A 115,343-nucleotide genomic window follows, 5' to 3' on the forward strand; every position below is an offset into this window, starting at 1 on the left:
CGGTCGTGCCGAACGACGACTACGTCGCGAAGGTCGGTGCAGCAGCCGGCTCCAACGGTCTGCCCGACCTGTTCGCCGCCGACATCGTCTACGTGCCGAACTGGGTCGAGCAGGGGCTGTTCCAGGACATCACGGCGAACATCGACGGTTTCGACTTCAAGGACGAGATCAACAAGGGCCACCTCTCGGCCGGCACGCTCGACGACGAGGAGTACGTGCTGCCGTTCGTGCTCGACCTGTCGATGCTGTTCTGGAACAAGGAGCTCGCGACCGAGGCCGGGCTCGACGCCGAGGCGGGCCCCGCCAACCTCGAGGAGTTCGCCGAGTGGGCCAAGGCCATCCAGGGCCTGAACAAGCCCGACACGTACGGCACGGCCACCGGCCTGAACTGCGGCGGATGCCTCGTCTTCACGTGGTTCCCGAGCAACTGGGCCGACGGACAAGAGGTGCTTTCCGACGATGGCACCGAGTCGCTGCTCGCAAGCGACACGTCGAAGGAGATCTACGCCATCTGGAAGGACCTCTGGGACTCGGGCGCCGTGCTGCCCGCATCGAAGGACGAGGCCGGCCCCACCTGGACCGCCGCGTTCACCGAGGGCAAGGTCGGCATCATGCCGTACCCGGCGACCCTGCTCTCGTCGACTCCGTTCGACGTGGGTGTCTCGGGTCTGCCCGGCCCCGAGGGCGGAGCCTCGACATTCGTCGGCGGCGACGGCATCGGCGTCTCGAAGGACTCGAAGAAGGCCGCGCAGGCGTGGAGCTTCCTCAGCTGGATGATGTCCGAGGACGCGCAGGTCGGTGTCCTCGCGAAGGACAACGACGTGGTCTCGCGCTCCGACCTCGCCGACAACGAGTACTCGCAGAAGGACCCGCGCCTGATCACGATCAACGAGGTCGCCGGTCAGGGCGATACCCCCGTCGCGATCAACTTCCAGCAAGCGTTCAACGCGCCGAACAGCCCGTGGCTGACCATGGTCCGCAACGCGGTGCTGGGTGACGCGTCGTCGATCGACGCCGACAACGACGAGATCACCGCGATCCTCGGGCAGTAGCCGCACCTTCGACCGGCCGGCGCGCGGAGTCCAGGCTGCGCGCCGGCCCGCCATCCCTCGAAAGGCCCACCATGACCGCCACGCTTCCCGGAGCGGGATCCGCTTCGAGTCGCGCGCAGCGCCGACGTCCTCGTCGCCGTGCCGCAGTGACCGGCTGGCTCTTCGCGCTGCCGACCGCGCTCTTCGTGCTGCTGCTGTTCGGGCTCCCGCTGCTGCTCGTGCTGCAGATGTCGGCGAGCGACTGGCCGTTGCTCGGCGGCAACCAGGGGTGGAACCTGCCCGAGAACTACGTCGACGCGGTCGGCAACCGCTTCTTCCTCGACTCCATCTGGTTCACCCTGAAGTACACGGTGCTGACGACGATCATCCTGCTCGCCTTGAGCCTCGGGCTCGCGATGCTCGTGCAGGAATCCACCAGGTGGAAGGGACTGCTGCGCACCTCGTTCCTCGTGCCGAGCGCGCTGGGCCTGGCATCCGCTTCGCTCCTGTTCTACGTGCTCTACTCGCCCATCGCCGGGCCGTTCGCCGACCTCATGAAGGCGTGGGGCTTCACGTTCCTCGGCACGCCCGACGGCGCGCTCTGGTCGACGATCTTCCTCATCGTCTGGCGTTACGCCGGTTTCTACATGCTGCTCATGTTGGTGGGCCTGCAGGGAATACCCGAAGACGTGTACGAGGCGGCCCGCATCGACGGCGCCTCGCGTTGGCAGACCTTCCGCGGCATCACGATCCCGCTGCTCCGCCCGACGCTCGCGCTCACGACCGTGCTCTGCGTCACGGGCTCGCTGCTCGCATTCGAGCAGTTCTACATCCTCACGAAGGGCGGTCCCGACAACTCGACCATCACGGTCGTGCAGCTCATCTACAGCATGGCGTTCCAGGGGCAGAACGATCTCGGCGTCGCCGGTGCGCTCTCGGTCATCGTGCTGCTCGCGCTCGTGGTCATCAACATCGCGCAGATCCGCGCGTTCGGAAGGAAGGCGGAAGACTGATGAGCCTGCTCACCCGTCGGGGGGCACCCGCCACCGACTCCACGGTCGCGATCGTCGCGCCGAACCATCGCAGCGGGGTCGCCCGCAAGCGCCCCACCACCGTCGCCGGTATCGCCCTGCGCACGCCGTACTGGGTGCTCACGGCCGGCCTCGCACTGCTCTTCCTCTACCCGCTCATCTGGACGGCGATCTCGTCGGTCTCACCGCTCGCGGGCACCAACCAGACCGACGGCTGGGGCTTCGGCAACTACGTCACCCTCGCGAACTACCAGGCCGGCATCTGGGTGTACCTGCTCAACTCGACGTTCGTGTCGCTGCTGACCGTGCTGCTCACGCTCACGATCTCACTGCTCGGCGGCTACGCCTTCGCGCGCTTCAGGTTCCCCGGCAAAGACCTGCTGTTCCTCTCGACGCTCGCGATCCTGATGGTGCCGTACGCGACGCTGCTCATCCCGCTGTACGTGCTGCTCAACTCGGTCGGGCTCTCGAACTCGCTCGTGGGCGTGGCTCTCGTGCTCACCATGTTCCAGCTCCCGTTCTCGATGTTCATGATGCGCATCTCGTTCGAGTCGATTCCGCGTGAGCTCGACGAGGCCGCGATGGTCGATGGATGCTCCGCCTGGAGCGTGCTCTGGCGGGTGCTCGTGCCCGCGGTGAAGCCCGGCCTCATCACGGTCGGCCTCTTCGCGTTCCTCGCGGCGTGGAACGACTTCATGGCGCCGCTCATTCTCATCAACGATTCGAACCGCATGACGCTGCCGCTCGCGATCTCGAACCTCAGGGGGCAGGTGCAGGGCGTCGTCGACTACGGCGCGACCGAGGCCGGCGTCGTGGTGCTCGCGCTGCCGTGCATCCTGCTCTTCCTGATCCTCCAACGACACTACGTGCGCGGCTTCATGTCGGGCGCCTTCAAGGGATGAACATGACGGTCTCCACGCACACCGCTCCTGCATCGGTCGCACCGGTCGCGCCCGTCGCACCATCGCGCACCGCGCTCCGCCCGCTGGGCCTCGACGAAGTGACGATCACCGGCGGCTTCTGGGGCGAGCGGCAGGAGGTGAACGGGCGGGCCACGCTCGCGCACATCGCCGGTTGGCTCGAGCGCGAGGGGTGGATCGGCAACTTCGACCTCGCGGCATCCGGAGGACTGCCCGAAGGTCGCCGCGGCCGGGAGTTCTCGGACTCGGAGGTGTACAAGTACCTCGAGGCCGTGGCGTGGGAGATCGGGCGGCGCGGGGGAGACACCGAACTCGAGCGGGCGTTCCGCGACCTCGTCGGCCGGGTCGCCGCGGCGCAAGAGCCCGACGGATACCTGAACACCCGCTTCGGGAGGCCCGGCCAGGGTGCGCGGTGGTCCGACCTCGAGTGGGGGCACGAGCTGTACTGCCTCGGGCACCTCTTCCAGGCGGCTGTCGCGCGGGCGCGCACCAGCCCGACAGCAGACGACGGGCTCATCGACGTCGCTCGTCGCGCGGCCGACCTCGTGTGCGAGGTCTTCGGGGACGGCGGCATCGAGTCGGTCTGCGGTCACGCCGAGGTCGAGGTCGGGCTCGTGGAGCTCGCCCGTGTCACCGGCGAGCCCCGGTACCTGCGTCAGGCGCAGCTCTTCGTCGAGCGCCGTGGCACGGGCACGCTGCGCGACATCGAGTGGGGCCGGTCGTACTACCAGGACGACATCCCGGTGCGGCAGGCCGATGTGCTTCGCGGCCACGCGGTGCGCGCGAACTACCTCGCCGCCGGAGCCGTCGACCTCGCCGTCGAGACGGTCGATACCGAACTACTGGGCGCGCTCGAGCGCCAGTGGACGAACACGGTCGCGCGGCGCACCTACGTGACCGGCGGGCAGGGCTCGCACCATCAGGACGAGGCGTTCGGCGAGGACTTCGAACTGCCCTCCGACCGCGCCTACTCCGAGACCTGCGCGGGCATCGCCTCGATCATGTTCAGCTGGCGGATGCTGCTGGCCCAACCCGACGCCCGCTACGGTGACCTCATCGAGCGCACGCTCTTCAACGTCGTGGCGACGTCGCCTTCGGCCGAGGGCACGGCGTTCTACTACGCCAACACGCTGCACCAGCGGCGCCCAGGCGCCCCGGCCGATCCCGACGTCGTGTCGCCGCGGGCGTCGTCATCGTTGCGCGCGCCGTGGTTCGAGGTGTCATGCTGCCCGCCGAACTTGGCGCGCACGTTCGCGAGTCTGGCGGCGTACATCGCGACCGCGGATGCCTCGGGCGTGCAGGTGCACCAGTTCGCACCGTCGACTATTCGCACGACGCTCGACGACGGGCGCGAGATCGCGCTCGAGGTCGAGACGTCGTACCCGCGCGAGGGGTCGGTGCTGGTGCGCGTTCTCGCCGACGCCGGTGGCGAGTGGACGCTCTCGCTGAGGGTGCCGGCGTGGGCCGAGCAGGCGCGGCTCGTCGTGCGGCCGGCCGACGGGGGAGTCGAGCAGGCCTGGCCCGCCGACTCGCACGGGCGTGCGGGCATGACCTCGGTGACCCGTGCGTTCGCCGTGGGCGACGAAGTCACGCTCGAGCTGCCGGTGGCGCCGCGGTTCACAGCGCCCGACCCGCGCGTCGATGCCGTGCGCGGGTGCGTCACGGTCGAGCGCGGGCCCGAGGTGTTCGCGCTCGAGTCGGTCGATCTCGAGTCGGCGGGCATCGGTGCGACGGATGTCGCGGATGTGCTCGTCGACACGACGGTGCCGCCGCGCGAGGTCGACGGTCGGGTCGTGGTCGCGTTGCGTGAGCGCGTCGTGATCGGCGGGTGGCCGTACGGCGACGACGCGGATGACGAGGGGCCTGAAGCATCCGCTCACCAGGTCGCGCTCGTGCCGTATCACGAGTGGGCCGAGCGCGGCCCGTCGACGATGCGGGTGTGGATCCCGACGGAGTGACCGGCCTGGGCCGGTAGCGAACCGAACGGGGGCGGATGCCGCGTGGCATCCACCCCCGTTCGGTTCGTGCTGCTCGCTAGCTCGCGCGACGTGCGCGAACCCGCACGACGGCGAACGCGGCGCCGCCCGCGGCGATCAGTGCGAGCGCGAGCCAGCCGAGCAGCTCGACGAGCGGTGCGCCCGTCGAGGCGAGGTCGGCGTCGGTCGCCGCTGCCGCGGCTGAGCCCGCGGACCCCGATGCGGCTGCGGCGAGCGTGATCGCGGAACGGGCGACCTCGACACCATTGATGGTCACGACGATCGAGTGCGCGCCCGCGGGCGTCGCGGCCGGAATGGTGCCGGTGAACGTGAATCCGCCGTCGGCGGCCGTCGTCGCGGCGCCGAGCGTCTGCGGCGTCGAGTGCAGCTCGACCGTGAACCCGCCGACTCCCGGTGCCAGGCCGGTGCCGACGACCGTGATGTCGCCGCCCGGCACGAGGTCACCCGTGACCGAGACCGAGCCCTTGACCGTGGTCGGGTCGACCACTGGGGGGCCCTCGACGTTCACGGCCGCCGACGCGGCCGAGGCTGCTGAGGTGCCGACGGTGTTGCGGGCGGCGACCGTCGCGGTGTAGTCGCCGCCGGGCAGCGCCGTGAAGGTGTACTCGGTCGCGTCGGCCGGCACCGTGACGGGGGCACCGCCGTTCAGGGCGACCCGGTAGCTCGTGACGGGCGAGCCGCCGTCGGCGGGCTCGGCCCACGAGACCGTCACCGAGGTGTCGCTCACTGATGCGTCGGGCGCATCAGGTGCAGAGGGCACGGTCGCGACTGCATCCGACGCACGGGGCAGTGCGCCGAAGAACGTGTCGAGTGCCGCGATTCCCTCGTCGGCGAGCGCGAGCTGCGCGGCGAGGCCGGCGGGGTCGGGCCGGTCGGCGTAGCGCCCGGGCAGGTCGTTCACATACCACCACTCGGTCATGTACTCCTTGTAGGTGCCGTCGCCGTTGTCGTGGATCCACTGCTGCACGATCGGTGCGGCCTGGCCGTCGACGGTGCGTCCGCGGTTGTACTCGAGCACGTAGGGCACCTGCAGCTTCTTCGCGGTCGCGAGCGCCTGCTCGCGGTCGCCGCCCGGGTAGAAGTCGACCTGGCCTGAGACGGCGGGCACGTACTGCGTGGCGAGGTTCGGCAGGTACTGCGTGACGAGGTCGCCGTAGAGGTCGGCGAACTCCGAGCCGGTGTCGCGGATGTGCAGGTCGTTGCCCGAGTTGCCGTCGAGTCGCAGGTCGAAGAAGTACACCTGGTCGACGCCGTTCGCGACCGCCTGGCGGTTGACCTCCTTCAGGAAGGCACGCGTGTTGTGGCACCAGGTGCCGCCGAAGAAGAGCACGTAGTCGCCGTCGCTCTCGAGGATGTTCACGAGCTCGGGGTACGTGACGGTCTGCACGCGCCAGTCGGCGTCGTCGTCGTCGAGCACCGTCGCGCCGCCGTACTCGGGCTTGCCCAGGTACGCCGAGGCGTGCTTGGCGTTGACGACCTGCTCGTTGAACGTGAAATGGTCGCTCGTGTCGAGCTCGGTCGCCGAGCCGAGCACGGTGGTGACCTCGGCGGTGTAGGCGGCGAGTGCGGCGGGGTCTTCGAGCTGCTCCGCCGTGACGGGCGTGGTGATCGCCGAGACGATGCGGTCTTCCGCGCCCCCCTCGGTGTGCGACGTGTCGTAGACGAAGAGCGTGGGGTCGTCGGTGCCGTCGAAGGGCGTCTGCGTGTCCTTGCCGAGGTACTCGGTCACGAGTCGGGTCCAGAGCGGTGCGACGTCGGCGTTCGTCGTCGAGCGGATGTCGAGGTGGTTGCCGTCGAGTCGCGGGTCGAAGTTGTAGATGCGCTCGACGCCGGCGCCCTTCGCGACCTCGTTGATCGCGCCGATCGTCGCGGCCGTCTGCGGGTCTTCGGGTCCGCCGACGAGGAACGCGAACCGGCCGTCCTGGCCGAGCAGGTACTCGAAGCGTTCGAAGGTCACGGTCTCGTAGACGCTGTCGGGGCCGAGGCCCTCGTAGGCGTCGTCGAACCAGTCGACGGTGTCGGTCGTGCCCGGCGCGGGGGCGGCCGCAGCCGGGGCGGCCGCGACGCCGCCGAGCACGGCCGTGCCGGCGATCGCGAGTGCGGTCAGCATCGCTGCCCGCCTCTGGGTGGGGCGGAGGTGGTCGGGCACGTTGCTTCCTTTCGTCGAGTGAGGGGTTGGGCTGGTCATACGGTCACGGATGTCTCGGCGGGCTCGTCGCCCTCGGGGTGGTCGCCGCCGGCGCTGTTCGCCTTGCGGCGGCGCAGCAGCCGCTGGCCGAGTAGGGCGAGTGCGCCCACCGCGACGAGGCCGATGAGGATGCCGCCGCCGGCGAGCCATTCCGGTGCGCCGTTGCTGCTCGAAGCCGCAGCGGACACGGCCGCCTCGGTCGTGGGCTTCGCGGTCGCCGCTGCGATGGTCGCCGACTTCGATGCGCTCGACGCGGCGGACTCGCCGACCGCGTTCGTGGCGACGAGGGTTGCGGTGTAGACCCCTGCGCCCAACACCTTGAACGTGTGCGAAGTCGCGTCGGCTGCGAGCGGAATCGCGGTGCCCTTGTTGAGCGACAGCTTGTAGCCCGTCACGGGCGAGCCGCCGTCGGTCGGTGCCGCCCAGGTGACGGTCAGCGCCGTGCCCTTGACGGTGAGAACCGGTGCGGTGGGGGCGAGTGGCGCGGTCGCCCCGACGACGGCCGGAGCGACGTCGGTGGTCGCCCCCGTCTCGGTCGTGTTCGACGTGGTGCCACCCGAGGTGCTGCCACCCGAGGTGCCGGTGTTCGGAGCCGGTGCCGGCGCCGGCGCAGGAGCGGGGGCCGGAGCAGGTGCGGGCGCCGGTGCGGGGTCGGGCGCCGGCGCGGAGCCGCCGCCGCTGATCGCGGGCGGGGGATCCTCTTGGGTGCTGTCGTAGGGGTAGCCGCCGGCGTTCTCGCACGCGCCGAGGTCGAAGTTGAGGGAGCAGAGATCGCACACGTCGCCGGCCGCCGAGGCGGGCCCGCTGCCGATGAGCACGAACGTCGGAACGGTGATCGCGAACACGAGGCCCGTTGCGAAGCCGCGGATGCCGCGGAGGCGGCGAGGTCGGGGAGTCATAGGGATTCTTCCTTCTGGTCGGCCGCGTCAGCGGTGAGTGGCGAGTTCGGTCGGCAGCGGGGCGGACGAGACATCCGCTTCGGTGGCAGCGTCGAGGTCGGTCTGGGTCTGGGTCTGGGGCTGGGACTCGGGCTGGGTCCCGCTCTCGGGTTCGGGCTCGCTCTCGAGCTCGTCGCGATGCGGCGCGCGACCGGCGAAGATCTCGTCGTCGAGCGCGCCGGCCCGACGGGCGACGATCGTGGCGCTCGTGGCGGCGGCCGTGACGTTGGCCATGGTGCTCGCGGTGCCGGCGATGGCGCTGATCGGAATGAGCAGCACGAGCACCTCGACGGGCAGCCCCACGGCGGTCAGCACCGCGGTGGCGGTGACGATCGCCGTGCCCGGCACTCCCGCCGTGCCGAGGGAGACGAGCAGCCCCAGCACGACGAGCACGACGTAGTCGAGCGGCGTGTATTCGATGCCGAGCGCGTTCACGGTGAACACCGCGACGAGGGTGGGCCAGATACCGGCGCATCCGGGCATGCCGATGGTCGTGCCGATCGGGGCCGTGAAGCCGGCCACCTCGTCGGAGACGCCGATCTTGCGGGTGAGCGCCGAGATCGTGAGCGGCAGGGTGCCGATGCTCGACTGCGTCGTGAAGGCGGTGTACTGGGCAGGCGTCAGCAGGCGGAAGAAGCGCAGCGGGTTCACGTCGGCGAACACCCGCAGCAGCACGCCGTTCACGAGGTAGGTATCGACGAAGGCGGCCACGAGCGCGATGACGAGCACGCCGACGAGCGAGAGCGCCGTCTCGATGCGGGCGACCGCCGTCGACGTGGTCACCGCGACGAGTGCGAGCACCGCGTACGGGGTGAGCGCGATGATGAAGCCGACGGCCTTGAAGAGCACGCGGCGCGTGGCATCCACGAACTCTTTGAACGACCGCACCTTCTCGGCGTTCTTGTCGGCGACGATCAGGTACGACACCGCGATGAGCAGGGTGAAGAGGATGATCGCGATGATGTTGTTCGACGAGATGTCGCCGACGACGTTGTGCGGGAAGAGTCCGACGATGACCTCGTCGAGCGGGGCGAGCAAGCCCGTGAGCGCGGAGCTGCCTTCGACGCCCGTGATGTCGAGGTTCGCTCCTTTGCCGATGCCCGTCGCGAGCGCGAGGCCGAGCGTCAGCAGGATCGCGATGAGGTTGGTCGCAAGCAGCCAGAACACCGAGCTCAGGCCGATCGTGCGCAGCTTCGCGAGGCTGCCGAGCGAGGTCACGCTCGAGAGCACCGAGACGATGATGAGCGGCGCGACGACTGCGGTGATGACATTGACGTAGATCGAGCCGATCGGGTCGACGTAGTCGAGGTGGCCCTGGAACGCGATGCCGACGCCGATGCCGACGACGAGCGCGATGACGGTGAGCAGGGTGAATTTCGCCCCGGCGCGGCGCAGCAGGAAGAGACCCGCGAAGAGCACGACGATCAGGGCGAGGGCGGCGACGGAGAGCCAGTCGATGTCAGCCACGGCGGGCTCCGGTGCCGGCGTCGGCGCGGCTGGCCTCGGCGCGCGCGGGCGCGGTTCGGGTTCGGTGCATGGCACGACGTTATTGACCCGCCGCCTCGCCGTGCGGTGCGTGTCGCACTGTGAATGTCTATGACGGCATGCGTCGGCAAACCCGCTCGCGAGGCACGCCATACCCGCCGTTTGTGACGTCGGGTGACGTCGTCTCCGCGTGCCGTGTGACGCGGGATGACGCGAGCGGGATGACGCGAGCGGGCACGCGAGAGCGATCGCACGGTCGTCTGCACGCGCGCGGCCGTCCGGCGACGATGCGTCCCGCGGCCCCGCGACCCCCCGGCTCCCCCGGACGAGGGGCATACGCGACCTCGGGGCGAGAGTAGTCTGAACCCGCTCGAGCGCCGGAGGGGATGGATCCGTGCGCCGAGATCGGGGGATCGCCGCAACGACGATCAAACGCCGCGGCCGTAGGTCGTGCGGATCGCGGAGGGGGATCCATGGCTGAGATCGATGCCCGATTCGCTGCGGCGTTCAGCCGCGTGTTCGTGCGCGCCGAGGCGGTGACGATTCCGATCGGCGAACTCGAGATCGGACAGGTCGGACAGATCGGACAGGTCGGTCCGATCGGCGGCGTCGGAGGTGCCGGTGGTGCCGCCCCCGAGTCCCTGCCACGAGTGACCGTGCTGCGGCCGGGCGATCTGCTCCGGGTGGAGTTCCGGTTCGTGAACCTCGCCCGCATCGACGTCGACGGTGTGCCGCACCTCGCACGCCGTTCGGCGAACGCACCGGCGTTCCTCATCGCCGGCTTCGGGCCGCAGCACTTGCTCGAGCAGGCGTTCTTCGACCCGAGCGGCCCGGCGGCAACGTTCACGACCGCCTCGCCGATTCCTCCGGGTGAGGAGGGGCGCATGAAGGATCCCGGCGGGACCGAGACGCCCGACTACCCGGTCGCCGCGCGCATCGCCCGCGCCAGTCGCATCGCCTACCTCGTCACTCGCGAGCGCATCCTCTACAGTGAGGCCGGCCTCTTGCATGCGATGCGGGTGCTGCCGCTCAGCGTCGTGCCGCATGCCGAGGGCGCGCCCTTCGGCCTCCATTGGCACGAGCTGGCCGATGAGCTCGGCGCGATCGCCTCGGTCGCCTCGCGGGTGCGGGCGGTTCGCACCGCTGCGGCCCGTCGCGCGTCGACCGCCCGAGTGAGCGTCGCGAAACTCTCGCCGGCGCGCCGCGCTTCGGCGCTCGGACGCATCACGGTGCGCGACCTCGAGCTCACCGAGATCGCCGAGGCCGCCCGGCTGCGCCGCACGGCCGCCGAGCTCGAGGCCCGCTTCGGTGCATCGTCGGCGGTCGCGGCAGTGGCGACCGACTTGCGGCCAGGTATCGAGATCGGCCCGGTGTTCACTCCCGACCTGCGGCCGCCGTTGCCGCGTGAGCCCGTCTCGACCGAGACGGCGCTCGAACTGCCGTGGCGCTTGCAGCTGAGCCCTCACGCGCGCGGGGCGTTCACGCACGCACTCGGCGAGGTCGAACACCACGGGCGCGTCGAGCTGTGGCATTCCCGACTGGCGTCGCGCACGGATGCCGCGGCAGACCTCGACCCGGCGGCGCCGCCGCCCGTCGATGAGGAGCAGCCGGCAACCCGCACCGTGCGCGCGGTGTGGACCCGCGACTTCACCCCCGGCAAGGGACCGGCGGAGAAGACGACGGCGTTCCCCGATGAGAACTTCGGCAATCCGGCGACGCTGCCGCCGTTCCGGGCGACGCTCTCGGTGCGCGATCGCATGCAGCTCGTGCATCTCACCTCCAACCATCGGTGGTCGCGCGGTTACACTCCCCGGGCGGTGCCGGTCGAGCGGCTCATGCTGACCGCGGTCGGCGGGTGGCTCGCGAGCGAGGTGCATCTCTCGCCGCCGACGGGCCTGTCGATCGAGGAGTGGAAGCATCGTGCGACGATGGGTCGCGACCACTACGTGAAGGTCGTCTACCAGGGCGTGCTGCTGCCGTTCGGCCATCGAGCCTCGCTCGTGAAGGTCACCGAGCGGCGCGTGAAGGCCGACGGCCGCGCCACCCTCTATCAGCGGCTCTTCGTCGTCGTCCGCCAGCCCGAGCGGCGGTTCCTCGCAAGCGGCACGGCGAAGTTCGACAACCGCATGCCGTTCCGGTGGGTACGCATCCTCACCGCAGCCACCCCGCCGCTCGCCTCGCCGCGGCGGCCCACCCGCGCCGACGGCCAGCCGCTCGTCGCGAACGGGCAGATCTTCGTGCCCGAGATCGCGGCCGTCGACGGCGCCGTCGGCGCGAACTCGAAGCCGGGGCAAGAGCCCTTCATGTTCCGGATGCTCGCGAACGACGTGGGCAACCGGCTGATCGAGTTCGAGGGGCCGCTGCTCTTCGTCGAGAAGACGGTCTTCGAGCAACTGCAGGCCGACCGCGAGGCGGCGCGGGGCGCCGCGAATACGGTCTCGCCGGCCTACGACCTGCGCGGCCAGCGGGTCGTGTTCGCACCCCCGCTCGACCCCGACGACACCACCCTCTCGACCGCCTCGGTGACCTTCGACGCCGAGTTCGACACCGCGACCACCGAGAAGGCCACGAACTTCGTGCTGCCGGTGATGCGGGTGGCCCGCGCCGCCGTGCCGGCGATGAGCGCGTTCACGGGGCAGTCGTCACCCGTCGACCTCACCTACGCGACCGCGTACCGCGCGAAGGGCTTCGGCAGCGGGTCGACCCATGCCGGCAACGAGGGCGGGCTCTTCCTGCAGCTCGCGAAACCCGGCGGCGAACCGTCGGCCGCCGGCGAGACGATGGGATTCTCCTCGCAATCCGACAAATCGGGCGGGTTCGTCAGCCCGAGCGTCGAGGTCACCGCACTCGCCCGGCAGGTGGGACCGGTCGGGGGCGACCTCACGAAGCTCGCCCAGAACGCGGCATCCTTCGATGTCGGCGGCATGTTCGGACTCGATGCGGCGAAGCTCTTCGGCATCCTCCCGCTCGCCGAGCTGCTGCCCGCCTCGGGCAGCCCGCTGCCGAAGTTCGTCACGCAAGCGGTGAACACGGTGGTGGGGCTCGGGCAGTCGGTCTCCGAAGCCCGAGCGTTCGTCGTCAAGAACGCCGCAGCGCTCACGGCGCAGGCGGCCGCGGTGTCGCAGGCCGCCACCGAACTCGCGGATGCCGCACAGGACTTCGGCGACGCGATGGTGCTGTTCTCGCAGGCACCGCATCCACCGCAGGACTTCCTCGGGCTGCTCACGACGATCAGCGACCGGGCGACGAAGCTCCGCGACGCCCTCCGTGCGCCGGCCGTGCCGTTGTCGCTGCCGCGCGCCGAGATCGAACGCGCCCTCGCCCTGTTCGAGCGACTGCACGCGCTCGCGACCGAACTGCCGACGATCGTCGGGCTCATCGAGCAGCTCGCGACGGGGCAGTTGCTGCCCGAACGGGTGAGCGCCCGGCTCGAGTGGGAGACCGAGCTCGAGCCCTGGGCGCCGTCGGGCATCTCGCCGCCGGTGTTCCAGCCCGAGGGCGATCGACGGCTCCGCCTCGTCAGTGAAGTGCAGGCGCCGCTCGGTTCGGGTGAGCCCTCGGCGCTCGTCTCGTGCTCCCTGCCGCCGTTCACGCTGTTGCTGCTCGGCAGCACGAAGTTCATCGCCATCCACGTGACCGTGATGGAGTTCTCGGTCGCGCCTGGCCGAAAGCCCGACGTCAACGTCGCGCTCCGCGAGGGCGACGGCATCGAGTTCCTGGGCCCGCTCGCTTTCGTCGAGACGCTGAAGGAGATCATCCCGTTCGACGGGTTCAGCGACCCGCCGTACCTCGACATCGAGCCGAGCGGCCTGAAGGCCGGGTTCGACCTCGCGATCCCCGATCTCGCGGTCGGCGTCTTCTCGATCACGAACATCCACCTCGGCGCCGAGCTGTCGGTGCCGTTCATCGGGGAGTCCCTCGAGTTCCGCTTCTTCTTCGCGACGCGTGAGAACCCGTTCCGCCTCGCGGTCGCGTTCTTCGCCGGCGGCGGGTTCTTCGCGATCACGATCTCGCCGAAGGGCGTCAAGGTCGTCGAGGCGGCGTTCGAGTTCGGTGCCGCCGTGGAGATGAGTTTCGTCGTGGCATCCGGCAGCCTCTCGGTGATGGCCGGCATCTACTTCCGCCTCGAGCAGGACGGCGACGCGCAGAGCGTGCTGCTCACCGGCTACTTCCGGGCCCGCGGCGAGGTCGACGTGCTCGGGCTCATCTCGGCGTCGATCGAGCTCTACCTCGAGCTCAGCTATCGGGCGATCTCGGGTCCGGGCGGCGAGAGCAGCGCGAAAGCCGTCGGCAAGGCGTCGATCAGCATCGAGGTGTCGGTGTGCTTCGTGTCGTTCTCGGTGTCGGTGAGTTGCGAGAAGCAGTTCGCGGGGTCATCCGGCGACCCGACCTTCCTCGACACCATGGGTGCCTACACCGACGAACTCGGCGCGGCCCGCGACCCGTGGGCCGAGTACTGCCGGGCATTCGCCGTCGAAGCAGTGTGAGGGGCGGACATGGCGGAAACGGCGATCTTCACGGCGATTCCCGCGGGGCGCCTGCGCGAGAACGGCCAGCTCAAGGTGACGGTCTTCGTCACGCCGAAGCTCGACACCGGGGCGCCTGCAGGCAGCGGGGTGCTGGCCGAGCTCGCCTCGTTCGAGGCCTTCGCGAACTGGCCGAAGACCGTGCTCGACGCGCGGTTCGTGTTCGACGTCGACGGCATCGGTCAGGTCGAGGGGTTTCCGCTCGACGACCCGATCGTGCCCGCCCCCGAACTCTGGGAACGGCTGTTCGGGCGCACGAGCGTCGGCGACGCGGGCTTCCAGCACTTCGAGCAGGCCGTCGTGCACTCGTACTCGGTCGACGAGGTCGCGTCGGCGATCACCGGGCTCTACCAGACGATCGCGGTCACGAGCCCGACCTCGTTCCCCGCGATCACCCGTGGGCCGCTGCAGGGCAAGCTCGTCGAGCTCCGTTCTCCGCGCACGGTGCTCGAGCGGTGGGAGCAGGGCCACCGTCGCGAGATCAAGCGGTATCTCGCCGAACTCCGCGGAGATTCCGATCCGAAGGGCCGGTACCTCCGCATCGACGACGTGCCGCCGGCCGAGCGTCCGGCGGTCGCGCTCGCCGCCGCTGCCGCGTTCTACGACCGAACGGATGACCCGTGGGACGACGCGACCGCAATCGCCCCGCCGCCCGCACCTGCGCCGCCCGAGTTCCACAGTTTCGTCGCACGCTGCGCCGACTACCCCGAGATGCTCCGCCGCCTCGGGCTCGCGATCGACGTCTGGATCAAGGACGACCCGGCGATCGGCGAGTTCACGAGCATCCAGCTCGTCGCGGGTACGAACGGCGGGGTGCTCGAGTCGCTCATGACGGATGCCGCGGCACGGCCGATCACGAACGCGCACTACTCCGACCGGGTGTGGGCGCCCACGACGCGGGCCGAGCTGCCCGACGTGGTCGACGGCAGCCTCGTGGTCGACGACGAGCGCCGGTTCCTCGTCGACCAGCTCGATCCCGACGGCTCGGCGCTCAAGGTGACGACGCTGCTCGCCGAGCTCGAACGCACCGACGCCGAACTGCGCGACAGCGCCGGTCGCAACAACAACGCGCCCTCGATGACCGACGACGCGTCGTCGCTGCCCGCGCTGAAGTCGGCGGGGCTCATCATCGCCCGCCGCGATCGTGCCGGGGGGCTCGTCGAGCAGTTCGACGCCTCGGCGCAGCACGAGACCGATCGCGGCAACGGGGCATCCGCTCGCCTGAACGCGGCGGATGTCACGCGGGGCTGGCGCATCGACGTGCAAGACGACGCATCCGGCGGCCGCGAGTGGTTCTCGCTCCACCGTCGGCAGGGCGAGTATCTGCTCGTCGCGCCCGACCGCGCGCCGACTCCGCTCCCGGTGCAGCCCGAGCCCGACGAGGGGTATCTCAAAGCCGCGAGCACCTCGGCGAACGAGGCCGAGCCGACCGCCGACCAGTACTTCCACGAGACGCTCGGCGGATGGGACGGCTGGTCGCTCGCGGTGAAGCGACCGGGCAAGATCGTGAACGAGACCCGGCCGGTCGACCCGCAGGCCGAGCCACCGGATGTCGCGGACACGGGCTTTCCGCTGGCTGCACGGTTCTCGGTGCAGCCCGGCTCGCTGCCGCGGCTGCGGTACGGCCGCCGTTACCGGGTGCGGGTGCGCGCGGTCGACCTCTCGGGGCGATCGATTCCCGACGACCAGCTCGACGAGGCCCATGAGCGCGACCTCGACGACACCTACCAACGCTGGGAGCCCGTGCCGTCGCCGGCCATCGTGCCGCTGACGGAGTACACCGAGGGCGAATCGCTCATGCGCCTCGTGATCCGCTCGACGCTCGACGTGCCGGTCGGCGACTACGTGCAGCTGAACCGCGTGCGCGCACTGCCGGGGCACGAGGCATCCGGCGATCTCGGCATCGTCTATCGCGTCGAGAACGAGCGCAATGTGGCTGCGCCGATCGGCAGCGTCCAGCTCGCCGAGATCCACGGTCTGCTCGATGCCGCGCTCGCCGGGGACCCGGTTTCGGTCGCCGCGCAGTTCGCGATCGCGGGCCGGGAGGCGGGCAGCTACCTGACGTTGCCCGGCGGCCGGGTCGTGAGCAAGCTCGAGACGCCGTCGACGCTCGACGGCACGAAGGAGCAGGTACTGCCCGACGGCCAGTACGTCGTGCACCCGAACCGTTCGCTCCCGCTGCCGTACCTGCCCGATCCGCTCGCGAGGGGCATCTCGTTCACGACGCTGCCCGGCGACGTCACTGCCGGCGGCGGAGCCGGGGCCGCCGGGGCCGACGTGGTCGGCACTCCGCCGACCCGGCTGCTGCGGTGGCCCGGAGAACCCGACGACTGGTTCGACCGCCGGCCGGTACTGCTCCGCGTCGTCGAGGGCGATTCGCCCCCGGCCTTCGACGACGCGGCCCGCACGCTCACGGTGTCGCTGCCGAAGGCGACGCTCGCGACGGTGCGGCTCAGCTCCTTCCTCGACGACGCCGACGTCGAACTCATGCGCGTGTGGCACCTCATCGACGAGCACCAGGCGCCGGCGAGTGCCGATCAGCGCGAGACGGTGCGTCGAGGCCGGCACTGGATGCTCACACCGTTCACCGAGCTGACCTTCGTGCACGCCGTCGAGAAGCCGCTCGAGCCGCCCGAGATCCGACTGGGCCCGGGTTCGAGGCGTGACATCGGGGCGACGTTCTCGCTGCTGCCCGGCACCGTGCACAACCACGCCGCGAGCACCGGGCGTATCGACCTCGATGCCGACTGGAACGACCCCGTCGACGACGTGCTCGAACCCGCGCCGCGTGAGGAGGGGAAGCGCGCGCACGTCGCCGACTTCGACCTCGAGACGAGTGAGATCGACGCGCTCATGTGGCCGACGAGCGGGCCGGCCGCCGGGTTGTTCGGTCCGCGCCACGAGGTGCGGCACGAGTTCGGCGACACCCGCCACCGCTACGTCGACTACACGCCGCGCGCGACCACCCGGTTCCGCGAGTACTTTCCGCCGCAGATCACGGATGACCCCGAGCTCATCACCTCGGTCGGGCCAAGGCTGCAGGTCGACGTGCCGTCGAGCGCTCGCCCCGCCCCACCCGACGTGCGCTACCTGGTGCCGACGTGGGAGTGGCGAACCGAGCGCATCGAGGTCGACGCGCCGTTCGCGGTGCGGCGCGTGCGCACGGCCGCCGGCCTTCGCGTCTACCTCGGTCGGCCGTGGTACTCGAGCGGGCCAGACGAACTGCTCGGCGTCGTGCTCGCCCGGCAGCCGTGGATCTCGTGGGCCGCCGACGTCGCGCGCGGGGTGCTGAGCGACGTGGAGTCGCCGGCGCTCGCCGACGCCTGGTCGAGACAGGTGCTCGAACGGCAGGGTGCGATCGTCGATGCTGCGACCTCCGCCGGGGAGCAGCTCGCCGCGGGCGTGCGCTCGATTGCGGAGCGCGTGCGGCGGCAGGCGGTCGAGCCGGGTGCACGTATTCGAGCGCGAGACGACCTCGAGCGCTTCCTCGTGGCGAGCGACCGCGCGGTCACCGCGGCTCGCCGCGCAGACCTCGACCTGCTCGCCGGCATCGAGAGTTCCGTCGCATCGGGCATTCTCACCGAGTTCTTTCCGCTCTTCACCGGCACCGGCCCCGAGGGGCGCAGGTTCACGAGTGTGTGGGGCTCCGATCCCGTGTTCGCCGGCGAACCGCTGCCCGCCGGGCCGTTCGCACACCAGTTCCCGCTGCGCAGCGCAGTCGGCACGGTGCAGCTCGCCGAGGTCGACGACCGGGTCACCGTGGTCGGCCACGAGCCCGAGTTCGACGCCGACCGCAAGCTCTGGTTCTGCGACATCCAGTTGGAGACCGGCGACGCCTACACGCCGCTCGTGCAGCTCGCGCTCGCTCGCTACCAGCCGCACTCGGTGGTCGGCCAGGAGCTCTCACCCGTCGTACGCGCCGACTTCGCCCAGACGCTGCCCCGACGCGCCGCGACGTTCGTCGCCACCCCCGACGGCCGCGCGGTCGCGATCACACTGGCGGGCCCCGTCGGCGTTCCAGAACACGCGAACACCCTGCCGAACCTCGCCGCCGAGGTTCGCGCCTCGCGCCGAGTCGAGGCGTGGGTCGAGCGGCTCGCCGGCGGAGCGACGAGCGATCTCGACTGGCAGGCGGTGGGCGCACCCGTCGAACTCGACGTGCGGATGGGCCTCGGCGCGATTCGCAACCAGCGGTACGGCGAGGTCGAGTGGGCGGGGGCCGTCGGGCTGCCCGAACGGGTCGATGGCGACCGGTTGCGCGTGCGCATCGCCGAGTACGAACTGCACGAGGGCGACACGATCGGGCTGCCGGTCGTGCTGCTCATCGTGCCGCAGCGCGGACGACGGCTCGTCTACAGCGACTCGGTCGACCTGCCGTGAGCAGAGCGAACCGCGAGCTCGGTGAACCGCGAGCTCGGTGAACTGCGAGCTCGGTGAACTGCGAACTCGGTGAATTGCGAGCTCGGTGAGCTGTAGCTCGGTGACCTGCGAGCGGCGCCTCAGCCGAGCGACTGCACGAACCGCCGCACGCGCGCCGCCATCTCGTCTGGCACCTCGGCGACCGTGAAGTGCCCACCCTCGGCGAGGCGGTCGAATTCGCGCAGGTCGAGGTAATGCCGCCGCACGAGCGACTCGGGATACGTTGCTTCGTGCCGCTGGATGAAGACGGCAGCGGGCACCGAGTTCGCAGGGATCGGGTCTGGGGTGTCGGCGCCCTCGTAGTACGGGCGGAACGACGAGGCGATCGTCTGGGTGACCCAGTAGATCATCGCCTCGGTGAGGATGCGGTCTCTCGAGATGCGTCGTTCGACCGCGCTCGGGTCACCGGGCGGTGTGTCGCTCCACTCGACGAGTTTCTCGGCGAGCCACGCGAGCAGGCCGGCAGGAGAGTCGTTGAGCGCGAACGCGAGCGTAGCGGGTCTCGTGGCCTGCACGTGGCCGTACGCGCCGTCGGTCTCGTGACGCGCGGCGATGCCGTCGAAGAACGCCCGCTCGGCGGGTTCGGTGAGCTCTTTCCGCTCGTCGGACGTCGGGAAGTGCGCGTGCGTGGCGACGATGCCCGCGACGTGCTCGGGGTAGCGCGCCGCGATGAGGTCGCTCACGTTGGCCGTGACGTCTTCGCCGTACGTGAAGTACTGCTCGTAGCCGAGCACCTCGGTCATGAGTGCGTGCATGGTCGCCGCCAAACGCTTCTCGGTCATCTCACCCGTCGCGTACGGCGAGGAGAATGCGAACCCCGGCAGGCTCGCGACGACGACATGGAAGTCGGGCAGTCGGTCGGCGAAATCGAGCTGCAGGGCGAAGGTGTGCGGCCAGCCGTGCATGACGAGGAGCGCAGGGGCATCCGCTCGCTCTGATCTCAAGTGCGCGAAGTGCACCGCAGCGTCGCCGATCTCGGCGATGAACTGCGGATGCCCGTTGAGCCAGGCCTCTCGCGCCCGCCAGTCCCAGACGGCCCACTCGGAGATGAGCTCGCGCAGGTACTCGGCGGACATTCCCGAAGGCGGGCGCCGCGGCGAATCGTCGGGCACCCTGCTGCGCGCGAGGCGGTCTCGCAGGTCGTCGATGACCTGGTCGGGGACATGAAGCTCGAAGGGTCGCAACTCGCTCATAGGCCGACGGTATGCCGTGCCACCGACATCGACATTTCGCGAGTTCGCCACGGGTGTCGATCCCGCGCGATCTCGTTCGACGTCCAGGATGAGAGCGGAGATACCGGCTCTGGAAGGATTCCATCATGCGCACCCTCATCGTCACCGAGTTCATCAGCCTCGACGGCGTCATCGACTCGCCCGGGGGCGGCTCGCACCCGCGCGCCGGCTGGACCTTCAAGGACGTACCCTTCGTCGAGGAGGCCTACGAGATCAAGGGCCGCGAGCAGCTCGAAGCGAGCGCGATGCTCATGGGACGAGTGAGCTACGACGAGTTCGCGCCGGTCTGGCCGTCGATGGAGGACTTCGCCGAGTACAACGCGATGCCGAAGTACGTCGTGTCGTCGACGCTGTCCGACCCCGAGTGGAGCAACACGCGGGTACTGCGGTCGCTCGACGAGGTCGCGAAGCTCAAGGAGGGCGAAGGCGGCCCCATCATCGTGCACGGCAGCGCCACCCTGGCACAGGGCCTCGCCGCGGCCGATCTCGTCGACCGGTACCACTTGCTCGTGTTTCCGATCCTGCTCGGTGCCGGCAGGCGCCTCTTCGCGAGCGATGGCGACCCGTACACGCGCCTCGACCTCGTGGAGTACGAGGCGTACTCCAACGGTGTCGTCAAGCAGGTGCTCGACGTCGTTCGCTGAGCGGATGCCGCGGCAGCGGGCCGGTCACATGATCGCGCTGGAGAGCGCGGGCGCCCGCGTCAGCGCATCCACGACGTCGACGGCGTCGCGATCCATGCCCATGAGCGTCTCGGATGCCACGGAGTACTGGAACGGCATGCCGACGAACGCGAGCCCGGGGCATCCTTCGGCGAGGCCTCGATTCTCGATGGGCCGACCATCGGCGTCTACGACGCCCTCGATGTCGATCCATCCGAGGTCGGGGCGCGAGCCCGTGCACCACACGACGGTCGCCGTGTCGATGACAGTGCCGTCGGCGGTGACCGGGCGCCCCGCCTCGACGCGGTCGAGGCGGCCGACCCGCACGACGCCGGCGCGATCGAGCTGTGCGGGCTTGTTGCGCACGAGCATGACGCCGTGGCCGAGATTCGCGGCCCGCGCCGCACGGCCCTTGGCGGTGTCGATCGTCGTGCGTCGCAGACGGCCGATGAAGATGCCGCTCATGAGGTTGCCGATCAGGGTGTCGATATCGATGGGCACATGCCCCGGATGCCGCCCCGCCAAGGTCACGGCGTGGCCGGCACGGGCGGCGTCGAGCGCGACATCCGTGCCCGAGTTCGCCGCGCCGACGACGAGCACCGCGCCGTCGGCGAGCTGCTCGGGCCCGCGGTAGTCGATGGAGTGGAGTTGCCGGATCGATGGGTCGAGCTCGCGCGCGAGCGCCGGCACGACGGGGATGCGGTGCGCGCCCGTCGTGACGACGACCCGGTCGGCGAGCACGTCGCTGCCGTCACCGAGTTCGAGGCGGAAGAAGCCGTCGGACCGACGGGTGAGCGCCACGACCTTCGACGAGCTTCGCACCGGCAGCTCGAAGTGCTGCGCGTACCGCTCGAGGTAGTCGCCCATCTGGGTGCCGGTGGGGTAGCCGAACCGGCCGACGTCGAGGCGCAGGCCCGGCAGGCTCGCGAAGGGGCGCGGGGTGAACAGGCGCAGCGAACGGTACCGCTCGCGCCACGAATCCCCGATGCGCGTGTGCTCGTCGAACAGCTCGAATGCAACTCCGCGGTCGGCGAGGCGCTTGCCGACGATGAGCCCGGCTGCGCCGGCTCCGATGACCGCGGTGTCGATGACGGTGGTGGACATTTGGCCTCCCTTTCCGCGTGACACTACGGATGCCCCGTCGCTGCCGCGTCGGCAGAAATGACCATTTGCCGTGGTGCGGGCGGCGTGCGGCGTGCGGCGGCTCAGTGCGTCGCGTTGAGCCCGTGCTCGAACGCGAACGCGGTCGCAGCCGAGCGGCTGCCGAGCCCGAGCTTGCCGAGGATGTTGCTCACGTGCCGCGCCACCGTGCGCTCGCTGAGGAACAGCTCGTTCGCGATCTGCCGGTTCGAGCGGCCGCTCGCGATGAGGCGAAGCACCTCGAGCTCGCGTCGCGTGAGGCCGGCGGATGCCGCGGCGCGCTCGCCCCCGACGGCGACCCGTTCGAGTCGGTCGAGGTCGGCGACCGCGCCGAGCCCGGCGAGCACGGTGCGTGCAGCGTCGAACTCGAGTTGGGCCGCTTCCTCGTCGCCGCAGGCCCGGTTCGCTCGGCCGAGCAGCACGCGGGTGACCGCCGCTTCGTAGGGCGCTTCGAGTCGTCGCCAGGCCGTCCACGACCGTCGCAGCAGAGGCAGCGCCTGTTCCGGGGCATCCGTGTCGATCAGGAGTCGGGCTTCCGCCCGGTCGGCTTGCGCCTGCAGGTAGATCGTGCCGAACTGCTCCGCCATGGCGCGCAATTCGGCGCAGGCGCGGCTCGCGACATCCGTCTCGCCGTGCTCGATCTCGAGCTCGACCTGCGCGGCCAGCAGCTCGGCGCGCGTGCCCGGCGTCGGCGCCGTGTCGAGTGCGCGGGCGACGCCGGCTCGCGCAGCAGCGATGCGCCCGCTGTCGCGCCGCAGCAGGGCGAGGCCGGGCTGCACCTCGCGCCCGAGCTCCGCAGCGCGCCGGTAGGCCGCATCGGCCTCGGCGCGTCGGCCGACGAGCCGGCAGAGTTCGGCCAGCCCGTAGTAGGCGTGCTCGAGCGTCTCGGCGCGCCGCTCGCGAGCGCAGACGGCTTCGAGCGTGGCGGTGGCCTCGTCCCATTCGCCGAGGAGCCGCAGCACGCCGGCCCGGTGCACCGAGCATTCGCCGCGGAACGGCTCGAGCCCGCGCTGCGCATCGCACCAGTCGCTGAGGTCGCGGGTCCACACGCGGGCGCGTTCGATATCCCACCGATCGAGGCAGCTCGCGATGACCGCGCAGTACGCGGGGCCCGCCGCACGGTCGCTCACCCGACCCGACGAGATGGCGAGCATGACGCGGTCCATGCAGGCGAACCCCTCGTCGACGCGGCCGCTGCGCACCAGCGACCGCCCGAGTCTCATGGTGGCGAGCACCTCGGTGTCGGCGTCACGGGCGTCACGTGCCAGCGCGACCGCGCGCTCGCCGAGGGCGACGGCTGCTTCGACCTCACCCGACGCGAACGCCTCTGCCGCCCGGCAGAGCGCCGCCGTCGCCTCGCTGCCCGGGGTGCTCCCGGCGAGATCGCACAGCTCGAACAGCCGCGCCATCCATGCGCCCGCCCGCACGGCCTCGCCGTGGTCGGCGAGCGTGAAGCCCAGCCAGAACACGCAACGGATCGCGGCATCCGTCTCGCCTTCGTCGAGGTAGGCGAGGTGAGCCGCTCCCCACGCCTGCTCGCATTCGGCTTCTCGGCCGAGGAACCAGGCTGCCAAGCCCAGTGCGTCGAGCTCAGCGGCGGTGAGCTCGCCTCGGCGGGCCGCGAGCTCGTCGTAGTTGGCGACCCAGTCGGTGACCTCCACTGCGCCTGCCGGGGACATGGCGTCAGTATGTGCCTCCGGAAGGGTGGTGACAAGCACGGGCCTCACACGTTCGCAGGTGCATCCGAATCCGCGTTCGCCAGTTCCGCCTCACGCTGAGGCGGAACTGGCATGCCGACAGGCGCATCGCTCACACCGATCTCATTCCTGCGAGCTCGCCGCGCAGCAACGGTCGAGCTGACCCGATCGATGACGATGCCGATCGTCAGGGCGATGGCGATACCGAGGAGTGCTGCGAGCAGTGGGTTGCCCGAAAGCCATTGGCCCGCGAACAACCCGATCACGACCGAGTACACGGCCCAGCTGATTCCGGCAAGGGCGGAGAGCGGCAGGAACCGCCGTCGCGGCAGGCCGGCGGCCCCGGCGGTGACGTTGACGGCGACTCGCCCGACCGGGATGTAGCGAGCGGTGAGGATGAGCACGGTCGCCCGTCGGGCGAGGCCCTCGCGTGCCCACTCGATCGCGCGGCGGGCGGAATCGCGCCGCATCCATCGCCAACGATCGAGTCCCACGGTGCGCCCGATCGTGAACGCGATGTTGTCGCCGAGGAACGCACCGGCGGCAGCTGCGAGCACGGCGCCGACGAGCATCGCCCAGTCACCGGTCGCCGCACCCGCGGCGGCAGCGGCGATGACGACCGTCTCGCTCGGCACGGGTGGGAAGAATCCGTCGATGACGCACACGACGAAGATCACCACGTAGACCCATGGCGACTGCACGAGCGAGAGCACGATGTCGGTGAGGAACTCCATGCCTTCGACGCTATGTACGGGGTTGCCGTGAGCGCGTCCCCCTGTCGTCGCATTCGACGTAGTACCGCAGTAGGGGCCGCCGAGGCGCCGAGGGGACCGAGGCGCCTGAGGCGTACTCGGCTACCGTGGCGCCCGGAGCGGGCGATCGGGCGGTGACCGGGGCGGGCGACGCCCACCCCGATCTCCATCGCTATGCCGCCGCGGTGTCGCCTGCGACGGTCGTCACGCGCAGCCCGTCGACGAGCGAGGTCGTCGGCCGGCCGATGAGGCGCGAGAGCGTGCCATCGGTCTCAGCGAGCACACCGCGCCGGATCGCGTCGTCGATGCCCGCGACGAAGCCCGCCATGCCGGTGTCGAGGCCGGCCGCCTCGAGCGCGGCGATGTGCTGCTCCGTGGTGAGCGGCGTGTACGTCACCTCGCGGCCGACGACCTCGGCGACGGCTGCGGCGAACTCGTCGTAGTTCCAGGCGACGTCGCCGCCGAACTCGTAGGTCTTGCCGAGGTGTCCGTCTTCGAGCAGCACGACGGCGTCGCCCTCGGCGAAGTCGGCACGGGTCGCGCTCGCGACGAGCCCATCGGCCACGGATGCGGCGATCACGCCGGTCGACGCGGCGCGCGCGACATCCGCTGCGTAGTTCTCGGTGTACCAGTTGTGGCGCACGATCACGGCGGGAATTTCCGAGGCGGCGATGGCCTCTTCGGTGGCCTTGTGGTCGGGGGCGATCACGAAGTCGGCCGTCGTGGCCTGCGGCGCGCTCGTGTAGACGAGTTTCGCGATGCCGGCGGCCTTCGCGGCGTCGATCACGTTCTGGTGGAGCGCCGCGCGGTTGCCGGCCTCCGAAGCCGAGACGAGCAGCACGGTGTCGACGCCCTCGAGCGCCGGGGCGATGGTCTCGGGGCGTGCGTAGTCGAGTTCGACGGTGCGGATGCCGCGTGCCGCGAGCTGCTCGATCTTCGAGGTGTCGCGGGCGCTCGCGACGATCGAGTCGGGCGCGGCGCCGCGGGCGAGCAGCGATTCGACGACGAGGCGGCCGAGTTGGCCCGAGGCGGCGGTGACGAGAATGGTCATGGTGTTCGGTGTTCCTTCCGATTGCGGTCACCAGTGGGCAACCGGATACTGCTCGCGAGCCTTCCCTCGCGACGGTACCCGCCTTCGCGGAAGGCACCCACAGGCCGACGGCATCGTGGTGCGAACCTCGTCTCCCGAGGTGCCGCCGCGGGTGGAGTACGCGCTGAGCCTGGCCCGCCGTGCCGAGAACGTCGACCAGTCAGGGCGCGTTCACCGACCGGACACCGTCGATTGGCTTGACGGCAACGCGCACCCACTTGATTCGAGGAGGCCTGCGCGCGTTGAGCGCCGTGGCTTTCCCCCTGCCTCCCCAGAAGAAGCGGTACTGCCATGCCTGCGTACGCCCGAAGGAAGACCGTGAGAACGACCGGAGCCGTCCTGGCAGGAGCGGTGATCTGCGCGCTCGCACTCCCGTTGGCGGCGACCGCCGCGCAGGCCGCCGTGCCGGACGGCATCGAGGGAAGCGGAGTTGCGGGCGATCCCTACCTCCTCGACACCGCGTCCGACCTGCTCGCCTTCGCGACCGCGGCGAACGCCGAACCGGGCGCCTACAGTTCGTCGCACGTCGCGCTCACCGACGACATCGCGATGGACGGCGAGGCCGAGTTCTCCGGCATCGATCAGTTCTCCGGTGTCTTCGACGGGCGGGGTCACGTGATCAGCGACATCACCCTGGGCACGTCTTCGGCCGGGGGAGGGCATCGAGGCTTCATCCGGCGGCTGAACCAGGGCACCGTCGCCAACCTCACGCTCGACGGCGTCACCGCTGACAACGGCAGCGGTACCGGCTTCGTCGCCGGGATCGCGGTGTATGCGACCGGCGCGACCGTCACCGGCAACCGGGTCATCGACGCCGAATTGGTCGCGCGTTCCGGCGAGAAGGTGGGCGGGCTCATCGGCGAGGCCGACGGCGCCATCGTCACCGACAACTCCGTCGAGGCCGCGCTGACCGCCGCCAAGATGCCCGCCGGCATCGTCGCCTATTCGAAGGGCGCCAGCCGAATCGATCGCAACCTCGTCGATGCAGACCTCACCGTCGTGAACGGCGGCGGCGCCGCCGGCACGCGGGGAATCGACGCCGGCCTGATCGTCGGCTACCCGGGCACCCCCAGCTCGGCCAGCTTCTCGCAGAACGTCGCCCTCGGCGGCTCGATCGAGTACGGCGGCCTCATCGACGGGTTCACCGGCCGCATCGTCGGCTACACCGGTTATGAGGGCTGGAGCGCCGAGGGCAACCTCGCCAACAGCGACATCACGATCTCGGGCGCGACCGTCGCCGGCCCGGGCACGAAGAACCAGCACGGCATCGACACGGCTGCAGCCGACCTCGCGCAGCAGGCGAGTTACGAGGCGCTCGGCTGGGACTTCACCGACGCCTGGAGCTTCGACGGGATGCTGGGGCACCCGGTGCCGCAGTACACGTACACGCTGCCCGGTGCCGGTACCGCGGAGGCGCCGTACGAGATCGCGAACGCGGCCGATCTCGAGTTCCTCGCGGCCGAACTCAACGCCGGCACGGCGAAGTACACCGCGGCGACGAACTACGCCCTCACCGGCGACCTCGACTTCACGGGCCGCGATGCGTTCGTCGGCATCGACGGTTTCTCGGCGATGCTCGACGGTCGCGGCCACACGATCAGCGACATCACCTACGGGCCCAGCGCTTCCTCGGCCCGGCTCGGCCTGATCCGCGCCATGACCGGCGGCGAGGTTCGCGACCTCGTTCTCGACGGCGTCACCGCGCGCACGGACAGCAGTTCCGAGGGCGACTGGGTCTCGGCGGTCGTGGTCGTCGCCACCGACACGATCTTCGATGGCGTCTCCGTCATCGATGCCGAGCTGTCGGGTGCCGGCGCAGAGAAGGTCGCCGGCATCGCGGCCGAGCTGCGCGGCAACAGCCAGGTCACGGCCAGCTGGGTCGACGGCGACGTCACCGCGAAGAAGATGCCGGCCGGCATCGCCTCCCACGTGCACGACGACGCGGTCATTCGCGACAACCTCGTCTCGGTCGACCTCGCTGTCGTCGCCGACGGCGGTTCCGGCACTCGCGGAATCGACGCCGGCGCTGTCGCGGCATACCCCGAATCCGGCAACAACGTCACGATCGAGCGCAACGTCTCCTTCTCGGGGTCGATCGACTACTCCGGCCCCGTCGCCGGGTTCGCCGGCCGCATCCTCGGCTACTACCAGGCCTCGGGCGAGTACCGCGTGCCCGTGCTGGCGAACAACCTCGCCAACGGCGACATCACGATCAGCGGCGCAACCGTCACCGGCACTGCGACGGATGCGAACGGCGCAGACACCTCCGCCGCCGACCTCGGCGTGCAGGCGACGTACGAGCAGCTCGGCTGGGACTTCGCCGCCGACTGGATCTTCGACCACGAACGCGGGCATCCCGTGCCGCGCTTCATCGACGACACCCAACGCCCGAATCGCATCGCGACCACCTTCTACGGGGACACGCAGACGCAGCGGGCCTTCAACTGGTACTCGACGCTCTCGAGCGACGCCGCGGGCGTCAAGGTCGGCACCGACCGTGAGTTGAGCGATGCCGAGTTCGTGGCCGCCGAACGCACGACCGACCGCAACGGCGAGACCAACTATCAGGCGGTCGTCACCGGGCTCGAGCCGGGTACGCGCTACTTCTACCAGCTGGGCGACCAGGGCGCGCAGGTGTGGAGTGCCACCGGCACCTTCCTGACCAGCGACGGCGAATCCGACTTCACCTTCATCGACCTGACCGACACCCAATCGCAGAACCTGAGCGAGGCGGAGCTGTCGGCGGCGACGATCGCCAAGTCGCTGGCGACCGTGCCATCGGCCGAGTTCGTCATGCACAACGGCGATGTCGTCGAGCAGGGCAGTCGTGAGCAGGACTGGATCGACCTGCTCGACTCCTCGCGCGACAGCCTGATGGCGACGACGCTCGCCCCTGCCTCGGGCAACCACGACGAGGCGACCGACTCGTTCACCGATCACTTCGCGCTCGAAGCGGAGAACGGGCAGGACACCTCGACGGGTGCCTACTACTCCTTCGACTACAACGCCGCCCACGTCGCGGTGCTGAACACGAACGAGGGCGGGGCCCAGGGCATCAGCGACAGCCAGATCGACTGGCTGCGACAGGATGTCACCGCCGCACGCGAGGCCGGCGCCGAGTGGGTCATCGTGACGATGCACAAGGGCCTCTACACGACGGCGAATCACCTCGACGACGCCGACGTGATCGCGATGCGCGACCGGCTCATGCCCGTCATCGACGAACTCGACATCGACCTCGTGCTGCAGGGCCACGACCACGTGATCAGCCGCACGAAGGTGCTCGGGTACGACGCGGCGGGCATCGAGGATGCGGCCGTCAGGCCGACGAGCGTGATCACCGAGATCGTGAACGGCAAGCGCGCCGAGTACGCGCTGAACCCCGACGGCACGATCTTCTTCCTGCCGAACACCGCCGGCGCCAAGCACTACACGCAGGCGACCGGCGCCGGTGGCGGCATCGACCTGGAGAGCTACCTGCAGCTGTTCGACCGCACGGGGGAGCAGAACCAGGAGAACTTCGTCGGCATCAGCGTCACCGAGAACCGGCTCACGATCGACCAGTACGACATCAAGGAGAAGGGCCAGCCCCGCCTGTTCGAGAGCTTCGGCATCGATCGCGAGGTCACTCCGGTCGCCGCGACGATCGATGCACTGCCGCAGGTCGCCGACCTGACCACGTCTGACGAGAACGGCGTCGCGCAGGTGCGCGCCGTAGTCGATGGGCTCAGCGCCGCGCAGCAGGGTGGATTGGGCAACCTCGACGAGCTCGAGGCGCGGGAGGCCCGCATCCGCGAACTGACCGGTGCCGTCGCCACCGACGGCAGTGAGATCGCGTGGGCGACCGATGCCGACGCGCGTCAGACGGTGACGGTGCGGAACGACACCCGCACTGCGTTCACGGATGTCCCGGTGAAGGTCGCGTTCGCGTCGACCCCGCAGCAGGATGCCGACACCCTCGCGTTCTTCGCGACCGATGGGGTCCCCCTCCCGTTCGAGGTGGAGACGTGGAACCCCGGCGGTGAGTCCGTCGTCTGGGTGCGGGTCCCGCAGATCCCCGCGCAGTCGGCGGCGACGGTCTGGGCATACTTCGGCGCCGAAGACGTGACCAACGAGCCGACCCGGGTGTGGTCGGAGGACTACGCACTCGTCGAGCACTTCGGCTCCGCGGCGGACGCGGGCGCCACCGTCACCGATTCGACGGGTGCGCACGCGGGATCCGTCGTCGGCGGCGAGCTGACGGTGACCACCCGGGGCGGCGACTCGGTCGCCGAGCTGGGCTCCTCGCGCCTCGAGTACGACGGCGACGTGGGCGGCGACTTCGACCGTATCTCGATCAGCTCCGTCATCTCGCTCACCGAGGAGCAGCTCGCCGAGATGACGGGCAATGCGCCGATCGTCGCGAAGGAGTCCAGCACGGGCTCGGGCCGCACGAGCTTCTGGCACGGCATCACCGGCGACGGGCAGGCGAGCACCCGTTTGGCCGGCAACAGCTGGGAGTTCGGCACCGTCGACCTGAACAACCGCTTCGCACTGGCCTTGGACGGTGAGCCGCACCTGCTGACGCAGACCTACGACGGCATGACGTACTCGGTGTTCATCGACGGCCGAGAGGTGCACTCGCAGATGGTCGAGTACCGCAGCACCTACGGCGACCCGTCGGTGAAGACCACGATCGGCGACTACGCCACCACCGACGGCTCGCTGTTCCGTCCGTTCACCGGCGACGTCTCGGAGGTGCAGATCGCTGGGGTGGGCTTCAGCCCCGACTTCGAGGCATTCCGGTACGCCATGTACCTCGGCGATGCGATCGAGCTGGGAGACGTCGTTACCGGCTCGTCGGACGATGTCGAGCTCACCGTTGCCACCCCACGTGCCGACTCCGAGCAGGAGGCGGGCCTGGTCGAGGTGACCGGCACGGTGAGCAAGCACGCCGAGCTCGTCGCCGAGGTGGACGGCGCCGAGGTGCTCCGGCAGACCGTCGACGCGGGCGAATTCTCGCTGTCGGTGCCGGTGCACGCGATCGGCGACGCGACCCTCTCACTCACCGCTGTCGCCGAGGGCTCCTCGGCACAGCGGAGTGTGCCGTTGTCGGTCGTCGACACCGTCGCCCCGACGGCGCCGACCGTTGCCGACTCGTCGGATGCGGCATCCGCAGACCGCCCGGAGGTGACGCTCGAGGTCACTCCCGACTCCGGCGATCGTGAACCGGTGAATGTCTCCTTCTCGGCGAACGCGACGGTGCCGCTGACCGCGGCGAACACCGTCGTGCGCACCGGTTCGACGGTGGAACGCACCCCGGTCGCGCTGCTGCCCACGAGCGGCACCGCGCTCGCCGACCTCCTGCCGACCACCGCGGGCGAAGACCGGAACCCGTTCCAGATCTACGAGGTGACCCTGACCGACGAGCAGGCGGCGCAAGAGGAGTTCCACTTCGCCTGGACCGGAACGGGCGACGACCGCCGGGTGTCGGCCTGGGTGTGGGACGCCGTCGCATCCGCCTGGGCGTTGGCCGATTCGGATGCGAACGCCGACGGCGGCCCCGTCGCACTGGACGTGGTCGCCCGCGCCGAGCAGAACGTGGTTTCCGAACAGCGCACGATCTCGCTGCTGATCTGGCGCGGTCTGACCGAGCTGCCGTGGGGCGTGGAGCACGAGTACGAGACGGCTCCGGATGTCGCGGACTTCGACTGGGGGATGGCGCACGTGCCCGACACGCAGCTGTACGCCCAGGCCACTCCCGACTACATGACGAAGCAGTTCGAGGACGTCGTCGGCGGCGCCGAGAAGCGCAAGACCGCGATGGTCGTGCAGTCCGGCGACTGGGTCAACCGTGAGTACCTCTCGCAGGAGTACCAGTGGAAGCAGGCTGAACCGTCGGCCGTGGCCATGGAGGAGGCGGGTCTGCCGTACCTCATCTCGTGGGGCAACCACGACTATTCGGACGCGCGGAACGGCCGTGTGATGCTTCCGAGCTACTTCCCCATGTCGCGATTCGAGTCGAGCCTCGAGGGCACGCCGTGGAGCTTCGGCGGCAGCCAGGACATCGACAACTACTACTACACCGCCGAGATCGACGGTGCGCGGCTGCTGCTGCTGACGATCGGCTACTTCTCGTCTGACAACGCGAACGACGCCGGGCTGGCGTGGGCGCGCGAGGTGCTGGCAGCACACCCCGACCACACGGTGATCCTCGCCGCGCACCAGTCGGTGGGCACGGGCGCGAACAATTGGGCCAACGGCAACATCACGGGCTTGGTCGATGCGTACCCGAACGTGAAGCTCGTGCTGGGCGGTCACATCGCCGGCACGGGGGTCGCGTCGCGTACGACGCCGGCGGGCACCACCTACGGTGTGCTCACCGACTACCAGAGCCGCGTCTACGGCGGGCAGCAGTTCTACCGCAGCCTGAGCATCGACGCGGAGAACGGCCTGATCCACTCCAACACCTGGTCGCCGATGCTCCAGACCGCGGTCTCCGACGGTGCGTGGCACTCGCCGATCGCCGAGTCGGCGGTTCCCGGGTTCCACGGCTCCGACTCGGAGAACTGGGTGATCGAGCTGGACCTTGGCGGTTCGACCACGCGTACCCTGACCGCGAACGCGCTCACCTTCTCGGCCGGCGCCTCGGCGCCGATCGGCGAGACCGTCGGCACGGTCGGTGACGAGACCGTCTCGATGGTGCTCGAGGGTGCCCGCGAGGGCGTCGAGTACGAGTGGTACGCCGACCTGACCGACGCGGCCGGCAACACCACTCGCAGTGCGGTGTCGACGTTCACCATCACCGAGGCGCAGGCACAAGTGCCGTCGACGCCCCGCGACGTGTCGGCGACGGCCACCGGCACCACGGTGCAGGTCGGCTGGTCGGCCCCGGCCAGCGACGGCGGCGCCGACGTCACCCGCTACGAGGTCAATGTCGGTGACCGGGTGCTGACCGTCGACGGCGGCGTGCTCTCGGTGGATGCCACTGGCGTGGCGACCGGCAGCCACACGGTGACGGTGCGTGCGCTCAACAGCGTCGGATGGTCGCCCGCTTCCGAGCCGGTCACGATCGAGGTCGTGGACGCCGGCGGCGAGCAGCCGGAGCCGAGCATCGTGGTGCGCGGCGACTTCCACCCCGGTGGGGCGGTCGCCGTGTCGGGAACCGGCTTCGCCGCCGGCGCATCCCTCGAGATCGAGCTGCGCTCGACGCCGGTCGCACTCGGCGCGGTGACCGCCGCGGACGATGGCACGCTCACCTTCGCCGGAACGCTTCCCGGGGGCACTCCTCTCGGCGAGCACACGGTGGTCGTGTTGCAGGATGGCGTCGATGTGGCCTCAGCGCGCATCGTCGTGGGTGCGGCACCGGGCGGCGCTCCCGGCGGCGAGCCCCCTGCTTCCGGCTCCGACGGGCTCACCGGGCACCTGGCCTCGACTGGGAGCGATCTCGGCTGGGTGCCGTGGACGGTGGGCGGGGCGTTGATGCTGCTGCTGCTCGGTCTCGTGCTGATGCGAGCACGTCGACGCCACGAGCTCGGCTGACCCTCGCGACGGATGCGGTCGGCTCGCTCGAGTCGGCCGCATCCGTGTCGGTGCGCTGCACCGGCTCGGTCGGGAGCACGAGGTGAGCAGGCCGGCCCGACCGCCCGTGCAGGTGCAGATTGTGCGGAACCCGTTTAGCATCGGAAGCGGCGAGCAGCTCCGATTCCGACCGCAGCGCCGCCGGCCCGACCCCCCAGGAGCCCGAGTGACGACGCATGCCGACGAACAGCCGATGCTCGGACTCCGTGTGTCCGCGGGGGTGTCCGCGGCTGCGTCCGCGGCTGAGCGCGCGCCTCGGCCGGGCCGCCGGAGCGCCGAGGTCGGAGGCACCCTTCGTCCCCGCCGGATTCCCACGCCCGACTGGGGGAGCCACTCGTCGCCGCGCGATGTGCAGCGCTATTACCTGTGCAGCGAGGAGCCGAGTGGTGAGTTCGTCGAGGTGATCATTCCCGTCACCGATGCCGGTCGGCGGCGTTACTTCACGACGAGCGACGGCGAGCGTCTGACCGAGGTCGACGAGGACTACTTCGTGCGCCGAGGCGAGGGCAACGCCCGCTCGTTGCTCGAACTCGACGCGCGCGAGATGGCCGAGCTCCAGGCGGAATTGCACTTCGTGCGCCCGGTGCTCGGGCGCGACCCGCTGGCCGAGGCCGCGGCCGAGGCCGCACAGGCCGAGGCGACAACCGCTGCGCCAGAGCTTGAGGTGACGGATGTCGCGGAGCCGGCGAAGGTCGCAGCGGTGACGGATGTCGCGGAGCCGACGGATGCCGCGGGGGTGACGGATGTTGCGGAGCCGGCGGAGGTCGCAGCACAGGCGGCGCCCGACGCTGCGGCGTCCGGCGACGCGGTGCCCGGTGACGCGGTGTCGTCAGGCGTTGTGTCGAGCCCGGAGGTCGCAGATCTCGAGGACGCAGAGCCGGCGATGGTTCTCGAGCTGCCGTTCCCGGTTCCGGCGCGCGCCGTCGCGGAGTGGCTGGATGCCGGGACGATACCCGAAGACCCCGAACCGCCGGCGCCCGAAGAGCCCGAGCCGCCGGCCCGTGAAGTCGCGGCAGAGGTCGAGCCGGTATTCGACTTCCGTGCGGCCGACGACGATGACGATGACGACGAGATGAACGAGGAGAACGCCGTGGTGATGGGAACGAACATGTTCGAGCAGGTCGAGCCCGCGGCATCCGTGATGCCCGCCAATGTCACCCCGATGCCCGTCGGGGCGTCGGCCGGCACCTATGCCGTGACAGCCGCAGCCGCAGCCGCACCCGCCGTCACGCCGGCGCCGGCCGTCGCCGCCGCCACCGCGCAGGTGTCGCTCGCGAAGGGCATCGCGTTCGTCGCGCACCGCGGTCAGCTCGACCGGGTCGGCGCCGAATACATCGATCACCCGGGGCGCGTGGCCGAGCGGTTCGACCCGCTCGCCGAGCCCGTGCCCGCCGCGGCGGCGTGGTTGCACGACGTGCTGGAAGACACCGCGGTCACCGCGCAGGATCTGCTCGAGGCGGGCGTGATGCCCGAGATCGTCGAGGTCGTGCAGCTGCTCACGCGCACCGCGGATGTCGCGGACGACGTGTACTACGCGCGGATCCGCCGCCACCCGGTGGCCCGCCGGGTGAAGCTCGCCGATGTCGACGACAACTCGGCGCCGTGGCGCGTGCGCCGCCTCGACCGTGACACGCAGGTGCGCCTCGCCGAAAAGTACCGACACGCACGCGAGGTGCTCGGCGGCGAGTGACGTGGAGCCCCCCGGCGAGTGCCCGCTTGCCACTGCCCGCCCGCGCACGCTCCGACCGCGCGCTGAAGCCGTGACATCGGTGCCACGGCAGTGCGTTCATCGCGGGCAGCAGCGCGACGAAGAGCTTCGATCGTCGCGCAGCGGCGGGGCGCGTGGATTGCCTCCTCCGGCAGTACCATGAGAGGAGGGGGGAGTACCGATGTCGACACCCGACGCCCGAGAATCGGATCAGACCCTGATCGGTTCGGTGCAACGCGCTCTGCGGCTCGTGGACATCGTCGCGAACGAGCCGCGACCGATGCCGGTCAAGGCGCTCGCCACGGCGAGTGGACTCACGGCCGGCACCACGTACAACCTCGTGCGCACCCTGGTGCACGAGGGGTATCTCGCCCGCGAACCTGACGGGCTGCTGCTCGGCGATCGATTCCCGGCCTTCCTCTCGGGGGATGCCGCGCATGGCGTGTTCCTCTCCCGCGTGCGCACGGCGCTGCGCGGCGTCACTGAAGAACTCGGCGTCACCGCCTACCTCTCGCGGTTCGACGACGGCGAGGTGAATCTCATCGACATCGTCGACGCCGAACACAACCCGCGCGTCGAACTCTGGGTCGGGCTGCACAGCAGCGCGCACGCCACGGCGCTCGGCAAGCAGATCTTGGCCGTGCTGCCGAGGGAGGACCGGCTCGATTACGTGTCGCGGCATCCGCTCGCCGAACTCACACCGCACACCATCAGTGATCGGCGGGTGCTGCTCGACCAGCTCGAGCGCTCGCACGAGAGTGTCGTCGACCGCGAGGAGTATGCGATCGGCTACACGTGCATCGCAGTGCCGGTGCGCGCAGCGGGCATCACCGCTTCGCTCGCCGTGTCGCTGCCGACCGACCCGGGCAGTGCCGCCGGCGCCGCCCTCATCCAAGAGCTGCGCGGCGTGGCGGCCCGACTCTCGCTGCAACTCGGCACCGACCGCCTCGGGCAGTCGGGTGGCTGAGTCGTGCGCCTGGGTCGGCGGTGACGGATGCCGCGGCAGACGTCCGAGGCATCCGCTGTTCATCATCTGAAAATCTGGCACTGCCGTCGTGGGTCCCGCCCGGGTACCGTACAAGTACGCGCTGGGGGGCGCGTAGCTGCATCGCAGCACACGGTCGCATTGCGCGATCGGCACGGGGGGAGTTTCGGGTTCTTCCTCCGTGCGAGCGAATGGTGAGCGTGGGGGGAAGGTTCGGGTCCTTCTCCCCTCGCTACCATCCTTTTCGGCGCACCTATCGCGGTCGGCGGCGTACTCGGCTACCGTGGCGCCCAAACCGACCTCGACCGATGCGGGCGAGACGCCGCATGAGATCGCCCGGCGGCTGATCGAGCGGATCGACTACCTTGCGCCACCTCGTCAGCAGCCGGTTCAGCAGCCGGGGCCGGCAGGGTTGGTGTTGCAGTCGCCTTGGGTCAGGACGGTGTCGAATCGGCCGACGAGGACGCGTTGGGGGTCTCCGGTGGCGGTCAGGGTGCCGGAGATGGTCTGCCAACCGGATCCGGCGAACCGGTATTCGGCGCGCAGCACGACGTTGAGGGCGACGGTGTACTCGCCGGACTCGGCGAAGACGTGACTCGTGCCGGTCTGGGTGAACTCGCGTTGACCGAGTTGTGCCCATGTGGCACCCGGTGCGGCGTTCTGGACGGTGCCGCCGTCGCTGTGGGACCACCGGTATCCGACCGGTGTGAAGCGCACGTCGGCGGGCTGGCCGAGTAGGGTGCCGGGCACGATCTGCACGGATGCTCCGGCGACGAAGTTCGCCGGAAGGTCTTCGACCGCCCAGCCCCCGGGTTCCATGCCGTTGCCCGGCTTCGCCGGCACGAACGACGCGATATCGCGCAGCGTGACCGTGACGCCCGGGGTGGGAGCGGCCGGCTCTGGCTCTGGTGTCGCTGCCGGTGGTACCGCGCAGATCTCCAAGTTCAGCGGGCTGCAGTTCTCCGGCGGCGGCGGTGCCGGCTCAGACTCGTGGAAGATCGCGTCGTTTTCGTCGTTTCCACGCTCATCTTCGGGGATCAAAGGGCCCGTACCGAGGTCCACAATGACTTCAAGCGTGACATCATCGGCGTCCAACTCAGCACTCGGATCCGGGCATCCGATCCAGCCGAGCGCTTCGGTGCATCTGCCGGGGACGGATTCCGCGGCGGCCACGGTCGGCGCTGCGAGAGCTGCGGCGAACAGCCCAACAGCGACTGCTAGCAGAAGTCTTCCCCTGCCCAAACGATCACCTCGTCAACCAAGAGAGAGGCCGATCCGGGCCCGTCGGAGATCAAGAATGCTTGAAGGGGAGTCCGGTCTTGACGATCAGGCGGAGTCACGTCAGCGGAATCGGGCCCGATCACACGGGCGGCGCTGACGTCACGACAAAGGTAGATCGACAGCTCGGCGATGCCGTCCTGCTGGCTTCGCTCGGCGAGCGAGGTCGTATCGATACTTGTGGTGCCTTCCATCCGTATCCCGGCGTCGAATAGTGCGGCGAATTCTTCGTGCATGGTCTGTGCAAGCTTCGGCGTCACCAAACCATCGATGCGTTCCGCGCCCTCGCCGCCGTCGGCAGAGATCGCGGCTGAGACCTCGCGGTACCGCTCGTACGCCTCGACGGCGGCGGCGAGGGCCTCCTCGTCTGACGCGAAGATCGGCTCGGCGGCATCCGCCGAGGGGGTCGATGTCGGCGTCGGGTCGCCGTTCGTGCATCCGCTCAGCAGCAGTGCGAGCGCGCCGATCGCGGCGAACCCGGCGACCGGGTTGCGACGGTGGCGTCGCGCAGAACGAGAGAGGGGCATGGCGAATACCCTAGGCGAGCCCGCGCGCGAGGTGGCTGGTTATCCACAGCAGAGCTCGCGCGACCGCGCAACTGCGCGACAGCTCACTCCGGCGGCACGCCGAGGTCGCGCACGAGGTACGCCCACGGGAACGAGCGGCTGCCCACGATCCATCCGTCGTCTTCGTAGCGCCGCAACGGGCCGCGCCAGACCACGCGCTTGTGCTCCCACTGGGTCTCGGTGCGCACCATGCGGTGGCGCAGCATGGCGGCCTCGACGGTGTGCCAGCCCGACCGGCCCGCCAACTCCAGCTCGGCCATCTCGTCGAACGCGGTGACTGGGCCGAGCCACCGATATTCGAGACCATCGGTGGCGGCAGCATCGGTTCGTGCAGCGTCTCCGAATCGCTGCTGCGCCGCTTGCCGAGTCATCCCGAGCTCGGCGCCGATCGCCGACCAGCTGACGCCGCCCGCGCGAGCCGACTCGATCGCCTGACGAAGAATCGCGCGCACCTCGTGTTCTGCCTCGGCGCTCGCCCGGATGAGCGCGAGATGCCCGTCACGACCGATCTCGCCGTCGACTGCGACGTTGTCGAGGATCGCGAGCGTGACTGCGTCGCCGACGCCGGTCATCGATCGGCATCCTGGCTGGGCAGCCACCATCCGTCGACCTCTTTCGAGTGGGCCCGCGAGACGAGCCACCCGAGGGTGGTCGCGAGCGTCAGCGTGCCGACGAGCGTCAGTGCGACACCGACGCCCAGCACGATGCCGCGCACGAAGCCCTCGAGCATGACGATCGCCACCGTGTTGGCCGTGATGCCGAGCAGGATGGCGCCGAACCCGATCGACCACGTGGTGATGAGCTTGCGTTTCGTTTGCGTTCCCACGCGTCAATCATAGGTTGACGCCGATCGGTCTGTCAATAAATGATTGACGCGATGCGCGATGCGCGATGGCATGGCATGGCATGGCTGCGAACGCATCACACCCCGTTCACCATCTGCGCGATGCGTCGCAGGTACTGCTCGCGGTCGCGCGGGTTCTCGCCGATGCGGGCGCGTTCGGGCAAGACGCCGTGCACGGGTTCGTCGCCGTCGGGCTCCGACCGCAGTGCGCCCTCGCCGCGAGTGAGCCCCGGCAGCGCAGCGCGCAACCGGTCGAGTCGTCGCAGCGGAACTCGACCCGAGATGACGGCCGCGAAGCGCTCCTCCTCGGTCGTGGTCGGCACGGTCTCGAGCCGGGTGATCGCCGAGAGCACCGAGCCGACGACATCGATCGGCACCTCGAGCTCGAAGCGATGCATCGGCTCGCAGACGACGGTGCCGGCGTGGGCGAGCGCGTCCATCACGACGAGCGGGGTGACGGCGCGGAAGTCCGCCCCGGTGCTCGACATCGCCTTCGAGAAGCGCTGATGGGCGTGGCTCTGGCGCGGCGAGTACCCCGAGTGCGTCATCGTGACGATGCAGTCGAGTACATCCCAGCCCAGGAGCCCTTGCTCGAGCGTGGTGCGAACGGCCTGCTCGGTCGCGGCGAAGAACGCGGGCGGCATGGCCCCGGGTTCGATTCCGAGGCGGAACGCGATGCCGCTGCCGGGCGGCGCGGGTTCGACGCGCAGGCCGACGGTCGCGAGAAAGGGGTTGCCCCCGGCCTTGTTGAACTCCACGGCTTCGCCGACACCCGCGAGCCGCTCGACGCACACCACCGTCGACTCGCGAAAGCCGACCTCGAGTCCGTAACGCTCGGCGAGCATCGCCTGGATCACCTCCTTCTGCACCTCGCCCGCGAGCATGACCGTGATCTCGCCGCGCGCGTCGTCTTGCCGCAGATCGATGAACGGGTCCTGCTCGGCGAGCTCGGTGAGCGCCGAGAACACGGCGCCCGCGTGGGGCGGTGCGAACTCCGCGACCGACTGCAGCATCGGCCGGACGAGACCCGCCCCTTCAGCGGCGGTGCGTGATCGCACCCCGATGGCGGCGCCGATCTTCGCGTCGTCGAGCCCGCGTACGAGGGCGATGCGGCCGGCCGGCGAGGCATCCCTCTCGACGACCGTGCCGTTTTCGAACGAGCGGATGCCGGTGACCTTGACGCCCTCTCGACCGGCGACGGTGACCCGGTCGCGCACCTGCAGGGTGCCGGCGCGCACGTGCACGAACACGTGGCGGTCGCCGCGGTCGTCGCGCTCGATCTTGAACACGGTCGCGGCGAGTTCGGCGTCGGCATCACGCTCGATGCCAGGCAGCAGCTCGCCGAGGTGGGCGAGCAGCTCGGGCACGCCCGCGCCCGTGCGCGCGGACCCGGCGAGGATGCCGTGCACGAACGCGCCCCGTGAGAGCTCGCCGAATCGCTCGCGCAGCCGCGCAGGAGGCGGCGGCGTGCCGTTCGCCCACGCCTCGAGCACGCGATCGTCACGTTCGGCGACGACCTCGAGCAGGCCATCGACGGATGCCCCGTGGCGGCGAGCTTCGACGGACGCAGCCGGCGTACCGGCATCCGTCACCGTCGAGAGCAACGCAACGCGCTCGCTGAGCCGGCGGCGGATGTCGGCGACGACGCGCAGCGGGTCGGCACCGGCGCGATCGATCTTGTTGACGAAGAGGATGACGGGAAGGCCGAGCCGCTGGAGGGTGCGCAGGAGCACGACGGTCTGCGCCTGCACGCCCTCGACGGCCGACACGACGAGCACGGCGCCGTCGAGCACCGCGAGGGCGCGTTCGACCTCGGCGATGAAGTCCGAGTGGCCCGGAGTGTCGATCAGGTTGACGGTGAGCGCGGGCGCGGGCGCGTCGCCCGAAAGCTCGAAGGACACGACCGACGAGCGGATCGTGATGCCGCGGCGCCGTTCGAGGTCGAGCGAGTCGGTGACGGTCGTACCGTCATCAACGCTGCCGGGGTGGTCGAGCACGCCGACCTCGGCGAGGAGGCGCTCAGTAAGAGAGGTCTTGCCGGCATCGACGTGCGCGACGATGCCGAGATTGAGGGTACGCACGAGTGGTCAGGTCCGTTCGGTCGCGGAAGAGGGTGAACGAAGGCGTGACCTGAGCTCGCATCGCCTTGCCCTCTCTCTTCGACGTCTCGCGACGGACTTCGTCGCTCGTGCAGCGACGAGCAACGATGTTACTCGCGCGGCGGCGGGTTGTGAAGGCCCTCGCCTGCCTCGCGGATCAGCTCGTGCAGCTGCGTGAGCGCGCCGCTCGCAGCTGCGAGTGCAGCGCGCTCCCGCTCGGGCAGCGCCGCGACGGCGTTCATGACGTCCGCGCTCCATGCCTCGGAGATCGCCTCGTGCTCGCGGGTGCCGTCGGCAGTCGCCCAGACGCGCACGACCCGGCGGTCCTCGGCGCTGCTCTCGCGGGTGATGAGTCCGCGGCCCTCGAGGGAGCGGAGCGCGGCCGAGGTGTTCGACTGCCGCAGGCCCAGCGTGCGGGCGAGCTCGCCCACGGTCGCGCCGGGGTCGTCGACGACCTGCTTGAGCAGCGCGACCTCGGTCGTCGGGATCGGCCCGACGTGCGCGCGCTCGGGGGCCCGCCGGTGGATGGTCCAGGCGAGCTCCCTGAGCGTGCTCGCGGCGCGATTCAGCGAGGCATCCCGCTCGAGTGAGCGCGGAGTGCGCGTGTCACGGCCGTTCGATCCCATTGGGCAAAGTGTAGGTCGGCGAGAGACCCGTGCCGGTCAGTACTGCTGCGCGAGGGTGTCGAGCACGACGTTCGTCGCAGTGATGTTGTCGAAGCCGGGCTTGAGGCCCTTCTCCCACTCCGCGATGGCCAGGCAGGTGTCGACGACGAGCTTGCAGCGCTCGTAGCGACGGGCCGTGTAGGCGTCGAAGGCGTGCTCGTGGTCGTCGTGCCGTTGCAGTTCCTCGGCGAGCACGATGCCGTCTTCGATCGCCTGCGCGGCACCCTGGCCGAGGTGCGGGGTGACGGTGTGCACGGCGTCGCCGATCAGCACGACGCGGCCCTTGTGCCACGGCGCCGGGGCGATGAGCGACTCCTCCGGCCGCACCACGATGTCGGCATCGGGCTGCAGGATCTCGTCGCGCAGCCTGCCGGTGAGCCATCCGAAGCCCTCGAGGTGCTGCTTGAGCGCCGGATAGATCTCGTCGCCCTTCGGTCGCTGGTCGCGTTCGTACTCGGCATTGAAGAAGAAGTAGGCGAGATCCTTGCCGATGGGCACGAAGCCCGCCATGCCGGTCGGGCCGGGTTGCAGGATGATGCGGTCGATCTCGGGCAGCCGGGGCATGTTCAGGCGGAAGGCGCTCTGGCCGATGTAATACGGCCGGAGCTGCTCGTCGAGCACGTGCTCGCGCACCTGCGAGCGCACGCCGTCGGCGCCCACGACGAGGTCGTAGCGCTCGGAGCTGCCGTCTTCGTAGCGCACGGTGACGCCGTCGTCGTGCTGCTCGAGTGTGTCGAAGAAGGTCGAGTAGCGGATGACGACGCCGACCTCGAGCGCCCGCGCGGTGAGGATCTCGTGCAGTCGCGGACGGGTGATGCCGTTCATCGCCGGGTAATCGGCACCCTCGATCTTCGTTGCCGTCATGTCGCGGAGCTTGCCGCCATCGGCGTCGTACATCGACCCCCACTCGGTGGCGCCGTAGCCGTCGGCCATGCATGCGTCGGCGCAGCCGATCGCGTCGAGCGCGCGCATCGCGTTCGCGGGCTGGATGATGCCGACGCCGAAGACGGACGAGTGCACGTCGGCTTGCTTCTCGATGACGGTGACGTCGAGTCCTGCGTTGGCACGCAGGGCGATGGCGGTGGCGAGTCCGCCGATGCCTCCGCCGACGACAAGGATGCTGCGGTCGCTCATATGGAGTTCCTCACATAGGCCCGCCGGCGCACCGTTGCGCCGGTCCGACGGGCTGTCGATGTTTCGATCGACATATATATGGTCACATAAGCAACCACTGCTGAGCATTGCGGACTGCGCAACGTCACGTTGCAACGTCGGGCGCTTCGCGGACGCTCACAGTCAGTCGTCGAGGTCGTCGACCGCGTCGAGGATCGCGACGAGGTCGCAGTGCACGAGGGCGCCGCCGCCCAGCCGCGCCGCGATCACCTGGCGTGCCGGCCGGTCGTCGGGGTCCGGAAACATGGCGAGCCACTCGCGGTTCAGCGCCCCACGGTCGTCGGGATCGACGAGGTGCACCGTGAGCTTGACGATGTCGTCGGTCGACCCGCCGGCCGCCGCCATCAGGGCGCGGATGTGCCGGAAGACGTTGGCGCATTGCGCGTCGAGGCCCGGCGGCATTGCACCGCTCGCCGGGTCGCGACCGGTCAGTGCCCCGGAGTGGACGTGGGCGCCGATGCGACTCGCAGCCGGGATCGGATTGCGGTGCGAGTGACCGGGAAGGTGAATGCTGCGGCGGCGAGGCATGTCACCGGCCCTCGGGCACCGCGCGACCCTCGAGCACCACGTGGTTCTCGATCGCGCCGAGCCCCTCGATCTCGGCGCGCACGACATCGCCGTCCTTCAGGAACCGCCCGGTCGGTGCGCCGATGCCCGCGGGCGTGCCGGTGGCGAGGATGTCGCCGGGCATGAGCGTCATGACCTGCGTGAGGTAGGCGATCTGCTCGTAGATGTCGTGGATCATGTCGTCGGTCCGGAAGCGCTGCCGCTCCTCGCCGTTGACCGTCAGGCGCATGCCGAGCGCGAGCGGATCCTCGATCTCGTCGTCGGTCGTGAGCCACGGGCCGATGGGGCCGTGCGTGTCGAACGACTTGCCGAGCGTGAACGTGGGGGAGCGCTTCTGCAGCCAGTCCCGCACCGACACGTCGTTCACGACGAGGTAGCCGGCGATGACGGAGCGCGCGTCTTCGACCGCAACGTGGCGGCAGCGCTGACCGATCACCACCCCGAGCTCGATCTCGTAGTCCAGCGCGTCCGACACGATCGGCTTCTCGATGTCGTCGAACGGCCCGGTGATGCACGAGACCTGCTTGTTGAACCACAATTGGCTCGTCGGCGTCGGGATGCCGGCCGCTGCGGCCTCGACCGCGTGCTCCCGGTAGTTCATGCCGATGCCGAGAAACTTCTGCGGGTCGTCGATGGGCGCTTCGAGTCGGATGTCTGCGATCTCGTGCTTGGGCCCGTCGGCTCCCTCGATCGCCGGCCGCAGTTCGTCGAGCCGGGGCAGGATCGCGCGCAGCGAGGTGCCGATTCCGGGCACGTCTCTGAGGTCGGTGACGACGTCGTCGTCCACCCGGCCGAGCATGATCGGGCTATCGCCGCTGCGGAACCGTGCGAGCCTCATCGCGCTTGCTCCCGAGCCGAGGCCTGCTGCGGCGCCGCGCGCTGTGACTCCGCCTGCTGTTCGGAGGGCAGCGCACCCCATGCCTGCTCCGCCGTCGGCGTCAGCTGGAACAGGATGAATCGCCAGCCGAGCTCGGCATCGGCCGATCGCACGAGCACCTGCGTGGCGACGCCGCCGAGCGTGCGCTCGCCGCCCTCCTTGGTGCGGAGCCGGTTCACGAGATCGCCCGTCATGACGGCGACGTCGCCGATGAGCCGGATGTCGAGGTCGCCCCGCGTCGTGTCGAGGTACGGCCTGCGGGTCGCGACGTGCTCGAGCAATTGCGCCTTCGAGTGCATCAGGCCGGGGGCGTGGATGTGCACGAGCGTCTCGTCGAACAGCTCGTCGAGCGTCTCGAGGTCGCCGTCGAACAGGGCCTGCAGGCGACGCTCCTCGACGGCGCGCAGTGCTCCGGCGGTCGCGGCATCCGCTTTCGTCACGCCGGTCATCGCGTAGCTTCTTCGGCGGGAGAACTCAGAACTGCGGATGCCGCGTGGCGCGAGGATTCCCAGGTTCGGAACCCCGTCGCCTCTCCGGCCTCGACACCGGGTCGTGGCTGACCGACCAGGCGGTGGTAGCCGCTGAAGATCTCATCCGCCTCGGCGAGCGGCAGCACCTGCTCGATGTCGTCGAACGGTTTGCCGTCGGTGCGCTCGGCGACCATTCGGCGGATCACCTCGTAGCCCTCGCCGCGCATCGACATGATGATGCGGTTGACGCCCTCGCGGCGAGCGGCGTCGTAGGCGACGAACGCCGCGTGGGGGTCGTCGTGGGCGCTGAGCTGCTCGGCCACGACGCGCGCGTCGAGGAAGGCCTGGCACACGCCGTTGCCGCCGCGCGGGTACATCGCGTGCGCGGCGTCGCCCAGCAGCACCACGCGGCCGTCGACCCAGTCGTCGAGCGGTTCGTGCCGGATGAGCGGGAAGAGGTAGACCTCGCGTGCGTCACTGATCAACTGCTGGATATCGACGTAGTCGATGTCGACGCTCTCGTACAGCGGCACGATGTCGTCGACCGAGCCGAGCTGGTTCCAATCCTCGATCGTCTCCTCGCCCTCCTTCTCGACCACCCAGTTGATCAGCTGCTTGCCGGTGCCCTCGAAGTCGTCGGCGATCGGGTAGACGATCATCGTCGAGATTCGGGGGTCGCCGATGTGCAGGATGGTGTGGCCGTCGCGGATCGGCTCGCGGAGCGTCGTGCCGCGGTACATCGTGATGCCCGAGTACACCGGCTCCGCCTGGTTCGGGTGCATCTGGCGGCGCACGGGCGACTTGATGCCGTCGGCCGCGATGACGCCGTCGTGCCGCACTTGCTCCTTGCGGCCGTCACGGTGCTCGATGTCGAGCGTGACGCCGGTCTCATCCTGGCGGTAGGCGACCACACGTGCGCCCAACACGACAGCGTCATCGCCGAGGCGTTCGAGCACGGCGTCGTAGAAGAGCATCTGCAGCGAGCCGCGGTGCACGAAGCGCTGCTCGTGCTCGTACCCCATGTGCACGCCGCACTTCTCTGCGTAGATCTCCTGGCCGAAGTGGTTGTAGAAGATCGAGTCGACGGCATCGACCGACATGGCGCGGAATTCCTCGAGCAGCCCCAACTCCTCGATCTCTTTGGCGCCGTAGACCTTGATGTCGACGCCGACGCCGAGGGGCTGCAGCTCGGTGACGCTCTCGTAGATGCGCGTGCGGATTCCCTGCTGATGCAAACGCAGGGCAGTGACCAGGCCGCCGGGCCCCGCGCCGATGATCGCGATGTCGTGCATATTGGATCCTTTCTGATGCGCGCGCCTTCGCGCGCCGGTCTTGTCGCGCCGCCGCTCAGGCGGCGTCGCGAGCCTCCACGCCGAAGCGCTCGGCCAGGAACTGCCGGGTCGACTGCCAGGAGCGCTCCGATGCGCGTGCGCTGTAGCCGACGCCTGGCGGCATGCCCGGCAAGTCCGATTTCGGGTTCGTGTACGCGTGCCTGGCGCCGCTGTAGAGGTCGACCTCCCAGCCGATGCCCGCGCCGTCGAGGTCCGCCTGGAGTGCTGCGCGTTGTTCGGTCGTCGCCATGGGGTCGGCCGCGCCCGTGCAGACGAGCACGCCGATGCCCACGTCGCCGCCGACCAGTCGCGCTCGAGCAGGTCGAGACCGCCGTGGATGCTGACCGCGCCGATGATGTCGCCGCCGGTGCGCACATACTCGAGCGCGCCCGCACCGCCGAAGCAGTAGCCGAGCGCGACGATCCGCGCGGCGTCGACCTCGGGCTGCGCCGCCGCCGTCTGGTGCGCCGCCGCCACGCGCGCCATCCACTCGCCGCGGTCGGCCACCATGGCGCCGATGAGCGGGCCGATGTCCGGGCCGCCCGCCGGAGTGTGCCGGTCGCCCCACACGTCCGCGGCGAACACGGCGTAGCCGAGTTCGGCGTAGCGGTGGGCGTGTGCGATGGCATCCTCGCCGAGGCCGAACGCGTCGTGCAGCAGCAGTACGGTCGGCAGCTCGCCCGCGCCCCCGGGCGCGACGAGCAGGCCGGTCATCTCGGTGCCATCGTGGGCGTATTCGATGTCGCGAGCCTCGATGTCGCGAACGGTCAAGACTGGCATTGCGCTCCTTCCGGCGAGCGCAACGGCGGGCGCTCGTCGCGCCGGCTGGTCAGTCGGTACGCGCGCGCTTGAACCAGTCCGTGATGAACCTGAGGAAGATCTTGACCCGCTCGGGGGTGGCGTCGCCGGGTGCGTGCAGCGCGTACAGCGAGCGCGTCGGCGGGGGCAGATGCGGCAGCACCTCGACCACCTCGGCTGCGCGCGCCGAGTGCTGCACGAGCGTTCGCGGCACATGCCCGATGCCGCATCCGAGCTCGATCATCTGCTCGATGATCGAGTAGGCGTTCGAGGTGAACGCCGGATCCTGCACGCGCAGCCGCGTCGCCTCGTCGCCCTCGCCGAGGTGCCAGACCGGGTCGCCCGTGTGCGTCAGCAGGTCGTGATCGCTGAGCTCCGTCGGCGACGCCGGCGTGCCGCGTCGTTCCAGATAGGTTGAGGATGCCGCCAGCATGAACGGCAGCTCCGTGATGCGCCGCACCTTGACCCGCGAGTCCGATGGGTGCCGCGCGTGGAACGCGATGTCGAAGCCCTGGTCGAGGAAGTCGTGCGTGCGGTCGGAGATACCCCCGAGCTGCAGCTTCACGCGGATGCCGGGATGCTCGAGCCGGAACTCCCCGATCGCGAGGCCGAGTTCCTGCAGGCCGATCCACTTCGGGCTGATGATCGACAGCCTGCCCTCGGTCGAGCGCTTCGTCTGCGACAGCGCGGCATCCTGATCGTCGATCTCCGACAGGATGCGCTCGGCGAACTCCGCGTACTGCTCCCCGTCGAGCGTGAGCGAGACCGACCTGGCCGTGCGGTTCACGAGTCGCACGCCCAATTGGCCCTCGAGGTCGGCGACATGGCGCGACACGAGCGAGGGCGAGATGCTGAGCTCGGCGGCTGCCGCGCTGAACGAGGGCGCATGCGCGACGGAGACGAGCGTCCGCATGACGGCGAACCGATCCACGAGAACGCTCCTTCGAGTCCGTGACGATGCGGATCCTGCTCCGGAGGGGGCGGCCGCACGAATTCGAAGTATATCGATGCACAAATGCCTCCTCTGGGTGCGAACGGTCGTCGGTGCGAGCGGCGCTCGATGACACCCGGCGAAGTCGGGCGTGATTGCAGGCTAGCCACGGGGAGGGCGAGACGGACCCGTGATCTGTGCAAACTAAGCGTGCAGGCCGGAACCTGTCGCCGGCGCCATCCGCAACGTACATTTGCGGCCAGTGCCACTGGCACCGCCTCATCGCCCCACCGCCCCCGCACAGGAAGCCGGACCAATGACGGTCGTCGATATCAACATCCACCACCTGCCCGAGGATCTCTTCTCGAACGAGAAGATCCTGAACGGATTCCTCGGCAGTGCGCCGCGTGGCTTCGGCGAGATCGCCAGGGTCGAGACGATGGAGTCCGGCAAGCGGCACCTCATTCTCGAGAAGCCGGCCGGTCACCAGAACCTCAACTATGTCGAGGGCGACTATTCGGCCGACGCGAAGCTCGCCGCGATGGACGAGGCCGGTGTCGACTACGGCATCATGCGCGTGCCGGTGTGGCAGGAGTGGCTCGATCTCGAGACGTGCAAGGCGGTCAACGACAATGCGTTCTCGATCGCCGAGCGCTCGGGCGGCCGACTCTTCGCTACCGTCTGCCTCCCGCCGTGGGGCCGTGCCGACATGATCGACGAGCTCAAGCGCTGCGTCGATCGCGGCGCGGTCGGTGTGCAGCTGGCCTGCCACTACGGGCAGCTCTACCTCGACGACGCGGTGTTCGAGCCCTACCTCGAGGTGCTCAACGAGGTCGGGCTGCCAGTGATCGTGCATCACACCCCGCTGCCGGTCGAGTGGCGTTCGGTCGTCGACTACACGAACCTGCGGCGCGAGTACGGCCGCATCATCGATCAGTCGACCGCGGTCGGCCGCGAACTCTTCAGCGGCATGTTCGACCGCTTCCCCAACCTGCGCTTCATCCACACGATGCTCGGTGGCAACTGGTTCGCGAACACCGCCCTGCTCACGCCCCACAAGCCGAACAAGGTCGAGGCGCTGCAGCGCCTCGATCCGACCGGCGGCGAGAAGATCCAGCAGTACTTGCGGGAGAACATCTTCTTCGACCTCACGCACCCGCACTCGTGGGGGAAGGCCCAGATCGAAGCCGCACTGCAGATCAACGGTGCCGACCACTACCTCTTCGGCTCCTCGTTCCCCGTCTTCTACAGCTGGATGAGCCAAGGCGTCGAGTTCATGACGAACGAGGTCGAGATCTCTGCAGCAGACCGCGAACTCGTAATGTCAGGCAACGCGAAGCGGATGTTCGACCTGCCCATCTAGAGAGTCCCTCGGCCGTCACCGCGAGGGCCACAGCATCGCGCGGCCGAGCCGCGAACCGAACGCCGCGCGACGAAGCGCAGACAGGAGTGACCGTCCCATGGCCGGTACCACGACGAAGACCTTGCCCGAGACGGCGGTCGTGCAGCGCGTCGACCCGACGCCGCCTGCCCGCTCATGGCTGGCGGAGATTCCGCAACGGTTCGCTGTGATCGGCGTCTGGATCGCCATGGCTGTGCTCTTCGCGGTGCTCCTGCCGCAGACGTTCCTGACCTTCGGCGCATTCCGGGCGATCTTCGGCGGGCAGCAGGCGCTCGTCTTCCTCGCCGCAGCGCTGCTCGTCACGATCATCGTCGGCGAGTTCGTCGACATGTCGGTCGCGGCGAACTTCGGGTTCGCGGCGATCTTCGTGCCCGTGCTCCACACCACGTACGGCTGGAACGTGGGGCTCGCGATCGTCACCGCGATCGTCGCCTCGACGCTCGTCGGGCTCGTGAATGCCTGGCTCATCGTGAGGGTCGGCGTCAACACGATCGTCGTGACGCTCGGCATGTCGACCGTGCTGCTCGGCGTCTCGCTCGGCATCGCGAACATGACCGCGGTGAGCGGGCTGCCCGGCTGGCTCGGCCAGGCGCTGCTCTTCAACCTCCTCGGCCTGCCGGTCACGTTCTACCTGGGCCTCGCCCTCATGCTCGCGTTCGCCTACGTGCTCGCCTTCACGCCGCTCGGGCGCAACATGCGATTCGTCGGCGCGAATCGCGAGGTGGCGAGGCTCGCCGGGGTGCGCGTGACGCGCATCCGCATGGGCGCATTCGTCGTCGCCGGCCTGATCGCCGGCCTCGGCGGGGTCATCGCCGCATCGGCGACTGGCGGCTTCGACCCGAACGTGGCGAACATGTATCTGTTGCCGATGTTCGCGGCCGTGTTCCTCGGCACCGCCATCCTGCAGCCCGGCCGCTTCACCCCGCTCGGCGCGCTCATCGCCGTCTACTTCCTCGCGACGGGCGTGCTCGGCCTGCAGCTGCTGGGCGCCTCGTCGTGGGTCTCGAACGTTTTCTACGGCGGGGTGCTCGTCATCGCCGTCACCCTGTCGACCGTGCTCAGTCGAAGACGCTGAGCCCCCGCGGCATCCCGCAACCAACCGCAGTCAACCACAGCAGAACCGCACCACCCCGCAGCACCCCGCACCATCCGCTCCTCGCAACGACGCCCAGGAGGCACACCATGCACAGCATCACCAGTTCCATCACCCGACGGTCGCGTCGCTCGCGCGCGCTCGTCGCAGCCGGAGTACTCGGTTCCGCCGCCGTTCTGCTCACCGCCTGTTCGAGCGGCGCGACGGCCGACCCCTCGGCCGCACCCGGCGCGAGCGACGGCTCCTCGTCGGACCTCGAGGCCGCGGTCGCCGCGCTGCTCGAGCCGCGCGACGAGTACCCCGTGCCGACCGAGCCGACGGGCGACGTCGCCTCGCTCGCCGGCACGACCGTCTACTACGTGCCGCTCACCCAGCAGTCGCCGCAGTTCAACGTCACGGGCGAGGCCGTCACCGAGGCGTTCGCCGCCGTCGACGTCGACGTGCAGATCTGCAACGGCAACGCCACGCCGACCGAGATCGACTCGTGCATCACCCAGGCGACGCAGGCCGACGCGGCCGCGATCATCACCGACGCGATCCCGTACGGCATGGCGTCGAACGCGCTCGACGCGGCGCAGGCCGCCGGCATCCCCGTCGTGTTGAACAACAACTACGAGTCGCCGGAGCATCCGGCGTCGGAGACCCTGCAGTACGGCCCAGACGCCGCCGTCGACCAGCTCGTCGGCCTCTTCCAGTGGATCGCACTCGACTCGGGTGGCACCGGCACCGTGCTCTTCAACGAGGCGACCGACGGCTCGTCGGCGCTGACCGCCGAAGACGCGCTCGAGCAGGCCAACGAGGTGCTGGCCGACGGTGAGATCGTGGTGAACGAGGTCTCGAGCTCGAACTTCCCGCTCATCCCGTCGTCGACGAGCTCTGCGCTGCTGCAGCACCCCGAGATCGGCTACGTGTTCTCCCAGTTCGCGAATCACCTCCAGCCGACGCAGGGCGGCGTCGAACAGGCGGGCCGTCTCGCCGACATCAAGGGCGTCGTGAGCGCCGCTCAGCTGGGCGCCCTGCAGCAGATCGACTCCGAGAACTTCCTCTACGCCGCGGCCGGTCAGGCCTCGGTGTTCCAGGGCTGGGTCGCCGCCGACATCGCGATGCGCATGCAGCTCGGCACGGAGCTCCCGGAATACGAGATCCCGTTCCGGCTCTTCACGCGCGACTCGATCGGCGACGTCGAGCTGACCGCCGAGGCGGAGGCATCCGGCGAATGGTTCGGGCCGGCCACCTTCCGTGACGACTTCCTCGCCATCTGGGGCGCGGAGTGACGATTCAGCACTCGCCGGTGGCGCGGGCGGCGACGCCCGAGCCACCGGCACCCCGACTCGCGGTGCGGTCGCTGAACATGACCTTCGGCTCGACCCGTGTGCTGCACGACGTCGACGTCGTCGTCGCCCCGGGTGAGATCCACGGGCTCGTGGGCCAGAACGGCTCGGGCAAGTCGACGTTCGCGAAGGTGCTCACGGGTCTCAACCGCCCGGACGACGGCGCCGTCGTCGCGATCGACGGCGCGCCCCTGCCGCTGCCGATCCGCCCGCACCAGGCGCGTGACTACGGCATGTCGGTCGTGCACCAGAACCTCGGGCTCATCCCCGACATGACGGTGCTCGAGAACATGCGCATGGGGCGCCTCGAGGGCCGCGGCATCCTGCGTCGCATCGACTGGGTGAAGGAGCGCGCCGAGGCGATGCTCGCCTTCGAACGCATCGGCCGCCTCGTGCCGCTCGATTCCCGGGTGTCCTCGCTCAGCGAGGAGGACCGCACCGCCGTCGCGATCGCCCGCGTGCTGCAGGATGCCACGCCCGGCGCGGGCCTCATCATCTTCGACGAGTCGACGCGCGCGCTCGGCCGCCGAGCGCTCGAGAACTTCTACCAGGATCTCGACGACATCGTCGCCACCGGCACCTCCGTGCTGCTCATCACGCACCGACTCGAAGAGATCGTCGACGGCGCCGACAGTGTCACGGTGCTGCGCGACGGCCGCGTCGTCGAATCGGCCCGGCCCGTCGAAGGGCTCACCGAGACCGAGCTGACGACGCTCATCCTCGGCCGCACGATCATCGACCTCGGCGAGCGGATCGTGCACGAGCCGCGCGACGACACCCCGGTGCTGCGGGTCGAGGGCCTCACGGGGCTGCGGCTGCACGACCTCGCGTTCTCGCTGCACCAGGGCGAAGTGCTCGGCATCACCGGCATCGGCGGTTCGGCGTACGACGACGTGCCCTACCTGCTCGCGGGCGTCACGCCGGCCGAGGCGGGCACGATCGAGCTGCCCGGCGAGACGATCGAGCTCACAGGGCTCGACCCGGCCCGCGCCATGCAGCACGGCATCGCGATCGTGCCGCAAGGCCGCGAGCACGCGGGCCTCGCGATGAGCGAGACGGTGCTCGAGAACACGGCCTTCCCGCAGTCCGCCCGTCGGCGCCCACTCGCCCGGCTGCAGCGCACCGCGGAGCGCGCGCTCGTCGACGACTGGATCGAGCGGCTCGACGTGCGCCCGCCGCGGCCCGATGCGGTCGTCGGCACATTCAGCGGCGGCAACGCCCAGAAGGTCTTCATCTCGAAATGGCTCGCGACCGACCCGCGGATGCTGCTGCTGCACGAGCCGACCCAGGCGGTCGACGTCGGCGCCCGCCAGAGCATCGTCGAGGCCGTACGCGCCGCAGCGAAGGAGCGCTTCGTCATCGTCGCCGGCTCCGACGAGAATGAGCTCGCGCTCCTCTGCGATCGCGTGCTCGTGCTCGTCGACGGCTGCATCGACCAAGAGCTCACGGGCGAGCTGTCGCCCGACCGCATCGTCGAGGCGATCTACTCCGGCAGCGCTCGCGCGAAGCTCCGCGATCGCACGTTCACGCACGACACGCACGACAGGAAGGCACGATCGTGACAACACGTGACGAACAGCTCGACGGCTTCTTCTCCTCCGCGAGAGTCACCGCGCGCGATGAGGCGATCGAGCTCGCCGGCACCGACTTCCGCCGGTTCCTCTACGACCACGACGACGAGACGCTCGCGCCGTGGCGGGGCATGGGCTACCAGGAGTTCACCGACGCGCGCCGCGACGATCGGTTCCTGCAGGCGTTGCTCGACGAATGGAACGCACAGCTCGACGAGCCCTTCGCAGGCGTCACCTCCGACGGGGTCGTGCGCCCTGGCCTCTACGAGCTGGCCGAGCGGGGTGACGACGCCGACCTCGTTGCCGCCGCCGAGCGCGCGCTCGCGGCCCTCCCCGAGGCGCAGCGAGACGCATTCCGGCATCCGCTCGACGCCAAGGAGTGGCGAGCCTGGAGCAATCCCGAGTTCGTCTTCCACCGCGTGGGGCTGCGACTCGAAGACCTCGCCGCCGATCAGGTCGCAGCGATCCTCGCACTCGTCGAGGCGTCGCTCAGCGCCGAGGGGTACGAGCGCGTGCGCGAGGCGATGGAGCTCAACGGATTCCTCGGCGAGCTCGTCGACCTGCCGACGATCCTGAACGACCGCAGCTACTGGGTCGCGCTCTACGGCGACCCGGTCGCGGGCGGTGCATGGGGCTGGCAGCTGTTCGGGCACCACGTGGCCGTGCACTTCGTGACCGTCGCGGGCCGCCACGTGGTCGCGCCGGTCTTCATCGGCGCCGAGCCCGCCCTCTCCGACGGCGAACGGCCGCCGATCTTCGAGGCGCGCGAAGAGACCGCCCTCGAACTCGCGGCGTCGCTCACCGACGAGCAGCGAACGGCCGCGGTCGTGTACGCCTCCGTGCTCGATCCGAAGATGCCGGCCGACCGTCTGCACCCGGCCGACGAACGGCACGTCGCCGGAGCGTTCCAAGACAATCGGCTCATTCCCTACGAGGGCATCTCGGCGTACGACCTCGACGACGAGCAGTGGGCGCTCCTGCTCGACCTCGTCGAAGACTTCCTGCTGCTGTTGCGGAGCGATCAGCGCAGGCTGACACTCGCCGACATCGAGGAGCACCGCGACGAGACGTGGTTCGCCTGGTACGGCGCAACCGACGGCACGGGGCCGTTCTACTTCCGCATCCAGAGCCCGGTGATCGTCGCCGAGCTCGACCATCACGCCGGGGTGTGGCTGAACAACCGGGTGCCCCAGCGCTTCCATGTGCACTCGACCCTGCGGCTGCCCAACGGCAACGACTACGGCCGCGCGTACATCGACCAGTGGCGTGCGCGACGCGGCGCCGCGCAGCCCTGACACGCCGCGCAGCCCTGACACGCCGCGCAGCCCTGAAACGCACCTGACCGACCTGACCCACCCTGCACCGCGCCACAAGGAGCCCACATGCTGCCCAGCACGAACTTCGACCCGCCGTTCGCGATCACGCGCGCGAGCCACGTCTCGCTCGCCGTCACCGACCTCGAGGCCAGCCGGGACTTCTACCGCGACGTCATCGGGCTCGTCGTGACCGAGGAGACCGATGACACCGTGTGCCTGCGCGGGCTCGAGGAGTCGTCGCATCACTCGCTCGTGCTCGAGCGCGGCGACGAGGCGAAGGCCCTGCGCGTGGGCCTGCGGGTGCGGGAGGACCGCGACATCCGCTCGGCTGAAGTCTGGTGCCGGTCGAACGGTGTCGAGCACGAACGCGTCGAACGGCCGCATCAGGGGCCGACGCTGCAGTTCACCGACGCGGTCGGCACGCGCATGGAGCTCACCTCGTCGATGACGCAGGTGCCGCGCAAGATGCAGGAGTTCCACGAGTTCGTCGCGGGTGCGCCGCAGCGCCTCGACCACTTCCAGTGCGTCACCTACGATGTGCAGGCGGCGACCGACTTCTGGACCGGTCTCGGCATGCGCATGTCGGAATACACGGCGACCGACGGCACCGACGAGCTGTGGGGCACGTGGATGGAGGTCAAGGGCAACACCCACGACCTCGTGTTCACGAACGGCCGCGGCCCGCGGCTGCATCACTTCGCCTACACGGTGCCCGACGCGACCGCGCTGCTGCATGCGGCGGATGTCGCGGGCTCCCTCGGCTTCGGCGACGAGATCGACCGCGGCCCCGGTCGCCACGGCATCTCGAACGCACTGTTCCTCTACCTGCGTGACCCGGACCAGCACCGCATCGAGCTGTTCACCACGCACTACCAGTTCATCGACCTCGAAGAGCAGCCGATCCGCTGGGACGTGAGCAACCCCCGCCGCGCGCAGCTGTGGGGCATGCCGGCCTCGCGCCGCTGGTTCTTCGAGGCGAGCGAGTTCCCCGGCGCCGAGGTGCGCGAGCCGACGCTGCAGGCGTCGCCCGCGACGCTCGAAGACGTGCTCGGCCTGCACTGAGGCTGTGGTCGGCCCGGCTCAGAACGGCCAGATGAGCGGCACCCAGAGCACCGCGATGAGCAGGTAGGCCAGCGCGAGCGGAATGCCCAGGCGCCAGTAGTCGCCGAAACGGTACCCTCCCGGCTCCATCACCATGAGGTTCACCGGTGTGGCGATCGGCGTGAAGAAGGCGGCGGCGCCGGCGACGGTCAGCGCCATCATGAAGGGCTGTACCGAGGCGCCGAGGGTGGCCGCGATCGAGACCGCGATGGGCAGCACGATGAGCACGGTCGCGGTGTTGCTGATCACCTGCCCGAGCACGAGGGTGAGCACGCACAGCGCCAGCAGGGCGAGGTGCGGGCTCGCCGTGCCGACGATGCCGAGCAGCCAGCTCGCGACGAGCTCTGCGGCGCCGGTCTCGATGAACGCGACCGACAGCGGCATGAGCCCGGCGATGAGCACGACCGTGTTCCACTGGATCGAGCGGTACATCTGCGGCACGGTCAGCACGCGCGAGAGCACGAGTGCACCTGCCGCGAGCAGGCCGACCACGACCGGCGGCAGCAGTCCCGTCGCGAGCAGCACCACCATGAGGCCGAGGATGACGAGGGCGCGCTTGGCGCCGCGGCCGAGCGGCACGGCCCGGCGCAGCGACTGCGGCGCGGTGACCGGGATGACCCCGGGCAGTCGCACATATCGCTCGAGGGCATCCCATGGGCCGCGCACGAGCAGTGAGTCGCCCGGGTGGAGCCCCTCTGGGTCGTCATCGGATGTCGGCGGCGAATGGCGCTCGCCGGTGCGCCGGATCGCGATGATCACGAGGTTCTCGCGCAGCGTGATCATGCCCGGGAACACCTTGCGGCCGATGTACATCGAGCGCGGCGTGATCATCACCTCGGCGACCCCCTCGTCGGGCGTGTAGAAGGTGTCGGTGTCGAGGCTCACGTCGTAGCTGCGGCGAAGCTCCTGCGCCACGGCCCCGGGATCAGCGGGAACGTTGTCGGCGAGCTGGTCGGCCTTCCGGTCGGGCAGCAACCGGCCGCCGAATGCGACCAGGATCGCGATACTGAGCGCGAGCAGCGGAAGCCCGGCCAACGCGAACTCGAAGTACCCGAATGCCCGGCCGCCGGCGTTGGCCGCGGCATCCGACACGATCACGTTCACGGGGGTGCCGGTCAGGGCGAGCAGTGACCCGGCGTGCGACGAGAACGCGAGCGGGATGAGCAGTCGCGACGGCCCGATGCCGGCCTTGAGGGCCACGACGACGACGACGGGCAGCAGCGCGGCGACGGCACCGTTCAGGCTGATGAATGCGCTCAGTACGGCCACCATCAGTGCGATGACGACGGTGAGCCGCCGCCGGGAGGTGCCGGCGCGGCCGATCACCTGCTGGCCCGCCCAGGCGGTCACGCCCGTGGCATCCAGCGCCTCGCTCACGACGAACAGCGACGCGATGAAGATGACGGTCGAGTCCCCGAAGCCGGCGAGCGCCTGCGGGAGGGTGATCACGCCGGTCGCCCACAGTGCGAGCGCGACGCCGACGGCGACGAGACCGATGGGGATGCGGCCGCTCACGAATGCGACGATCGCCAGCGCCAGAATGACGAACGTCGCGATGATCGGGTCCACCATACTTCGACGCTAGAGCATCAGGCAGCTAGACGGATGCCTCTGAGCCCGGCGTCGTCGCCGGTGCGCGCCGCCGTCAGGTCGTCGCCCGAAGAATGTCATCCATTGCCTCGGTCAGGCGTCTTGCCGCCTTCAGCAGATCACGGGCCCGCGACTCGGTGAGGATCGTCGCGGCGTATTGGACGTCGCTCTTGGAGTCGAGCAAACGGCTGAACGCCGGCGCCAGACGCTTGCCCGGTTCAGACTGCCTCAACAGCGCGACTGCTTCGCCGTGGCTCTCACGCGCGGCACGGCGTAGTGTCGGCGCGTGTCATATTGCGCGTTCGGCCCACCATTACCGACCGACGTTCAGCAGCTGCGCGACTGAGACTCGGCCCGTCAGTGGTCGAGCGTCTGCGCGTACCGAGTCGATGATCGGGTCGCTTCGCGCTATCAGGCCTCTGAGTTCTGAAGCCGTCACGGCGTGGAATTGCGCATCGTTTCCCGTGAGGCGCCCGACACGCCGAGCCGACTCATCGATGAGTTCCGTCGCGAGCTCTTCATCGACGTCGTCGTTCCACACGACGAAAAGATCGATGTCGGAATCGGGGCCGGCGTCGCCGCGGGCGAAGGATCCATAGAGCAGGGTGGTGACGGAGTGCTCAGTCAGCGTGGAGTCGAGGATCGCGGCGATGTGTTGCTCGGTGCGCGCGGGCGTTGCCAAGATCGCTTCGATCGGTGTCCAGAGCACATGCTCCCGGTTCAGTGTGTACACGTTGCCGCTGCCGAGACGGCGCACATCGACGAGGCCGATTCTCGTCAGGTCATCAAGGATCTGCTGCGTTGTTCGCAGTGCCTTCACCCCGGAGAGTTCGTGAAGGTTGCGCCCGGACGCTCCGTCAGCGAGCAGCGAGAGTCGATGCAGGACACGGGCACGGTTCCTTCCGAGCACGTCGTAGGCGGGATGGGTGAGATCCATACGGGTAACCGACTATCCAATCGTCACGTGACTACCAGAGTGTATCACGCGACTGTAAATGTAGTCAGAAGTGTTGGGGACCCGGGCATGCGCGATCGATGTCGATCTCGGCCCGCGCCGTTCGACGCATGAGTAGAAGCATCCGCTTCTGAAAGCTCGCACTCGTGTCGTAGGAGAAGATCGTGCACGGGTGATGCCCCGCACCGCCTCTACGTGGCGCGCGCGACCGACGTGTTCGTGCTCGACGAGGCAGAATGGCGAGTCAGCGTCCCGGTGAGGTCATCGGGGCCCCCATCTCGGGGCCTCTATGACTACTCTCCGTATTGCTCAATCGGCTCATTCGGATCGAACTGCGCTCGATAGTCACGGTGGGCTTGACCCATGACAACCCACTCCGGCGAGTCGACGTTACCTCCGATGATGCAATGCGCGGCGCCGATGTTCTGCAACTCCGGCGCGCGCGTCGGATCCGAATACTCCGCCCAGACGTAAAACCGTCCGTCCTCACGTGCGACGACTTCTGCCTCCGCGAAGGGAACGGGATCGAACGATCCTCCGTGCGCCTCTACGCCCTCCCGGACGGCTCCTGTACAGAGTTGATACACCAATTCGGCCGTGAACTCATTTGACGGAGGCGCAACTTCTGGGTCGGGCTGCCCGGACTCGACGACGTACTCCGGCGGGGTCGGTGTCGGAACCGGTATCGCACTCGGCGCGGATGTCTGCGTCGCGACGGGCGCGGCGCCCGGTTCTCCGCCGAACGGGACGACCCCGAAGGCGAATGCCGCTCCAGTGCCGACGCCGAGGAGGAGGACCACGCCGAAGGTCAGGCCGATGATGCGATCGGTCACGGGGGAGCGCTTGGCGGGGGCTGGTTCGTGCGCGACCTGATCGAGCACGCTGCGCTTCATGGAGACGAGGAGGCGTGTCAGTTCGTCTCCGGTCGGAGGATCAGACCTCATCGAGGGTCACCGCCTTCTTCAATCGGGCCCGGCTTCGGGATACGCGTTGCTTCACGGCACCGACGGTGAGGCCGAGCTGTTCCGCGGCCTCTGCGTAGGGCAGGCCGTCGACGAGGCAGAGCTCGCACACCTGCCGGTCGATGGGGTCGAGTCGTTCGATCTCGTCGAGCACCCAGCGCAGCTCGTCGCGCGCGGTCTCAGCGTCGTACTGGTCGCGCACGAAGCCCGCGTGGCTCGAGGAGTTCTCGTCGAACTCGTCGGCCTGGTTGCGTGCTGATTTGCGGATGACGTTCATTCCGAGGTACCTGCACGTGACGAGGAGCCAGGGGAGCAGCGACGTGTCGGCGATCGTGATCTCGGCGGCCTTGCGCCACACGGTGACGAAGGTGTCTTGCACGATCTCTTCGACGTCGAGCCGGCTCGGGGCGATCGCCCACGCGTACCGGGTCACTGCCGCTGCGTGCCGATCGAACACGATCGGCAACGCCGTATTGTCGCCGCCCGCCAACCTCCTGAGGAGATCGGCGTCGGTGCCTTCGCTCTGGTCCACGTGCACCTCCTTAACCTAGAGATGTCGCGGAATGGGCAAAGGTCACAGCTCGTGTGGCGATTCTTCTCGTTCGCGATGCGAATGGTCGGATGCCGCAGCGGTTGAGGCGGATGTCGCCGCCGCTCGCACCGACCGCCGGTACGCGCCAGCGCTCAGGCCGACCACGCCGCGGAAGTCGTTGCTGAGGTGCGACTGGTCGGCGAGTTCCACGAGCACCGCGTTCGCGAGTTCCTGCTCGGAGTCGAGCGGGTGCTCCTACTCGCCTTCGGGTGAGTACTGGTTCGCTCAGCCGGCGTCGGCGTCGGACCCGGAGTCGACCGCGTTGATCAGCGCGTCGACCGCGGTCAGCAGGTTGTGCAGCGCCTGCCGTTCAACCGAATCCTCCGACAGCTTCTGGATGTCGAAACTCGCGAGGCTCGCTGCCTCTCGAGCTTGCGAAATTGCTGCCTGCGCCTCGAATTCGGCCACGGTCGTCCCCATTCGTGTCGAGACGACGGCCGAGCGCCGTCGTCCCGTTCCACGCTACTCCTCGCGGCATCGGGAGTATATGGATGCAGCGTTGCCGCGTGTACGCCGTGCGCCATCCGCTCCTCAGCTCTTCCACATCAGCCGCCTCCCAGCGCCGCCCTTAGGATCGAAGGCATGGCCGGATTCTGGGGCAAGCGCAAACGCGATGAGCATGAGGTCCAAGCGGATGCCGACCTGGCGAAGCGCGCCGGCACTGCCTTGGTCGCCGCCGACGAGCGCGTGCGCCTCACCGCCGACGAACTCGTCTTCGCCGAGGCCGAGCTGGGGCATGACGCGACCACGGAGCTGAGCGAGGCGCTCGGCGCAGTGCGGCAGCACTTGGGCGAGGCGTTCCAGTTGAACCAGCTCAATCACGACGAGATTCCCGACACCGTCGAGGAGCTGCGCACACGCAACGCACGCATCGTGCAGCTGTGCGATTGGGCGCAAGATCTGCTCGACGAGCGCACCGCTGCCCTCGCCGAAAAGATCGCGCGTGCGCGCCGGGCTCCCGAGATCATCGCGGGCGTGCGAGCGGATGCCGAGCGCCTGCGCTCACGTGTTCCGCAGGCCCGCGACACCGTCGAACGGCTCGCCACCCGCTATTCGCGAGACGCGCTCGCCCAAGTGGAGGTCAACCCCGCCGAGGCCGATCAGCTGCTCGGATTCGCCGAGCACAGCGCGGGCGTGGCCGAGCGGCGGCGTGAGGCCGGTCAGCGTGAACAGGCCAATCTCGCGCTCGAGGCATCCACGGAGTCGGTGCGTCGGGCGGCGACACTCCTCGATGCGGTGGAGACCTTCGAGGTCGAGGCGTTGCGGGCGGAGTCGACATTGGCGGCGATCGTCGAGGATTCCCGCGGGGATCTCGTCGTCGCGCTCAAGGAGCCGCACAGCGCCGGGGTCACGACCGCGGTCGCCGAGCTGCAGGCCGCGCTCGCCTCCCTTCCGCCGGCCGGCGTCAACACCGACCCGTTCGCGCAGTTGAGTCAGCTACGCGGGGCGAACGCGGGGCTGGATGCCGCGATCGCGGCGGCCCGCGAGCGTGCGGCGCGCCCGATTCCGCCGCTGGAGCATGTGCGCCATGCCATCGACGACGCCGACCGGCAACTCGCGGTTGCTCGAGATGTCATCGCCGGCCACCGCGGCTGGATCGGCGCCGACGCTCGCACCCGGCTGGCCGAGTCCGAGCGCATCCGGATCGACCTCGATCGTTACCTCGGCACCTCCGCAGCGGCCGTCACGGTCATCGATGAGGATCACCGGGAGCAGGCGATGGCGATGGCCCGCCGCGTCGCGTATCTCGCGGGCGAGGCCCTGCAGCTCGCACAGCGCGACATCGACTCATCACGGCCGCAGGATCCCGGGCAGTGGGGCGGTGGCTCCGACTGGGGCGGCGGCGGTCGACGCGGTGGCGGCGGATCCGATGTCATGGGCGGCATCCTCGGTGGCCTCGTCATCGGCGGCCTCCTCGACGGCATGTTCGACTGACCGCACGAGACCAGCGCGGTCGCGTCAGCGCGTGGCTCGGTCGACGAGCCCCTCCAGCGCTCGCTTGGCGCGAGCAAGTTGATCGTTCGAGACGGGCACATCGCTGTACCCGGCCTTCGTCTTCATGCTGAGCAGCGCATTGAGCTGCTTCGCGCTCCCGGCATCGGCCTTCGCGAGGAGCTTGGCTGCCTCATCGTGACTTGGCCTTCTTGAGCCGCCCCGCTCGTGCGCCGGGACTCACTAACGGGCTCATGATGCCCTCGTCGTCATTCGTCGCAGCCAATTCGTGGGTCCGATCAGGCCGATCCCCTCCTGCGAGATCTTACGGAGAACAAGTTCGCTCGTGCTGTGCTCGCGTACTTCGTGTTCGGAGAAGGTCAGCACGCGGGTGTCGTTGCCGGTCCAGGTGGTCACCAGACGCTGCAGATGGACGACTCGATCAGTCCACGCTTCGATGTCGGCATCGTCGGGGTGGATGAGAAGTATGTCGATGTCGCTGTCGGTGCGCATTTCACCCCGGGCGGCCGATCCGAACAGTGCACCGTAGACAGGAGCCGGTTGCCATTGCAAAAGTTCGCTGGTCACTCGCTCGACGAATCGATCGCGAACGGTGGCAATCTCGATGATGGCCTGTGCGAGCAAGTGGGAGCGGTTCAGCGAGTAGCTCTTCACATTGCCGACCTGGCGCACATTGACGACGCCCTGTTCCGCGAGGCGATCGAGCGCATTGCGCACTCCGGTGACCGAGCGCTTTCTCTTGAGAAGTGGCAACATGCGTGAGACCGAGAACTCGTGATCGGCCTTCGCGAGCACGGCGAGGCAATCACCGTCGACAGACGTTGTCACCGCTTCGAACGGATGCTGCAACAGCATGATGCTCCTCAATGAATTGCCCAAAATTCTACGTCATCCAACAGAATTATACGCGATCGAATAGAATTCTGTTCAGAGTAGAAACAGCGTGAGCAGGCCAACCTCGCTCAATGAACCACACTGGCAGTGCATCGGCCGGCAGTTCGCGGCCTCCTCGACGGCATGTTCGACTGAGGCGCTCGGCAGGAATTCGCGGCCACTCGGCAGCCCGACGTCGGCGGCTGTCGGCCGCAACCATCAGAATGGGCGAGTGACTCGTCGCGGACTGATCCTGTTCGTCTCCCTCGGCATCGCCTGGGGCATCCCATACCTCTTCATCAAGGTGGCGGTGAGCGAACTCGACCCTGGCATGGTGGTGCTGGCGCGGTCGGGTCTCGCGGCGATCCTCCTGATGCCGCTCGCGTTCTTCCGGCGCGAGGTGGTGTCGGTGGTGCGGCGGTGGAAGCCGATGCTCGCCTACACGATCGTCGAGATCGTGCTGCCGTGGTACTTCCTCAGTTCGGCCGAGCAGCGCCTTCCGAGTTCGACCGCTGGACTGCTGCTGGCCGCCGTGCCGCTCGCCGGTGTGGCCGTCGCGTTCGCGATGGGCCGGCCTGCTCGGCTCTCGCGCGTGAACTGGCTGGGCATCGGGTTCGGCATGCTCGGTGTCGCGGCCCTGGTGGGATTCGATGTCGCGGGGTCCGATCTTCTGGCGGTCGCCGAGATCGCCGTCGTGGTCGTCGGTTACGCGCTGGGGCCGGCGATCCTCGCACGATGGATGTCGGACCTCCCGGGCGTCGGGGTCGTCGCCGTGTCGCTGGCGGCCACCGCTGTCGTGTACATCCCGTTCGTGCTGTTGACCGGCGGCTGGCCGACCGCCATGCCGTCCACCGCCGTAATCGTGTCGATCGTCGTGCTCGCCGTGGTGTGCAGCGCCCTCGCGTTCCTGCTCATGGTCGGGTTGATCGCTGAGATCGGGCCGGTCAAGGCGACGACGATCACCTACGTGAACCCGGCCGTGGCCGTCGTCGCCGGCGTCTTGGTGCTCGGCGAGCGCATCACCGTGTGGACGATCGTCGGGTTCGCCTTCGTGCTCTTGGGCTCCTTCCTCGTGACGCGCCGTCGACTCGAGCCGACGCCACCGACCGCAGCGGCGGGGCCGGAGGCGGTCGGTGCAGAGCACGGCCCCGAGCCATCGAGCCGGGAGCGCGCGGTCGAATAGGCGCGCGTAGCCGCCCGCCGCCGGCCGCTACGGCACGTTCGTGAAGGTCGCGCTCGGATACAGCAGGCTCGGCGCCACCTGGAGTGTGAGGGAGCTCGGGTCGTCGAGCGACCAGGCGGCCCGCCAGCTGACGGACTCGCCCGGCTCGATCGTGTCCACCGGCGGAAAGCCGACGTCGTCGCCCGGTTCGAAGACATCGCCGCCGATGTCGAAGATCTGGCTCACGTCCTGATCGCCCGACGAAAGGCTCGGGAGCGGCAGTGCCTGCAGATCCGCCGTCGAGTTGTTGGTGATCGTCAGCGTGAACACGACGTTGCTCGCGTGCGTCGCGCCGACCGCGAAGTCGCTCGGGGTGTACGGCTCGGGCACAGAGACCGTGAGTGCGACACCGTCGTCCCAGGTCATCGTCTCGCCGAATGCGAGGTCGCCCGCCACCGGCGCCTCGGGTTGCTGAGGATCGGGGTCGGGCAGCGGAAGCGCCGGCACGTCGGGAATCGCCTCGTCGATGCCGTCGATCGCGTCGCCGATCGACGCGACGAGGAAGGTGACGAACATCACGAGCCCGACGACCGCGGCGATGATCGACACGATGAGCCCCATAACGGCAGGCCACTTCGCGCCGCGCAAGAAGAGGCCGATGATCGAGAGTACGAACGCGATGGGCACCAAGATCCATGCGAAGCCGCTCACGGCGGGGATGAAGGCGAACACGAGCCCCACGACCGCGACCACGAGTGCGATGATGCCCACCACGTTCGGCCCAGGGTTCGACGGTTCGGTGAATGGATGCCCCGGCAGCACCGTCGCGGAAGGCGCGCCGTAGCTCTCCGTCGTCGTGTCAGGGCTTGCGTTGACGGCCACGTACGGCGTGGTCGGAGCGGTCGCGGCGTACGGAGCCGTCGCCGTGTACGGGGTGGTCGGGGCGTCGCGGTAGTCGTACCCCGCGGCATCCGGCCCCTGCGAACCCCAGACGAACGGAATCGTCGGGCCGTCATCAGGGGTCGGCAACACCGCGGTGGTTGCCGCGTCGGGCGCGAGCTGTGTCGACGGAACTGTCTCGGCGCCGGGAGCGACGTATTGCGTCCAGGCGTCGCCGTTCCAGTACCGTCGTCCGCCGGACCCGTCTTCGTACCACCCGGCGGGCGCCTTCGTCGGGTCGCTCATCTCTCGATGGTGACAGAGCCGGCGTCACGTCGCACTCGTCGAACCGGGTTCCGCCGCCCGTAGCGGGCGCCGAGCGGTGAACCTAGGATCGGAGCATGGCCGGGTTCAGGGTCAGGCGCAGGGTCGGTGCGCAAGAACTCGAAGTCCACGATGCCGAGCTGGCGAAGCGGGCTGCATCTGCTGTGCTCGCCGCCGACGATCGTATGCGCGTCGCCTCCGACGAGCTCGGCTTCGCCGAGGCGGAACTGGGTTCCGAATCGACCGCGCCGGCGGGCGCGGCGCTCGTCGCGGTGCGCAGACACCTGAGCGACGCGTTTCGATTGAACCGGCTCAATCACGATGCGATGGGCGGCACCGCCGAAGAAGTGCGGGCGCGCTACGCGCTCATCGTGGCGCTGTGCGAATGGGCCGAGCACGTGCTCGATGAGCAGACCTCCGCACTCGCCGACCGAGTCGCGCGAGCGCGGCGGGCTCCCGAGACCATCGCAGGCGTGCGAGCGGATGTCGCGCGCCTGCGCACCCATGTCCCTGACGCGCGCGACACCATCGATCAGCTCGCCGCCCGCTATTCGCGAGAGGCGCTCGCTCAGGTGGAGGCCAACCCGGCCGAGGCCGAACAGCTGCTCGGATTCGCCGAGCACAGCGTGGGCGTGGCCGAGCGACGACGTGAGGCCGGGCAGCGCGAGCAGGCCGATCTCGCGCTCGAGGCATCCACCGAATCGGTGCGGCGAGCAGCGACCCTCATCGATGCGGTCGAGACCTTCGAGGTCGAGGCGTTGCGAGCGGAGTCCGGGCTCCCCGCGATCATCGATGAGTCCCGTCGGGGCCTCGCCGTCGCGCTCGAGGAGCCCCACTCCCGCGACGTCGCGAACGCGACCGCCGAGCTGCAGGTGGCCCTCGCCGACCTCCCGCAGGCCGGCGTCAACACTGACCCGCTCGCCCACCTGAACCGACTGCGAAAGGCGCATGCGGCGCTGGATGCCGCGACCGCGGCCGCCCGCGAGCGCGCGGCGCGACCGATGCCTCCCGTGAACCTCCTGCACCATGCGGTCGAGGAGGCCGATCGAAAGCTCGACGTCGCCCGCGATGCCATCGCCGGCCACCCGGGGTGGATCGGCGCTGAGGCCCTGACGCGGCTGGCCGAGTCCGAGCGCATCCGGATCGATCTCGGTCACTGCCTCGGAAGTTCCGCGGCGCCCGAGACGGTGATCCACGAGGGTCACCGAAAGCAGGCAATGACGATGGCCCGCAGTGTCGCGTACCTCGCGGGCGAGGCTCTGCACCTCGCCCGGCGTGACATCGACGCGTCGCGTCGACAGGATGCCCGGCTGTGGGGCGGCCCGTGATGACGCGGCGGTCACATGCTCACGACATTCTCTTCACGGATGCCGCGAGCGCGCCGCTACCCTTACCGAACGCCTCTTCAGCTACGACACCCTGCGCCTGCCGCAGGTGCAGCGGCAGCTGTTCGGCACTGAGCTGCCCACGACCGCCGACGCGCTTGTGGGCTGGCGGTTCCGGATGCTGCGCATCGCCGATCCCGCGGTCGTCGTGCTGAGCGGCGAGGCGGAGCACCCCATCCTCGAGCGCACCGACGACCCCGCTGATCGAGTCGACGGTGGCGTGCTCGACGTCACCGCCGAACAGCTCGCCGCGGCCGACGACTACGAGGTCGACGACTACCGCCGTGTGCGCGCACAGCTCGCGTCGGGCGGCAACACGTGGGTGTACGCGGCGAACTGATCGCTGCGGCTTGCCCGCACGCTAGTGCTGAAGGACAGCCCAGGCGAGGAGGCTGTCGATCCGCCGGACGTCAGCGCCTTTCGTGAGCTTGACCTTGATGTGGCCTGCCCGGGTCCAGAGTTCGACCTCAGCGTCGCGATCGAGCATGCCACCTGCGTTCTCCGTAGACCACATGTTGATGGAGCTGTACGGAAGCGAGTAGATCTCGATCTTCTTTCCGGTGATTCCCTGGGCATCGCGCACGATGAGCCGCTTCGTGGTGAACGTCGCGGAATCACGGAACGTCTTGAACGACGCGATCGCCTGCTCGCCCTCGACGAGCAGTGCATTCACGTCCGCCGGCACTGGTATCTCGTTCTGAAGCGTCCATGCAAGCATCGGTGCGGTTTCCACCAGTGGGCCATCCCCTCGATCGATAGCGCCCTTCGTCGGGCGCGCAGCTTCGTCAGCGTAGCGGTAACGGCGGACGTGACCGTGGTCGCCCTATGACGTGAACTGCTCCTGGCCGACCACCCGAAGCAACGCGACCTTGTCTGCGGCCTCGGTGCGCGGAGCGGCGGTGAGGATCAGCAGCACCTGGGACTGATCTTCGGTAAACAGCGCTTGACAGTCGAACTCGATCTCGCCGACCTCAGGGTGCAGCAGGATCTTGTGGTCTTCGAAGCGCGTCGCAACCTCGTGCCGCTCCCACAGCTCGGCGAACTCGGCGCTCTCTTTGAGCAACGCCCGCACGAGTCGTCCGGCTCGTGATGAAGCCCCGCCGAGGCCGTAGGCGACGCGGAGGTTCGCGACGTTCGCTCGGCCTTGCCGGGGGTGGTCGGTGATCGGGTAAACGGCCCGCTCCGAGGCATCCGTGAACCATCTGTAGATTGCCGAACGCGCCATGCCGGTGAAGCGGGTGTGATCGCCGAAGAGGGCGGCGGCCAGCCGGTTCTGCACGAGCGTCTCGGCGATGCTCGAGAGCACCAGGGCGGGGGTGTCGTCGAGCCGGTCGAGCGCCCGCTGCAGCGCCGGGGCGACATGTGTGTCGAGCGAGGTGCGCGGTGGCGCGTGGTGACCGCTGATGCGGTAGAGGTGGTCGCGCTCGTCGGTCGTGAGCCGCAGCGCCCGTGCGAGCGCGGCGAGCATCTGCTCCGACGGCTGGGGCCCGCGCCCCTGTTCGAGGCGAGTGTAGTAGTCGGCGGACATGCCGGTGAGTTCGGCGACCTCGCCGCGGCGCAACCCGGCGACCCGCCTGCGAGCCCCGGGGCGCAGGCCGACGTCTTCGGGGCGCAGGTTCTCACGCCGGTGTCGGAGGAAGTCGGCGAGCTGTTCGCGGTCCATTCCTCCATCATGCGCTGCCTCGGCGGCCGGAGGGAGGGACCGGGAATCCTACGACAACCGGGTCTCTCGTGCCGCAGCGCGGCTCAGCGCATCGTGGTCGGTGACCCGGTCGAACGACGGGGTCACCGAAAGGACACTCATGAACATCTCGGGCAACACCATCTTCATTCCCGGCGGCACCTCGGGCATCGGCCTCGCGCTCGCGCTGCGCCTGCAGGATGCCGGCAACACCGTCGTCATCGGCGGCCGCCGCACCGACGTGCTCGAGCGTCTCGCAGCCGAGCACGGCTTCGACACCATCACGATCGACACGATCGACCCTGCCTCGGTGCTGAGCGCCCGCGACGCGGTGCTCGCGGCCCACCCCGACCTCAACGTGCTCATCGCGATGGCCGGCATCATGGTGCCCGAGGATGTCACATCGGCCGGCTTCCTCGACACTGCCGAGCGCACCATCGACACCAACGTGCTCGGGCCAGTGCGCCTGATCTCCGCCTTCACCGAGCACCTGCAGAGCCGGGCGGATGCCACGATCATGACGGTCTCATCGGGGCTCGCCCACACGCCCCTGCGGGTCACGCCGAGCTACAACGCCTCGAAGGCGTTCATCCACCAGTTCAGCGAGAGCATTCGCCTGCAGCTCGCCGGCACCTCGGTGCAGGTGATCGAGCTCTGCCCGCCCGCTGTTCGCACCGAGCTCATGCCCGGCGGGTCGCACATCGAGGCGTTCCTCCCGCTCGACGACTACATCGACGAGACCATGTCGCTGCTTACCAGCCAGCCGGACGCCACCGAGATCCTCGTCGAGCGCGTCAAGCCGCTGCGCTTCTCCGAGGTGAACGGGGCGTACGAGCAGGCGATTGCGATGGTGAACTCGCACTGACGCTGCCTTGCGCACCACCTGTAACTCGCGCTGCCGTGCTCATGTCGGATCTTGAGCTAAACGTCGCAGGCGACACCATCGCCGTCGCGATCAAGGTCGTAGATGTCGGACCCGACGATCCAAACAGGGCCTTCGACGTATGCCGGTCCGTTTCCGCTGCCACCGGCACAGTCGACGTCAGATGACACCGGCACGCACGCGCCCTCGTAATTCGAGTCGCATCCGTTGTCTGCGGGCGCTGGAGGTGGCGGAGGCGGAGGTTGGCGTGATCCGATGGCGATGACCTCGTTCACGGGCTGCACTGTCACGACTTCTTCGACGATTTCGCGCGAGATCTCGACCCCGTCGACCGTGACCACACGGATGCGGGTGACCTTTTGACCGTTCGCGCCCGGCGTTGCGACCGCTGTCAGCCCCACGTCAAGATTCGGGTCGTTGACGCTCGATGATGTGTAGGCGATCGTCGCCGGCTCTTCGATGACGGACTCCTTCCGCACCGGCGTCGGGGTCGGCGTTGGCGTTGGCGTGGGAACCGTCGCGCGCGGCGACGCCGAACCCATGTCGACGAACGAAGCAACCTGCTCTGACGGCTGCTGCGTGGCCGCGAGGGCGGCGCCACCGATGCTCGAAGCGAAGACGCTTGCGACGAGAACGGCCACGGCAACCGGGCGCGTGCGGATACGCAGCCGACCGAACGATCCCTTCAACACCGCGTACAGTCCGACGGCGCCAGCGATGATTCCTGCGACGAGAAGTAGCGCAGCCGGGCCCCAGAAGACCAAGATCACCACGACGATGATGGAGAACGTGATGATCGCGGCCTTGAGGTTCACGCCTGATTGCGTCGTCACGGTGGCGACTGGTCCCGCGGGCGAATCTCCGCGGTCGATCACCGCGCCAGTGCGTGCGTCGACGTAGAAGGTCGTCCATTTCGCGCCATCCCACCAACGCTTTTGACCCGACCCATCATCGAACCAGCCTGGGTCAGCTGCGGGCATGGGGGTACTCCTTCGGTTCAGGTCTCCCGCGACGCTATTCCGGCGAGAACCGTCGCGCGCGTCCCAGTACTGGGGGTGCGGCGGCCTGAGCACTGCGGCATCCGCGTCGTTCGGCACACCGTCGGTCTCGGCGGCGTCGAGAATTCGCCGCGCCCAGCATCGAATCGTTGACCCCGAGGCATCCGCACCGCTAGTGTTCGTAGGCTGCACACACCGTGCGGCATCCCGGGAATCTGGAAGGAAGGCATTGGCCGTGTATCTGCAGCACACGAATCAGCCCTCCTTCATCGAGCCCGCGAACGAGCAGCGCCAGCTGCTCCGCGAACTCGACCAAGTTCTCGACCCGGCACACTGACGCCGCCGCGACATCCGTTCGCGATTCTCGTCACCCCGTGCCAGTCGAGGCCCGGGGTGTTTTCCTGTCTGCGCGCGACGGGAGCCCTCGGGCCCCGGACCCACGCAATGCAAACCAGACAGGAAAGGAACATGCAGAAGCTCACCAACCGGCTCGTCTCGTGGGCGAGCCTGATCGACGAGAAGACCGTCGATCAGGCCCGCACCTCCTCGACGATGCCGTTCATCTACCCGCACCTCGCGCTCATGCCCGACGCGCACCTCGGGCTCGGCGCCACCGTCGGCTCGGTCATCCCGACCCTCGGGGCGATCATTCCCGCAGCCGTCGGCGTTGACATCGGATGCGGCATGATCGCCGTGAAGACGCAGTTCGCGGCATCCGACCTGCCCACCGACCGGAAGGCGGTGCGGGAGCAGATCGAGCGCGCCATCCCGCTCTCGGCGGGCAAGTACAACCGCAAGGTCGTCGCAACCGCCGCACCGCGAATCGCGGAGCTCGAGGCGCTCGCCGAGGCGAAGGGGTTCGACCCGGCCGCGTACGCGGGCAACTGGCGAGAGCAGCTCGGATCGCTCGGCAGCGGCAACCACTTCATCGAGGTGTCGCTCGACGAGACCGACGCGGTGTGGCTCTTCCTGCACTCGGGTAGCCGGGGCGTGGGCAACAAGATCGCCCAGCACCACATCAAGGTCGCTCGGCGGCTCGCGAAGCAGTGGTGGATCGAGCTGCCCGACCCCGACCTCGCCTACCTCGTCGAGGGCACGCGGGAGTTCACGCGGTACATCGCCGAGCTCCGGTGGGCGCAGCACTTCGCGCTGCTCAACCGGGAGGAGATGATGGACCGCGTCATCCGGCAGGTGAGCGAGTGGGTCGGCACACCGGTGGAGGAGCAGGAGCGCATCAACTGCCACCACAACTTCACCGAGAGCGAGGAGCACTTCGGCAAGCGCGTGTGGGTCTCCCGCAAGGGAGCGATCCAGGCGGATGTCGGTCGACCCGGGCTCATCCCCGGCTCGATGGGCACGGCGTCGTACGTGGTCGAGGGGCTCGGGCACCCGGTGTCGCTGAACTCCTCGCCGCACGGCGCGGGGCGCACGTACTCGCGGACGAAGGCCCGGCAGACCTTCACGCACGAGCAGTTGCGGGAGGCGATGAGGGGCATCGAGTTCCGTGACACCGACGCGTTCCTCGACGAGATTCCGCAGGCCTACAAGCCGATCGACCAGGTGATGGCGGACGCGGCCGAGCTCGTGAAGGTGAGGCACACACTGCGGCAGATCGTGAACGTCAAGGGCGACTGAGCTGCCGACGAGGGGGAGATGGGAGCCGCGACTCGCGCGCCATGTTCGGCGCGCCGGTCGCGGCTTCCGTCATTTCTGCTTGCCGTTCACCGAAGCTGCGGAAGCGAGGTCATGCTGCTCGACGATCTCGATCGGGCCGGTGGGCACTCCGCCACAACCCGGCCAGCGGTTAGGGGTCATTGCGGACAGGCGGGATGCGGTCGACGCGCGCGTCATCGTTGAATTGTTTGCTATCTCACCACCGTGACTCGTTCTGCTCGGTCCCGGCCGCCTTCATCTTTCGAATGTGTGAACTCGACCCTTACGCCACTCTGAATTGAGATCTTGTCCTCGGGCGGGACCAAAGACCCAAAGTGGAAGAATATGTTCCCCGGGAAATCGGGATGACTGATGAACGCGTAAGTCTCGCGGCAATTGGTAATCACGCCCAGTCGCCGGTCCGAATCCGACGGCCCTTCACCAATTGAGACGTTGGTGTCGGGCGCCAGGACCGTCTGCTCGCTTCTGTTCGCCACGGATTGCGGTCGATTTACCATCCGCAGAGAGTACTGATCTGGGAGCTGCTCGACTCCCCTCGTGAGTCGCTCCCAGCTATCGACTTGTCTAAACCGCCCATCGGTGGAAACGAAGTGGATTTCTGTACGCACGCGGTCGAGTTGAGTATCACTGACTGTCTGCAGGCGCCCGAGCGAGCGAAGTGCGACTACCAATGCCCGACCGACCGCTTCCACCAGGCGATAGTCGTGGGTCCCTTCAATCAGGAGCGCCTTTCCGGTGTGGACACCGATAGCCCCTTGTCGAAGGCCGACTCCGGCATCTTTTCCGCGAGCTGGTCTTCGGCCCATCTCCGCCAACTCTCTACGATGGCCGTCGTGATGATGCGCTTGAGTTTCTGGCTTGGCGTCATGTCAAGGGCCTCCTCAAGCAACTCCTGGCCCGCGGCGTATTGCTTGTCCCAAACATAGAAGTTGCCCAATGACATCGCGGTATCAGCTTTGCCGAGTACCTCGTGCGCGAACTCGGCGAGCGGTATCGCCGCTCCAAGATCGTGGCCGGCACGGGCAAGATGACCCGCCAGGAAAGAGCTGACCCTTGCACGCTCCTCTTCGGAGACACACTGCGAAATGGCGTCCTTGTACCGCGCGACAGCTATCGGCCCGTTTCCCCGAAGACTCGCAAGAAACGCCTCAACCCGATCAACTTCGAAATAGCCAGGGTTGAGCATCCGCGCGCGCGCGATCTGAGACTCGGCGGCGCTCGGGTCACCCGCGCGCTCGAGGCGCAGCGCCAATCTGAGCAGGTGAGCAGTCGGCTCATCTTCGTGCGCTCGGGCAATGACGACGTTCGGATCGAGAACTCGCTGTGCGGCGGCGAGTCGCGCTTCTTCGCGGTCGCGGACGAAGGCCGCCTCGCGATCCAACACGGCAGTCATCACGGCGCTGTCAGCATCAACTCGCGGTAGGTACGCACGCGCCGTTGCTGAAAGCTCCAGGAGATCCGGAGCGCCCACCTCAAGCGCCGGTGTGCGCACCACAAGCGAGCCTTGTGAGAGGGTCTGCGCGGCCCGACGCAAAGTATCGATGTCCAAGGACGCAACCACGGCAAGTTCATCGAATGAGATTGGACGGTCGAGCGTTCGCAAAATTGCGAGCATCAACTTCGTGTCTGGCGATAGTGCCTCGTACACGTTGTCGACACAGAACCTCAATAGATCGCCTTGATTTCGAAGCGCATCCGTTGGAGTCTTTCCTGCCTCGACACTCAGCACGTACCAGCGGATGTTCGACCGGCTCAACAAAGAGGGTGAGCGGCTTGGGATCATTGACCTGGTCCGCAATGAAGTGCTTGAAGCACTTGGACTCAGATCCTAAGGCGGCTCAAGCGGCTTACAGTCAGGATTGGAAACCCTTTGAGGACGCATTCGCTGACGAAGCGGCCAAAGCAAAGTACTTCTTTCCCTTTGCGCTCACGCTCGAAGATTCCGTCACACAAGCCACGACATTCTCAACCCTGACGAAGCAATGGAAGGACGTCAAAGTCGACCCGGTTGCTCAAATCGTGCGAAGCCTTCGTCGCCATCAATCCTCGTATAACGCGATCCATTCAGGCCGACTTCGTCAGCTTGACGAACCGGTCAAGGAACAAGTTCGTAGGCTCAACTCGCTCAACCGGCCATCTTCCATCTACCCCTATGTCATGCAACTGCTGACAGCAACTGCAGAAGGGGATGTGTCGACGGTCGATGCCGCGGAGTGCCTGAAGGTGATCGAATCCTTCCTTGTTCGGCGCGCAATCTGCGGCATAGAGCCGACCGGCCTGCACGCGGTCTTCAAAAAACTGTGGGGGGCAGTCGGGGCGAACTCAGCGGCAGTCCGCGGCGGGATGGTATCGAAGACCGTCAACTTTCCGTCAGATAGCCAGTTCGAAATAGCTGTTCGTACGGGCGACCTCTACCATCGCAAGATTTGCGCCTACATCCTCGAGGAGTACGAGCGAGACCACACGTCTAGCGACATTCTCGAAACATATCCACCCATGACCGTCGACCACCTCGCGCCACAAGACCGCAAAGGCAGTTGGGTTCAATCGCTCGCCGCTGACGAACACGCTGAATTGCTACACACGTGGGCCAACCTTGTTCCGTTGTCCAGCGAGGCGAATAGCTCGAAGGGGAGCAGCGGCTGGAATGAGGCAAGAGCGAAACTGAAGTCGGAAGTTGTCTTCTCGACCACCAAACACGTCTACGACCAGAACGTCATTTGGGATGGCGCCGCAATTCGGGCTAGGGCGGACACGCTGGCCGATTGGGCGCTGAGCCGTTGGCCAGCATTTGAGGCCCCGCACGCGTGAGCGCGGCGCGATCTCCGGTGTATCCCGGAGCTTGATCCGCCCGGGCGCGCCGGATCGAGGTGGCGCTCCGGCATGGGATCATGCTCCATATGCCTGCCTCATTCACTCGCGACCTCTGTGGATTCCGTGAGAGCGGAAACCCGAACACCTCGGACAACAACGATGTCCTTTCAATCGAGCTCGGCAGGGCGCTGTTTGACCAACTCGAGGTGCCGCCCGGCCAGGTTGTTGGCACCGACCCTGGTGCGGCGCTTGAACTCGCCGTCATCGAGGACTTAGCGCCGCGCCGTCGCGATCTTCTTGTCTCGCGTTCGCGCTCGGCATTCGAGTTCGATCAGTTCAAGCACCTTGCGGTTTACCCGGAGTTCCGGAGGGGTGCGAAGGCCACCGCCCCGGAAATGGTGAGCCTGTTGGAAGAAGTGTCAAATCTCCCCCCCTCGAGTGAGGCTAGCCGCCTGAAGAGACGGGTTACAAAGATGGTCGATCGCTTTTATCGACACGACGAACTCATCGCTCAGCTCAAATCAGGAATGCCCGAGGAATCGCTACTCAAACTGGATGTAACCATCGGCCAGCTTCAACACCATCGGTTGCCCGAGTTGCATGTCGCATTGTCATCGAAATGGTCTTTGCGGACTGATCGCGCTCAAGATTGTATTTCGCAGGGTGCGAAGTTGTCATCGCAGCGGCGAGGACGAATGCCGCATTTTGCAGTCGTCACGATCGAACCGCGGCCCTCGATGCTGAAGATCCTTGCGGATGGGTCTGGCGCGATCGATTGCGTGTATCACCTTGATCTACCTGCACTCCAGCGAGCGATGGACGATGTGCGGGCTTCGAAGATCGGGAGTTGGAGCCCGGCAATCACGTTCGACCGCCTAGTTCGGCAGCGTCGGCTGCGAGATTATGACGATCTTGTTCACGAACTCGATGGAGTGCCAACGCTAGGCGCCGCTGATCTGCACGAGGGCGCCATCGAAGTAGAGGTATCAGCGGAGTAGGTTGCCACTACCTGGCGGAATTGCGCGGTCCGGTCAATACTTAGGAGTTCGATGCCGGGTTGAGCTCACCATGCCGCGCAACGTCCGGCCAGCGACGATGCCGAGCTCCGCGCTGGCATAGCGAGGCGAGGCTCTTCGGATTGCGCCTGGCCCGCGCCCGTCCTCCGTGATCGGCTAGTGTTCGAGCGTGAAGAGACTGGCGCTCGAGCCCGAAGGCATCTGCGTTCCGGACGTGCGTCGCGGGATAGATACCGTCGGCCATCTCATCGTGGCACCAGGCGACGACGTCGACCTGCAGACGGTATGGTCGTGGCTGAAGACCAAACCGTTGGAAGTGCACCTAACCAGGGCCGTCGACGACGCCGTCAAATACGTCCTTGACGGTGCGCGAACGGGTCGTTTCGATTTGGCCAGTCCGGATGTCGATTCCGATGAGCGGGCCTCCGTGGGCACGAAACTCCAGTACAGGGTGCTGAACGAGCTCGGCCTCTACAAGGAACCACCGTTGGACACGATCGTTCGCGGCATTCCGGTCGAACTCAAAGCGACGATCAGAACGAACTGGATGATTCCTACCGAGGGGCAGTGTCAGATCAGTCTCTTGCTCCAGGTGGACACGGCGCGAGCAAGACACCGCTCATTTCTCATTCGTGCGCATCGTGGCTGGTTGAACGAGGGGGCAAACAAAGACGGCAAGCGGGGCATTTCTGCGGACGCTCTTGCAAGATTCTCTCTTCCGCTAATCGGATGGACACCCCTTCCACATGAACCACTAGTTCGACTTACCGATGAGCAAATCGAAGTGGTGTTTGCGCCACGAGTTGGGCAAACTGCACGACTTGTCTCGCTTTTTCGGTTTCTGCCGGACACTGTGATTCCGAGATCTTCCATCGAGACGGTTTGCTTCGGCAACAAGGATCCGATGCGTCGGGCGCGCCAAGCCAAGGAAGCAGCCCTCGCCGGGTCTGGGTTGGAAGTCTTGGTCGGCACTTGGAAGGCTGATCGCGCTCGCGCAGAGCAGTGGGGCTTCGACCTGACAGGTGATGCGTGGGTTGCGATTAGTCCAGGCAGGAAGGTCGGGCCAGTCGACGTTTCTCAAGGTCAGCTCGACATTGAGTGGTCGGCTGTCTCGGGCAACTCGGCTACGCCGCAGCCAACTCTCTAACTCGACGGCCCGGTTCCGCCTCAGCCGAAGCTAGGTGGGGCTTGATCTGTCGCGCAATCGCTCTTGCCAAGCCGGAGGGAACAGCGTTGCCGATTTGTCGGGCAATCTGAATCTTCGAACCAACCCAGCGGTAATCGTGGGGAAAGTCCTGAATCAATGAAGCCTCGTAGTGGCTGATGACCCGGTCCACTGAGCGATTTGGATCACCCCTGTGTCGACCATGGCTATCGTCCCACTCGCCGATCTCCCATTGCGGATGCAGGTATCGACCCTTTTCCGGCTTGAAGAACTCGGTTCGAATCGTGACGGACGGCATATCCCACCGGAGCCGACCCATGACATCTGTCGTACCCGTGGGCTTGTTCGCCCAGCAGTCCGGGAGAAGGCCGGTAGGGAGATCGAAGCGTCCTCCGCCCGGCGGAATGAAGCTATAACGGTCGAGGCTCTTGTCGGTTGGCGTGCGCTTCATATGCAGGTCAACCCCCCGAAAAACGCCGGGCATGGACAGGCCAAAGAAATCGGACTTGCCTGCCGGGAGATCCGTGCTGGAGGGAAAACTGGGTAGTCCACCGATTACGTCTCGAACAGTACGCCAAGGAAGGAGTCCCGAACCGGCGGCCGGATCCTTTGCGTGAGTCGGCTCGGGGAGCGCGATTCGTCCCACTCGCGACCCGATGATGATGGTTCTCTTTCGGCGCTGTGCCACCCCGTAGTCCGCGGCGTTCAGCACCGCGTGCTGGAGTTCGTACTCGACCAAGGCGCCATGATCGGCTTCAGCAAGCAGCATCTGGAACTCAGGAGACTTGGCGAACCGATCGACGTTCTCAATCACGAAAACTTTGGGCTTCGCATGCTTTACGAAACGCATGAATTCTCGCCAGAGCTGATTCCTGGGGTCACTGATGTCCTTGAGCCCCAGGTTCGAGAAGCCTTGACATGGAGGGCCGCCGATGACGATATCCGCCTCTGGGATCGCATCGTCGGGCACATCGGCAATGTCCCCTGCGATGACGTGATCTTGTCCAAAATTCGCGGCGTAGGTTGCGGCGGCGGCTTTGTCCCATTCGACCGCGAGAATAGGGCGAAAACCCTCGTTCGCGAATCCAACCGTCATGCCCCCGCAACCAGCAAACAGGTCGATCATTCGGGGCTCAGTGGTCATACGAAAATAGTACGCACCCCCGCGGACACTGGAGCACTGCCCCGCCGATTCGGTGGCGTTCCTCGCTGCACATGGCTAGCGGCCCGCTACGAAGGCGCCGTGATCGAACCGCTTCGCTGGTCCCGTCCGCAAACGGGGGAGCAAGTGTTGCAGAAGCTATACCTTTAATGTATGTCTTGGGCCAGTTCGGCCGGTTCGCGGCGATCGATGCAGTCGAATCGCGGGCGAGACACAGGCCCGGAGCTCGTTGTGCGGCGTCTCGTCTATGCAGCCGGTCTCCGCTATCGCGTGGACTTCGCGCCCCTCGGAGGTCGTCGGCGAGCGGACCTCGTCTTTGTTAACAAACGCATCGCGGTCTTCATCGATGGCTGCTTCTGGCACGGCTGCCCCCAGCATGCCACTTCACCGAAGCGAAACAGCGACTACTGGATCCCGAAGCTTCGTCGAAACGTTGAACGCGATCGCGAGACGGACGCGCTGTTGATCGCCAGCAACTGGGCTGTCCTCCGGTTCTGGGAACATCAGGATCCCATCACAGTTGCCGAACGCATTATTTCGGTCGTGCGATCCGCCTAATTGGCGCCTGCATGGCTGTAATGATTACGAGTCAGCGTGTCGCTTGGAATCGCAATTGTGTGCGGCTGTCTCGACTGCTCAAAGTCCGAGCCGGAGTGGCCTCCCGCCATGGTACACTTCGTCGGCCCAGCACTGCACCACATCATCGTCGACCTGGCGCTTGCCGGCACAGCCACCGAGCAGCTCCCGGCACCCGCGAGTACCGGCCTCAGCACGGCCATCCTCCCGCTCATCGCGCTCGCCTCATCGCTGACCGCGGCGGTCTGCGTCGGAGCGCTCGTCGTCTCGTAGCTGCGGCCGCCAGCGCCGGGCGATGCGCTTGCGGTCGTCGACGCCGAGACCGCTGGCGTGCTGCCGGTCGGGTTTGTGTCGGGGGAGACCGCGACGCGGTCACTGCCCGCGACGGTCGTGCTGCTCGCCGTCAACGTGGTCATCGCGATCGAGGATCACCGCGACATCAGTGAAGCTGCCAGCCTGCTCGAGGGGGAGCTGGGACGTGCGAAGAACATCCACCTGGTGTTCGATGGCGACTATGCGCTGGCGGCTCGCACCGACGTCGAGAATATGGGCACCGACGGCACGGTGATCGCGAGTGCTCGCGCCCGGACTCGTCAGCGGGTCGCGCACGCTCGCGCGCGGCGCGACTGTCGACGTACGCCGGCCTCATCGGCGTGGTGCTTGGCTACATCAGCCTCAGCCTTCCCGACGCCTCTTCGCACCGCACATTCGCCGAGGAGATTCGCATGGCGATCGAGTGATTCAGATCCCAGTTGCGTGCAAGCTCATTGCGGCGATCACGTCGAAGAGTATGAGAATCGCATCCCCGGCATAGGGTGGCGCATATGGACGAGTCCGCCGCCCTCGAGACGACCGCGGCGCGCGCCGTCGAGACGGCTGACCGCGATCGCGTGTTGTGGTCCGATGCCGACCGCGAGTGGGCGAGCCGGGCAGCCGCGGCCGTCGTGGGGGAGCGGGCGAGCGCCGAGGAGTTCCTCGGGCGTCGCGCGCAGCTCGTGCTCGAGCGCATCGGCACACGCCAGCCCGCCGTGACGCGCACGGTGCGCGGCATCCGATGGCGGCCGTGGGTGGGCGTCGTGACGGTGGTCGCCTCGTTCCTGTTTGGCCTGCTGATCGATCGCATCGGCGGCGGGTCGAGCATCAACCTGCTCGCACCGCCGGTGTTCGCGCTCGTCGCGTGGAACCTGCTCGTCTATGTCTGGCTGCTCGTGCGCCCGCTCGTGCTGGGGCGTGGGGCGGCCGGTCCGGTGCGGGCGCTGCTCATTCGGGTTGCGTCGGTGCGGACATCCGGTGACAGCAACCGAGCGGATGCATCGACCGCCGCCAGGCGCACCGTGCTTGCCACGCTGCCCCGCGACTGGGTGCGTGTCGCTGCGCCGCTCTACGGAGCGCGGGCCGCGCGCGTGCTGCACCTCGCGGCGGCGGCGACGGCGCTCGGCGTGATCGCCGGCCTCTACCTCCGCGGGCTCACGTTCGAGTACCGCGCGTCGTGGGAGAGCACGTTCCTCGGTGCCGAGCAAGTGCGCGCCCTGCTCGCCGTGACGTTCGCGCCGGGGTCATGGATCACCGGCATCCCCGTGCCCGACGTGGCCGCGATCGAGGCGATCCGCGCGCCCTCGAGCGAGAACGCCGCGATGTGGATGCACCTCATGGCCGCCACGGTCGCCGCCGTCGTCATCGTGCCGCGGCTCGTGCTCGCCCTCGTCGCGGGGCTCGTCGAGCGACGCCGCGCGAAGCGAGTGGTGCTGCCGCTCGAGGAGCCGTACTACCGCCGGCTCATCGCCGCGTGGGTGGGCGAGCCGGCGCGGGTGCGCGTCATCCCGTACAGCTACAGCCTCACCCCCGAGGCGCGGGCGGGGCTCGAGGCCGTGCTCGCTCGGGCCTACGGCAACGCCGCCGCGACGATCGACGCTCCCGTCGCGTGGGGCGACGACGTCGAGCAGAGCCAGGCGACGGATGCCGCGGGCACGAGGTTCACCGACGCCGGCGAGATTCGCCTGCCACTGTTCAGCCTCACGGCCACGCCCGAGGAGGACGCGCATGGGGCGTTCCTCACGGCGCTCGGTGGCGGCGGCGGCACCGGCCGTGCCGCGGCATCCGGAACCACCGTGGTGCTCGTCGACGAGTCGGCGTTTCTCGCGCGGTGGGGCGATGACGCCCAGCGACGCGACGATCGTCGTGCGGCATGGAGCGAGCTGCTCGAGGCGCACGGGAGCGTTGCGGTGTTCGTCGACCTCGTCGGGCCCGATCTGGCCGCGGCCGAGGCGCAGCTCGCTGCCGCGGTATCCGCTCACGATGGCGGCACCGCGAACGAGGCGCGGGGGCGGGTATGAGCGATGACGCGGCATCCGACCGGCTTGATCGTGGGCGAGGTCTCGATACGGCTGCTTCGCTGCCTACTCGACCAGCGGAGTCTCGACCGGCGGGTGGTCGAGCGGCGGGGGTCGCGGGGCTCGATGCCGGCGCCGTGTCGCTCTCGCTCATCTCGCACACCAACGCGGGCAAGACGACGCTCGCGCGCACGCTGCTCGGGCGCGACGTCGGCGAGGTGCGCGACGCCCCGCACGTCACCGCCGAGGCGACGCCGTTCCCGCTCGTGCAGACATCCGACGGCGACCTGCTCACGCTGTGGGACACCCCCGGCTTCGGTGACAGTGTGCGGCTCGCGCGCCGGCTGCGGCAGAACCGCAACCCGATCGGCTGGTTCATATCGCAGGTGTGGGACCGCTATCAAGACCGCGCGCTGTGGCTCAGCCAGCTCGCGGTGCGCAACGTCGCCGAGCAGGCCGACGTGGTGCTCTACCTCGTGAACGCGGCCGAGGCGCCCGCCGACGCCGGCTACCTCGCCCCCGAGCTCGAGGTGCTCGAGTGGGTAGGCAAGCCCGTGCTCGTGCTGCTCAACCAGACCGGCCCGCCGCGCGAGCGGGCTGCCGAAGAAGCGGATGCCGCGCGCTGGCGTGCCGCGCTCGGCCCCTCGACCAACGTGCGCGACGTGCTCGCCTTCGACGCGTTCGCGCGCTGCTGGGTGCAGGAGTTCACGCTGTTCGCGGCGATCGAACCGCTGGTTCCGGATGCCTCGGAGCTGGCCTTCGCCCGGTTGTCGGCCGCGTGGCGCGACCTTCGCATGGGCGAGTTCGACGCGGCGATGGCCGCGCTCGCCGAGCCGGTCGCGCGGGCTGCCGCCGATCGCGTGACCGTGTCGTCGTCATCGCAGCAATCGTTCGCGAAGCGCGTCGGCGATTCGCTCGGCCTGCCGAATCCGGCACAGGCGCAGGCCCGAACGGATGCCGCGGAGCGGATGGCCGCCCGCTTGCAGGCCGACCAGCGGCAGGGCATGGAGCGGCTCATCGCGATCCACCGGCTCGAGGGGCGAGCGACCGACGAAGTACTCGAGCGGGTGGCGGGCGACGTGCATCTTGACGCGCCGCTCGACGGCACCCGCACGGCCGCGGTGGGCGGCGTCGTCTCGGGCGCGCTCACGGGACTCGGTGCCGACCTGTTGGCGGGCGGGCTCACGTTCGGTGCCGGCATGGTCGCCGGGGCGATCATCGGCGCGCTCGGCGGCGCGGGCATCGCGCAGGGCGTCAACGTCGTACGAGGCCGAACCGAGTCGAGTCTGCGCTGGGAGGATGCGTTTCTCGACGGCCTTATGACGTCGGCGCTGCTGCGCTACCTGGCCGTGGCGCACTACGGCCGCGGCCGTGGCGCCTGGCGGCAGGGCGAGTATCCATCGCATTGGCGGCCGATGGTCGTCGACGCGATCGTCGCCGAGCAGGATCGGCTCGCGGCGATCTGGGAGCGGCGCGGCGAGGGCGAGGAAGTGCTGCAGCGCAGGATCGAGGAACTGCTGCGGAAAATCGCCCTGCAGCTCCTCGACGACCTCTACCCCGGCGCCCTCCACGTCTAGCGTGCCGTGGTCGCAATCGGTGACTGAGCTCCGTGCCACCATCGGCCCATGTACCGCGGAACATTCCCCCCTTCGTGCTGGCGCCGATGAGCGGGGAAGCGAACGATCAGCCCCGAGGCGCTGAATCGCGCAGCGCCGTCTCGATCGCGTCGAGTAGGGCCGGCGCATGAGTCGACACAGTCTCCCAGAGGCGGGTGTTGTCGAGCCCCGCGTAATTGCGCGCGGCGATGTTACGCGTGGCCCGAAGCCCGTCGCGTGCAATCTCGGGCAGGCTGGCCGCGATCGCGTCAGGGAGTTGGCGGTTCACGAGATCGGCGAGATGGATGACCGCGAGCATGCCGATGTCGTAGGTGTCGGAGTCGGCGCTGATGAACACCGCGCGCCCGTCGACGGCCGCCCGATCGAAGCGCGACCGTAGTCGCCCGACCTCGTCGGTCAGCCGAACAAGTGAGCGTGCCGAACTGTCTTGGTCGGCCCGCGGTCGTGCGGTGAACCGGCCCCTCTGCGCATCGGTCACAGGGGCACGGCTTCGCGTCGGAGCTCGAGCACGATGGGGTCGGCGTCGTCGTCGACGACCGCGTCGACCGGGAATCCGAGGAGCTCGGCAACCTCATGGCGGAACGCCGCAAGCGTGAGGAAGTCGACATCGGGGCCGGCGGTGACGAGCAGGTCGACGTCGCTCTCGGCGGTGTCGGTTCCGTCAGCAGCCGAACCGAACACGCGGATGTCGCTGATCCCGTACGTCGGTGCGAGCTCGAGGATGCGCTCGGCGAAGAGCTCGAGTGGAATCGATGGCCGCATGCGGGCCGCTCTGAGAATGCGGTTGAGCAGCTCGTCGCTCGGCACACGGGCACCCGATTCGATCATCGCGAGGTTCGGTTGCTTCACTCCCGCGAGCGTCGCCAGCGAACGCTGCGAGAGCCCGGCGTCGTCTCGCGCGCGACGCACGAGCGCCGCGGCATCCGAATCTCGCATCGTCATCGCGAAAGTATATCGCGATGATATCGGATCGAGCCTCGCCCCGCCTCAGCTGGGCGCGAGCAACGCCTGGCCTGCGACATCCGTTCGCTCAGCCCTGCTGCTGCACCGGCCCCACGTGCAGGAACTCCGCCGTGCTCTCACACGCCGGCACCGGCTCGCCGGTCGACACCGTGACGCCCGTGAAGCTGTGCGGCGGGTACACGAGGTAGTCGCTGCCCTGCACGACGGGGCAGTCGTCGAGTGGGCCGCCGTCGGGGTCGATGTTCACGGCGTTGAGGGCAGCGGCGACGGATACCCCGGGCTCGAGCGTGAGTGTCTGCGGGTTGTCGTCGCCCACGCGGCCGGCGGCCTCGCCGATCTGCACTCCCGACGCGTTGATCACCGAGACGCCGGGCGCTCCGCGCAGCTCGCACGAGTCGCTGCCGGTGTTGGTGAAGACGACGTTGTAATCGATCGATCCGGCGCCGGAATCGACGTACTGCACCTCGATCTTGAGCGCGTCGTCGGCGCACTGGCCGGCCGGGGCATCCGGGTCGACGCTCGCCGACGGGCTCGGCGAAGTCGTCGGCGACGTGGTTGGGCTGGCCGTCGCGGAGGTAGGTGGCGCGGTCGTCGGCGTCGCGCCGCTGCCGGCGCAACCGGTGAGGAGCAGGGCCAGCGCGGCCGTCGCGAGGGCGGTGAGGGTGGGTCGAGCGGCGAGTCGAGTCACCGGCTCAGGCTATGGCCGGCCCGCCGGGTAGGGCGGGGTGGCTCGCCGACATTCGATTACGCAACCCCGGTGCGGCGGGGCAGCGGGCGAACTAGCCTGAACACATCGACCGAGGGGACGACCATGAGCGACACCACCGACCGCGACGACCGCGCACTGCCTGACGACCGGGACTTCGCCGACGACGTGAACGAGCAGAAGCGGTTGCAGGCCGAGCACGCCCGCGAGCTCGGCGTCGATCCGTTCTTCGAGGGGGCGAACATCACCGAGAGCGACGGCCCCGACCTCGAGGGCGGCGACGACCTCGACACCGGCGGCGGCCACCGTACGCCGCGCGACTGAGGCACGGGCGCGAACTCGAGATGCGCGCCGAGGCCGGTGATCACTGATCGACCACCGGCCCACGAGACCGACTAGGCGACTCGGCGACCCACAACTCACCGGCGCACCGGCTCACCACCGCGAAGCCGCCCGCCGGGACGACCATCGTGCTTCGTCCGTTCAGGGCCTTCTCGGTGATGAGCTCGCCTCGGTCGTCGTAGACCCGTGCGGTCGAAGCGGCGCCATCGAAACCCAACTCGACGCGCTGCCGCGAACCAGAGGTCGAGTGGACGAGCTCGGTCGCCCCGTCGGCGCCGACCAGTACGAGCCGCGAGATCGCGGGCCGCAGCAGCAGGGCGTCGAGCGTGACGGTGCCGGTCTTGACCGACACCGTCAGCGAGGAGCTGCCCGCAGCCACCGAGCCGTGCAACGAGCGCGGAAGCAGCACGCCGGGCACCGGGCTGATGCCCTGCGGCTCACCGCGCCCGTCGAGCACGCCGAGCGGCTTGCGCCCTGCCGTCCAGATCGACCGTGCTCGGGCGCCCTCGTCGAGCCAGGCGACGGGCTCGACCGAACGGGGCGAGCCGGCGATACCCACGTCGAACGTCGCCTGCTGACCGCGTTCGAGCACGAGCACGTCGCCGCTGTAGAGCGACTCTTCGGTCCACGCCGACGCCGGCGGCTGCACCGAACCGCTCGTCGAGGTCGCCGATTCGGCTTCGATGACGCGAAGACCGTCGAGCTCCGCGACATCCGTCACCGTCGTCGCCCGCAGCGCAGTAGCGGGGCGCTCATCGAGCGCGATCATGGTCAGCAGCCCGTGGATGGTGCTCTCGGCCCCGCTGTTGCGGTTGATCGACCCGTCGGGCTGCAAGCCGTCGAAGGTGACGCCGCGCGCGGGGTCGTACATCGGCTCGCCCGCGCGGTTGGCGCCGAAGAACCAGGCCGCCTGCATCGCCGCGAGCTCCTCGAAGCCGGTACTGCCCGAGGCATCCGCCACCGACAGCAGCGACTGCACCCGCGAATCGGCGCCGTAGGCGATCTGCACCCGATCGGCCGGCGTCGGGAACCAGCCGTTGTCGGGCCCGCCGGCGGTGAGCAGCGTCGTCGAGAAGCCGGCCGAGTCGGCCAGCGCAGGCTCGAGCAGGTCGGCATCACCCAGAGCGACGGATGCCTCGGCCAACGCCGCCGGCATCTGCGAACCCCACCCGTGCCACATCGACCGCGACAGCGCCCAGGGCAGGATCGCCCCGTACGGCCACGACTCGGTGTCGCCCGCCCCCATGGCGGCGATGCCCTCGGCGAGCCGCTCGAGCGTCGTGCGCGCAGCATCATCGTCGGGCGCCGCCTGCACGTACGCCGACAGCCCGAGCACGGCCTCCGCCGTCGCATCGGCGCCGTCGACGATGAGCCAGGCGGGCACCCGCATGCCGTCGGTCATCTCGTACTCGCCGTAGCGGTCGAGCACCTGGCGGTCGACGGCCGCCCGTGCGAGGTCGAGCCGATCCGCGAGGAACGCCGCGAACGCGGCATCCGTCTCGGCGAACGCCGCGTAGCCCTCGCCGAACGCCCAGATCGTGCGGGCCAGCCAGTAGCTCGCGTCGGAGTCGGAGGGATCCGGCAGCTCGATGGGCTCCGCGCTCGGGTTGAGCGTGCCGTCGGGCTGCATCCACAGCACGACGTTGCCCGCGTGCTCACCCTCGCCGGTCTGCAGGTAGGCGAGTGAACGCAGCAGCTCGTACGCGCTCTCGCGGCTGGCGTCGTCGCCGGTCTGCTGCCAGTGCCGCAGATAGACCACCGCCGCGCGCGAGACGTCGTCGGCGTTGTAAGCGCCTTGCCCCCAATGGCCGGTCGCCGGATCGAGCCGTCCGCCGCCGACGCGCTCGAACGTGCCGCCATCGCCTGCGTCGGCGTACGTCCACGGCAGCACGAGCTGCGGCTCCTCGGCGAGGCGATACGTGGTGTGCCCCGGCAGCTCGGCGGGGGTCGCGGTGTCGAGCAGGAAGTCGAGGTGCGCGGTGTTCGCGAGCGGCGCCGGCTCCGGTGCCTGCTCCGGTGCCGGTGCCGGTGCCGGTGCCGGCGCCGCCGCCTGCGCGGCGGCCGGCGACGTGAGCGCACCGGTGAGCACGAGCGCGGCGGCGGCGGTGAGCGACGCGGCCATGGTCCAGATCGTGCGGCGAGGGGCATCCGTGGTGGTCATGATGTGCCTTTCAGTCGGTCAGGCGGCTCATTCAGTCGCGGCGTGGTGTTCAGCGGGCGCGGCGCAATCGTGTCAGTCGGTCACGCGGTCGAGCCGTGCCACGCCGATCTGCGAATCGGCCATGCCGTAGAACACGTAGTGCTCGCCCTCGATCTCTTCGATCGCCGTCGGAAAGACGACGTTCGGCACGATGCCGCTGCGCTCCTCTTCGGTCTCGGGCGCGAGCAGCGGCTCGGCGGTGCGCGCGAGCACTCTCGTCGGGTCGTCGGCGTCGAGCAGCATGGCGCCCGCCGCGTAGTTGACCTTCCGCTGCGGCGAGAACTCGCTCTCGATCGTGCCGGTGACGCCATGGTGGATGAGCAGCCAACCCTCGGGCACCCGCAGCGGCGGCGGCCCGCCGCCGATCTTCAGCGCCTCGTACGGGAACTCGGGCGCGGCGAGCATTCGTGATCGGCCCCAGAGGGTGATCGAACGGATGTCGCGGAGCGCCGCGTCGAGCGGAACGTACGCGATCCAGATCGACTGCCGGGCGTCGGTGATACCGGCCGGCAACCGCACGCCCTGGCCGGGCTTCGTCTCGCCGAGATCCCACATCGGTCGGTGCAGCACCGCGAGGCTGGGCGTGCCGTCGGGAGCCGTGATCGGCTCGGGGAAGAACGTCGTGTCCTTGTTGTGGAACAGATTCAGATCCATGTCGAGTTCGTCGTCGTAGCTGAAGAGGGCCGGGCCGAGCCGGCGCCACTCGCGCAGGTCGCTCGAGACGGCGATGGCCGTGCGCGGCCCGAGGGGGCCGTAGGCGACGTAGGTCATGACCCAGCAGCCGAGGGCATCGATGCGTGTGACCCGCGGGTCTTCGACACCGGCGTTGTCGGCGCCGCGCTCCCAGCCGCGGTCTGGCTCGAGCACGACGCCCTCGCGCTCGACGCCGACGGGCACGCCGTTCTCGATCTCGACGCGCGCGAGTCCGACGCGCGAGACGTTGCCCGCCCCGACGAGTCGCGGCAGCAGGTACAGCGTGCCGTCGGGCGCGCGGCCCGAAGCGGGGTTGAGCACACCCTCGACCTCGTTGGGCTCGCCCGGTTCGGGTCGCATGACGACCCCGAGACGAGTGAGCGTGTAGGGAACGGTGGTGGGGATGGACATGTCAGCCTTTCACTCCGGAGCCGAGATCGTTCGAGACGAAATAGCGCTGGAAGATGATGAACAGGGCAACCGCAGGGCCTGCGAGCACGACCGCGCCGGCCATCATCGCCCCGAACGGATTGGAGGTCGACGCCGCGACGTTCGAGATGAAGTTCGCGAGCGACACGGCGAGCGGTTGGAGAGCCGCATCTTTCGTGATGAGGAACGGCCAGAGGAACTCGTTCCACGGCCCGATGAAGGTCAGCAGCACCGCCGTCAGCAGCGCGGGGCGCACGAGCGGCAGGGCCACCGACCAGAGGATCCGGAACTCTCCGGCTCCGTCGATACGCGCAGCGTCGAAGAGCGATGCCGGCAGCTGCAGGAAGTACTGGCGGAAGATGAGCACCGCCGTGGAGTTGATGGCGAACGGCAAGATCATGCCGAGGTAGCTGTCGGAGAGCCCGTAGTCGCGGGCGATCATCACGTAGAGCGGGATCATCAGCAGCTGGAACGGAACCACCTGCACGAGCAGCACGAGCACCAGGGTCGCGCCGCGGCCACGCCACCTCAGCACCGAGAGCGCGTAGCCCGCGATGACACCGAAGACGACCGTGCCGAGCAGCACTCCGCCGGTGAAGATGCCCGAGTTCGCGAGCCCCACGAAGAGGTTCACCCGCTCGTTGATGTTGACGTAGTTCTGCCCGGTGATGTTCGACGGATCAGGGAAGGCGCCCGCGAGCGTCGGGTCGGGATCGGTCTGCAGGGAGCCCACGATCATGTAGTAGAAGGGGAAGAGGAATGCGATCGCGCCGAGCGCGAGCAGCACATACCGCAATACGGTGCTGAAGCGCGTCATGATTCCCTCCCTCCGAGGAAGCGGTACTGGAGCCACGCGATGATCAGCACGAAGATGATGAGGATGACCCCAAGGGCTGACGCGACATCCGGGTTCCCCTGCTCGATGCCCTTCTGGTACATGAGCAGCACGGGCGACGTCGAGGCGCCGTTCGGGCCGCCTCCTCCGGTGAGCAGGTATGGCTCGGTGAAGAGGTTCGCGCCGGTGATGGTGGCGAGCAGGAACACGAGCACCGTCGCCGGGCGCACTCCCGGAACCGTCACCGAGAAGAATCGGCGCACCGCCCCTGCACCGTCGACGGATGCCGCTTCGTAAAGCTCCTTGCCCACGTTCTGCAGGGCCGCGAGGTAGAGCAGGATGTAGAACCCGAGACCCTTCCACGTGACGAACAGCGCGATGGTCGGCATCGCGAGCGCCGAGTTGATGAGCCACGACGGCTCAGGTGCGAGCGGACCGAGGATCTGGTTCACGAGGCCGTTCTGGCTGAACAGGAAGAGCCAGACCGCGACGACGGCGACCGAGGCGGTCACGTACGGCACGTAGTAGCTCACCCGGAAGAACGTGCGAGCGTGCACGACCTTGTCGAGCGCGGTCGCGAGCACCAGGGAGAGCGCGACCGTCAGCGGCACGTTGATGAGCAGGAAGATGCCGACGTTGCCGAACGAGCGCCAGACGGCCGGGTCCTCAATCACGGCGATGTAGTTGTCGAACCCGACGAACGGACGGTCGACCTCGGCGCCGGGGGCGGCGAAGAAGTAGTCCTGGAACGACATCCACACGGAGAAGACGATGGGGTAGGCGAAGATCAGCCCGATGAACAGCAGGTACGGCGTGCTGAGCAGCAGGCCGAGCGGATGCTCCCCGAGCCACCGCTTGCGGCGGCTCGGGGGTGTCTCCTCAGGGTCCGTCGTCGTGCTCGGCGGTGCCGCGACGGTGGTCATGATCGGAGCTCCGATCAGCCCTGGGCGAGTTCGTCGATCTCGGTGGCGGCGTCGGTGAGGAAGGTCTCAACCGGCTCCTCGCCGAAGATCACCGAGTTCGAGTAGCCGTCGCGGAACGTCTGCCAGATCTCGATCGAGTTCGGCACGTTCGGCACCTCGACGGTGCGAGCGGCCTGGTCGCCGAACTGCTGGTAGGCCGGGTTCGCCTCGAAGTAGGCGGGGTACGTCTCGGTCAGGTTCTGCCGAAGCGGCATCTGCCCGGTCTCCTCGAGCCAGACTCCGTCCTGCTCCTCGCTCGTCGAGAACTTCAGCACGTCCCACGCGGTCGCCTGGTTCTTGCACGCCGTGAACATGCCGATGTTCTTGGCATCGCTGAACGTGTAGGTCTCTTCTGGCGCGGTGCCGTCTTGCGTGGGCACCGGAACGGCACCCCAGTCGACGTCGTCGCCGTACACCGAGATGGCCCACGGGCCGACGATCGACATCGCCGAGATGCCGTCGGCGAACGCGTCGCCCTGGTACTGCTCCTTGCCGGCGAGTCCTTCGGAGTAGAGCGTCGCCCAGAACTCGGCGACGGCCGTGCCGTTCTCGTCGTCGAACGTCGCAGCACCGTCTTCGACGAGCAGCGTGCCGCCCGACTGCGCGGCGTAGAGCGGGTAGAAGTCGAACCAGCTCTGGAAGAACTCGCTCGTGGGCGCGGGGTTGATCGCGAACTGCGACGCGCCCGAGGAGACGAGCGTGCGAGCCGTCTCGAGGAACTCGTCGTAGGTGGCGAGCGGGGGATTCTCGGCGTCGAGGCCCGCCTGAGTGAACATCGCCTTGTTGTAGAAGATCATGACGGGGTTCGACTTCCACGGCATCTGGTAGAAGTCGCCGTCGGCCGAGCGGTACTGGTCGGCGAGGTCGCCGCTGCGCTCGGTGATGTAGCCGTCGCCGTCGTCGAACTCGGAGAGGTTCACGAGGCCGCCCTGCTTCTCGAACTGCGGCACGGCCGCGGGCGACGTGTTGTAGACGAGGCACGGCGCATTGCCCGCGGTGATCGCGGCGCCGATGACCTCTTCGCTCGACGCTCCGGCGGGAATCTCTTGAGCCTTGACCTGCTCGTCGGGGTGGTCGGCGTTCCACGCCTCGACCATCTGCTCGCCCCAGGCGATCTCGGCTTCGTTGTTGGAGTACCAGATGGTGATGTCGCCGCGACCTTCTGCGCCGCCATCACCGCCTCCTCCGCTCGTGCACGCGGTGAGGGCGAACGCCCCCGCCGCGGCAACGGCGGTCATCATGATGCGTCGGCGCATGGCCGGCTCCTTTCATCGAGGCGGCGTCGGTGCCGCGCGGGTTCGTACTACGTTCCGGGCGGTGCTGCTGCCGTCGACTCACGCACGATGAGTCGCGGCTCCGCGAGTTCGACGTCGTCGACCGGTTGCCGGGCGATGGCCGCCAGCAGCAGCCGTGCCGATCGGGCGCCCCAGTCGGCGGCATCCGTCGCGACCGAAGTGATGGACGGGAACGTGTGCTCCCCGAGTTCGGTGTTGTCGAAGCCCGTGATGGAGAGGTCGTGCGGCACGCGGAGCCCGGCGCGTTGCGCGACTGCCAGTCCGGCGAGGGCCATCATGTCGTTCGAGTAGACGATCGCGGTCGGTCGTTCGGTGCCGAGTGCGAGCAGCTCGCGGGTGGCCCGTGCCCCGTCGACCGCGCTGAAGTCGGTCTCGACGACACCCACCGGCTCGACGCCACCCGCGATGGTCGCGGCGATGAACGCCTCGGCGCGGCGACGCCCGTGCAGCATGTTCGAGGGGCCCGCGACACAGGCGATGCGGCGGTGGCCGAGAGCGATGAGGTGGTCGACGGCAGCACGGATGCCGCGGCCGTCGTCGACCGAGACCGACGGGAACGGCGACGGGACATCGGGTCGTCCGAGTGTGACGGCGGCGAGACCGAGCTCGTTCACGAGCTGGATGCGGTCGTCGCCGGAGCGGAGATCGGTGAGGAAGACGCCGTCGACCCGCTTGTCGGCTGCGAGCCCGCGATAGGTTGCGGCCTCTTCGCGGCCGGGCGTCGCCCGGGTGAGCACGAGCACCTGGCCGGCGGTCGAGAACTCGCTCTCGACACCGGCGATGAACGCGTGAAAGAAGGGGTCCGCTGCGATGACGTCGACGCTGCGGCCGATCACGAGGCCGAGCGCGTAGGAGCGGTCGACGCTGAGCGACCGGGCCCGCAGGCTCGGGGTCCACCCGAGATGTTGCGCTGCGGCCAGAATGCGGTCGCGCGTCTCGGCGCTGACACCCGGCCGACCGTTCAACGCGAAGGAGACGAGACCCTTGCTGACGCCCGCATGACGTGCGACGTCGGTGATCGTCGGTCGTGCGGCGGGCACGGCGTCTTCGGTCACCAGAAGCTCCATTGGTCGATGCACGATGGCTCGCTTCGCACGTCGGCGTGCGAGGAAGCCCCGATTCCCCTCGGCCGGTCTGGTTTTCGAATTGCGCGGAACTAAACCGGTTTAGCTGAACCATAGTCGCAAGTTCATGACGCCGCAAGGGTCGGCGTTGCACGAGCCGCGGCGCCAGGAGCGGCGTTGTCGGCGTTGTCGGCGCCGACGGCGAGTGCGGCGGCGGCGAGTGCGGCGGCGGCGAGTGGCGGATCGCTCAGACGTCGAGCACGAGCACGAGCACGAGCACGCCACGCTGGGCGGCCTCGCGGCGAGCGACGCCGTACCGCGGCATCCGATCGCTCAGGCCTCGAGCACGCCCTCGGGGTCGCGCACGATGACGCGGGGGCGTCCGTCGCGCGCCGGCCCCAGAAGCGTGGACGCGGCCGCGAACACGCGCTTCGAGCCCTCGCCGACACGGGTCACTTCGGAGAAGTCGAGCACGAGGCATCCGTCATCGCTGATGAAGGGGGTGAGGCGCGTGAGCACCTCTTCGGCGCCGGCGAAGAAGATCTCGCCGCGCAGCATCGCGATGGTGTCGGTGCCGTCGCGCTCGAGTGAGGCGATCGGCGAGAGCGGGGCGCCGTGGTGCTGCAGCATGTGCAGGCCGTGCCGCTGCGAGAGGAGTTCGAGGGTCGCGACGCCGCGTGCGCTGTTGCCGCGGACATCGAGGCGCGGACTGAAGGTGCCGATGCCGAACTGGCCCGGCTGCACCGCCACGATACCGCCGCCGACGCCGCTCTTGGCCGGCAGTCCCACCCGCACGAGCCAGTCGCCCGACGCGTCGTACATGCCGCAGCTCGTCATGACGGCCATGGTCCAGCGGGCGGCGTCTTCACTGATGACGCGTTCGTCGGTCACGGGATTCACGCCGCCGGTCGCGAGCGTCGCCGCCATGATCGCGAGGTCGCGCGCGTTCACGGTGAGCGAGCACTGGCGGAAGTACGCGGTCGTCGCGACATCCGCCGTCGAACCGAGTGTGCCCGCCGAGCGGGTGAGGTAGGCGAGCGCGCGATTGCGATCGCCGGTGGATGCCTCGGACGCGAACACGTCTTCGTCGACCGCGAGGTCGTGGCCGGCGAACCGTTCGAGACCTGCCTGCACGACGGCGAACTTCTCGTCGGCCGTGTCGCCGCGCATGAGCGAGGTCGTCACGATCGCGCCGGCATTGATCATCGGGTTCAGGGGGCGACCGGATGCCGCGTCGAGACTGATCGCGTTGAACGGCTCGCCGCTCGGCTCGAGGCCGACATGCCGAGTCACCTCGGAGAGGCCGAGCGCGTCGACGGCGAGGGCGAACACGAAGGGCTTCGACACCGACTGGATCGTGAACTCCGCGTCGCAGTCGCCCGCCTCGTGCACGATTCCGTGAGCGCTCGCGAGTGCGGCGCCGAGCTGATCGGGCTCGACCGTCGCGAGCTCGGGGATGTACGAGGCGACGGCGCCCTCATTGAGCGGTCGAACGTCGTCGAGCACGGTCTCGAGCATGCGTCGAACGGGATCCCGCAGTTCTGCGGCCATGGGGTCAGCTTAGAAGGTCGGGGGTTGGTGGGGTAGGGGAGATTCGGTCGCGCGGTGGGGATCGGGGTATGCAGCAGACCCGGTGCTCGTGGCACGCGCGGCCGACGCGGCTGACTCCTCCTCCACAGGCGACCGTCGGCCGAAGTTATTCACAGGCTGACCGGCTCTTTCGTGCTTGGTTGAATGTCGGTGGGTCGCGGCAGAATGGCATCATGACCACCACCGCCGAGGCGCTCGAGCAGCTGCGATCCTCGCTCCTCGACGTCGTGCACGTCGGTGATCTGGGGTGCTGGCCTGATGACGAGCTGCTCGCTGTGACGGCGGCGATCGAGGCGGTCGGCCGGGTGATCGATGCGCACCGGGTGGTCTGCGCCGGTGAGATCGGTGAACGTTCGCGGGTCGAGCTGGGCGGTGAGCGGTTGTCGACCCGGCGCGGGTGCCGCTCCGCCGGCGAGCTGCTCGAGCGGGTGACGCAGGTCTCGGGCGGAGAAGCGCGGCGGCGTATCGCGCTCGGCACGGCCACCCGGGCCCGCACGGGTCTGACCGGTGACCTGATGGAGGCGCAATTTCCCGAAGTCGCGGCGGCGCTGGCCGATGGCGAGTTGGGGGCGGATGCCGCGGGCACGATCGTCCGCGAGCTGGGCGGCACCCGGCGAGTCGCCGACCCCGTCGCCCTCCGCACGGCCGAGCGCGAACTCGTCGCCGCCGCCCTCGCATCGGGTGAGGCCCACCCGGTGCGCTGCACGGCCGATGAGCTGCGGGTGCAGGCGCAGGCGTGGGCTGCGTTCCTCGATCAAGACGGCCCCGAACCCGACGACGAGCGGGCGATGAGGCGGCGAGGGTTCCGCCTCGGGCGTGCCCGCGACGGCCTCATTCCCGTCAGCGGCGAACTCCTGCCCGAAGTCGCGGCGGGGCTGCGTCGATTGTTCGATGCGCACCTCGCACCGAGGTCGGGCGGCGGGTTCATGACCGCTGAAGAACGTGCCGACATCGCCCGCAACGGCGAAACCCGAACCGCCGATCAGCAGCGCCACGACGTGATGGCCGCGATCATCGAGACTGCCGCCCGTTCGGGCGAGCACCCGTCCATCGGCGGGGCGGCGCCGACGGTGCTCGTCAGCGTGCGCGCCGCCGATCTGCAGACCGGCCGCGGCGTCGCGCACGCCGACGGCGCCGAGATCCCGGTCTCGCTACGGGCGGCCCGGCAACTGATGTGCACCGGTGGTACGCAGCAGGTCACGTTCGACGACCACGGCCGCATCATCCGGCTCGGCTCACCAGAGCGCTGCTTCACCCCGCACCAACGCCGTGCGATCACGCTCCGCGACGGCGGCTGCCTCATTCCCGGGTGCAGCGTGCCGGCATCCTGGTGCGAGATTCACCATGTCATCCCAGACGTCGACGGCGGCCCGACCCATCCCGACAACGGCGTACTGCTCTGCTGGTTCCACCACCGCACGATCGAGACCTCAGGGTGGGGTATCCGCATGATCGCCGGTGCACCGCAGATCAGGCCGCCCGCATGGCTCGACCCCGGCGGCCGATGGCGCAACACCACGAAATCCCCGACCAGACTCGCCGACTGGCTTGAGCGAAGACCTCCCGAGGTGGCGTGACGGCACCGGCGTGCGCCGTCGAGCCGGTCGCGCCCATCAACGAGATCGGCGCGCGGTCGAGCCGCTCGATGAGGTCGGCGATCACTCTCGTCGTGCTCGACCAGCTCGACCCAAGATCCGCAGCGGTCGCGTGACGGCGCCGTCGCGTGCTGTCGAGCGCTGTCGAACCGATCGACGAGATCGGTGATCGCCCCGACCTGAGCCGACCGGGTCAGGGGCTGTGCCCGACCTGGTCAGCGCGCGAGCGTGACGCCGAGCGTTGCCAGCACGCCGAACACCACGCCCCAGAGCACGATCGAGATGACCTGCCAGAAGATCACCGTGTTGCGGTTCGCGCCGAACGAGACCATCGCGGCCGAAGTGATCTGGCTTGGCAGCATCGTCTGGCCGACGATGCTCACGCCGGCGACGCCGTACTTGTCGAACGCGCGGCGCAGCTTCTCACGGCGCGGGGACTCGACGGGCTCTTCTCCGGCGAGGGCCTTGCCCGCGACGACTTTCGAGCGCACGCCGTGCGCGGACATCACGAAGACCAGCATCGAGATGATGTTGCCGATGACGGCGACGCCGATCGCGAGCGCGGTGGGCAGCCCGATCAGCACTCCGATGACCGAGCCGAAGTACGACTCGACGAACGGGATCGCGGCCACGATCATCACCCCGAGCCACTGGAGGAAGGGGGGAAGGGACGTAGTGAAGTCCTGGAGGGCGTCGATCACGACGAATCCTTTCGTTGGGGTGGCGGTTCGGTTCCATCCTTCGCGGGGCCGCCTGCCGATGGCAGTGCCGCGGTGTCAGGAGTTCGCGTGCGAATCCGCACCGAAGGCCGTGACAAATGTCACTGGCCTAGGCTCGAATCCATGGCTGCCGAACCGTCTCGCAGCGTGCAGACCACGTGGCTGTACACGCTCGGGTCGATCGTGTTCTTCTTCGGGTTCCTCGACTTCATCGTCGCGCTGGCGATGCTCGAGACGTACCGGCAGACGGGCGACCCCACGACCGCCGTGCTCATCGTGCTGCTCCTCGTCGCGTCGGCGACGCAGCTGCGGTACTGCTGGTTCCTCCGCGTCGGGCGTGGCGGTGGCCTGCCGCACCCCGGCTGGACGGCCACCCTCCTCGCTCCCGCTGTCGTCGTCTGGGTGCTCGGTCTCTACTCGCAGGGAAACGAGCTCGCGGCGGCGGTGCCGTTGTGGGCCGCGGCGTGTCTCATTGCATGCCTGCTGCCGAAGACGCAGGGCTGGCTCGTGTTGCTCACCGCGCTCGTCGCGTTGATCGCTCACCCGATGTTCGCGACGACGATCACGGGCGAGCCGTTCACGGTCGCGCGCTCTGGTGTGTGGATGTCCGGCATCTACGCGGCCATGCTGCCCGTCATGCTGCTCACGAGCATGTGGTGGTGGGAGGTCGTCGTCGAGCTCGACCGGCACCGCCGCACCGCCGCCGAGCTCGCGGTGACGCAGGAGCGGTTGCGGTTCGCGTCAGACCTGCACGACATCCAGGGTCACCACCTGCAGGTCATCTCGCTGAAGTCCGAGCTCGCCGAACGGCTGCTCGAGATCGACCCCGCCACTGCTCGCGAGCACCTGCACGAGACGCGCCTGATCGCGAAGCAGGCCCTCGAAGAGACCCGCTCGCTCGTCGCCGGCTACCGGCAGGTCGCGTTCGACGACGAGCTCGAGAACGCCCGCGAAGTGCTCACCGCATCGGGCGCCGAGTGCCGGCTGCGGCTCGGCCCGCTCCCGTCCGAGACGGCGGCGCGGAGCGCGCTCGCATCGGTCGTGCGCGAAGCGACGACGAACATCCTGCGACACAGTGAGGCGACCATGGTGACGATCGAACTGACGACGACGGGCGGGCTCATCGAGCTCGCGATCGAGAACGACGGCGTCGCGGTGACGGATGCCCCGGGGTCGGATGCCCCCGCGCCGGCCGATGCCCGCACCGGCACCGCCCCACGCGCTCAGGGCTCGGGGCTCGCGGGCCTGCGAGAGCGACTCGCCGCCGTCGGCGGCACACTCGAGACGATGACGGATGCCGCGGGCGGCCGCTTCGAACTCCGCGCCGCGGTGCCCGTGGGCGAGCGGGTGGCGGCGTGAGCGGCGGAGGTGTGAGCGGCGCAGGCGCAGGCGACGCGCCACGCAGCATCCGTCTGCTCATCGCCGACGACGAGCACCTCATCCGCGGCGCCCTCATCGCCCTGCTGAACCTCGAGCCCGACATCGAGGTCGTCGCGAGCGCCGACAACGGGGTGACGGCCGTCGAGCAGGCGATCGCGACCGTGCCCGACGTGTGCCTGCTCGACCTCGAGATGCCCGGCGCCGACGGGCTCGAGGCGGCGGCGCGCATCCTCGCCGAAGTGCCGACGCGCGTCGTGATCGTGACGCGGCACGCCCGCCCCGGCGTGCTGCGGCGCGCCCTCGCATCGAAGGTCTCGGGCTTCGTGCCGAAGTCGACGGCCGCCGAAGACCTCGCGCACGTCATCCGCGACGTCGCCGCCGGCCGCCGCTACATCGACCCTGAGATCGCCGCGACGGCGCTCACCGCCGAACGCTGCCCGCTCACCGACCGCGAGCTCGATGCGCTGCGCTACAGCCGGTCGACCACGAGCGTGAAGCAGATCGCCGAACGACTGCACCTCGCGCAGGGCACCGTGCGCAACTACCTCTCGTCGGCGATGACCAAGCTCGACGCAGCATCACGGCACGAGGCAGCCGAGAAGGCGTGGCAGCAGGGCTGGATCTGACTGCGGACCGGCACCACGCGCACCACCGCAGAGGGGCCGCGCCGAGGCATCCGGAGTACCCTGTGACCCAAACCCGAAAGGGGGAACGCAGATGCCGTACTTCATCATCGAGCGCAACTACGCCGAAGACGTTCCGGTGCCACTCGAGGCCGCTCCCGACATCAACCTCATCAACGACGAGGAAGACGTGCGATGGCTGTACTCCTTTCTCTCCGTCGATCGTCGCAGGAGCTACTGCCTGTACGAAGCGCCGTCGATGGAGGCGATCCGAGCCGCCGCCGTGCGCGCCGGAATGCCCGCCGACGTCATCACCGAGGTCGACGGGCGCATGATGCCGAGCGGCACCCTCGCCGGCGTCACCGAATCGGTCTGAGGCTCAGCCGGGCGGGATGTTCTGGTTGAGCCGGAAGACGTTGCCCGGGTCGTACTTGCGCTTGAGTGCCTGGAGCCGGTCGTACTTCTCCGGCCCATAGGCCTGGCGTATGCGTTCCTCGCCCTCGTCCATGAGGAAGTTCATGTAGACGCTCGTGTGGAAGGGCTTCAGGGCCGACCAGAAATCGCGGACCCATTCGCGCTCGACATCGAAGCCTGCGGCCGTCTCCGTTGCCGCGTTGATGTTGAAGGTGTGCCCGACGCCGCGGCCGTTGAAGGCCGTCTCCTCGTCACCGACCCGGGCGACAGCCCCGCCCATCTGCCAGATGGGGAAGCTCGTCAGCGGCGACTGAATGCGCCACGTGTGCTCGACGGTGATGTCGATGACCTCGTCGGAGAGCTCGGCGACGTCGCAGGAGCGCACGTAGTACCACCGACCGTGCGGGAAGGACGGATCGAACATCCCCTGGTGATCGAGGAAGGGCTTCGGGACGCAGAGGTCGAGTACCGGTGAACCGAAGTCCTTGATCGGGCGCACGACTCTCTCGCCCTCTTCGACCGGCCCCGCATAGCAGCAGACCACTCCGACGATGAGCTTGCCGTGCAGCTCGGGGGGAACGAACGGGAGCGGCGGTGCCTTGCGATGCAGCACGATGGTCATCAGCTCGTCGGGTGCGTCGGCGATCCAGTCGCGGTAGAAACGCAGCACCTCGGGCGACTGCTCGATGGGCCAGAAGATCGGGCCGGCGACGACGATCGGGCCCACCTCGACCAGTCGGAAATCGAACCGAGTGACGATGCCGAAGTTGCCTCCGCCGCCGCGCACTCCCCAGAAGAGATCAGCGTTCTCGGTCTCGCTCGCGGTGACGCGTTCGCCTTCCGCGGTGATGAGCTCCACTGACGACAGTCGGTCGATGCTCAGGCCGTGCTTTCGCATGACCCACCCGATTCCACCGCCGAGCGTGAGTCCCGCCACGCCGGTATGCGTGACGATGCCGCTCGGGACCGCGAGCCCGAACGGTTGCGTCGCCTGGTCGACGTCACCGAGCAGCGCCCCGGCCTGCACTCGCGCCGTGCGCGCCTCCGGATCGACCGTGACGCCGCTCATCGGCGCGAGGTCGATCACGATTCCGTCGTCGCACACCGAGAGCCCGGGAAAGCTGTGACCGCCGCCGCGCACGGCGACGGGCAGGCCCGTGCGGCGCGCGAACCGCGTCGCGGCGCCGATGTCCGCGGCCCCGGCGCACCGCGCGATCAAGGCGGGATGACGATCGATCGAGCCGTTCCAGACCTTCCGGCGTTCGTCGTAGGAAGCATCCGTCGGCCGCACAAGCTCGCCGGCGAACCCGGAATCCAGTTCCCTGAGCGCGGCTTCATCGACCGCCACCGAAACATGAGCATCGTTCATGTTGGGATTCATGTCAGCCCCCGTTCCCGCGCATACATCGCGGCTTGGGTGCGGTTCACCGCACCGATCTTCGTGAGAATGTTCCGCACGTGATTCGCCGCAGTGTGCTCGCTGATCACGAGCCGTGCGGCGATGTCGCGATTGCTCCTGCCCTCGGCGATGAGCCCGATGACCTCGCGTTCCCGCGCGGTGAGTCCGCCTCCGACCTCGAGAGCGGATGCCGCTGCGCCCGCGTCGAGCGACCGCAGCACTCGCACCAGGCCGGCGGGTTCGGCGATCGCGCGAGCGCGCTCGGCGAGCGCGGCCGCTTCAGGTGAACCCGGGTCGGCGCGGCGCAGGTGAACGGCCCATGCGGAGAGCGTTCGCGCGACGTGAAGCGGAGCGCCGCTGCGTTCGGCGAGTTCGAGAGAACTCTCGAACCGCTCGACCGGCGACCCTGTGCCGCAGAGGGATTCGATCTCCCCCAGATAACAGTCGGCGGCGCCGAACGGAGCGGCGAACAGGCCCGACATGAGGTTGAGGCCCGAGTACTCCGAGAGCCACTGGTGCAGTCGTTCCGCGACGGCGACGTCGATGTCGCCGAGCCGGACTGCCCCCTCGGCCATGAAGGCGAGACGGGCCGGCCAGTCGCTGGAGTCGCTCGCGTTCGACGCGGTGTGCTCGATGAGCCAGTCGAGCATCCGCCGTGTCGGCGCTTCGAGTCCGAGTTCGGTGTAGAGGGCGAGGAGGCCCGGTGCCCAGCGTTCGGCGGGTGATTCCCCTCCGGTGACGTAGCGGCGAACGTCTTCGATCCGTCCCAACTCCCGGCGCAGCATATAGCTCTGCACGGCGTTGGTGCTCGACATCCCGTCGTCCCGGAAGTCGATTTCGTCGTACCGCAGCTGTCGGCATGCGGCCGCAGCCTCCTCGAGGCGCCCGCCGATGAGGGCCCGCCCGAACCGGACGTGTACCACCCAGTAACCCCAATGCCCGCTCGACTGCCGGCTCATGTTCACGAGGTAGCTCTCGGCCTGGTCGAGCCCGGCGCGGTCGCCGAGGAGATAGCTGTTCGCGAACACATTCATTGTTGCGGCGCCCATCCACTCGTTGCGCATCGATCGCGTCAGTCCGAGCAGCTCGATCGCGCGTTCCTGCCGCTTCGCGACCCCCCGCGGGCGGAGCGTCATGGAGACGATCGAACGGAGCACGGATGTCAGCACCACAGGATGTCCCAGCGCCCGGGCGAGATCGACCGCGCGGTCGCCGATCCGCTCCGCTTCATCGACGGCCCCGGTGAACGCCGTCGCACGGGCGAGCGCCCCGATCGCTTCGACGTACAGGGGGTCGCCGTCGTCCTTCGGAACGTGCGCGAGCCCCGCCGAGAGCAGCTCGAGTGCTCGATGCCCGAGCAGGCCCGGGCGCCAGGAGGCATCCTCGTATCCGATCGCCGCGCGCAGCTGCAGTCGTGGATTCCCTGCGCCCGCAACAAGCTCGTACAGGATTCGCGCCCGCGACGTGTCGATAGCGACATCCCAGCTGCCCGCCGCGCGAAGCAGCAGCTCAGCCTGCTCGTCGCCATCGGGGGAGATCTCGGCCGCTTGCTCGAACAGGCGCCCGGCGTCTTCATACGCGAAGCGGGCCTCCGCGAGCTCGGCAGCGCGGGTCAGGTAGGTCACCGCCCGGTCGCCGAACCCGAGCGCGCGGGCGGCCGAATAGTGGTGGGCGAGTCGCTGGATGAGCCGTGGCACCGCGGGGAAGTTCGACTCGAGCACCTGCGCGATGCGCGCGTGGGTTCGCAGCAGCTCAGTGCTCGGGATGTCGTCGATGACCGCCTGCCGCGCGATGGCGTGCGGGAAGCGGTAGCGATCGCCCGCCAGGCGCGGCGGCTCGATGAGGCCGGCGCGCACCGCGGCATCCATCGCAGAAAGCGTGACGTCGACGGATGCCTCGCTGATGCCGATCAGCTCACTGAGATCGACCTCCTGGCCGAGCACCGCGGCGAGCTCGAGCACCGAGCGCTGGGATGGTTCGAGCGTCGCGATGCGGGACCGCACGATATCGCTGACGGAGTCGGGTAGCTCGATCACGCGCTGGTCGCCTTGGTGCTCGGCCCCGACGACCGGATGCCACATGGCTCTGAGGAGGAACGGATTGCCGCCCGTGAGCTCGCCGAGCACTTCGGCCGACGCGCGGAGACCGACACGCGAGACGCCGGCGCGGGCCGCGACGTACTCGGTGATCTCTGCGGGGGTGAAGGGAGCGAGTCCGATGCGCAATACGCCGCTCAGCCGGGCGAGTGACGCGAGCGTGTCCGCGAGTGCGTCCGACCGGTCCGGCGGTGCGTTTCGAAGGGTGCCGAGCAGCAGTACCCTCGCCTCCGCCGTGCCCTCGACCACCCGGCGAAGGAGTTGAATCGCCGCAGGCCCCGCCCAGTGCAGGTCGTCGAGGGCGAGCACCACCGGGCGTATCGAAGACGCGGCGCGCAGCACGTCGATCACTGCGGAGAACACACGCTCCTGGCCCATCGACCGATCGGCGGCATCCTGGCCCGTTCGATCGAGCACGCCCTCGAGGAGCTCGGCAGAGTCGAGGTCGGAGATGTCGGTCGCCACCTCCCGATACGCCGGAATGAGCGCCCGGAGCGGCTCGTCGAAGGGCTCGAACGGAGCGCCGAGCTCTTGGATGCACGATCCGGCCAGCACCGCGGCGCCGCTCGTGTGGAGCCGTATGCAGACCTCGCTCACGAGCCGAGACTTTCCCGTGCCGGGCTCGCCGCTCACGAAGATCGCGCGCCCCGCGCCGCCGATCGCGTCGAGCCACGCCGACTCGATCGCTTCGACCTCTTCGTGTCGAGCGATGAACGGCGGCTGCCCGGACGTCGTCCAGCCGGCCGGCAGCGCCGGGGCGGACCATTCCCCCATCTGCCCACGATAGTCCGCGACCGCGCTCGCGGCGATGACCCGAATTGACTACGCCGGCGTGCGCGCGAAGATGGCTCGCCCTCGTCATGCGGCGCGGCCGCAGCCTTCCTACCGTGGGGCCAGCAGCGCTCTTCCAGGAGCCTGCATCATGGAAGGACAAGATCATGAACGTTCGCGCGTTCCTCATCATCCCGGCCGTCCTGGCCGTGGGCGTGCTCGCCGGCTGCGGACTGACCGACGGCGGTGCGGGCGCCGGTGCAGGCGCCGCCAAGGTGAAGATGTCATCGACTGAGGTGTGTCACCTGTCCGCGTACATCCGCGAGCGGGCTCCCGAAGGGCTCTGCACCGAGACCGCCGTGGTCGACGACGACCTGTCACCGATCACCGGCCGGTGATCGGAGCGCGGTGACCGGCGTGCGGTGACCGGCGTGCTGTGACCGAATTGCTGTGCCGGGCACCGGTGCGAAAACGGGCCCGACGGGAGTAACCTCCGCGTATGGGTCGACCGATGATCTCGGCGCTTCAGCAGGTCACCGTCGACCTGACGAGTGCCGGTGCGAGCAGTGAGTCGCTCGCGGCTTCCGCGGGCGGCAGTCTCGGCACGGCGCTGTTGCCGCTCATCGCGCTCGCCGCGTCGCTGACCGCCGCGATCTGCGTCGGGTCCCTCGTCGTGGCGTGGCTGCGCAAGCCCGAGGCCGGCAGCTCGCTCGCGCTCGTCGACCCCGAGTCGGCCGGGCTGCTTCCGGTCGGGTTCGTGTCGGGTGCTGCCGCGGCGCGCTGGCTGCCGGCGACGGTCATGCTGCTCGCCGTCAACGGCGTGATCGCGATCCAGGATCGGCGCGACATCCGCGACGCTGGTGATATCCGCGACGTACGTGACGCTGGTGACATCCGTGACGCCGGTGACAGACGTGGCGTCCGCGACACCGGTGGCACCCGCGGCGGCGACGCCGGCCGCGCGCGGGACATCCGGATCGTCTTCGACGGCGCGTACCCGCTCGCCGCCCGCACGGATGTCGATTCGGCGGGCGCCGACGGCACGGTGCTCGCGTTGCTCTCGCCGGGGCTCTCGGGCGGGTCGCGCACGGTCGAACGTGGGGCGTGCGTCGACGCGGACCGTGTCGTGGTGAACAACGGGCTGCTGCTCGATGTCACCCGCGACGGCTTCCGCGACGCGGCGGACTGGTATCGCGAGCCGCGCCCGGTCCGCCGGTTCGGGGCGGCCACGATCGGCGGCGTGGTCGGGGTAGCCCTGGGATTCGTCACACTCGGAGGCGCAGACGACTCTGCGAACTCGATCGCCTGGAGCGCGATCGTCATCGGTGCGTTGGCCCTCGGTTTGCGCGCGCTCCTGCCGCGCTGGATCCCACTGAACTCGGCCGGCCTGCAGCTCCGCGAGCGGGCGAACCGGTGGCGCGAGATCGTCGCGAGCACGGATGTCCCAACCCTCGCCGCAGCCGAGCAGTTGCTGCCATGGGCGGTGCTGTTCGACGAGGCATCCGTGGTTCGGCGCCTTGCCGAGGTTGCCGAGAAGGCGGGCACCGTGCCGACCTGGTATCGCTCGGCCGCCCCGTTCTCGGCGGAGCGACTGGCATCGTGCATCACCGTCGTGGCAGCTGAGCTTTCGCAGCCGATCCGCGTCGGCGGTGGGCTGCTGCAGCGGGGCGAGGACTCCCGGTTCGGCGTCCCGATGATCGGTGACACCAAGGGGTGGGGCGGCGGATACCTCGCGGGCGGCGACGGCACGTTCGGCGACGGCGGCGGGGATGGTTTCGGCGGCGGAGGCGAGGGCGGCTTCGGCGGCTTCGGCGACGGGGGTGGCGGCGGCTTCGGCGGCGGCGGTTTCGACGGCGGCGGTGGCGGTGACGGCGGCGGCACGTGAGCAACGCCGCTGAAGGCGCAGCGTCGGCGCTCGCGCGAGCAGCGCCCCGTCGTGCGGTTCAGATCAGCGCTGCCGTCACCCGTCGAGCACGTCGAGGTCGACCTCGATCTCGTCGCCCTCGCCGATGCCCTCTGCCGTGAGCACGGCCTTCTTCAACGGCAGCGCGTAGGTGCCGCCGCCGGGGAAGATCGAGGTGTTCCATGTGGTGGCGCCGACGGTCGCGACGACGCGCACGGAGTCGAAGCCGCGCGGCATCCGTGGCTGGTCCGAGATGTCGGCGCTCGGCTCGGCCGGAACGTCGACGAAGAACCAGTTTCTGCGCGCCGACCATTCGTAGATCTCGGCGGTGAAACGAATGCGCATGACGCGATGCTACCCGCCGATGTTGCGCGTCGATTGAAGTCCGTCAGGGCGCGGGCGCGAGGCCGGGTACGAGCATCGCGACGCTGCGTTCGGCGAACGCCGCGGCATCCGTCACCTCGCGCTGGCCGTCGTAGGCCGCGAGGAACGCGCGGTGGAACGCGACGCCCACGAGCAGGCGCGCAGCCGACTCGAGGTCGGCATCGGGGCGGATGCGTCCGGCCGCCTGCTCTTCGCCGAGCAGGCGCGCAACGAGCGGCACGGTGCCCTCGGGGCCGTAGCCGTGCGCTCGCACGCCCGCGCGATGCTCGGCGAGCAACTCGGGCGCCCCGAAGATCGACGCCGACATCGGAAAGGTGCGCACGAAGAACGAGAGCAGCGCGGTCACGATGCTCGCGAGCGTCTCGGGCAGCGCTGAGCGAGCGGATGCCTCGGGCAGCTCGATGCGCGGCATCCGCTCGACGAGCACCGCGAGGAAGAGCTCCTGCTTGTCGGCGAAGTGCTTGTAGATGAGGGCCTCTGAGCACCCGGCGGCACGGGCCAGCTCGCGCGTCGTCGCACCGACCACGCCGCGATCGACGAGCACGGTCGCGGCGGCATCGAGGATGCGGTCGCGGGTGGTGGGGAGCTGGGACATCCGGGCCTTCCACTTGACAGGTGAGTGTTCGCTTACCGTATCATCGAGGCAGTGAGTAAATGCTTACTAACCTCCCGAGCTCCTGAAGGACGAACTATGAGAATCGCAGTACTGGGAGCCTCGGGTCGCACCGGCGGCCTCATCGCCGACGCGGCGCGAGTTCGAGGTCACGAGGTGATCGGGGTCGTGCGGCGCGCGGCATCCGCCCCGACCGGCGCCACAGAACGCATCGCCGAAGGCCGCGACGCCGACGCGCTCGCCGCTGCCCTCGACGGGTGCGACGCCGCGGTGTTCGCGATCGGCCCGACCTCGGCGAGCACCGACCACACTGTGATGCGCGAGAGCATGCCGGCACTCGTGGCCGCCATGCGCGACGCCGGGGTGCGACGCCTCGTCGTCGTGAGCGCGAGCGGCCCCTTCACCGACGGCGACGACCCGTTTTTGAAGTTCGTGGCGAAACCGATCGTGCGGCGCATCCTGCGCGAGCCGTTCTCCGACTTCGTCGCGACCGAGCCCGTCGTGCGATCGAGTGCGCTCGACTGGACGATCGTGCGACCGCCGCAGCTCAAAGACGGCGACGCTCGTGGCCGCTACCGTCGTGCGAACGGTGGGGGAGTGCCGTTCGGCATCTCGATCCGCCGGGCCGACCTGGCGGCGGCGGTGCTCGACGTGCTCGAAGACGACGCGACGGTCGGGGCGACGATCACGGTTGCGGCGTAAGGCGCCCAGCGGTCCGGTGGAGGACACCCCTCGGGCGGGGTCTTGCCGCGACATCCGTCACGCGCGTAGGGTCGCGTGCGACTGCGCCATTCACCGACGATCGGAGTCGATATGCCCGCCACAGCGCTTCCGTCCAGCGGCGATCAGCCGGGCCGCGAGCCCGGTGCGGCGAAGACGTGCGATGCGAGCGGCATGGCCGAGATCCACCGTTTCTTCCGCACCGGGTTCGGTGAGGGGCGAGACCTCGTCGAGGGCGTCGCCGAGTCGGATGCCGCGCACGCCGAGGTCGTCGGCGACCACCTCGACCTGCTCTCGGTCAGCCTGCATGCCCATCACGAGGGCGAGGACACGATGCTCTGGGACACGCTCGAAGGCCGTGCGCCCTCGTGCGCCGGGCACGTCGCCCGGATGAAGCAGCAGCACGCCGCGATGCTCGTGCACCTGAACGAGCTCGACGCAGCTCTGCCCGCGTGGCGTGCAAGCGGTCGCTCGACGGATGCCGCGGGCGTGACCGCCGCACTCGAGGGCATCAATGCCGCGCTCGCCGCGCACCTGCCCGACGAGGAGGCGAACATCGTGCCGGTCATGGAGGTGACGCTCACTCCGAAGGAGGTCGACGCGCTCGGCGACCACGGACGCAAGGCGACGCCGAAGGGCAAGATGTTCCTGCAGCTCGGGGCGATCCTCGCCGCGCAGCCCGATGGCGGCGACGAGTGGCAGCGCGAGCATCTGCCCGCGCCGGTTCGGCTCATCTGGCGGGTGATCGGCAAGCCGAAGTACGAGGCGAACCGTGCGGCGCTCGTCGGGGACGCCCGGCCGTAGCCAGAAGTCGAGGGGCTCACTCCGCGCGGAGAGACATCGCAGCGAGGCATCCGCTCGGCCATGAAGTCCGATTCCCGCGGTCGGTAGCGGCCATCGGCGCGCGCGTCGGGGTGAAGATGGAGTCATGCCCCGGCGCCATGCGACCCTGACGACACCCCTTGGCGACCTCTTGATCGTCGCCGAAGGCGACGCGCTCTTCGGCATCTACTTTCCGGGGCACTGGCATCCGCCCGGCGGCAACGCGATCGGCGTCGAGGTCGCCGTGCATGACGATGCGCTCATCATGCGGCTCGGCATCGAGCTCGACGAATACCTCGCGGGGGAGCGAACGACGTTCGATCTGCCGATGGCACCCGTCGGCGACGAGTTCCAGCACGCGGTATGGGCGATGCTCCGCGACATCCCCCACGGCGCGACGACCAGTTACGGCGAACTCGCTGAGCGCCTCGGCGACCGAAACCTCGCCCGGCGAGTCGGCAACGCGGTCGGGCACAACCCGCTCAGCATCGTGGTGCCGTGCCATCGGGTGGTCGGCGCCGACGGGTCCCTCACCGGTTACGCCGGCGGCCTCGAGCGCAAGCGGTTCCTGCTCGAGCTCGAGGGCGCAGCGGTCGTCGCGCAGGGGCGGCTCTTCTAGCGCCGGTGCAACTTCTCGTGCTTCTTCAGCGCCGTATCGAGATCTGGGTGTTGCGGGTGTGATGTTCAGTGGTGGTGGGGGTCTCGATACGCTCCTGCGTCGCTACTCGACCGGCGGGGTGGGGATGTTCGTTGATCGAGTAGGCGCGCCAGCGCCGTATCGAGATCCGGGTGTTGCGGGTGCGGTGTTCAGTGGTGGTGGGGGTCTCGATACGCTCCTGCGTCGCTACTCGACCGGCGGGGTGGGGATGTTCGTTGATCGAGTAGGCGCGCCAGCGCCGTATCGAGATCCGGGTGGGGAGTCGACGGGCGAGGTCTCCCGCCACAGTGGCGCCTCGACGAGGGTGACGGCGTCGAGCGCAAGCAGCGGACCGTCGACCGAGCGACGGCGCGCCGCAGCATGCTCGGGCAAATGCACGGATGCCCCGGGGTGCAGCGGCACGATGCGCAGCACGAGCTGCGTGGCCGGCGTGATGCCGAGCTCGTCGAGGCCGATGACCCACGGGGTGCCGTCCCAGAAGCGGTCGGCGACTACGACCCCGTCGACCTCGAGACGGGCGACGTCACCTGCCCATTCGACCTCGAGCAGGCGGCGGCCGTGACGTGCTTCGGGTAGCTCGAGCGTCCACGAGGTGGCGTGGCGCGCGACCTCGTCGCGAGTCGGCGACGAGGCACGGCCTGCGCGCTCGCCGTAACTCGACGGCGGCGTCTCGCCGGGCGTCGGCATGCGTACCGCGATCGTCGACTCGCGCCCCCGCTCGCCGTCGAGCTCGAGATCGAACGCGACCGGCTCGAACCGGCCGGCTGCGGCGTCGTACTCCTGCACGACCGGCGCGGCGGCCGCGCGAACCGCGAGCCGCCCGTCGACGTCTTCGAACACGGCATCGGCGCTCAGCACGAGCCGTCGGCGACCGCTCGCGTCGAGCACCCACACCCGGTCGGCGAGCGACGATGGAACGACGAGCACCGCGAGCCGCGTGTCGCCCTGCGCGAGTTCGACGCGTTGCGGTTGCGCAGCGTGGACGACCACGACACCGGGTGCAGGCGAGGTGAGAGCGGAGGTGTCGGCAGCGGTCACCGTCGCCGAGGTCGCGAGCTCGACGGGAATCCCGGCTTCGGCGACGAGCACGAGGGTGGGAGCACCAGCACCAGCACCAGCACCAGCACCAGCACCGGCACCAGCACCAGCGCCGGCACCAGCACCGCCACCGAGCACCGTCAGCGCCGTCGCCGTCGCCCAGTCGAGTTGCACGCCCCCGAGCTCGAGGTGCAGCGGCCAATGTGCGATGGTGCCGGCCGGCACGTCGATGGGCGCGTGCGGCAGCACGGTCGTGCCGGCGTCGAGGGTCACCGCGAACCGCACGTCGCGCACGGTGCCGAGCGGCACGTGCGGCTGCTGCCAGGTGATGAAGAGCCATCCGGATGCCCCGTCGCTGCGCAACGCCCACCGCAGGGTGTCGGCGTCGTCGACGTTCGTCGGGTGGTGCGCGGGCAGCGTCGAGGGCATGGGCGCGAGTTCCGCGCCGAACGCCGTGAGGAAGGCGTGCTGGCGACGCAGCTCGGCGTGGCTCGGTGCAAGGCGGCCCGCCGCGCCGATCGGCGCATGGAAGTCGTAGTCGAACTCGGGCAGGTCGTTCGGGTAGCCCGTAACCTGCGACTCCGCGAGGCCGGGGCGCGGGTTCGTGCCGCCCGCATACATGTAGTAGCCCTGCCAGCCCGAGCCGTTGCCGATCTTGTTGTGCGCTACCGCGGCGACATCCGCCCCGCTCAGTAGGGGTCGGCGGTGGTACGCCGTGGCCATGCCCCCGCCGAGCTCGCACGTGGCGGCCGGGAACGACGCCGATGGCAGTCGGGGCGTCTCCGGACGCCGGCCGATGCCGGGGTGGTCGCGCAAGTCGGCGCCGATGCCCGGGTCGTCCCACGTGTGCGAGAAGAAGAAGTGCTCGCGAAAGGTCGTGTCCCACTCGTGGTCGGCGTCGACCCAGAAGCCGTCGCCGTAGCCGCCGTAGAGGGGCAGCACCTCGCCCTCTGGCAGCTCCGCGCCGCCCCACGCGGTCGCCGTGTAGATGGGCGCGACGAGGCCGTGGCGGCGCGCCATCGCCTTGAGCGTGGCGAGGTGTGCGGGCTGGTCGTAGAGCTCGTTGTCGAGCTGGATCGCGATGACACGGCTCGCCGGCCCGCAGAGCGACGCGAGCTCGGCGCCGAGCGCCGCGAACCACGGCTCGACGAGTGCGAGGTAGCCGGGGTCGTCGCTGCGGTGGGCGACGGGCGCCTGCTGAACCCAATCCGGGAACCCGCCGTTGCGCACCTCGCCGTGGCACCACGGCCCGATGCGCAGCACGGCGTCGAGCCCCGCCTCGGCTGCGCAGCGCACGAACGCCGTGACATCGAGGCCGTCGTCGAAGCTCGCGTGCCCGCGTTCGGGTTCGTGGTGGTTCCAGATCACGTAGGTCGCCACGACCGTGATGCCGCCAGAGCGCATGAGGCGCAGGCGCTCGTTCCATTCGCTGCGCGGCACGCGGCTGTAGTGCAACTCACCCGACACGGGAATCACGGGCCGCCCGTCGAGCTCGACGTAACGGTTCGTGAGCGCGACCCGGTCGTGCCGGTCGAGCTCGTTGGCCATCGCCGGTCGCGTGAGCGACTCGCCCCATGGCTCGTGCGCCACGGTGAGCAGGGCTGCGTCGCGCGCCTCGGGCGCGTCGCGTGCGTCGGCTCGCGATGGTGCGGGCGGCAGAACGGATGTCACGACGGAGTGCTCCTTCATGCGAACGGTGTGGCGAGCCTGCGAACAGTATGTCTGACCACTGCTTCGGCATGGTGTTGAATAAAATCCAGCCTTCTGTCGAAGGCGACACTGCGTGCGCTGAACCTGGCGACCCTGTCTGCGCTGGTGGACCCGGCGTCGGCGCATCGCCCAGACGAAGGAGTTTCATGACCACCGCCACCCACCTGCCGCAGCCCAAGGGCCCGTACGCGACCACCAGGCGCGTCGGCGACGTGCTCTACCTGTCGGGTCAGGGCTCGATCGACGTGAGAACGGGGGAACCGGTACTCGACGACATCCGCTCGCAGACCCGACGCACCCTCGAGAACGTCGAGGCACTGCTCGAGGCCGAGGGCTTCGAACTCGGCGACCTCGCGCAGATCACCTGCTACCTCACTGACATGGACGAGTGGCCGGCGATGAACGAGGCCTACGCCGCGTACCTGTCCGATCGTGCCCAGCCGGTGCGCACCGCGTTGCAGGTCTCGAGGCTCCCGTTCGGCATCAGCCTCGAGATGACGTGCGTTGCGCACCGCGAGAGCAGCAAGGGCGAGGGATCCCGCACCGAGGGCGTGTCGGCATGAGCGCCCCCGGCTCGACCTGGACCTGAGTTTCGTTCCGTGACGCCGACTCGTCCTCCACAGGCTGGTGCGGCAGCACGTTTTCCACAGGTTGTATTTTCGCGACATCTGAATGTCAGAGGGTCGCGCATGAATTGACTCATGGCCGAGGTCGCGGCCGGGCTCACCCGTCTCTTCGACGCGCACCTGGCGCCGCGTTCGGGCGGCGGGTTCCTCACCGACGCCGAACGCACCGACCTCGCCGTGCAGGCCGAGACCCGCACCAGCGACCAGCAGCGCCACGACGTGCTCGCGGCCGTCATCGACACGGCTGCCCGCTCGGGTGAGCATCCGAGCATCGGGGGCGCCGCGCCGACGTTGCTCGTGAGCGTGCGTGCGAGCGATCTCGAGTCGGGCCGCGGAGTCGCCCACGCCGACGGCATCGAACTGCCCGTCTCGCTGCGTGCCGCACGGCACATGATGTGCACCGGCGGCATCCACGTGGTGCTCGACGACGCCGGGCGCATCATGCAGCTCGGCTCGCGAGAACGATGCTTCACGCCGCACCAACGGCGGGCGATCACGCTGCGCGACGGCGGCTGTCTCGTCCCCGGGTGCTCCGTGCCCTCGGCATGGTGCGAGATCCACCACGTCGTGCCCGATGTCGATGGCGGCCCCACCCATCCCGACAACGGCGTGCTCCTCTGCTGGTTCCATCACCGCACGATCGACACCTCGGGCTGGGGCATCCGCATGCTCCGTGGTGTGCCGCACGTGAGGCCGCCCGCGTGGCTCGATCCCGGTGGCGCCTGGCGTGCCGTCTCGAAGTCGCCGACTCGACTCGCCGATCGGCGGGAGCGCGGTGAGCCCGGCGAGTTGAGTGGGCAGGGTGAGCCTGGTGAGCCCGTCGAGCCCGTCGAGCCCGTCGAGCCCGCGGCGTGAGGTGCCCGGGCGTGGCATCGGCCGTGCTGGCGGTGGTCGTGCTCGCCGCGGCCTCGTTGTCGGCGGGGCCGCGCGCCGGTTGCCTGACCAGGGACAGTGATGCGCAAACGCAGCCCGAGGCCCGATCTGGTGTCACCGTTGGCAGTGGACGTCTTCGCGTACTCGCTGGGATCGGTCAGCGGCGCACCCGATAGCGCAGGTGAAGCACTCGGTTGCCCTGAATCACCACGTCAGGATCCTCCAACAGGTGCTGCGCCTTGACCGACCCGAAGTAGCGCTTGCCGGACCCGAACACGACGGGTACGACGTCCATGCGCACCTCGTCGACCAGGCCCGCGGCAAGCACCTGGCCACCGACGTCGCCGGCGGCGACCTCGACCAGGCGGTCACCCGCAAGCTCCTGCGCCTTGGCCACGGCCGCCTCGACGCCGTCGACGAAGTGAAACGGCGCCTCGGGGTCCCATCCCTCGGGCTTCGGTCGGTGCGTCACGACGACCACGTGGTCGACCCCGCCCGGAGGTTTCCCGTCCCAGCCGTCAGTCATGTCGAAGACGTGGCGGCCGGCGATGGTCACCCCGACCTGGTCCCAGTAGGGCCGGATGTGGTCGTAGGACGCCTGCGACACGTTCAGGACGCCGCTGTCGTCCAACGGCACATCACCGCTGACCAACCACTCGAACAGCGGACCCGGATCGTCGTTCTCAGCCGCAATGAAACCATCCACCGAGACCGACGCATTCATGATCACTTCTCCCATGGGTTCCTCCTCTGTTCGGAGTCCCAAGTCTTGCGCGTAGTGAGTGGTCGCTCTTGTAAGAAATCAATCGGCTGGCAGTGGCCAGCCGTCCAGCTCGTGGTCGGGATGTTCGCGCAGGAATCGGCGCCGGCGCTCGACATATCGGGTCGGCGTGAGCCCGGTGAACTCCCGGAACTCGTGGACGAAGTGGGCCTGGTCGAAGTAGCCCGCGCGGGCGGCAACGTCGGCCCAGTCGATGGGTGCGGCGACGTCGATCGCCAACACGGTGGAGGTGAAGCGGTAGCTGCGAGCCAGCCGCTTCGGCGTGACACCGACAACCGCCTTGAACCGCCTCGCCACATAGGTGCTGCTTGCGCGACCTGCCACGCCGAGGTCGCCGAGCGGCACCGCTCCGCCGGTCGCCGCGATGGCGCTGCTCGTTTGGCGTACGAGGTCCAGGCCGTCGATCTCGCGCAGCCGTCGCGTCAGCTCATCTTCGAACAGCGTGAGCATCTTGTGCGGTCCGTCAGCCCTCGTCAGCCGGTCTCGCAGCTCGGCAATCGCCGCCGGGCCCCAAATCTGCGCGACCGTCGCCGGCCGGTCGCACAGTTCGCTTGCGGGCATCGGCAAGAACGGCGCCAGCCCCCACGGCTTGAAGTGCACGCCGACGGACCGGGTGCGGGGCGGGTAGCTGAACTCCCACGCGCGCGTGGGAGTGGTGACCACGCAGCCATCGACGTATTCCGCCACCTCGACAGCGGTGCCGGCGCGGATGAGGAACGGCATTCCGAGGTTGATGATGAGCAACGGCGCCGGCGCCGCCGGCAGCGTCAGTCGGGAGTACGGCGGCGTACCCTCCAGGTAGTAGAGGTCGTCGATCAGCCCGTCGAGCGGCGGTCGCGGCATTCTGGAGACGTACTCCACGCCCACAGTATCGCTGACGCCCCGCCCCGAGTACACCCCGCATTGTGAAGAGCTGGTTTCCTGACGTCTGACTCGGGCGCCCATCGCAGATCGCCGTCGGCGGTCGGATATCTCGAGTGCTCAGGCGACTCCGATGGGCGAGCGATCGCCGCGGCATCCCACTTCGGCACTTGACGCCGACCGGCGGGCGAGTGAAGATTGACACGTTTCACGGGAAATCGCTTTCCCGACTTATCCGGCGAGCATTGCCGCCGCCGGACGCACCAAGGAACCGATCAAAGGAGATCCCGTGGGCCCACACGCCCGACCCCGCGGCGCGCGACCGTTCGTCGCCGCCCTCGCCGGCGCGGCGCTCGTCGCCGGCGCCGCGTTCACCGCATCGCCGGCAGTCGCTGCCGAGCCCGAGATCGACCTGAGCTTCGACTTCGGCGGGCCCGCAACCCCGGTCGCGGCCGGCTGGCTGGGCGTGAACCCCGCCACGAGCTACAGCGGCGAGCCGGGCTACGGTTTCACGACCGCGCCCGCCGCCAACGGATTCCGCGACCGCGGCGGCGACGACCTCATGGCGCGCGACTTCACGATCGGCAACACGCAGGCGTTCGCCGTCGACGTGCCGAACGGCAGCTACGAGGTCACCACGTGGGCCGGCGACCTCATCGCCGGCAACTCCACGAGCTTCGACGTCGAAGGCACCGCGTTCGCGGGGCCGCGCACCTCCATCGGGCAGGTGCACGAGCAGTACTTCCCGGCGATCACCGTCGCCGACGGACAGCTGAGCGTGCGCGTCACGGCCGGCGACGGCCGCATCAACGGCATCCGCGTGCAGACCCCGCTCGCGGCACCGGCCGGCCTCGCGGCATCCGACATCGATGCAGAAGGCGACCTCTCGGTCACCCTCGCGTGGCAGCAGGCGACGGATGCCACCGGCTACGCCGTCTACCGCGCCGCGCCCGGTGGCGAGCTCGTCGAGATCGCACGGCTCGCCGACGAGACCACCACGACGTTCACCGACACCGACGTCGCTCTCGGCGAGAGCTACGAGTACGCCGTCGCGACCGTGAAGGGCGAGCGCACCTCGCGGCCGAGCGAGGGCATCGAGGCATCCGTCACCGATGCCGAAGTCGAGAAGCCCGCGACGCCGACGGGCATCGCGACCACCGCGGTCAACCGCAACGACCTGGCCCTCGCGTGGAGCGATCCGGGCGACGCCGTGCTGTGGAAGGTCTACCGCTCGACTCGCGCCGACATTCCCTTCGAGCTCGTCGCCACCGTCGACGCGCCGGCCTTCACCGACACCGACGTGCTCACCACGCGGCCCTACCTCTACGAGCTCGTCGCGCTGAACGCGGGCGGCATCTCCGCCACGTCCGACACGTTCGCCACCGAGGTCGCGACGACGCTCGTGCGTCAGGCCGAGTACCTCGACCGGGCACCCGTCGCGGTGCAGACCGGCGATGGCGTCTACCTCGGCTGGCGACTGCTGGGGCTCGATGCGCGCGACCTCGGCTTCAACGTCTACCGCGACGGCGCGCGCATCACCGACGAACCGATCACCGACACCACGAACTTCGTCGACCCCGACGGCACGACCGAGTCGAGCTACCTCGTGACCGCGACGATCGGCGACCGCGAGGTGTCGGTGACCGACGAGTTCGGCGTGTGGAGCGACCAGTTCCTCGACATCCCGCTCGAGAAGCCGGCCGACGACGTCACTGCCGACGGCAAGCCCTACACCTACGCTCCCGGCGACGGCACGGTCGGCGACCTCGACGGCGGCGGCGAGTACGAACTCGTGTTCCTCTGGAGCCCGTCGATCTCGAAGGACAACTCGCAGTCCGGCTACACCGGCAAGGTCTACGCCGAGGCGGTGAAGTTCGACGGCACGCGCCTCTGGCGCATCGACCTCGGCGTGAACATCCGCGCGGGCGCGCACTACACGCAGCTCGAGGTCTGCGACTTCGACGGTGACGGCCGTGCCGAGGTCGCGTTCAAGACGGCGGACGGCACGGTCGACGGCGTCGGCACGGTCATCGGCGACGCGAGCGCCGACCACCGCAACTCGGGCGGCTACATCCTGAGCGGGCCCGAGTACCTGACCGTCTTCGACGGACCGACCGGAGCCGCGATCGACACCGTCGACTACGACCCGGGCCGCGGCAACGTGAGCGCGTGGGGCGACGCGTACGGCAACCGGGTCGACCGGTTCCTCGCGGGCGTCGCCTACCTCGACGGCGAGCACCCGTCACTCGTCACGAGCCGCGGCTACTACACGCGCACCGTGATCGCCGCGTGGGACCTCATCGACGGGCAGCTCGTCGAGCGATGGAAGTTCGACTCGAACGACGCCGGCTCGCAGTTCGAGGGCCAGGGCAACCACCAGTTCGTGACGGCCGACGTCGACCGCGACGGACTCGACGAGATCGTCTTCGGCTCGATGACCATCGACGATGACGGCACGCCGCTCTACAACACGCGCCTCTTCCACGGCGACGCCCTGCACGTCGGCGACTTCGTCACCGACCGCGCCGGCCTCGAGGTCTTCGCGGCGCACGAAGACGTCAGCGGCAACGGCGGACTCGGCGCGACCATGCGCGACGCCGAGACCGGCACCGTGCTCTGGTCGACCAAGGCCACGAAAGACACGGGGCGCGCCACCGCGGCAGACATCGACCCGGCCCACCCCGGCGCCGAAGCCTGGAACATCGGCGGCGACGCCGCGTGGAACTCGCCCGTCGGCACCCTGAAGTCGGCCGCGGGCGAGGTGCTCTCGACCGACATCCCTGCGGCGAACTTCGTCACCTGGTGGGACGGCGACCTCACTCGCGAGATCACCGACCATGTGTACGACGAAGCCACGACGACCGGCGTGCCGACGATCTCGAAGTGGGACCCGGTCGCGCAGGAATCGGTCGAA

General features: G+C 68.9%; 97 protein-coding genes and 1 pseudogene (2 of these 98 cut by a window edge). 43 read left to right on the plus strand and 55 right to left on the minus strand.

What is annotated here, in order from left to right:
• The 4 genes from AC1C2R_RS11235 to AC1C2R_RS11250 form a co-directional block, all read left to right on the plus strand.
• Positions 1-1,052, plus strand: partial view of an ABC transporter substrate-binding protein gene (locus AC1C2R_RS11235; protein WP_495379953.1) — the 3' portion only. It extends 241 nt beyond the left edge of the window; 1,052 of the gene's 1,293 nt are visible here — the last part of the coding sequence; its start codon lies off the left edge, out of view; the stop codon is at positions 1,050-1,052.
• Positions 1,053-1,123: 71 nt separating this feature from the next.
• Positions 1,124-2,044 (plus strand): carbohydrate ABC transporter permease, encoded by a 921-nt coding sequence (locus AC1C2R_RS11240; protein ID WP_495379954.1) that lies wholly within the window; start codon positions 1,124-1,126, stop codon positions 2,042-2,044.
• Positions 2,044-2,964, plus strand: a complete 921-nt coding sequence (locus AC1C2R_RS11245; protein WP_495379955.1) for a carbohydrate ABC transporter permease — start codon at positions 2,044-2,046, stop codon at positions 2,962-2,964. The genes AC1C2R_RS11240 and AC1C2R_RS11245 overlap by 1 nt, the downstream gene beginning before the upstream one ends.
• The gene (locus AC1C2R_RS11250) at positions 2,961-4,940 is read left to right on the plus strand and encodes a glycoside hydrolase family 127 protein (RefSeq protein ID WP_495379956.1); all 1,980 of its coding nucleotides are present in this window, start codon (positions 2,961-2,963) and stop codon (positions 4,938-4,940) included. Before AC1C2R_RS11245 ends, AC1C2R_RS11250 begins: the two co-directional genes overlap by 4 nt.
• A gap of 76 nt (positions 4,941-5,016) precedes the next feature.
• Here the strand turns inward: AC1C2R_RS11250 and AC1C2R_RS11255 are convergent, their stop codons facing one another.
• The 3 genes from AC1C2R_RS11255 to AC1C2R_RS11265 are packed head-to-tail and all read right to left on the minus strand — an operon-like array spanning position 5,017 to position 9,572.
• Positions 5,017-7,128 (minus strand): fibronectin type III domain-containing protein, encoded by a 2,112-nt coding sequence (locus tag AC1C2R_RS11255; RefSeq protein ID WP_495379957.1) that lies wholly within the window; start codon positions 7,126-7,128, stop codon positions 5,017-5,019.
• Positions 7,129-7,163: 35 nt separating this feature from the next.
• The gene (locus AC1C2R_RS11260; protein ID WP_495379958.1) at positions 7,164-8,066 is read right to left on the minus strand and encodes a fibronectin type III domain-containing protein; all 903 of its coding nucleotides are present in this window, start codon (positions 8,064-8,066) and stop codon (positions 7,164-7,166) included.
• Positions 8,067-8,093: 27 nt separating this feature from the next.
• Positions 8,094-9,572, minus strand: coding sequence for a dicarboxylate/amino acid:cation symporter (locus AC1C2R_RS11265; RefSeq protein ID WP_495379959.1), 1,479 nt, complete (start codon positions 9,570-9,572; stop codon positions 8,094-8,096).
• A gap of 491 nt (positions 9,573-10,063) precedes the next feature.
• Between AC1C2R_RS11265 and AC1C2R_RS11270 the strand changes: the two genes are divergently transcribed.
• Together AC1C2R_RS11270 and AC1C2R_RS11275 are read left to right on the plus strand one after the other, a co-directional pair.
• Positions 10,064-14,077, plus strand: a complete 4,014-nt coding sequence (locus AC1C2R_RS11270) for a hypothetical protein (RefSeq protein WP_495379960.1) — start codon at positions 10,064-10,066, stop codon at positions 14,075-14,077.
• Positions 14,078-14,086: 9 nt separating this feature from the next.
• The gene (locus tag AC1C2R_RS11275) at positions 14,087-18,496 is read left to right on the plus strand and encodes a hypothetical protein (protein WP_495379961.1); all 4,410 of its coding nucleotides are present in this window, start codon (positions 14,087-14,089) and stop codon (positions 18,494-18,496) included.
• A gap of 119 nt (positions 18,497-18,615) precedes the next feature.
• Here the strand turns inward: AC1C2R_RS11275 and AC1C2R_RS11280 are convergent, their stop codons facing one another.
• Positions 18,616-19,728, minus strand: coding sequence for an epoxide hydrolase family protein (locus AC1C2R_RS11280; protein ID WP_495379962.1), 1,113 nt, complete (start codon positions 19,726-19,728; stop codon positions 18,616-18,618).
• A gap of 125 nt (positions 19,729-19,853) precedes the next feature.
• Between AC1C2R_RS11280 and AC1C2R_RS11285 the strand changes: the two genes are divergently transcribed.
• The gene (locus AC1C2R_RS11285; protein ID WP_495379963.1) at positions 19,854-20,411 is read left to right on the plus strand and encodes a dihydrofolate reductase family protein; all 558 of its coding nucleotides are present in this window, start codon (positions 19,854-19,856) and stop codon (positions 20,409-20,411) included.
• 24 nt (positions 20,412-20,435) lie between these two features.
• Here the strand turns inward: AC1C2R_RS11285 and AC1C2R_RS11290 are convergent, their stop codons facing one another.
• The 4 genes from AC1C2R_RS11290 to AC1C2R_RS11305 all read right to left on the minus strand — a co-directional run bounded on the left by AC1C2R_RS11290 (position 20,436) and on the right by AC1C2R_RS11305 (position 25,069).
• On the minus strand, positions 20,436-21,533 hold the full coding sequence (locus tag AC1C2R_RS11290; RefSeq protein WP_495379964.1) for a flavin-containing monooxygenase: 1,098 nt from the start codon (positions 21,531-21,533) through the stop codon (positions 20,436-20,438).
• 101 nt (positions 21,534-21,634) lie between these two features.
• Positions 21,635-23,248: a LuxR C-terminal-related transcriptional regulator gene (locus AC1C2R_RS11295; protein ID WP_495379965.1), complete on the minus strand. Its 1,614-nt coding sequence runs from the start codon at positions 23,246-23,248 to the stop codon at positions 21,635-21,637.
• A 44-nt stretch (positions 23,249-23,292) separates the two neighbouring features.
• Positions 23,293-24,000, minus strand: coding sequence for a DedA family protein (locus AC1C2R_RS11300; RefSeq protein WP_495379966.1), 708 nt, complete (start codon positions 23,998-24,000; stop codon positions 23,293-23,295).
• A gap of 190 nt (positions 24,001-24,190) precedes the next feature.
• Positions 24,191-25,069 (minus strand): SDR family oxidoreductase, encoded by an 879-nt coding sequence (locus tag AC1C2R_RS11305; RefSeq protein ID WP_495379967.1) that lies wholly within the window; start codon positions 25,067-25,069, stop codon positions 24,191-24,193.
• A 357-nt stretch (positions 25,070-25,426) separates the two neighbouring features.
• Here AC1C2R_RS11305 and AC1C2R_RS11310 point away from each other — a divergent pair, with 357 nt between their 5' ends.
• The 3 genes from AC1C2R_RS11310 to AC1C2R_RS11320 all read left to right on the plus strand — a co-directional run bounded on the left by AC1C2R_RS11310 (position 25,427) and on the right by AC1C2R_RS11320 (position 35,343).
• A complete protein-coding gene (locus AC1C2R_RS11310) occupies positions 25,427-32,629 on the plus strand; it encodes a DUF2341 domain-containing protein (RefSeq protein ID WP_495379968.1) in 7,203 nt (2,400 codons plus the stop codon).
• Positions 32,630-32,834: 205 nt separating this feature from the next.
• Entirely contained in the window at positions 32,835-34,358 is a 1,524-nt protein-coding gene (locus AC1C2R_RS11315; protein ID WP_495379969.1) for a hypothetical protein, read from the plus strand.
• 199 nt (positions 34,359-34,557) lie between these two features.
• Positions 34,558-35,343: an IclR family transcriptional regulator gene (locus AC1C2R_RS11320; RefSeq protein ID WP_495352580.1), complete on the plus strand. Its 786-nt coding sequence runs from the start codon at positions 34,558-34,560 to the stop codon at positions 35,341-35,343.
• A 408-nt stretch (positions 35,344-35,751) separates the two neighbouring features.
• On the opposite strand, the gene AC1C2R_RS11325 is transcribed toward AC1C2R_RS11320, so the two are convergent.
• From AC1C2R_RS11325 to AC1C2R_RS11390, 14 genes and pseudogenes are all read right to left on the minus strand, one after another.
• On the minus strand, positions 35,752-36,303 hold the full coding sequence (locus AC1C2R_RS11325; protein ID WP_495379970.1) for a PKD domain-containing protein: 552 nt from the start codon (positions 36,301-36,303) through the stop codon (positions 35,752-35,754).
• Positions 36,304-36,578: 275 nt separating this feature from the next.
• Complete coding sequence (locus tag AC1C2R_RS11330) at positions 36,579-37,166, minus strand: hypothetical protein (RefSeq protein ID WP_495379971.1); 588 nt, start codon at positions 37,164-37,166, stop codon at positions 36,579-36,581.
• A gap of 83 nt (positions 37,167-37,249) precedes the next feature.
• Entirely contained in the window at positions 37,250-37,777 is a 528-nt protein-coding gene (locus AC1C2R_RS11335) for a hypothetical protein (protein WP_495379972.1), read from the minus strand.
• Positions 37,774-38,031, minus strand: coding sequence for a hypothetical protein (locus AC1C2R_RS11340; protein WP_495379973.1), 258 nt, complete (start codon positions 38,029-38,031; stop codon positions 37,774-37,776). Before AC1C2R_RS11340 ends, AC1C2R_RS11335 begins: the two co-directional genes overlap by 4 nt.
• 95 nt (positions 38,032-38,126) lie before the next feature.
• Positions 38,127-40,130 (minus strand): GTP-binding protein, encoded by a 2,004-nt coding sequence (locus AC1C2R_RS11345; protein ID WP_495379974.1) that lies wholly within the window; start codon positions 40,128-40,130, stop codon positions 38,127-38,129.
• A gap of 128 nt (positions 40,131-40,258) precedes the next feature.
• On the minus strand, positions 40,259-40,774 hold the full coding sequence (locus AC1C2R_RS11350) for a MarR family winged helix-turn-helix transcriptional regulator (protein WP_495379975.1): 516 nt from the start codon (positions 40,772-40,774) through the stop codon (positions 40,259-40,261).
• Between the two features lie 36 nt (positions 40,775-40,810).
• Positions 40,811-41,947 (minus strand): FAD-dependent oxidoreductase, encoded by a 1,137-nt coding sequence (locus AC1C2R_RS11355; protein ID WP_495379976.1) that lies wholly within the window; start codon positions 41,945-41,947, stop codon positions 40,811-40,813.
• Positions 41,948-42,109: 162 nt separating this feature from the next.
• Entirely contained in the window at positions 42,110-42,514 is a 405-nt protein-coding gene (locus AC1C2R_RS11360) for a RidA family protein (RefSeq protein WP_495352589.1), read from the minus strand.
• A 1-nt stretch (position 42,515) separates the two neighbouring features.
• Positions 42,516-43,340: a fumarylacetoacetate hydrolase family protein gene (locus AC1C2R_RS11365; RefSeq protein WP_495379977.1), complete on the minus strand. Its 825-nt coding sequence runs from the start codon at positions 43,338-43,340 to the stop codon at positions 42,516-42,518.
• Positions 43,341-43,387: 47 nt separating this feature from the next.
• Positions 43,388-43,879, minus strand: coding sequence for a nuclear transport factor 2 family protein (locus tag AC1C2R_RS11370; protein WP_495379978.1), 492 nt, complete (start codon positions 43,877-43,879; stop codon positions 43,388-43,390).
• On the minus strand, positions 43,876-45,192 hold the full coding sequence (locus AC1C2R_RS11375; protein ID WP_495352592.1) for an FAD-dependent monooxygenase: 1,317 nt from the start codon (positions 45,190-45,192) through the stop codon (positions 43,876-43,878). The genes AC1C2R_RS11370 and AC1C2R_RS11375 overlap by 4 nt, the downstream gene beginning before the upstream one ends.
• A 55-nt stretch (positions 45,193-45,247) precedes the next feature.
• On the minus strand, positions 45,248-45,523 hold the full coding sequence (locus tag AC1C2R_RS11380) for a dienelactone hydrolase family protein (RefSeq protein WP_495380402.1): 276 nt from the start codon (positions 45,521-45,523) through the stop codon (positions 45,248-45,250).
• 89 nt (positions 45,524-45,612) lie between these two features.
• A pseudogene (locus AC1C2R_RS11385) lies at positions 45,613-46,011 on the minus strand (dienelactone hydrolase family protein); the annotation flags it as partial.
• A 49-nt stretch (positions 46,012-46,060) separates the two neighbouring features.
• Positions 46,061-46,960 carry a LysR family transcriptional regulator gene (locus AC1C2R_RS11390; protein ID WP_495352594.1) on the minus strand — a complete coding sequence of 300 codons (900 nt, stop codon included), beginning with the start codon at positions 46,958-46,960 and terminating at the stop codon, positions 46,061-46,063.
• Between the two features lie 316 nt (positions 46,961-47,276).
• Here AC1C2R_RS11390 and AC1C2R_RS11395 point away from each other — a divergent pair, with 316 nt between their 5' ends.
• The 6 genes from AC1C2R_RS11395 (at position 47,277) to hpaD (ending at position 54,735) form a co-directional block, all read left to right on the plus strand.
• Positions 47,277-48,323 carry an amidohydrolase family protein gene (locus AC1C2R_RS11395; protein ID WP_495352595.1) on the plus strand — a complete coding sequence of 349 codons (1,047 nt, stop codon included), beginning with the start codon at positions 47,277-47,279 and terminating at the stop codon, positions 48,321-48,323.
• 97 nt (positions 48,324-48,420) lie between these two features.
• On the plus strand, positions 48,421-49,437 hold the full coding sequence (locus AC1C2R_RS11400) for an ABC transporter permease (RefSeq protein WP_495379979.1): 1,017 nt from the start codon (positions 48,421-48,423) through the stop codon (positions 49,435-49,437).
• A gap of 107 nt (positions 49,438-49,544) precedes the next feature.
• Positions 49,545-50,729 carry a sugar ABC transporter substrate-binding protein gene (locus AC1C2R_RS11405; protein ID WP_495379980.1) on the plus strand — a complete coding sequence of 395 codons (1,185 nt, stop codon included), beginning with the start codon at positions 49,545-49,547 and terminating at the stop codon, positions 50,727-50,729.
• Positions 50,726-52,348: a sugar ABC transporter ATP-binding protein gene (locus AC1C2R_RS11410; protein ID WP_495379981.1), complete on the plus strand. Its 1,623-nt coding sequence runs from the start codon at positions 50,726-50,728 to the stop codon at positions 52,346-52,348. The genes AC1C2R_RS11405 and AC1C2R_RS11410 overlap by 4 nt, the downstream gene beginning before the upstream one ends.
• Positions 52,345-53,652, plus strand: coding sequence for a DUF3500 domain-containing protein (locus AC1C2R_RS11415; protein ID WP_495379982.1), 1,308 nt, complete (start codon positions 52,345-52,347; stop codon positions 53,650-53,652). Before AC1C2R_RS11410 ends, AC1C2R_RS11415 begins: the two co-directional genes overlap by 4 nt.
• Before the next feature lie 87 nt (positions 53,653-53,739).
• Positions 53,740-54,735, plus strand: a complete 996-nt coding sequence (hpaD, locus tag AC1C2R_RS11420) for a 3,4-dihydroxyphenylacetate 2,3-dioxygenase (protein ID WP_495379983.1) — start codon at positions 53,740-53,742, stop codon at positions 54,733-54,735.
• An 18-nt stretch (positions 54,736-54,753) separates the two neighbouring features.
• Here the strand turns inward: hpaD and AC1C2R_RS11425 are convergent, their stop codons facing one another.
• From AC1C2R_RS11425 to AC1C2R_RS11450, 6 genes are all read right to left on the minus strand, one after another.
• Positions 54,754-56,346 (minus strand): SLC13 family permease, encoded by a 1,593-nt coding sequence (locus tag AC1C2R_RS11425; protein ID WP_495352601.1) that lies wholly within the window; start codon positions 56,344-56,346, stop codon positions 54,754-54,756.
• Positions 56,347-56,419: 73 nt separating this feature from the next.
• Positions 56,420-56,596 carry a hypothetical protein gene (locus AC1C2R_RS11430; protein WP_495379984.1) on the minus strand — a complete coding sequence of 59 codons (177 nt, stop codon included), beginning with the start codon at positions 56,594-56,596 and terminating at the stop codon, positions 56,420-56,422.
• Between the two features lie 81 nt (positions 56,597-56,677).
• Positions 56,678-57,301 (minus strand): nucleotidyltransferase domain-containing protein, encoded by a 624-nt coding sequence (locus AC1C2R_RS11435; protein WP_495379985.1) that lies wholly within the window; start codon positions 57,299-57,301, stop codon positions 56,678-56,680.
• Positions 57,302-57,612: 311 nt separating this feature from the next.
• A complete protein-coding gene (locus tag AC1C2R_RS11440; RefSeq protein WP_495379986.1) occupies positions 57,613-58,212 on the minus strand; it encodes a hypothetical protein in 600 nt (199 codons plus the stop codon).
• A gap of 40 nt (positions 58,213-58,252) precedes the next feature.
• The gene (locus AC1C2R_RS11445) at positions 58,253-58,813 is read right to left on the minus strand and encodes an RNA polymerase sigma factor (protein WP_495379987.1); all 561 of its coding nucleotides are present in this window, start codon (positions 58,811-58,813) and stop codon (positions 58,253-58,255) included.
• A 285-nt stretch (positions 58,814-59,098) separates the two neighbouring features.
• Positions 59,099-59,281 (minus strand): hypothetical protein, encoded by a 183-nt coding sequence (locus AC1C2R_RS11450; protein WP_495379988.1) that lies wholly within the window; start codon positions 59,279-59,281, stop codon positions 59,099-59,101.
• 174 nt (positions 59,282-59,455) lie between these two features.
• Here AC1C2R_RS11450 and AC1C2R_RS11455 point away from each other — a divergent pair, with 174 nt between their 5' ends.
• On the plus strand, positions 59,456-60,808 hold the full coding sequence (locus tag AC1C2R_RS11455; protein ID WP_495379989.1) for a hypothetical protein: 1,353 nt from the start codon (positions 59,456-59,458) through the stop codon (positions 60,806-60,808).
• Positions 60,809-61,057: 249 nt separating this feature from the next.
• Here the strand turns inward: AC1C2R_RS11455 and AC1C2R_RS11460 are convergent, their stop codons facing one another.
• Positions 61,058-61,681: a nucleotidyltransferase family protein gene (locus AC1C2R_RS11460; protein ID WP_495379990.1), complete on the minus strand. Its 624-nt coding sequence runs from the start codon at positions 61,679-61,681 to the stop codon at positions 61,058-61,060.
• A 250-nt stretch (positions 61,682-61,931) separates the two neighbouring features.
• Between AC1C2R_RS11460 and AC1C2R_RS11465 the strand changes: the two genes are divergently transcribed.
• Entirely contained in the window at positions 61,932-62,882 is a 951-nt protein-coding gene (locus AC1C2R_RS11465) for a DMT family transporter (RefSeq protein WP_495379991.1), read from the plus strand.
• A gap of 27 nt (positions 62,883-62,909) precedes the next feature.
• Here AC1C2R_RS11465 and AC1C2R_RS11470 read toward each other — a convergent pair whose 3' ends face one another.
• The gene (locus AC1C2R_RS11470; protein ID WP_495379992.1) at positions 62,910-64,046 is read right to left on the minus strand and encodes a DUF2510 domain-containing protein; all 1,137 of its coding nucleotides are present in this window, start codon (positions 64,044-64,046) and stop codon (positions 62,910-62,912) included.
• Positions 64,047-64,141: 95 nt separating this feature from the next.
• Between AC1C2R_RS11470 and AC1C2R_RS11475 the strand changes: the two genes are divergently transcribed.
• Both AC1C2R_RS11475 and AC1C2R_RS11480 read left to right on the plus strand, forming a co-directional pair.
• The gene (locus AC1C2R_RS11475) at positions 64,142-65,392 is read left to right on the plus strand and encodes a hypothetical protein (RefSeq protein WP_495379993.1); all 1,251 of its coding nucleotides are present in this window, start codon (positions 64,142-64,144) and stop codon (positions 65,390-65,392) included.
• Positions 65,367-65,789: a gamma-glutamylcyclotransferase family protein gene (locus tag AC1C2R_RS11480; RefSeq protein ID WP_495379994.1), complete on the plus strand. Its 423-nt coding sequence runs from the start codon at positions 65,367-65,369 to the stop codon at positions 65,787-65,789. The genes AC1C2R_RS11475 and AC1C2R_RS11480 overlap by 26 nt, the downstream gene beginning before the upstream one ends.
• A gap of 21 nt (positions 65,790-65,810) precedes the next feature.
• Here AC1C2R_RS11480 and AC1C2R_RS11485 read toward each other — a convergent pair whose 3' ends face one another.
• Together AC1C2R_RS11485 and AC1C2R_RS11490 are read right to left on the minus strand one after the other, a co-directional pair.
• Positions 65,811-66,182, minus strand: a complete 372-nt coding sequence (locus tag AC1C2R_RS11485) for a PH domain-containing protein (protein ID WP_495352610.1) — start codon at positions 66,180-66,182, stop codon at positions 65,811-65,813.
• A 90-nt stretch (positions 66,183-66,272) separates the two neighbouring features.
• Positions 66,273-67,112, minus strand: a complete 840-nt coding sequence (locus AC1C2R_RS11490; RefSeq protein ID WP_495379995.1) for a helix-turn-helix transcriptional regulator — start codon at positions 67,110-67,112, stop codon at positions 66,273-66,275.
• A 100-nt stretch (positions 67,113-67,212) separates the two neighbouring features.
• On the opposite strand from AC1C2R_RS11490, the gene AC1C2R_RS11495 reads away from it, so the two are divergent.
• Positions 67,213-67,995, plus strand: coding sequence for an SDR family oxidoreductase (locus tag AC1C2R_RS11495; RefSeq protein ID WP_495379996.1), 783 nt, complete (start codon positions 67,213-67,215; stop codon positions 67,993-67,995).
• Positions 67,996-68,051: 56 nt separating this feature from the next.
• Here AC1C2R_RS11495 and AC1C2R_RS11500 read toward each other — a convergent pair whose 3' ends face one another.
• Positions 68,052-68,993 carry a G5 domain-containing protein gene (locus AC1C2R_RS11500; protein ID WP_495379998.1) on the minus strand — a complete coding sequence of 314 codons (942 nt, stop codon included), beginning with the start codon at positions 68,991-68,993 and terminating at the stop codon, positions 68,052-68,054.
• Between the two features lie 486 nt (positions 68,994-69,479).
• Here AC1C2R_RS11500 and AC1C2R_RS11505 point away from each other — a divergent pair, with 486 nt between their 5' ends.
• Positions 69,480-70,646, plus strand: coding sequence for an RtcB family protein (locus AC1C2R_RS11505; RefSeq protein ID WP_495379999.1), 1,167 nt, complete (start codon positions 69,480-69,482; stop codon positions 70,644-70,646).
• A gap of 69 nt (positions 70,647-70,715) precedes the next feature.
• On the opposite strand, the gene AC1C2R_RS11510 is transcribed toward AC1C2R_RS11505, so the two are convergent.
• Positions 70,716-70,862 (minus strand): hypothetical protein, encoded by a 147-nt coding sequence (locus AC1C2R_RS11510; protein ID WP_495380000.1) that lies wholly within the window; start codon positions 70,860-70,862, stop codon positions 70,716-70,718.
• A 541-nt stretch (positions 70,863-71,403) separates the two neighbouring features.
• On the minus strand, positions 71,404-72,441 hold the full coding sequence (locus AC1C2R_RS11515; protein WP_495380001.1) for a hypothetical protein: 1,038 nt from the start codon (positions 72,439-72,441) through the stop codon (positions 71,404-71,406).
• A gap of 50 nt (positions 72,442-72,491) precedes the next feature.
• On the opposite strand from AC1C2R_RS11515, the gene AC1C2R_RS11520 reads away from it, so the two are divergent.
• The 3 genes from AC1C2R_RS11520 to AC1C2R_RS11530 all read left to right on the plus strand — a co-directional run bounded on the left by AC1C2R_RS11520 (position 72,492) and on the right by AC1C2R_RS11530 (position 75,662).
• A complete protein-coding gene (locus tag AC1C2R_RS11520; protein WP_495380002.1) occupies positions 72,492-73,496 on the plus strand; it encodes an HNH endonuclease family protein in 1,005 nt (334 codons plus the stop codon).
• 89 nt (positions 73,497-73,585) lie between these two features.
• Entirely contained in the window at positions 73,586-74,497 is a 912-nt protein-coding gene (locus tag AC1C2R_RS11525) for an NgoMIV family type II restriction endonuclease (RefSeq protein ID WP_495380003.1), read from the plus strand.
• A 187-nt stretch (positions 74,498-74,684) separates the two neighbouring features.
• Positions 74,685-75,662, plus strand: coding sequence for a NaeI family type II restriction endonuclease (locus tag AC1C2R_RS11530; RefSeq protein WP_495380004.1), 978 nt, complete (start codon positions 74,685-74,687; stop codon positions 75,660-75,662).
• Here the strand turns inward: AC1C2R_RS11530 and AC1C2R_RS11535 are convergent.
• Positions 75,640-76,824: a DNA cytosine methyltransferase gene (locus tag AC1C2R_RS11535; protein ID WP_495380005.1), complete on the minus strand. Its 1,185-nt coding sequence runs from the start codon at positions 76,822-76,824 to the stop codon at positions 75,640-75,642. The genes AC1C2R_RS11530 and AC1C2R_RS11535 overlap by 23 nt on opposite strands.
• A gap of 171 nt (positions 76,825-76,995) precedes the next feature.
• On the opposite strand from AC1C2R_RS11535, the gene AC1C2R_RS11540 reads away from it, so the two are divergent.
• Both AC1C2R_RS11540 and AC1C2R_RS11545 read left to right on the plus strand, forming a co-directional pair.
• Positions 76,996-77,400, plus strand: coding sequence for a very short patch repair endonuclease (locus tag AC1C2R_RS11540; protein ID WP_495380006.1), 405 nt, complete (start codon positions 76,996-76,998; stop codon positions 77,398-77,400).
• Between the two features lie 108 nt (positions 77,401-77,508).
• Entirely contained in the window at positions 77,509-77,691 is a 183-nt protein-coding gene (locus AC1C2R_RS11545; RefSeq protein WP_495380007.1) for a hypothetical protein, read from the plus strand.
• 99 nt (positions 77,692-77,790) lie between these two features.
• On the opposite strand, the gene AC1C2R_RS11550 is transcribed toward AC1C2R_RS11545, so the two are convergent.
• On the minus strand, positions 77,791-78,027 hold the full coding sequence (locus tag AC1C2R_RS11550; protein WP_495380008.1) for a hypothetical protein: 237 nt from the start codon (positions 78,025-78,027) through the stop codon (positions 77,791-77,793).
• A 215-nt stretch (positions 78,028-78,242) separates the two neighbouring features.
• On the opposite strand from AC1C2R_RS11550, the gene AC1C2R_RS11555 reads away from it, so the two are divergent.
• Positions 78,243-79,751: a DUF2868 domain-containing protein gene (locus tag AC1C2R_RS11555; protein WP_495380009.1), complete on the plus strand. Its 1,509-nt coding sequence runs from the start codon at positions 78,243-78,245 to the stop codon at positions 79,749-79,751.
• Entirely contained in the window at positions 79,748-81,325 is a 1,578-nt protein-coding gene (locus AC1C2R_RS11560; RefSeq protein WP_495380010.1) for a DUF3482 domain-containing protein, read from the plus strand. The genes AC1C2R_RS11555 and AC1C2R_RS11560 overlap by 4 nt, the downstream gene beginning before the upstream one ends.
• 106 nt (positions 81,326-81,431) lie before the next feature.
• Here the strand turns inward: AC1C2R_RS11560 and AC1C2R_RS11565 are convergent, their stop codons facing one another.
• The 3 genes from AC1C2R_RS11565 to AC1C2R_RS11575 all read right to left on the minus strand — a co-directional run bounded on the left by AC1C2R_RS11565 (position 81,432) and on the right by AC1C2R_RS11575 (position 83,015).
• Complete coding sequence (locus AC1C2R_RS11565; RefSeq protein WP_495380011.1) at positions 81,432-81,842, minus strand: HepT-like ribonuclease domain-containing protein; 411 nt, start codon at positions 81,840-81,842, stop codon at positions 81,432-81,434.
• The gene (locus AC1C2R_RS11570) at positions 81,839-82,306 is read right to left on the minus strand and encodes a helix-turn-helix domain-containing protein (protein ID WP_495380012.1); all 468 of its coding nucleotides are present in this window, start codon (positions 82,304-82,306) and stop codon (positions 81,839-81,841) included. Before AC1C2R_RS11570 ends, AC1C2R_RS11565 begins: the two co-directional genes overlap by 4 nt.
• A gap of 88 nt (positions 82,307-82,394) precedes the next feature.
• The gene (locus AC1C2R_RS11575) at positions 82,395-83,015 is read right to left on the minus strand and encodes a DUF4232 domain-containing protein (protein WP_495380013.1); all 621 of its coding nucleotides are present in this window, start codon (positions 83,013-83,015) and stop codon (positions 82,395-82,397) included.
• A 123-nt stretch (positions 83,016-83,138) separates the two neighbouring features.
• Between AC1C2R_RS11575 and AC1C2R_RS11580 the strand changes: the two genes are divergently transcribed.
• Positions 83,139-83,357 carry a hypothetical protein gene (locus tag AC1C2R_RS11580; protein ID WP_495380014.1) on the plus strand — a complete coding sequence of 73 codons (219 nt, stop codon included), beginning with the start codon at positions 83,139-83,141 and terminating at the stop codon, positions 83,355-83,357.
• A 40-nt stretch (positions 83,358-83,397) separates the two neighbouring features.
• Here AC1C2R_RS11580 and AC1C2R_RS11585 read toward each other — a convergent pair whose 3' ends face one another.
• From AC1C2R_RS11585 to glsA, 7 genes are all read right to left on the minus strand, one after another.
• Positions 83,398-85,536, minus strand: a complete 2,139-nt coding sequence (locus tag AC1C2R_RS11585; protein WP_495380015.1) for a hypothetical protein — start codon at positions 85,534-85,536, stop codon at positions 83,398-83,400.
• Between the two features lie 72 nt (positions 85,537-85,608).
• Positions 85,609-86,679: a glycoside hydrolase family 130 protein gene (locus tag AC1C2R_RS11590; protein ID WP_495380016.1), complete on the minus strand. Its 1,071-nt coding sequence runs from the start codon at positions 86,677-86,679 to the stop codon at positions 85,609-85,611.
• Between the two features lies 1 nt (position 86,680).
• Complete coding sequence (locus tag AC1C2R_RS11595) at positions 86,681-87,514, minus strand: carbohydrate ABC transporter permease (protein ID WP_495352641.1); 834 nt, start codon at positions 87,512-87,514, stop codon at positions 86,681-86,683.
• Entirely contained in the window at positions 87,511-88,455 is a 945-nt protein-coding gene (locus AC1C2R_RS11600) for a carbohydrate ABC transporter permease (RefSeq protein WP_495352642.1), read from the minus strand. Before AC1C2R_RS11600 ends, AC1C2R_RS11595 begins: the two co-directional genes overlap by 4 nt.
• A 14-nt stretch (positions 88,456-88,469) precedes the next feature.
• On the minus strand, positions 88,470-89,750 hold the full coding sequence (locus tag AC1C2R_RS11605) for an extracellular solute-binding protein (protein WP_495352643.1): 1,281 nt from the start codon (positions 89,748-89,750) through the stop codon (positions 88,470-88,472).
• A gap of 47 nt (positions 89,751-89,797) precedes the next feature.
• Positions 89,798-90,844 carry a LacI family DNA-binding transcriptional regulator gene (locus AC1C2R_RS11610; RefSeq protein ID WP_495352644.1) on the minus strand — a complete coding sequence of 349 codons (1,047 nt, stop codon included), beginning with the start codon at positions 90,842-90,844 and terminating at the stop codon, positions 89,798-89,800.
• Between the two features lie 342 nt (positions 90,845-91,186).
• Complete coding sequence (glsA, locus tag AC1C2R_RS11615; protein WP_495380017.1) at positions 91,187-92,404, minus strand: glutaminase A; 1,218 nt, start codon at positions 92,402-92,404, stop codon at positions 91,187-91,189.
• 212 nt (positions 92,405-92,616) lie between these two features.
• Between glsA and AC1C2R_RS11620 the strand changes: the two genes are divergently transcribed.
• Both AC1C2R_RS11620 and AC1C2R_RS11625 read left to right on the plus strand, forming a co-directional pair.
• The gene (locus tag AC1C2R_RS11620) at positions 92,617-94,020 is read left to right on the plus strand and encodes an HNH endonuclease signature motif containing protein (protein WP_495380018.1); all 1,404 of its coding nucleotides are present in this window, start codon (positions 92,617-92,619) and stop codon (positions 94,018-94,020) included.
• Positions 94,017-94,154 (plus strand): hypothetical protein, encoded by a 138-nt coding sequence (locus AC1C2R_RS11625; protein WP_495380019.1) that lies wholly within the window; start codon positions 94,017-94,019, stop codon positions 94,152-94,154. Before AC1C2R_RS11620 ends, AC1C2R_RS11625 begins: the two co-directional genes overlap by 4 nt.
• Positions 94,155-94,253: 99 nt before the next feature.
• Here the strand turns inward: AC1C2R_RS11625 and AC1C2R_RS11630 are convergent, their stop codons facing one another.
• Positions 94,254-94,739: a hypothetical protein gene (locus AC1C2R_RS11630; protein WP_495352647.1), complete on the minus strand. Its 486-nt coding sequence runs from the start codon at positions 94,737-94,739 to the stop codon at positions 94,254-94,256.
• Between the two features lie 141 nt (positions 94,740-94,880).
• On the opposite strand from AC1C2R_RS11630, the gene AC1C2R_RS11635 reads away from it, so the two are divergent.
• The 3 genes from AC1C2R_RS11635 to AC1C2R_RS11645 all read left to right on the plus strand — a co-directional run bounded on the left by AC1C2R_RS11635 (position 94,881) and on the right by AC1C2R_RS11645 (position 97,136).
• Positions 94,881-96,116: a sensor histidine kinase gene (locus AC1C2R_RS11635; protein ID WP_495380020.1), complete on the plus strand. Its 1,236-nt coding sequence runs from the start codon at positions 94,881-94,883 to the stop codon at positions 96,114-96,116.
• Entirely contained in the window at positions 96,113-96,763 is a 651-nt protein-coding gene (locus AC1C2R_RS11640; RefSeq protein ID WP_495380021.1) for a response regulator transcription factor, read from the plus strand. The genes AC1C2R_RS11635 and AC1C2R_RS11640 overlap by 4 nt, the downstream gene beginning before the upstream one ends.
• A gap of 91 nt (positions 96,764-96,854) precedes the next feature.
• Positions 96,855-97,136 carry a DUF4242 domain-containing protein gene (locus AC1C2R_RS11645; protein ID WP_495380022.1) on the plus strand — a complete coding sequence of 94 codons (282 nt, stop codon included), beginning with the start codon at positions 96,855-96,857 and terminating at the stop codon, positions 97,134-97,136.
• Between the two features lie 3 nt (positions 97,137-97,139).
• Here AC1C2R_RS11645 and AC1C2R_RS11650 read toward each other — a convergent pair whose 3' ends face one another.
• Positions 97,140-98,543, minus strand: a complete 1,404-nt coding sequence (locus tag AC1C2R_RS11650; RefSeq protein WP_495380023.1) for an FAD-binding oxidoreductase — start codon at positions 98,541-98,543, stop codon at positions 97,140-97,142.
• 8 nt (positions 98,544-98,551) lie between these two features.
• Positions 98,552-101,443, minus strand: a complete 2,892-nt coding sequence (locus AC1C2R_RS11655; protein ID WP_495380024.1) for an ATP-binding protein — start codon at positions 101,441-101,443, stop codon at positions 98,552-98,554.
• A gap of 164 nt (positions 101,444-101,607) precedes the next feature.
• Between AC1C2R_RS11655 and AC1C2R_RS11660 the strand changes: the two genes are divergently transcribed.
• Complete coding sequence (locus AC1C2R_RS11660) at positions 101,608-101,838, plus strand: hypothetical protein (protein WP_495380025.1); 231 nt, start codon at positions 101,608-101,610, stop codon at positions 101,836-101,838.
• 101 nt (positions 101,839-101,939) lie between these two features.
• Entirely contained in the window at positions 101,940-103,325 is a 1,386-nt protein-coding gene (locus tag AC1C2R_RS11665; RefSeq protein WP_495380026.1) for a hypothetical protein, read from the plus strand.
• Positions 103,326-103,400: 75 nt separating this feature from the next.
• On the opposite strand, the gene AC1C2R_RS11670 is transcribed toward AC1C2R_RS11665, so the two are convergent.
• Together AC1C2R_RS11670 and AC1C2R_RS11675 are read right to left on the minus strand one after the other, a co-directional pair.
• Positions 103,401-103,688, minus strand: a complete 288-nt coding sequence (locus tag AC1C2R_RS11670) for a DUF1905 domain-containing protein (RefSeq protein ID WP_495380027.1) — start codon at positions 103,686-103,688, stop codon at positions 103,401-103,403.
• A gap of 43 nt (positions 103,689-103,731) precedes the next feature.
• A complete protein-coding gene (locus AC1C2R_RS11675) occupies positions 103,732-104,322 on the minus strand; it encodes a TetR/AcrR family transcriptional regulator (RefSeq protein ID WP_495380028.1) in 591 nt (196 codons plus the stop codon).
• 96 nt (positions 104,323-104,418) lie between these two features.
• On the opposite strand from AC1C2R_RS11675, the gene AC1C2R_RS11680 reads away from it, so the two are divergent.
• The 3 genes from AC1C2R_RS11680 to AC1C2R_RS11690 all read left to right on the plus strand — a co-directional run bounded on the left by AC1C2R_RS11680 (position 104,419) and on the right by AC1C2R_RS11690 (position 106,501).
• Positions 104,419-105,042, plus strand: a complete 624-nt coding sequence (locus tag AC1C2R_RS11680) for an NAD(P)-dependent oxidoreductase (protein ID WP_495380029.1) — start codon at positions 104,419-104,421, stop codon at positions 105,040-105,042.
• Positions 105,043-105,153: 111 nt separating this feature from the next.
• The gene (locus AC1C2R_RS11685) at positions 105,154-105,864 is read left to right on the plus strand and encodes a hemerythrin domain-containing protein (protein ID WP_495380030.1); all 711 of its coding nucleotides are present in this window, start codon (positions 105,154-105,156) and stop codon (positions 105,862-105,864) included.
• Positions 105,865-105,988: 124 nt separating this feature from the next.
• Positions 105,989-106,501 (plus strand): methylated-DNA--[protein]-cysteine S-methyltransferase, encoded by a 513-nt coding sequence (locus AC1C2R_RS11690; RefSeq protein ID WP_495352658.1) that lies wholly within the window; start codon positions 105,989-105,991, stop codon positions 106,499-106,501.
• Between the two features lie 225 nt (positions 106,502-106,726).
• On the opposite strand, the gene AC1C2R_RS11695 is transcribed toward AC1C2R_RS11690, so the two are convergent.
• Positions 106,727-109,267, minus strand: coding sequence for a beta-galactosidase (locus AC1C2R_RS11695; protein WP_495380031.1), 2,541 nt, complete (start codon positions 109,265-109,267; stop codon positions 106,727-106,729).
• Positions 109,268-109,434: 167 nt separating this feature from the next.
• On the opposite strand from AC1C2R_RS11695, the gene AC1C2R_RS11700 reads away from it, so the two are divergent.
• Both AC1C2R_RS11700 and AC1C2R_RS11705 read left to right on the plus strand, forming a co-directional pair.
• Complete coding sequence (locus AC1C2R_RS11700; RefSeq protein WP_495380032.1) at positions 109,435-109,851, plus strand: RidA family protein; 417 nt, start codon at positions 109,435-109,437, stop codon at positions 109,849-109,851.
• Between the two features lie 138 nt (positions 109,852-109,989).
• Positions 109,990-110,769: an HNH endonuclease signature motif containing protein gene (locus tag AC1C2R_RS11705; RefSeq protein ID WP_495380033.1), complete on the plus strand. Its 780-nt coding sequence runs from the start codon at positions 109,990-109,992 to the stop codon at positions 110,767-110,769.
• A 175-nt stretch (positions 110,770-110,944) separates the two neighbouring features.
• On the opposite strand, the gene AC1C2R_RS11710 is transcribed toward AC1C2R_RS11705, so the two are convergent.
• Positions 110,945-111,526: a dihydrofolate reductase family protein gene (locus AC1C2R_RS11710; protein WP_495380034.1), complete on the minus strand. Its 582-nt coding sequence runs from the start codon at positions 111,524-111,526 to the stop codon at positions 110,945-110,947.
• Between the two features lie 63 nt (positions 111,527-111,589).
• Positions 111,590-112,429, minus strand: coding sequence for a helix-turn-helix domain-containing protein (locus AC1C2R_RS11715; RefSeq protein ID WP_495380035.1), 840 nt, complete (start codon positions 112,427-112,429; stop codon positions 111,590-111,592).
• Between the two features lie 289 nt (positions 112,430-112,718).
• On the opposite strand from AC1C2R_RS11715, the gene AC1C2R_RS11720 reads away from it, so the two are divergent.
• Positions 112,719-115,343: the 5' portion of a rhamnogalacturonan lyase family protein gene (locus AC1C2R_RS11720; RefSeq protein ID WP_495380036.1), read on the plus strand. Its footprint extends 1,158 nt past the window's final position; 2,625 of the gene's 3,783 nt are visible here — the first part of the coding sequence; it begins with the start codon at positions 112,719-112,721; the stop codon falls past the right edge of the window.

It is taken from the genome of Agromyces sp. Y182, assembly GCF_059445385.1.

What these genes read in the sequence shown, in the direction of transcription:
- AC1C2R_RS11330 (WP_495379971.1), bottom strand. Translation starts at nt 37,166, where the DNA reads ATGCCCCTCTCTCGTTCTGCGCGACGCCACCGTCGCAACCCGGTCGCC.
- AC1C2R_RS11605 (WP_495352643.1), bottom strand. Translation starts at nt 89,750, where the DNA reads ATGCGCCGACGCATCATGATGACCGCCGTTGCCGCGGCGGGGGCGTTC.
- AC1C2R_RS11405 (WP_495379980.1), top strand. Translation starts at nt 49,545, where the DNA reads ATGCACAGCATCACCAGTTCCATCACCCGACGGTCGCGTCGCTCGCGC.
- AC1C2R_RS11275 (WP_495379961.1), top strand. Translation starts at nt 14,087, where the DNA reads ATGGCGGAAACGGCGATCTTCACGGCGATTCCCGCGGGGCGCCTGCGC.
- AC1C2R_RS11595 (WP_495352641.1), bottom strand. Translation starts at nt 87,514, where the DNA reads ATGACGCGCTTCAGCACCGTATTGCGGTATGTGCTGCTCGCGCTCGGC.
- AC1C2R_RS11655 (WP_495380024.1), bottom strand. Translation starts at nt 101,443, where the DNA reads ATGGGGGAATGGTCCGCCCCGGCGCTGCCGGCCGGCTGGACGACGTCC.
- AC1C2R_RS11300 (WP_495379966.1), bottom strand. Translation starts at nt 24,000, where the DNA reads ATGGAGTTCCTCACCGACATCGTGCTCTCGCTCGTGCAGTCGCCATGG.
- AC1C2R_RS11270 (WP_495379960.1), top strand. Translation starts at nt 10,064, where the DNA reads ATGGCTGAGATCGATGCCCGATTCGCTGCGGCGTTCAGCCGCGTGTTC.
- AC1C2R_RS11470 (WP_495379992.1), bottom strand. Translation starts at nt 64,046, where the DNA reads ATGAGCGACCCGACGAAGGCGCCCGCCGGGTGGTACGAAGACGGGTCC.
- AC1C2R_RS11370 (WP_495379978.1), bottom strand. Translation starts at nt 43,879, where the DNA reads ATGACCGGCGTGACGAAAGCGGATGCCGCGACCGCCGGAGCACTGCGC.
- AC1C2R_RS11250 (WP_495379956.1), top strand. Translation starts at nt 2,961, where the DNA reads ATGAACATGACGGTCTCCACGCACACCGCTCCTGCATCGGTCGCACCG.
- AC1C2R_RS11580 (WP_495380014.1), top strand. Translation starts at nt 83,139, where the DNA reads ATGAGCGACACCACCGACCGCGACGACCGCGCACTGCCTGACGACCGG.
- AC1C2R_RS11635 (WP_495380020.1), top strand. Translation starts at nt 94,881, where the DNA reads ATGGCTGCCGAACCGTCTCGCAGCGTGCAGACCACGTGGCTGTACACG.
- AC1C2R_RS11375 (WP_495352592.1), bottom strand. Translation starts at nt 45,192, where the DNA reads ATGCACGACATCGCGATCATCGGCGCGGGGCCCGGCGGCCTGGTCACT.
- AC1C2R_RS11285 (WP_495379963.1), top strand. Translation starts at nt 19,854, where the DNA reads ATGCGCACCCTCATCGTCACCGAGTTCATCAGCCTCGACGGCGTCATC.
- AC1C2R_RS11295 (WP_495379965.1), bottom strand. Translation starts at nt 23,248, where the DNA reads ATGTCCCCGGCAGGCGCAGTGGAGGTCACCGACTGGGTCGCCAACTAC.
- AC1C2R_RS11650 (WP_495380023.1), bottom strand. Translation starts at nt 98,543, where the DNA reads ATGAACGATGCTCATGTTTCGGTGGCGGTCGATGAAGCCGCGCTCAGG.
- AC1C2R_RS11240 (WP_495379954.1), top strand. Translation starts at nt 1,124, where the DNA reads ATGACCGCCACGCTTCCCGGAGCGGGATCCGCTTCGAGTCGCGCGCAG.
- AC1C2R_RS11545 (WP_495380007.1), top strand. Translation starts at nt 77,509, where the DNA reads ATGGTACACTTCGTCGGCCCAGCACTGCACCACATCATCGTCGACCTG.
- AC1C2R_RS11665 (WP_495380026.1), top strand. Translation starts at nt 101,940, where the DNA reads ATGGGTCGACCGATGATCTCGGCGCTTCAGCAGGTCACCGTCGACCTG.
- AC1C2R_RS11280 (WP_495379962.1), bottom strand. Translation starts at nt 19,728, where the DNA reads ATGAGCGAGTTGCGACCCTTCGAGCTTCATGTCCCCGACCAGGTCATC.
- AC1C2R_RS11475 (WP_495379993.1), top strand. Translation starts at nt 64,142, where the DNA reads ATGGCCGGGTTCAGGGTCAGGCGCAGGGTCGGTGCGCAAGAACTCGAA.
- AC1C2R_RS11670 (WP_495380027.1), bottom strand. Translation starts at nt 103,688, where the DNA reads ATGCGCATTCGTTTCACCGCCGAGATCTACGAATGGTCGGCGCGCAGA.
- AC1C2R_RS11480 (WP_495379994.1), top strand. Translation starts at nt 65,367, where the DNA reads ATGCCCGGCTGTGGGGCGGCCCGTGATGACGCGGCGGTCACATGCTCA.
- AC1C2R_RS11695 (WP_495380031.1), bottom strand. Translation starts at nt 109,267, where the DNA reads ATGAAGGAGCACTCCGTCGTGACATCCGTTCTGCCGCCCGCACCATCG.
- AC1C2R_RS11675 (WP_495380028.1), bottom strand. Translation starts at nt 104,322, where the DNA reads ATGTCCCAGCTCCCCACCACCCGCGACCGCATCCTCGATGCCGCCGCG.
- AC1C2R_RS11360 (WP_495352589.1), bottom strand. Translation starts at nt 42,514, where the DNA reads ATGCCTCGCCGCCGCAGCATTCACCTTCCCGGTCACTCGCACCGCAAT.
- AC1C2R_RS11505 (WP_495379999.1), top strand. Translation starts at nt 69,480, where the DNA reads ATGCAGAAGCTCACCAACCGGCTCGTCTCGTGGGCGAGCCTGATCGAC.
- AC1C2R_RS11705 (WP_495380033.1), top strand. Translation starts at nt 109,990, where the DNA reads ATGGCCGAGGTCGCGGCCGGGCTCACCCGTCTCTTCGACGCGCACCTG.
- AC1C2R_RS11535 (WP_495380005.1), bottom strand. Translation starts at nt 76,824, where the DNA reads ATGACCACTGAGCCCCGAATGATCGACCTGTTTGCTGGTTGCGGGGGC.
- AC1C2R_RS11680 (WP_495380029.1), top strand. Translation starts at nt 104,419, where the DNA reads ATGAGAATCGCAGTACTGGGAGCCTCGGGTCGCACCGGCGGCCTCATC.
- AC1C2R_RS11500 (WP_495379998.1), bottom strand. Translation starts at nt 68,993, where the DNA reads ATGCCCGCAGCTGACCCAGGCTGGTTCGATGATGGGTCGGGTCAAAAG.
- AC1C2R_RS11700 (WP_495380032.1), top strand. Translation starts at nt 109,435, where the DNA reads ATGACCACCGCCACCCACCTGCCGCAGCCCAAGGGCCCGTACGCGACC.
- AC1C2R_RS11540 (WP_495380006.1), top strand. Translation starts at nt 76,996, where the DNA reads ATGTCTTGGGCCAGTTCGGCCGGTTCGCGGCGATCGATGCAGTCGAAT.
- AC1C2R_RS11645 (WP_495380022.1), top strand. Translation starts at nt 96,855, where the DNA reads ATGCCGTACTTCATCATCGAGCGCAACTACGCCGAAGACGTTCCGGTG.
- AC1C2R_RS11660 (WP_495380025.1), top strand. Translation starts at nt 101,608, where the DNA reads ATGAACGTTCGCGCGTTCCTCATCATCCCGGCCGTCCTGGCCGTGGGC.
- AC1C2R_RS11455 (WP_495379989.1), top strand. Translation starts at nt 59,456, where the DNA reads ATGGCCGGATTCTGGGGCAAGCGCAAACGCGATGAGCATGAGGTCCAA.
- AC1C2R_RS11570 (WP_495380012.1), bottom strand. Translation starts at nt 82,306, where the DNA reads ATGACGATGCGAGATTCGGATGCCGCGGCGCTCGTGCGTCGCGCGCGA.
- AC1C2R_RS11560 (WP_495380010.1), top strand. Translation starts at nt 79,748, where the DNA reads ATGAGCGATGACGCGGCATCCGACCGGCTTGATCGTGGGCGAGGTCTC.
- AC1C2R_RS11690 (WP_495352658.1), top strand. Translation starts at nt 105,989, where the DNA reads ATGCCCCGGCGCCATGCGACCCTGACGACACCCCTTGGCGACCTCTTG.
- AC1C2R_RS11335 (WP_495379972.1), bottom strand. Translation starts at nt 37,777, where the DNA reads ATGACCGGCGTCGGCGACGCAGTCACGCTCGCGATCCTCGACAACGTC.
- AC1C2R_RS11510 (WP_495380000.1), bottom strand. Translation starts at nt 70,862, where the DNA reads ATGACGCGCGCGTCGACCGCATCCCGCCTGTCCGCAATGACCCCTAAC.
- AC1C2R_RS11350 (WP_495379975.1), bottom strand. Translation starts at nt 40,774, where the DNA reads ATGGGATCGAACGGCCGTGACACGCGCACTCCGCGCTCACTCGAGCGG.
- AC1C2R_RS11245 (WP_495379955.1), top strand. Translation starts at nt 2,044, where the DNA reads ATGAGCCTGCTCACCCGTCGGGGGGCACCCGCCACCGACTCCACGGTC.
- AC1C2R_RS11395 (WP_495352595.1), top strand. Translation starts at nt 47,277, where the DNA reads ATGACGGTCGTCGATATCAACATCCACCACCTGCCCGAGGATCTCTTC.
- AC1C2R_RS11490 (WP_495379995.1), bottom strand. Translation starts at nt 67,112, where the DNA reads ATGGACCGCGAACAGCTCGCCGACTTCCTCCGACACCGGCGTGAGAAC.
- AC1C2R_RS11555 (WP_495380009.1), top strand. Translation starts at nt 78,243, where the DNA reads ATGGACGAGTCCGCCGCCCTCGAGACGACCGCGGCGCGCGCCGTCGAG.
- AC1C2R_RS11440 (WP_495379986.1), bottom strand. Translation starts at nt 58,212, where the DNA reads ATGAAGCGCAGCGTGCTCGATCAGGTCGCGCACGAACCAGCCCCCGCC.
- AC1C2R_RS11590 (WP_495380016.1), bottom strand. Translation starts at nt 86,679, where the DNA reads ATGTCCATCCCCACCACCGTTCCCTACACGCTCACTCGTCTCGGGGTC.
- AC1C2R_RS11305 (WP_495379967.1), bottom strand. Translation starts at nt 25,069, where the DNA reads ATGACCATTCTCGTCACCGCCGCCTCGGGCCAACTCGGCCGCCTCGTC.
- AC1C2R_RS11525 (WP_495380003.1), top strand. Translation starts at nt 73,586, where the DNA reads ATGCCTGCCTCATTCACTCGCGACCTCTGTGGATTCCGTGAGAGCGGA.
- AC1C2R_RS11400 (WP_495379979.1), top strand. Translation starts at nt 48,421, where the DNA reads ATGGCCGGTACCACGACGAAGACCTTGCCCGAGACGGCGGTCGTGCAG.
- AC1C2R_RS11710 (WP_495380034.1), bottom strand. Translation starts at nt 111,526, where the DNA reads ATGGGAGAAGTGATCATGAATGCGTCGGTCTCGGTGGATGGTTTCATT.
- AC1C2R_RS11585 (WP_495380015.1), bottom strand. Translation starts at nt 85,536, where the DNA reads ATGACCACCACGGATGCCCCTCGCCGCACGATCTGGACCATGGCCGCG.
- glsA (WP_495380017.1), bottom strand. Translation starts at nt 92,404, where the DNA reads ATGGCCGCAGAACTGCGGGATCCCGTTCGACGCATGCTCGAGACCGTG.
- AC1C2R_RS11685 (WP_495380030.1), top strand. Translation starts at nt 105,154, where the DNA reads ATGCCCGCCACAGCGCTTCCGTCCAGCGGCGATCAGCCGGGCCGCGAG.
- AC1C2R_RS11460 (WP_495379990.1), bottom strand. Translation starts at nt 61,681, where the DNA reads ATGCTGTTGCAGCATCCGTTCGAAGCGGTGACAACGTCTGTCGACGGT.
- AC1C2R_RS11320 (WP_495352580.1), top strand. Translation starts at nt 34,558, where the DNA reads ATGTCGACACCCGACGCCCGAGAATCGGATCAGACCCTGATCGGTTCG.
- AC1C2R_RS11355 (WP_495379976.1), bottom strand. Translation starts at nt 41,947, where the DNA reads ATGAGCGACCGCAGCATCCTTGTCGTCGGCGGAGGCATCGGCGGACTC.
- AC1C2R_RS11600 (WP_495352642.1), bottom strand. Translation starts at nt 88,455, where the DNA reads ATGACCACCGTCGCGGCACCGCCGAGCACGACGACGGACCCTGAGGAG.
- AC1C2R_RS11435 (WP_495379985.1), bottom strand. Translation starts at nt 57,301, where the DNA reads ATGGATCTCACCCATCCCGCCTACGACGTGCTCGGAAGGAACCGTGCC.
- AC1C2R_RS11290 (WP_495379964.1), bottom strand. Translation starts at nt 21,533, where the DNA reads ATGTCCACCACCGTCATCGACACCGCGGTCATCGGAGCCGGCGCAGCC.
- hpaD (WP_495379983.1), top strand. Translation starts at nt 53,740, where the DNA reads ATGCTGCCCAGCACGAACTTCGACCCGCCGTTCGCGATCACGCGCGCG.
- AC1C2R_RS11425 (WP_495352601.1), bottom strand. Translation starts at nt 56,346, where the DNA reads ATGGTGGACCCGATCATCGCGACGTTCGTCATTCTGGCGCTGGCGATC.
- AC1C2R_RS11260 (WP_495379958.1), bottom strand. Translation starts at nt 8,066, where the DNA reads ATGACTCCCCGACCTCGCCGCCTCCGCGGCATCCGCGGCTTCGCAACG.
- AC1C2R_RS11620 (WP_495380018.1), top strand. Translation starts at nt 92,617, where the DNA reads ATGACCACCACCGCCGAGGCGCTCGAGCAGCTGCGATCCTCGCTCCTC.